The following is a 115343-nucleotide window of genomic DNA, read 5'->3' as shown; positions in this document are numbered from 1 at the left end:
GTACGAGCAGATCAGCAAGGCCGCGAAGGCGGTGGCCACCAGCCCTGCCACGAAGAAGGCCATCGAGGTGGGCCGGCAGAAACTGTCGGACACCCTCAGCACGCAGCCGCGGCTCGAGCCGATGAAACCGATCGACGAGAAGACCACGATCCTGGTTCCGCAGGATCGGCTCCGGAAGAACTGACCGGCAGCCCGGCGGGCGGTCAGGCGATGCCCGCGCCGCTGGTGTCGCCGATCGCCTGATCGCGCAGGCTGCGTCGGTACTGTTCGAGCGCCATGAGGTCACCGAACAGCGAATAGTATTCGTCGGCGTTGGCCTCCACCGAGATGCGCGACAACTTCGACTTCAGTTCGGCGACCTGCTCCCCCACCCACACCTCCTGGAGGCGCGCGAGCACGCCACGGATGTAGCGGGGTGCGGTCTCGTCGTCGGCGGGCAGCGGATCGACCGCGAGTTCCATCACCAGCGACTGCACGACGAGGTCACCGGCGTTGCGGCCGACGGCGTCGACCCATTCGGCGCCGCCGAGTCCCGCGGACGTGCCACCGGCCGCGGCTACCGCGGCCCGCACCGCGGAGTATGCGGGATGCGTGAACGTCTCCGCCGGAAGCGAATCGAACACGGTGCCGGCGATCGCCGGGTACTGCAGTGCGGCCTTGAGTGCGTCGCGTTGCGGCCACAGCGTCGGATCGTTGGGGCGTGGCCGCGGCACTCCCGGCGGCGGGGCGTCGGGTGACGGTTCCCCGGTCGGACGACGTTTGACGGGGGCACCGGTTCCGCCGCGCGCGAACTTGCGGGCCTCTTCCTTGACCCTGCGGCGCACGGCCGGGATGTCGTCCCAGCCGACCCAGCCGGACAACTGGACGGCGTAGCCGTCGCGCAGCGTCGACTCCTTGATCCGGGCCACCACCGGGACAGCCCGGCGCAATGCTTCCACCCGCCCCTCAGCGGTGTTCAGATCATGTTCCGCGAGAATCGATTTGACGACGAACTCGAACAGCGGGGTGCGCCGGGCGACCAGATCACGCACCGCGGCGTCACCGGACTGCTGACGCAGCTCGCACGGGTCCATGCCGTCGGGGGCGATCGCGACGTACGTCTTGCCGGCGAGTTTCTGGTCGCCCTCGAACGCCTTCATCGCGGCGGCCTGCCCGGCGGCATCGCCGTCGAACGTGTAGATGACCTCGCCGCGGAAGTAGCTGTCGTCCATGAGGAGCCGGCGCAGCATCGCGAGGTGTTCGTCACCGAACGCGGTGCCGCACGACGCGACCGCCGTCTTCACCCCGGCCAGGTGCATGGCCATGACGTCGGTGTAGCCCTCGACGACGACCGCCTGGTGCCCCTTGGCGATGTCCCGCTTGGCCAGGTCGAGGCCGAACAGCACCTGCGACTTCTTGTACAGGATCGTCTCGGGCGTGTTGACGTACTTGCCGGGCATGGTGTCGTCGTCGAACAGTTTGCGGGCGCCGAAACCGATGACGTCGCCCGAAAGGTTGCGGATCGGCCACAGCAGCCGGCGGTGGAAGCGGTCGATCGGGCCGCGTCGGCCCTCCTTCGACAGGCCGGCCGCCTCGAGTTCCTTGGCGTCGAACCCCTTCGCCATCAAATGCTTGGTGAGGGTGTCCCAGCCGGCGGGCGCGTACCCGCAGCCGAACTGCGCGGCGGCGGCCGCGTCGAAGTTCCGTTCGGTCAGATAGTCGCGGGCGGCCTGCGCCTCCGGTTCCGTCAACCGGGCGGCATAGAACTCCTGCGCGGCCGCGTTCGCAGCGACCAACCGGGCCCGGGTGCCGCGATCCTTCTGCACGGACGGGCCGCCGCCCTCGTACGAGATCTGGTAGCCGGCCCGGTCCGCGAGTTGCTCGACGGCCTCGACGAAGCTGACGTGCTCGATCTTCTGCAGGAACGAGTAGACGTCGCCGCCCTCGCCGCAGCCGAAGCAGTGGTAGTGCCCGTGGTTGGGGCGGACGTGGAACGACGGCGACTTCTCGTCGTGGAACGGGCACAGCCCCTTCATGGAGTCGCCGCCCGCACGTTTGAGCGAGACGTACTCGCCGACGACGTCCTCGATGCGCGTGCGGTCGCGGACGGCCGCGATGTCTCTGTCAGGAATTCGGCCGGCCACGGAGCCAGTTTATTCTCATCGTCGAGTCGTCGGCGACCGGCCGCGTGTCCGGACCGACGGGACGATCCACGCGAGGGGGAGACGACGATGAGTGGGATTGTGAGACGACCGGCCGTACGCACCGCGTTGCTGCCGCTGGCGGTGATCGCGGCCGCAGTCGCCGCCACCGGGTGTTCCGCCCTGGACCGCACCGAGTCCGGTGTCGCCGTCGGCGTGTCCGGAGCCGAAACGACGACCGCGACGGCCTCCATCTCGGAGTCCGCGGCAGCAGCGACCCCGACGACACGTGAACCCGACCCCCTGTCCAAGCCGCCCCTTCCGGGCGAGTCGTGCGGCACGACCGCCTATCCGCAGACCGGCAGTGTCGTCGACATCTTCGTCGAGAAGGGCACCACCATCACCTGTGCGGGCGCGTACGCCGTGTTCGGCCGGTACCTCCACGACCCTGCCCTCGAGCACGGTGGCAACACCTGGTTCGCGTCGTTCGACGGGTGGGGCTGTTCCAGTCCGACGGCCGCGAGAGCCCAGGCGACCGGGAATTCCGGGGTGTGCGAAACCGCCGACGGGCAACTCCGGATCGTCGCCCGCCCCGCGGCCGGGCCCGTCCCCGGTGTGCCCGCCACCGTCGCCGGTGATCTCGGACTGTCGACACCCATGACCGTGCCCGCGTGCGACGGGACCGGGATCGTCGTCCTCGCCAACGCCACCGACCCGGCGTCGTACCGCACCGAGATCCAGCGGTATCTGACGACGTATCCCGGGGCGAGCTACCTCCGCACGGACCGGTCGTGCCCGTCGCTGCGGCAGGCGAGCGACTCGGGCGATCCGATCTACACCGTCTACCGCGAGGCGGGCCGAACGACGTCGGAGGTGTGTGCAGCGGTACGAGCGGCCGGTGGCGACGCCTACGGCAAACGACTCGACGGCACATCCGATCCCTCGACCTGGATCACGTGCTGACCTACCCCCAGCTGGCCTGGGCGCCGAGGGACTGCTTGTCGATCCGTTCGAGCCGGCTTTCCGTGCACGACGCGATCTGGTCGACGACCACCCGGATGCGGGCGGCGTCGTCGGCGGCGGCGGTCCAGTCGGGCAGGAACAGGGGGTCGAGCCCGGCGGGCGCGGTCCGCAGCAGCCAGTGCGCGACCCGGTGGACGCGGTCGCGTTGCCGGTCCTGGCGGGCGCGGTGACCGGCGTCGGACATCACGTAGTGCAGAGCGACGGTCTTGAGGAGGGCCACCTCGGCGGCCACGATCGGCGGCACCTCGAGGTCGGCCCGGTAGCGGGTGAGCGGTCCGGGTCCGGCGAGTTCGCGGGTGCCGGCGACGGCGGCGGACGCGAACCGGCCGACGAGTTCGCTGGTGAGGTTCTTCAACGCGACGGCGCTGGTGAGGGTGCCGTCGTAGTCGTGGGCGGTCGCCACCACCGGGAGCCGGGACAGCCGGGTGGCGGCGTCGACGAGTTCGTCGACGACGAGTCCGGGGAACCGGCGGGCGCCGAGTTCGGCGAGGGCCCGCACCTCGGTGGGGTCGCCGAGGGCACGTAGGTCGATGCGGCCGGCGATCACCCCGTCCTCGACGTCGTGGACCGAGTAGGCGACGTCGTCGGCCCAGTCCATGACCTGTGCTTCCATGCATTTGCGGCCGTCGGGGGCGCCGTCGCGCACCCAGGCGAGGACGTCGGCGTCGTCGTCGTAGGCGCCGAACTTGGCGCCCGGCGCGGGCCGTGTCCACGGATATTTGATCGCGGCGTCGAGCGATGCCCGGGTCAGATTCAGTCCGACGCTGCGGCCGTCGGCGTCGAGGATCTTCGGTTCCAGGCTGGTGAGGATCCGCAGGTTCTGGGCGTTGCCCTCGAAGCCGCCGCACGGTGCGGCGACCTCGTCGAGGGCCTTCTCCCCGTTGTGCCCGTACGGGGGGTGCCCGATGTCGTGGGCAAGTCCGGCGAGGTCGACGAGATCCGGGTCCAGTCCGAGCCCCTCGGCGATACCGCGGCCGATCTGGGCGACCTCGATCGAATGGGTCAACCGGGTGCGGGGCGTGTCCCCGTCCCGCGGCCCGACGACCTGCGTCTTGTCGGCGAGTCGGCGCAGCGCCGCCGAATGCTGGACGCGGGCGCGGTCCCGGGCGAACGCGGTCCGGTGCTGCACCGACTCCGCGGACGGCACCAGACCCGCGGTCTTCGGCGCCTCCGACACCCGACGCTCCAGGTCGTGCCCGGTGTACATCGGTTCGGTGGGGCTCACTGTCCGGCCGTGTACTCGAAGTCGGCCGAGAAATGGGTCAGCTGGTACCACAACAAAGCACCTGTCTCCCTGGTGATTCCGTGGATCTGTGACTCCCGTGTCATCACGGCCGGACCCTGACGGGTGGGTGCGGTCCACGCGTCGAGTCCGGCGTCGTGGGCCATCGTGCGGGTGCGCAGCGAATGCCACGGATCGCTGACGAGGACCGCGGAATGCATGCCCCGCACACCCATTTCCCGGCTGACCGCCTCGACGCTGAGCAGGGTGTCCGAGCCCTCCTCGACGGCGAGGATCGCGGCGGCCGGGACACCCTCGTCGATCAGGAAGTTCTTCCCGGACGCGGCCTCGGTGTATTCGTCGCCCACCTGTTTGCCGCCGACGGTGACGATCGTCGGCGCCACCCCCCGCTCGTACAGTTTGCGTGCCTGGTCGAGTCGGGCCTCGAACACCGACGACGGGGTGCCGTCGTACTGGGCGGCACCGAGCACGACGATCGCGTCGGCGGGCCGGGTGTCGTCGATGCGCGCCACCTGCCACACCCGGGTCGCGGTGCCGGCGACGAGAATCACCCCGATCACCACGACGCCCGCGATCAGCCTGCCGATCCAGCGGCCGACACCGGCGACGAACGACCGTCGCGGCGCGGGCCGGGACGGCAGTTCGGTGTGCTGGTAGTTGGGCGCGGTACTCACGCCCCGATTCTGCCAGTCGCCCGGACGGGCCATGGGTGACGACGCGCCCCACCGGATAGATTCGTGCCATGTCACGCGCTCCTCGTTCCGTCCCCCGGGCACTTGCCGCGTCGCTCGTCGGCACGCTGTTGTCGCTGCTCGTGCTTACGTTCTCCCCCGGGGTCGCGGCGGCCGAGGCGCCGCTGCGGCTGCCCGGGCACATCACCGACACCTCCGGGGTGCTCGACGACAGTCAGCGCGCCGACGTGCAGGACGCCCTCGACACGCTGTACGCCGACCACAAGGTGTCGCTGTGGGTGGTGTACGTGCCGGACTTCGACGGGTTGACCCCGCAGGTGTGGGCCGACCGCACGGTGTCGCTCAGCGGGCTCGGGAACCGGGACGCGCTGCTCGCCGTGGCGACGGCCGACAGCGCCTACCGGTTCGACGTCCCGCAGGCGCTGTCGCAGGTCAGCGATGCGGAAGTGACGTCGATCCAACAGGATTCGGTGGAGCCGATGCTCCGCGACGACGACTGGTCGGGTGCCGCGATCGCGGCGGCGGGCGGCCTCGACGACGCCCTGACGCCGGGCAGTACCGGCACGGTGGTGCTGTGGATCGGGCTCGGCGTGCTCGTCGTGGTGGGCGGTGTGGTGGTCGTCTCCACGCGCCGCAAGCGGACACGGCAGCAGGAACAGGATGTGGCGGCCGCCCACCGGGTCGATCCGACCGATCCCGCCGCGCTTGCGACGCTTCCGATTCCGGCGCTCGATGCGCTCGCGAAGGAGGTGCTCGTCGAGACCGACAACGCGATCCGCACGTCCGCCGAGGAGCTGGACCTGGCGGTCGGCGAGTTCGGTGCAGACGCCACCGCCGCGTTCACCGCCGCGTTCGAGCAGGCCCGAGCCGCGTTGGCGTCGGCGTTCACGATCCGGCAGCGACTCGACGACGACATCCCCGAAACCCCTCAGCAGCAGCGGGATCTGCTGGTCGAACTCGTCACGACGTGCGCGCGGGCCGACAGGGAACTCGACGACCGGGTGACGCAGTTCGATGCGATGCGCGACCTGCTGATCGACGCGCCGGCCCGCCTCGACGCACTGACGCAGGCCGTCGTCGCGCTGACGGTGCGGGCGCCGCAGTCCGACGCCACCCTGGCCGCGCTGCGCACCGAGTTCCCGGCACCGGTGCTGGCGACCGTCGAACACAATCCGGCGATGGCGCGGGACCGGATCGTGTTCGCGGAGCAGAACATCGAGGCGGCCCGGGACGCGGTGGCACTGCCGGCCGGCAAGCAGGGGCCCGCGGTGGCGGCGATCCGGGCCGCCGAGGGTGCGCTCGATCAGGCCCGCACCCTCCTCGACGCCCTGGACCGCGCGGACACCGACATCCGGCACGCGATCGCGACGTTGCCGGAGGCGATGGCGGACGTCCAGCGCGGCATCGACGATGCCGCCGCGCTCGCCGCCCGGGGCGGGCAGAAGCTCGCCGACGCGCGGGCCGCCGCCGAGGCCGCACTGCGGGACGCCCACGCCGCCAAGGATTCCGATCCGCTGGGCAGCTTCACGAAGGTCGTCGACGCGGACGCCGCCCTCGACGCCGTCCTCGACGAGGCGCAGGAGGCACAGCAGCAGGCCGACCGGGCGCGGGCCCGTCTCGACCAGGATCTGACGGCCGCCACCTCCCAGGTGTCCGCGGCCGCGGACTTCATCGGCACGCGGCGCGGGGCCGTCGGCGCCGAGGCCCGCACCCGGCTGTCGGAGGCGCAGCGGCATCTCGAGGCGGCACGGCAACTCGCGCAGTCGGATCCGTCGCAGGCCCTGCAGCACGCGCAGGCCGCCACCCAGTTGGGCGCCAAGGCGCTGTGGGCGGCACAGGCCGACGTGAACCGGTATCAGGACCAGCAGCGTCCACCCGGCGGCGGGATCAGCGGGGGCTCCCGCGGAGAGAACGCGGCCGGCGCGATCCTCGGCGGCATCCTCATCGACAGCATGCTGCGCGGCGGCCGGGGCGGGTACGGCGGCGGCCGGGGTGGTCCGCGTCCCGGATCGTTCGGCGGCTCCGGCAGTTCGGGGCGCGTCGGACGCGGCGGTGGGGGCCGGTTCTAGTCGCCTGTGCACGGCCAGGAGCCCTCTTGTCGGAGTCCGTTGCTACGTTGACCGGCGAACGCGACCCGAACTTCCGAAGTCAGGCATACCGCCCGCCGAACCGACCCGAGAGCAGGAGTTCCGTGCTGATCAGCGAGCTGCAGAACGAGTTCCACGGCCTTCCCGTCGTGGAATTCCCCACCGACACCGACACCGCCCCGGTCGTGCCCCCGCCGGGGCCGGTCGCGTGGCGCATCGCCGTCCCCACGTACGACGCGGAGGTCGAGTGGCCGGAGGCGTTCGAGACGTTCCGCGCCACCGTCGATCCGGCGAGTGTGCAGGCCATCGTCGTCGGCGGCTGGTCCGAACCGTACGAGAACAGTTCGGCCGACGTGATGGCAGCGCTCGTCGCGGCCGCCGACGAACTCCCCGCGTTGCGGTCACTGTTCCTCGGAGACATGACCTTCGAGGACTGCGAGATCTCGTGGATCGTGCAGTCCGACGTCACCGCCCTGCTCACCGCGTTCCCGCGGCTCGAGCATCTGACGGTCCGCGGCGGCAACCAACTGGCGCTGACCCCGGTCCGGCACGAGCACCTGCGCACCCTGGTGATCGAATCGGGTGGCCTGTCCGGTGACGTGGTCCGGGCGGTCGCCGCGTCGGATCTTCCGGCCCTCACCGAGCTGGAGTTGTGGCTGGGCGACGAGAACTACGGCGCCGACTCGTCCGTCGAGGACCTCGCCCCGATCCTCGCCGGCGGGAAACTCCCCCACCTGACGCGACTCGCGCTCGCCAACAGCGAGTACCAGGACGACATCGCGGCCGCCGTGGCGTCGGCGACGATCGTGCCGCGGTTGCGGGTCCTGGACCTGTCCAAGGGCATCCTGGGCGACGCGGGCGCCGAGGCCCTGCTGGCCGGGCAGCCGCTCACCCACCTCGAGTCGCTGGACCTGCACCACAACTACCTCACCGGCGGGATGCGGGAGCGGCTGCGGGCGGCGCTCGAACCGTCCGGCGTGCAGCTGGACCTCGACGGTGGCGACGCCGACGAGGACGAGTACGACGGCACCGTCTACCGGTCCGTCGCAGTCGGCGAATGACCCCACCCCGCCTGGCCGTGGTGGGCAATCCCGACAACCGGCGCGTCGCGTTGTTCGTGGACGCGGCGCGGCGGCGGGGCCTGCCCACCCCGCGGGTGGTGGCCTGGCGTGATGTCCTCGCCGCAGGCGGCGCCCGGTTCGAGTCCGACGAGTGGGTGCGTCTCGACTCCCCCGGCGAGGACCCCGACGTGGACGCGGTGCTGCGCGGGCCCGGCGCCCCGACCCGCATCGCGTCCGGACCGCGGTGGTACACAACGTTTCTCGACGCGGTCGGGACGTTGCGCGGCGGACGCTACCTGACCGACGCAGAGGACCTGGCGGTGCTGTTCGACAAGCGGCGCTGCCACGGCGTCCTCGCGCAGGCCGGTGTGCCGGTACCGGTGTCGCCCACGTCGGGTCCCGGTGCCCCGGTGCCGCGGAACTGGCGGCAGGTGCGGGAGCTGGCGGACGCGGCCGGTCTGCGCCGGTTCTTCGTCAAACCCGCGCACGGGTCGTCGGCGGCCGGGGTGGTCGCGGTGGAGACGGCGTCCGACGGCCTGGTGCAGGCCCGCAGCAGTGTGGAACTCGCCGCGGACGGCGTCCACAATTCGCTGCGCGTCCGCCGGCACACCGGGGACGCCGCGGTCGGCGCCCTGATCGACGCGCTGGCCGGTGAGGGGCTGCATGTCGAGGCGTGGCTGCCGAAGCCGTCGACCCACGGCGGTGTCGCCGACCTGCGCGTCGTGGTGGTCGCCGGGCGGGCCACCCACGCGGTGCTGCGCACCAGCGGCCACCCCATGACCAACCTGCACCTGGGCGGCCGGCGCGGCGATCTCGGTGTCGCACAGAACGGTTTCGACGCGGCCGGATTCGGCTGGGACCGGGCGCTCGCCGTGGCCGAGTCTGCGGCCGCCTGCTTCCCGCGCACCCTGTGTGTCGGGGTGGATCTGCTGCCCGCCGCGCACTGGCGCGGCGCCGCGGTCGGCGAGGTGAACGCCTTCGGTGATCTGCTCCCCGGCCTGGGCGGACTGGCGGGCCGCGCCGACGGCCTCGACACGTATGCGGCGCAACTGGCCGCACTCGACGGATGGATCGACAATGCCACAGCGTGAAATGCCACAGTGTGAGACGACACAGCCTGACATGAACCCTGACATGGGCACCGTCGTCGGTTCCGACGACATTCTGCTGCTCACCCTCGACACCCTGCGCTACGACGTGGCCTGCGAACTCGCGGCCGCCGGCCGCATCCCGAACCTGGCGCGGCACCTGCCGGGCGGTCGGTGGGAGCAGCGGCACTCCCCCGGCAGCTTCACCTACGCGTCGCACCAGGCGATGTTCGCCGGGTTCCTGCCCACCCCCGTCGGGCAGGGTCCGCATCCGCGGTTGTTCGCGGCCGAGTTCGGCGGCAGCGAGTCCACTGCGGCCGGGACGTTCGTGTTCGCGGAGTCGAATCTCGTTGCGGGCCTTGCCGCCGTCGGCTATCACACGGCGTGCATCGGCGGGGTCGGCTTCTTCAACCGCCGGGGTGCGCTGGGCTCGGTGCTGCCCGCTCTGTTCGACGAAGCGCACTGGTCCCCCGAGTTCGGGGTGACGTCGCCGACGTCGTTCGAGGCGCAGGTGGATCTCGCGGCGCAGGTGGTGGACCGGCTGCCGGCCGAGCGTCGGCTGTTCCTGTTCGTCAACGTCTCCGCGCTGCACCAGCCGAACTGGTTCCACGCCGAGGGCGCCACCGTCGAGGACGGCGACACGCGGGCGACGCACGCGGCCGCGTTGGAGTACGTGGACCGGCACATCGGACGACTGTTCGACGCGGTGTCGCGTCGGCGCCGCTGCTTCGCGATCGTGTGCTCCGACCACGGCACCGCGTACGGCGAGGACGGCTACACCGGGCACCGGCTGGGCCACCCCGTGGTGTGGACGGTGCCGTACGCCCACTTCTTCCTCGAGGGACCGACATGACCGCCACCGACCTACCCCTGCTCGCGCCGACGCCCGAGGTGCCCGCGGATTACGTTGCGCCGTACCGGAACTACGTGTACGCGTATCCGCACAAGACGGCGTACCGGCCGCTGGATCCGCGCCCCGCCCTGACCGACCTGTGGGCGGACGAGCCGCAGGACACGCTGTCGCTGTACCTGCACATTCCGTTCTGCGAGGTGCGCTGCGGGTTCTGCAATCTGTTCACCCGGGTCGGGGCGCCGGACGAGCTGACCACCCGCTACCTCAACGCGCTCGAGCGGCAGGCCGCGGCGGTGCGCGAGTCGTTGCCCCCGTCGGCCCGGTTCGCGACGGCCGCGTTCGGGGGCGGGACGCCCACCTATCTGACGGCGGCGGAACTGACCCGGCTGTGCGACATCGCCGAGGGCATGGGCACCGATCTGCGGGCGGTGCCGCTGTCGGTGGAGGCGTCCCCGTCGACCGCCACCGCCGACCGGCTCGCGGTCCTCGCCGACCGCGGTACCACCCGTCTGAGTCTCGGCGTGCAGAGCTTCGACGACACCGAGGCCCGCGCCGCGGTCCGGCCGCAGCGCCGGACGGACGTCGAGGCCGCTCTGCAACGCGTCCGGGACGTCGCGATCCCGGTGCTCAACATCGACCTGATCTACGGGATCGACGGCCAGACGCCGCAGTCGTGGGCGGCGTCGCTGGACGCCGCGCTGACGTGGCGACCCGAAGAGCTGTACCTGTACCCGCTGTACGTGCGGCCGCTGACCGGGCTGGCCCGCCGCGGCGGCGGCCCGGATCCGCAGTGGGACGCCCACCGTCTGGACCTGTACCGCCGCGGCCGCGACCACCTGCTCGCGGCCGGGTACGTGCAGGAGTCGATGCGCATGTTCCGGCGCGCCGATGCCCCCGACACCGGCCCGAACGACTACGCCTGCCAGACCGACGGCATGATCGGACTCGGCTGCGGCGCACGGTCGTACACGCGTCGGCTGCACTACTCGTTCGACTACGCGGTGGGCGCGCACGAGGTGCGGGCCATCATCGACGACTACGTGGCCACCCCGGTCGACGGGTTCCGTCGCGCCGTGGTGGGTCACACCATGACCGACGACGAGTCGCGGCGCCGGCATCTGCTGCAGTCGGTGCTGCAGGCGTCCGGGATGCCGGTGGCGGACTACCGCTCCCGGTTCGGGGCCGACCCGCACGAGCATTTCGGCACCGAACTGGACCGGTGGGCCGGCCGGGGCTGGCTCGACGTCGACGGTGACCGGCTGCGGCTGACCGACCGGGGCCTGGCGTACTCCGACGCGCTGGGACCGGAGTTGTTCTCCCCGCGGGTGCGCGCCGCGATGGCCGAGTACGAGGGCCGCTGACGATGCTGACCGTCCTGTACCGGGGGCCGTTGGCGTCGTGCGACTACGACTGCCCGTACTGCCCGTTCGCGAAACGCCGCGACACCCCCGAGCAGTTGCGCGCGGATCGGGCTGCGCTGGAACGGTTCTGCGCATGGGTGGCGGAGCGGGACCACGACGTGTCGATCCTGTTCACGCCGTGGGGTGAGGGGCTGGTGCGGTCCTGGTACCGGCGGGCCCTGGTGGAGTTGTCGCGGCTGCCGCACGTGCGCCGGGTGGCGATCCAGACCAATCTGAGTTGCCGCACCGGCTGGCTGACCGACGCCGACCTCGGCACCGTCGCCCTGTGGTGCACCTACCATCCCGGGCAGACGCCGCACGACCGGTTCCTCACCAAGACCAGCGAATTGACCGCGCTCGGGGTGCGGTTCAGTGTCGGGGTCGTCGGGCTACCGGAGCATCTCGCGGCCGCCCGCCGGCTGCGTACGGAGCTGCCGGAGTCGGTGTATCTGTGGGTCAACGCCGCCGAGGGGCACACGTATACCGATGCCGAGGCGTCCGAGTGGGCCGGGATCGATCCGCTCTTCTCCTACAGCCGGCACCCGCACCGGACCGGGGGCCGGGCGTGCCGGACGGGTGAGACGGTGGTGTCCGTCGACGGTGACGGCACCGTCCGGCGCTGCCATTTCGTCCCCGCCGTGCTGGGGAACCTGTACGACGGCTCGTATCGCAGCGCGTTGCGGCCGCGTCCGTGCCCGCTCGAGGTGTGCGACTGCCACATCGGGTACGTGCACACCGAACAACTTCCGCTGTACGACGTGTTCGCCGGCGGGGTGCTCGAACGGATCCCGGCCGCGTGGCCGAATGTCACACACGTTCAGTTCGACTGAACGCGTGTGACATTCGGCCGGGGAGATCAGGCGCCGATCAGGCGCTGCGCGAGGTAGCCCTCGACCTGGTCGAGGGCGACGCGCTCCTGCGCCATGGTGTCGCGCTCGCGGATGGTCACGGCGTGGTCTTCGAGAGTGTCGAAGTCGACAGTGATGCAGAACGGGGTGCCGATCTCGTCCTGGCGGCGGTAGCGACGGCCGATGGCGCCGGCGTCGTCGAATTCGACGTTCCAGTGCTGACGCAGCGTCGTCGCGAGGTCCTTCGCCTTGGGCGACAGGTCCGCGTTGCGGCTCAGCGGCAGCACCGCGGCCTTGACGGGGGCGAGGCGACGGTCGAGCCGCAGCACGGTGCGCTTGTCGACACCGCCCTTGGCGTTGGGGGCCTCGTCCTCGACGTACGCGTCGACGAGGAACGCCATGAGCGAGCGGGTCAGGCCGGCCGCCGGTTCGATGACGAACGGCGTGTAGCGCTCACCGGACGTCTGGTCGAAGTAGCTGAGGTCGGTGCCGGACGCCTTGGCGTGCGTGGCCAGGTCGTAGTCGGTGCGGTTGGCGACGCCCTCGAGTTCGCCCCACTCGCTGCCCTGGAAGCCGAAGCGGTACTCGATGTCGACGGTGCGCTTGGAGTAGTGCGACAGCTTCTCCTGCGCGTGCTCGTACAGGCGCAGGTTGTCCTTGGCGATACCGAGGCCGGTGTACCAGTCCATCCGGTAGTCGATCCAGTACTGGTGCCACTCCTCGTCCTCACCCGGCTTGACGAAGAATTCCATCTCCATCTGCTCGAACTCGCGGGTGCGGAAGATGAAGTTGCCGGGGGTGATCTCGTTGCGGAAGCTCTTGCCGATCTGGCCGATGCCGAACGGCGGCTTCTTGCGCGACGTGGTCAGCACGTTCGCGAAGTTCACGAAGATGCCCTGCGCGGTCTCCGGGCGCAGGTAGTGCAGTCCGGTCTCGCTGTCGACGGGGCCGAGGAACGTCTTGAGCAGGCCGGAGAACGCCTTGGGCTCGGTCCACTGGCCCTTGGTGCCGCAGTCGGCGCACACGATGTCGTCCATCGGGACGGCGTCGGGATTGTCGAGGCCCTTCTTCTCCGCGTACGCCTCCTGCAGGTGGTCCTGGCGGTGACGCTTGTGGCAGCTGAGGCATTCGACGAGGGGGTCGGTGAACACGTCGACGTGGCCGGACGCCTCCCACACCTGGCGGGGCAGGATCACCGACGAGTCGAGGCCGACGACGTCCTCGCGGGCGGTGACCATGTTGCGCCACCACTGCTTCTTGATGTTCTCCTTCAGTTCCACGCCGAGCGGACCGTAGTCCCAGGCCGACTTGGTACCGCCGTAGATCTCACCGCATGGGTAGACGAGGCCCCGACGCTTGGCGAGATTTGCGACGGTATCGATCTTGGACTTGGGTGCCACTGGGCTGCTCTCCATCTGGGTAATAGATGCGTGGTTGACGTGCGGATTTCGCGCGTCCAGCCTATCCGTACACGCAACCACGTCCACTCACGCGGTTGACATGCATATACATGCATATCAAAATGGGATCGGTTTGCAATAACGATCGTGCGAGGAGCTGCCCGTGAGCGTCACCGAGTCGTGCACGGAGGGGCCGGACACCCCGCTCCCCCCGAAGGAGACGTTGACTGCCGCGGGCGAGATCCTGCGGGCCCTCGCCGCCCCCGTCCGGATCGCGATCGTGCTGCAACTGCGTGAGTCGCAGCGGTGCGTGCACGAGCTGGTCGGCGCCCTCGACGTCACCCAGCCGCTGATCAGTCAGCATCTGCGGATCCTCAAGGCGGCCGGTGTCGTGCACGGTGAACGGCACGGCCGCGAGGTCATGTACCGGCTCGTCGACGACCATCTCGCGCACATCGTCGTCGACGCCGTCGCCCACGCCCAGGAAGGACGCCCGACCCCGTGACCGATCCCCGAGGCCGCGCCGTCGTCGGCGTCCGCTCCACCAAGCAGCGCAGCGCGATCTCCGCCCTGCTCGACGAAACCGCCGAGTTCCGGTCGGCGCAGGAACTGCACGACGAGCTCCGTCGCCGCGGCGAGGGTATCGGCCTGACCACCGTGTACCGGACCCTGCAGGCCCTGTCCGAGGCCGGGACCGTCGACGTGCTGCGCACCGACACAGGCGAATCCGTGTACCGCCGCTGCTCGTCCGGGCACCACCACCACCTGGTGTGCCGGCGCTGCGGATTCACCGTCGAGGTCGACGGCCCCGAGGTCGAGGCCTGGTCGCACACCATCGCCGAAGCCAACGGCTTCACCGACGTCAGCCACACCGTCGAAATCTTCGGCACCTGCCGGGACTGCGCCACCACCGGATAGCGCATCCGCCTGCCGGAGAGACAGTTCGAGTCCGCGGCAATTTCGTACAAACCCTGGAGTTTTGTACAAAACTCGTCTCGACGTGAATGTGTCTCCGGGGACCTGCGGCCTGTCTTCGCCCGAACTCAGCCCAGCAACCCCTGACGCGCCTCCTGCGCACCGGAGAGCACCAGCAGCAGCATCGTCGTCAGCGGCGCGTCCGTGAGGCCGGTGGCGGGGAACGTGTAGCGCAGCAGCACATCCGCGAGTGTGCCTCGCGTGACGATGTCGATCGACCCGAACTGCAGGTGCGCGTTCCGCTGCGCGACCCGCTTGTGCAGCGCCGGTTTCAGGGTCCGGTCCCATGCCAGGACCGCGGTGATCGACAGGACGTCGAGGCCGTCGGCGAGGGTGACGGCCCGCAGCGAACACAGGGCACCGCCGTACTCGAACCGCAGCGAATCGTCGTCGACCTCGACGGTGACGAACCCGGACAGCGCCACCCGCACCCGCTCCTGCAACTCCTCCGCGGGACTGCTCACTGGTACTTCACCCCACCGAACCTGCGGTCCCGGGACGCGTACTCGACGCACGCCGCCCACAGGTCGCGGCGATCGAAGTCGGGGAACAGCTTCTCCTGGAACACCATTTCCGCGTACGCCGCCTGCCAGATGAGGAAGTTCGACGTCCGCATCTCCCCGGACGGCCGCAGGAACAGGTCGACGTCGGGCATGTCCGGTTCGTCGAGGTACTTCGCGAACGTGGACTCGGTGATCTTCTCCGGATCGATCTGCCCGGCCGCGACCCGGCGCGCGATTTCCCGTGCCGCGTCGGCGATTTCGGCGCGGCCACCGTAGTTGACGCACATCGTCAACGTCATGACGGTGTTGTCCCTGGTGAGTTCCTCGGCGACCTCGAGTTCCTTGATGACGCTGCGCCACAGCCGCGGCCGCCGTCCCGCCCACCGCACCCGCACACCCATCTCGTGCATCTCGTCGCGGCGACGCCGGATGACATCCCGGTTGAAGCCCATGAGGAACTTGACCTCGTCGGGGCTGCGCTTCCAGTTCTCGGTGGAGAACGCGTACGCCGACAGCCACTTCACACCGATCTCGATGCACCCCTCGAGTGTGTCCATGAGGACCGCTTCACCGCGTTCGTGGCCCGCAGTCCGGGGCAGTCCCTGCTCCTGCGCCCAGCGCCCGTTGCCGTCCATGACGAGGGCGACATGGTGGGGGATCAGTTCGGGCTGCAGGATGGGCGGCTTCGCTCCCGACGGGTGCGGGGCGGGCGGGCGGATCACCCGATCAGGCTGGGCTAGAGGCTCGCGTCGTCGAATCACGTCCTCCATCCTGCCCGACCGCGTCGTCGTCGCCGACCGCCGCATGCGGCCGGTGCCGTTCGATCAGCGGCAGGGTCCGCAGTTGGCGTTCGAGATGCCACTGCAGGTGCGCGGCGATCAGGCCGCTGGCCTGACTGCGCATCGCCGGGGTCGCGGCCTCGGTGTCCTGCCAGCGGCCGTGGTCGAGGGCGCTCATGAAATCCAGCACCCCGGGCGACGGGGTGGCCGCGCCGGGCGGACGGCAGTGCACACACACCGCGCCACCGGCGGCGACGTGGAATGCGCGGTGCGGGCCGGGGGCCGCACATCGGGCACAGTCCGTCAGGGCCGGCGCCCAACCCGCGTACCCCATCGCCCGCAGCAGGAAGGCGTCGAGGATCAGTTCGGGTGGCCGATTCTGTTCGGCGACGGCCCGCAGCGCCCCGACGGTGAGCCGGTGCAGCCGCGGGACAGGGGCCTTCTCCTCCCCCGCGAGGCGTTCGGCGGTCTCGAGGATCGCGCACGCGGTGGTGTAGCGGCCGTAGTCGTCGACGATGTCCGCACCGAACGCGTCGACGGTGTGGACCTGGGTGACGACGTCGAGACTGCGTCCGGGATGCAGCTGCACGTCGACGTGCGCGAACGGCTCGAGCCGCGCCCCGAACTTCGACTTGGTACGCCGCACTCCCTTCGCGACCGCCCGCACCAGCCCGTACTGCCGGGTCAGCAGCGTCACGATGCGGTCCGCCTCCCCCAGCTTGTGCTGGCGCAGCACCACCGCATGATCCCGGTACAACCTCACGAGGCGATTCTCCCACTGCCCGCCGACACCGGCGGCGCCCCTAGAACCCGAGCCGGCCCAGCTGCTTCGGGTCGCGCTGCCAGTCCTTGGCGACCTTGACGTGCAGTTCCAGGAAGATTTTGACGCCGAGCAGTTTCTCGATCTGCTTGCGGGCTGCGGTGCCGACCTCGCGCAGGCGGGCGCCGCCCTTGCCGATGACGATGCCCTTCTGGCTGGGGCGTTCCACGTACAGCAGGGCGTGCACGTCGAGCATCTCGCCCTGCTTCTCGGTGCGGCCCTCCCGTTCGCGGATCTCCTCGATGACGACGGCCAGCGAGTGCGGCAGCTCGTCGCCGAGGCCCTCGAGGGCGGCCTCGCGGATCAGTTCCGCCATGAGGGTTTCCTCGGGCTCGTCCGTCAGTTCGCCGTCCGGGTAGAACGCCGGTCCCGGCTCGACCAGGCCGGCGAGGACCTTGACGAGCACCTCGACCTGTTCCCCGGATACCGCGGACACCGGGATCACCTCGGCCTCTGGACCCAGGATCTTCGAGACCGCCAGGAGTTGCCCCATGAGCGCGTCCTTGCCCACCTTGTCGATCTTGGTGACGAGGCCGACCAGCTTGGTCTTGGGCGCCATCTGCCGCACCTGCTCGAGGATCCACCGGTCGCCGGGGCCGATCTTCTCGTCCGCGGGAATGCACAGGCAGATGACGTCGACCTCGGAGTAGGTGTCGCGCACCAGGTCGTTGAGGCGCTGGCCGAGCAGGGTCCGCGGCCGGTGCAGGCCGGGCGTGTCCACCAGGATCAGCTGCGCGAAGTCGCGGTGCACGATGCCGCGGATGGTGTGCCGGGTGGTCTGCGGCCGCGACGACGTGATCGCGATCTTCTCCCCCACCAGCGCGTTCGTCAGCGTCGACTTGCCCGTGTTGGGTCGGCCCACGAAACACACGAAGCCGGAACGGAATTCGTTGTCGGTCATACTTGCTCCTCGTTCACGTCTTCGTCGACTGCGTCTGCAGCCGCTTGCTCGTTCGGCACCCGTTCGACGTACACGGTGCTGATCCGCACCCGGCCGCGCACATCGGCGCCACCCTCCCCGCGCAGCCGCAGGCCCGCGGTGACGACCTCGGAGCCGGGCAGCGGGACACGGCCCAGTTCGTAGCCGAGCAGTCCACCGACCGTCTCCACCTCGTCGTCGTCGATGTCGACGTCGAACAACTCCCCGAGATCCTCGACGGGCAGCCGCGCCGACACCCGGTACGAGCCGTCGCCCAGGTCCTCGACGGGCGGGGTCTCGTCGGTGTCGTATTCGTCGGCGATCTCCCCGACGATCTCCTCGATGACGTCCTCGATGGTGACCAGGCCGGCGATACCGCCGTACTCGTCGACGAGGATCGCCATGTGGTTGCGCTGCTGCTGCATCTCGGCGAGCAGGCTGTCCAGCGGCTTCGAGTCGGGCACGAACACCGCCGGGCGCATCACCTGGCCGACCGTGACGCTGCGGCCACCGTCGGACGAGTAGTAGGTCTGCTGGACGAGGTCCTTGAGGTAGACGACACCGAGGACGTCGTCGACGTTCTCCCCGACCACCGGGATGCGGGAATGCCCGCTGCGCACCGCGAGCGACGTGGCCTGCCCGGCCGTCTTGTCGGCCTCGATCCACACCATCTCCGGACGCGGCACCATCACCTCGCGGGCGTTGGTGTCGCCGAGTTCGAACACCGACTGGATCATGCGGCGTTCCTCGTCGGCGACGACACCCCGCTCCTGCGCCAGATCGACCAGTTCACGTAGTTCGATCTCGGACGCGAACGGGCCGGCCCGGAAACCGCGGCCCGGGGTGAGCGCGTTGCCGACGACGATCAGCAGCCGGCTCAGCGGACCGAACAGTGCGCCGAGCGCGATCAGCGGCAGCGAGGCGGCCAACGCCAGCGGGTAGGCGTGCTGGCGGCCCAGGGTGCGCGGGCCGACCCCGATCGCGACGTAGTCGACGAGCACCATCACCACGATCGTGACGACGACACCCCACACCGGTCCGATCCACTCGATCAGTGACCCCGCGAGCAGCACGGCCGCCGCGATCTCGCACAGGATCCGCAGCAGGACCATGAGATTGACGTAGCGGGGCCGGTCCGAGACGATCCGCAGCAGCCGGTCGGCGCCGGGACGCTCGTCCTTCGCCAACTCCTCGACCCGGGCCGGGGAGAGCGCGTTCAGGGCCGAGTCGAGGGCCGCGAACAGGCCACCGAGCGGCACCAGGACGACCGCGAGCACGACCAGCACGATCGCGTCGTTCACCGCTCACCCACCGGTCGGGCGGACGTCACCGGCCACACGTCACTGGTCGGGGCCATCGACGAATCCGGTCTTGCCGAGCAGCCGCTGGTCACGGGCCGCGAGATCGGCCTCGTGCTGTGCGCGCCGCAGATCCTCGTACCAGTCGGCGAGCAGCTGGTTCTGCAGACCGAACATCTCCTTCTCCTCCTCCGGCTCGGCATGGTCGTAGCCGAGGAGGTGCAGGCAGCCGTGCACGGTGAGCAGCGCCAGCTCGTGGTCGAGGGAGTGTCCGGCCGTCTGCGCCTGGTCGGCGGCGAACGACGGACACAGCACGATGTCGCCGAGCATCGACGGACCCGGTGCCGGCGCGTCGGGGCGTCCGCCCGGCTCGAGCTCGTCCATCGGGAACGACATGACGTCGGTCGGCCCGGGCAGGTCCATCCAGCGCATGTGCAGATCCGCCATCGTCGCCGAATCCACCAGCACCATCGACAGCTCCGCCGCCGGATGCACGTCCATGCTGGCGATCACGAACTTCGCGACGCTGATCAGGTCCTCGTCGCAGACTTCCATCCCCGATTCGTTGGAGATCTCGATGCTCATCTACGTCGCTCTTTCGTTGCTCGCGGGCATACCCCGGCCGCGATCACGGCCGGGGACAGGGGAAAACAGAGGTCGGACACAACCCTACCGCCGCTGCGGACGCGGCGAACCGGCCCGTCGCTGCGCCCGGTTGCCGAACACCGGCCCGTCGCCGCGGTCCGCCTCGAACCGCTCGTAGGCGTCGACGATGTCGGAGACCAGCCGGTGCCGCACGACGTCGCTGCTGTCGAGCTTCGCGAAGTGGATGCCGTCGATGTCGTCGAGGATCTCGGTGACGGTAGCGAGACCGGACCGCTGACCGCCCGGCAGGTCCACCTGGGTGACGTCACCCGTGACCACGATCTTCGACCCGAACCCGAGCCGGGTCAGGAACATCTTCATCTGCTCGGCCGTGGTGTTCTGTGCCTCGTCGAGAATGATGAAGGCATCATTCAGGCTTCTTCCACGCATGTACGCCAGGGGTGCGACCTCGATGACCCCGGCCTGCATGAGCTTCGGGATGGCCTCGGGATCCATCATGTCGTGGAGGGCGTCGTGCAGCGGCCGCAGATAGGGGTCGATCTTCTCGTGCAGGGTGCCCGGCAGGAAGCCGAGACGTTCACCGGCTTCGACGGCCGGTCGGGTGAGGATGATCCGGGTGACCTGTTTGGTCTGCAACGCCTGCACGGCTTTCGCCATCGCCAGGTACGTCTTGCCGGTGCCGGCCGGGCCGACCCCGAACACGATGGTGTTCTCGTCGATCGCGTCGACGTAGTGCTTCTGGTTGAGCGTCTTGGGGCGGATCGTCTTGCCGCGCCGCGACAGGATGTCCAGGCTCAGCACGTCGGCCGGGGACTCGGACAGGCCCTGCGTGAGCATCCCGACGGTGCGGCGGACGGCGTCCGGGGTGATCGACTGCTTGCGTCGCACCAGCGACGTGAGCTGCTCGAACGCCCGCTCCGCGAGGGCCACGTCGGCCGGGGTGCCGGTGAGGGTGACCGCGTTGCCGCGCACGTGGATGTCGGCGTCGAGGACGCGTTCGAGGGCGGTCAGGTTCTCGTCGGAGGCCCCGAGCAGTCCCGGCACCGCCTCGGGCGGGAGTTCCAGGCTCGTGCGGACCGTGCGGTCGACCGGCTGTGACGGGTTCTCGACTTGTTCACTCACGTGAGGGTTCAGGCCTACTTCCAGGTCCGACGGGTTCTCTGACGGTCCACGACTCGGGTGCCGCGTATACCCGAAGTCTAACGCTCCGCCAGCCAGGCCGACGCCTCCGCGACGACCGTCCCGGCCCGCTCCGGCGACAGCCCGAGCAGGACCAGACCGGCGGTCGCGAACCCCTCGCCGCGATCGGCGATCTCCCCGAGGTTGGCGCGCTCGAGCATCGTCAATGCCATGCTCTCGTGCATCGCGACCAGCAGGTGCGCGGGCAGGTATGTCGAGAAGACGCCGGTGCGCTGCCCGTGTTCGACGGCCGCGATCGTGCTCACCCGCAGTGGTGCGATGAGATCGCGGATGCGGTCGTCGCCGAGTTCGCGGCGGGCGAACGACAGCAGTACCCGGAACCGGTCGCCGATCGGCCAGGTCCGCAGTGCCAGCACCGCCACCTCGAGGTCGGGTGACTCCGGTGCCGGGGATCCCGCGACGAACGATTCGGCGATCGCCGACGACGCCTCCGTCACCAGGCCCTCGATGAGCGCCTCCCGGTTCGGGAAGTGCGAGTACACGGTGCGCCGCACCACCCCGGCGGCCTTCGCGACGTCGCCCATGCTGGCGTCCGGGTCGCCCGCGAACGCGGAGATCGCCGCCTCGACGATGCGGGCGCGGTTGGCGCGGGCCTGGGCGCGGAGGGGCGGGGGCGTCTCGGTGGTCCTGTCGGTGCGGGCGGTCACCCGTCCATTGTTCCCGGTCTCGATCGTGTGACGTGCGACACGCGCATCTTGCACACTGATGTGCAGGAAACTAATTTGCACAGCAGTGTGCAAACAGCCGCGGGGTGGTCGATCCGGCGGCCCGTCGAGAGGCGAGCGACATGACAGTGACTTTGACGACGTTGACGCAACTACCGGGGATCGCCCGCGTCCCCGTCGACCGGATGGACCGGCCGTACCCGCGCCGGTGGGCGGCGCTGGGTGTGCTGTGTCTGAGCCTGCTCATCGTCGTCATGGCGAACACCGCGCTCATCGTCGCCGCGCCGGACATGACCCGGGATCTGATGCTGACCAGCGCGGATCTGCAGTGGGTCATCGACGGCTACACCGTCCCGTATGCGGCGCTGATGCTGCTGTTCGGCGTCATCGGCGACAAATACAGCCGGCGCGGCGCCCTGCTGACCGGCCTGCTCGTGTTCGGTGCGGGCGCCGTGTTCGGCAGTCTCGCCGACAGCACGACGACCGTCGTCGCGGCCCGCATCGTCATGGGTGTCGGTGCCGCGATCATCATGCCCGCGACGCTGTCGCTGCTGGTCGCGACGTTCCCGGCCACCGAACGGTCCCGGGCGGTCGCGGCGTGGGCGGCCACGTCCGGGCTCGCGATCGCGCTCGGGCCCCTGCTGGCCGGGTGGCTCCTCGACAGCCGGTCGTGGCATTCGACGTTCCTCATCAACGTGCCGATCGCCGCGGTCGCGGCGGTCGGGGCGCTCGCCCTGGTGCCGCCGTCGAAGGCGCACGGGCTCGGCCGGATCGACTGGCTCGGCGGGCTGCTGTCGGTCGTCACGATCGGCGCGGGCGTGTTCGCGATCATCGACGGCTTCCACTTCGGTTGGGGTGCACGGTCGCTCGTCGCCGCCGTGGTGTCGGCGGTCGGGCTGGTGGCGTTCGTCCGGTGGGAGTTGCGGCATCCGCAGCCGCTGCTGAACGTGCGCCGACTCGCCGACCGGGCCGTCGGCGGGGCGTCCCTCGCGGTGCTGCTGGTGTTCCTCGCCGCGTTCGGGGCGATGTTCTTCCTCGCCCAGCACCTGCAGTTCGTGCTCGGGTTCGGGGCGCTCGACACCGGGGTCCGGTTGCTGCCACTCGCGGCCGCGGTCACCGTCGGCGCCGGGGTCAGTGCGCGCCTGGCGTCCCGGGTGGGACTGCGGGTGATCGTGGCGTCAGGCATGCTCGTCGCCGCGGCCGGTGTCCTGATGCTGGTCCGGGTGGACGCCGCGTCCGGCTATCTCGACGTGCTGCCCACCCTCGTGCTGCTGGGTCTCGGGGTGGGCCTGTCGGTGTCCCCCGCCACCGACGCGATCATGGGCAGCTTCCCGGAGAACGATCTGGGGGCGGCGGGTGGCCTCAACGACACCGCGATCGAACTCGGCGGCTCGCTCGGCATCGCGATCCTCGGCTCCGTCCTGGCCGCCACCTACAAGGACGGGATCGCCGGGTTCCTCGCGACGCTGCCGGTGCCGACCCTGGCCGGGCCGCAAGCGGATCTGCTGGCGCAGGGCCTGCAGGCGTCCGGCGAATCCGTCGGCGGTGCCGCGATCGTCGCGCAGGAACTGGCGAACAACCCCCTCGGCAAGAGCTGGGCGCAGCCGCTGATGGAGGCCGCGACGTCCGCGTTCGCCGACGCCATCGTCCGGGCCGGACTCGTCGGCGGACTCGCCCTCGCGGCCGGCGCGGTGGTGGTCGCCGCGATCCTGCCGCGACGTGCCACGACCGGTCAGGACTGATCGAGCAGGATCTCCCGGGACAGCTTCCAGCACACCGTGTTCGGGTCGAGGAACGCGAAGTGGTCCTCTCCCTCGATCAGGTGCAGGCGGACCGGGTCGCCGGCTGCGACGGCCGCAGCATGGTAGCGGGACGCCACCTTCGCCGGCACCTGGACGTCGTCGGTGCCGTGCAGGACCACGACCGGCACGCCCACCGGGAGTCGGTGCTGCGGCGACGCCGACCGGTACAGGTCGGGGTCGGCGTCGAACGGCTGCCCGAACAGGTCCTCGATGTAGTCGATGCGCCGACCGCGTTCTCCCGCCGACGCCAGATCCAGAGCCCCGGCCTGCGACACGAACAGCTCCGGCCGGACCGTCGTATCGTGTTGCCCGGCAAGCCAGATCGCGAGCTGGCCGCCCGCCGAATGCCCGACGACCCGGACCCGGTCCAGGTCGAGCGGCACCGGCGACGCGGCCGCGACCGGGCCGGCGAGGGCGTCGAGGGCCGCGACGATGTCCGACGACATCTCCGGCCACCGCCCGCCCGCGCCGAGGCGCCGGTATTCGATGTTCCACACCGCAACCCCGCTGCGCGACAGATCCACCGACAGCGACGTGCCCAGATTGAGCTGGTACTTGCCGCTCCAGTAGCCGCCGTGGATCACCATCACCACCGGAACCGGTTCGGCGACAGGGATCTCCGGGGCGTAGAAGTGCCCGAACTGCTGCGGCTCCGGGCCGTACTCGATCCGTGTCCTGGCCATGTGTCTCCCCTCGATGCTGTGCGCCTTTTTGGTAGTAGCAGCTACCAAAAAGGCGCACAGCTCATTGCAGCGGTGCCGCGGACCAGCGGTCGGTGAGTACACCGATGGCGCCGAGGGCGACGGCGGCCGCGGTGGAGGTGCGCAGCACGGTCGGGCCGAGCAGGGCCGCGGTGGCGCCCGCCCCGGTGAGGGCGGTGACCTCGTCGTCGGAGAGCCCGCCCTCGGGTCCGACGACGAGCATCACCTCGGGGGCGTCGCGCAGCGGCAGTGACGCCAGCGGCACCGGCGCGGACTCGTGCAAGACGGCCACGACACCGCCGCGGGCGACGACGTCCCGGACCCGACCGAGGACCTGCGCGGTGTGGTGCAGGTCGGCGACGTCGGGCACGAACGAGCGCCGCGACTGCTTGGCCGCGGCGATCGCCGCGTTGCGCCACCGGGTGACGCCCTTGACGGTCTTGGCGCCCTCCCAGCGGGCGACGCAGCGGGACGACTGCCACGGCACGATCGCGTCGATGCCCGCCTCGGTGGCGAGTTCGACGGCCAGCTCGGAGCGTTCCGCCTTCGGCAGCGCCTGCACCAGGGTCACCGTCGGGGCCGGCGGCTGCTGGTCGCGTCGGGCGATCACCTCGAGGTCGAGGCGGTCCTTGCCGGCGGCGACGACGACCGCGTCGGCGATACCGCCGCAGCCGTCGGCGAGCAGCAACCGTTCACCGGCCTTGATGCGGCGCACCGTCGCGGCGTGCCGGCCCTCCGGCCCGTCGAGCACGGCGGGCTGCCCGACACCGGGCAGCGGATCGAGGTAGAAGACCGTCGCGGCCATCAGCTACGCCCGGCGCCCGTCAGCGGCCGCTGAACGCGTCACGCAGCCGGGAGAACAGGCCCCCGGTGTTCTGCGATCCGGTCGAGACGACCTCGGCCTGATCCCGGTCCCGGTGGTTCTTGAACTCCTGCAGCACCTTGGTCTGCTTGCCGTCGAGCCGGGTGGGGATGACGACCTCGAGGTGGGCGTGGATGTCGCCGCGCACACCCGACCGCAGCTTCGGCATGCCGTGCCCGCGCAGCACCGACACCGAACCGGGCTGGGTGCCCGCGTCGACGGTGATCTCGGTGGGTCCGTCGAGGATCGTGTCGAGGGTGACGGTGGTGCCGAGGGCGGCGTCGACCATCGGAACCCGGATGGTGCAGTGCAGGTCGTCGCCGTCGCGGACGAAGACCTCGTGCGGCTGCTCGACGACCTCGACGTACAGGTCGCCGGCGTGACCGCCGCCGGGGCCGACCTCACCCTGCGCGGCCAGCCGGATCCGCATACCGCCGGACACCCCGGCGGGAACCTTGACGGTGATGTCGCGGCGGGCACGGACCCGGCCGTCGCCACCGCACTTGTGGCACGGGTCGGGGATGGTCTCGCCGGCACCGCGGCACGTCGGGCACGGGCGGGACGTCATGACCTGCCCGAGGAACGAGCGCTGTATCGACTGCACCTCGCCCGCACCGCCGCACGTCTCGCAGCGGATCGGCTTCGAGTCGCCGTGCGTGCCGGAACCGGTGCAGCCGTCGCACAGGATGGCGGTGTCGACGGTGATCGTCTTGGTGACGCCGGTGGCGCATTCGGCGAGCGTCAGCTTGGTGCGCAACAGAGAGTCCGCGCCGGGTTGGACGCGGCCCCGTGGGCCTCGTGCGGCGCCGCCGCCACCCCCGCCGAAGAACGCCTCGAACACGTCGCCGAGACCGCCACCGAAGCCGGCGCCGCCGAACCCTCCGCCCGCGCCGCCGCCACCCTGCTGCAGCGGGTCGCCGCCGAGGTCGACGATGCGACGCTTCTCCGGGTCGGACAGCACCTCGTATGCGGTGGAGACCTCCTTGAACCGGGCCTGCGCGGATTCGTCCGGGTTGACGTCGGGGTGCAGTTCCCGGGCCAGCTTCCGGTATGCCCGCTTGATCTCCTGGTCGGTCGCCTTCGGCGCCACGCCGAGGATGCCGTAGTAATCCCGTGCCACTTCGGTTTTCTCGTCCTTCTCTACTTCGTTCGCACCACACGGTGAACAATCCGGCGGCGGCGCAGGTCAGCGCTCGGCGAGAACCTCGCCGATGTACCGGGCAACGGCAGCCACCGAGGCAATTGTTCCCGGGTAGTCCATCCGGGTGGGACCGAGGACCCCTACTCCCCCGAAGATGGTACCGGCGGCGCCGTAGCCGGTGGAGATCACCGACGTGCCCCGCATCTCCGCGACCTGGGTTTCCTCACCGATCCGGACGGTGACCCGGCCCGCGTCCTGTGCCGCAGCCAACAGTTTGAGGACCACCACCTGCTCCTCGAGGGCCTCGAGAACCGATCGCAGCGACCCCGGTACCCCGGCCTGCGGTGCGAAGTCCGCGGCGTTGCGTGTCAGGTTGGCGGTGCCGCCGAGCACCAACCGGTCCTCGGGATGTTCGACGAGGGTCTCGACCAGCACCGTCGCCGACCGGACGACGGCGTCCCGGATGCTTTCGGGGGCGTCCTCGGCCAGTTCGGACACCGCGATCGACGCCGCCGCGAGTCGTTTGCCCTCGAGGGCGCCGCCGAGCAGGTTCCGCAGCTGGGACAGGCCGTCGTCGCCCAGGACGTCGCCGAGTTCGACGATCCGCTGATCGACGCGGCCGGAGTCGGTGATGAGGACCAGAAGCAGCCGTGCCGGGGTGAGGGCGACCACCTCGAGGTGCCGCACCGACGACGCCGACAGTGTCGGGTACTGCACGACCGCGACCTGCCGGGTGAGCTGCGCCAGCAGTCGGACGCCGCGGCGCAGCACGTCGTCGAGGTCGACACCGGATTCGAGGAACTGCAGGATGGCCCGCCGCTCGGCGGCCGACAGCGGTTTGACGTCGGCGATCCGGTCGACGAACTGGCGGTAGCCCTTGTCGGTGGGGACCCGGCCGGAACTGGTGTGCGGCTGCGCGATGTAGCCCTCGGCCTCGAGCACCGCCATGTCGTTGCGGATCGTCGCACTCGACACCCCGAGATTGTGCCGTTCGACGAGCGCCTTCGACCCGATCGGCTCCTGGGTGGCGACGTAATCGGCGACGATGGCCCGCAGAACCTCGAACCGTCGTTCCTCGGTACTCGACATCGCTGTGCACCTCCGTTTCGCCACGAGAGCCGGATTCACCCCGACCCGAGTCTAATGGCCGTGGCCGTAGGGTTGGGGGGCGGCGTCCGGCCGCACACGAGCACCACGGGCGGAGCGTAGATGATCTTCAAGGGTGTCCGGGACGGCAAACCGTATCCCGATCACGGATTGACCCTGCGGGACTGGTCGCAGATCCCGCCCCGCCAGGTGCGCCTCGACGAGATCGTCACGACGACGAAGGTCCTCGAACTCGACCGGCTGCTGTCCGAGGACTCCACCTTCTACGGGGACCTGTTCCCGCACGCGGTGTTGTGGCAGGGCACCGTCTACCTCGAGGACGGCGTCCACCACGCGGTCCGCTCGGCGCTGCGCAACCGGGTCGTCCTGCACGCCCGCGTCTACGACTTCGACGCCGCCGGGGACTGACGCCTCACCCGAGCAGGTCGCGGACGACGGCGTCGGCCAGCAACCGGCCCCGGTCGGTGAGCACCAGATGCCCCGACTCGACGACCGCGAGACCGTCCGCGACGACCTGCTCGGCCGCCTCCCGTTCACTCTCCCGCAGGTCGGCCAGCGGAATCCCGGTGCGCAGTCGCACCGTCAGCATGACGCGTTCGACGTGGACGTCGTCGGCGGTGAGGGTTTCACTGCCGGCGACCGGCAGCGTCCCTGCCGACAGCAGGTCGGCGTACCGGGCCGGGTGCTTGACGTTCCACCAGCGGATGCCGCCGACATGGCTGTGCGCGCCCGGCCCGGCACCCCACCAGTCGCCGCCGTCCCAGTAGCCGAGGTTGTGCCGGCAGCTCGCGTCGTCACCGGCCGCCCAGTTCGACACCTCGTACCAGTGCAGGCCGGCGGCGGACAGGCGCGTGTCGATCCGTTCGTAGCGGGCGGCGAGGACGTCGTCGTCGGGGGCCGGCAGTTCCCCGCGGCGCACCTTGCGGGCCATCGCGGTCCCGTCCTCGACGATCAGCGAGTACGCGGAGACGTGGTCGACGCCGGCACCCAGGACCGCGTCGAGGGACGCGTCCAGGTCGGCGTCGGTCTCGCCGGGGGTGCCGTAGATGAGGTCGAGGTTGACGTGCCCGAAACCGGCGTCGCGGGCCTCGCGGGCGGCGGCGACGGCCCGGCCCGGGGTGTGCGTGCGGTCGAGAACTTTCAGGACGTGCTCGGCGGCGGACTGCATGCCGAGGGAGATCCGGGTGTAGCCGGCGTCCCGCAGGGCTGCGAAGAACTGCGGTGACGTCGACTCGGGATTCGATTCGGTGGTCACCTCCGCACCGTCGGCGAGCCCGAAGCTGTCCCGGACGGCGCCGAGGACCTCGGCCAGCCCGTCGCCGCCGAGCAGTGACGGGGTGCCCCCGCCGACGAACACGGTGTCCGCGGCCGGGCCGCCGGTCGCCTCCGCGGCCAGCGCGAGTTCCCGCTTCAAGCCGTCGAGCCACGACTGCGGCGACGCCGACGTCCCCAACTCGCCCGCCGTGTAGGTGTTGAAGTCGCAGTAGCCGCAGCGGGTGGCGCAGAACGGGACGTGGACGTACACCCCGAAGGGCCGTGTGCCCACCCCGGACAGTGCGGTGTCGGGCAGCACGAACGGCGCCGGATCGGTCGAGGAAGCCGGGGCGGGGGTCGAGACGGGGGAACCACTCACCCCACCAGTGTTCCAGCCGACCGCGCCGACCCTCGGATCACGCCCGGAACGGGGCGAAACCCGCACCTCGGCCACCGACCCGAAGTGTGGTTTGCATCACATTTCGATCGGTAGCCGGATCGGCCCCTACTTCGCGTCGCCCTTGTCGTCGCGCGGGTCGCTCGGCGGCAGTGCACCACCCTCGTCGGCCCAGCGGTCGAGTTGCTTCGACGCCGGATCCGGCAGCCGGCCCTTCCGTCGTTTCAGCAGATGACTGACAGTTTCTGTGATCTTTCCCATGCCCGAACCGTATCCGCCCGTGACGGCTCTCGCAGGTCGGCGCGCCGGTCGAATCGGCCACCTCCATCCGTCCCGTGCGGTACCCGTACCGGGTCACGCGGAGGTGACCGCCCGCGGACCGGCCCGGCACATTTCCCGCGAATTCACGGGAAATATCGGCGGACCCGTCGGCACCGGCGAAATCCCGTGGCACAATTGCCGCCATGACGGATACCGGGGTGCGATTGGTGGCCAGGCGCCACGTCGACCTCAAGCGTGTCTGCAGCTGTTGTTGTCTGCCTTGCGGCGTATAGCAGCCGGCGTCCTCCTGCCCTGAGCGCAGTCGACGCGCGTCTGCATTCTTCTCCCCCGTTTCGGCCCGTATTTCCGGCCGGTCGAGGACGATTCCCGCGAGGATGCAGCCCTCCTCTCCTGTCTTCGACCGGTGCCCCGTGAGATTCACGACTTCCAGGAGCACCCATGACGTCGACCACCGACGCCGTTCCCACCACATCCACGCCCGCCCCGACTCGCGCGGCCCGCCCGAAGAAACGCGCCTCCGAAGGCCAGTGGGCGCTCGGCTACCGCGAACCCCTCAACGCCAACGAGCAGGTCAAGAAGGACGACAACCCGCTCAACGTCCGGGCCCGGATCATCGACCAGTACTCGAAGGGCGGCTTCGACAGCATCGACAAGTCCGATCTCCGCGGCCGATTCCGGTGGATGGGCCTGTACACGCAGCGGGAGCAGGGCTACGACGGCACCTTCACCGGCGACGACAACGCCGATCTGCTCGAGGCGCCGTACTTCATGATGCGGGTGCGCACCGACGGCGGCCGGCTGAACCGCGACCAGATCCGCACTCTCGCAGGGATTTCCAACGACTTCGCCCGCGGCACCGCCGACATCTCCGATCGCCAGAACCTCCAGTACCACTGGATCGAGATCGAGAACGTCCCGGAGATCTGGCGTCGGCTCGCGGCGGTCGGTCTCGAGACCACCGAGGCGTGCGGCGACTGCCCCCGCGGCATGCTCGGCTCCCCGCTCGCCGGCCTGTCCCCCGACGAGGTGCTCGACGCCAGCCCGGCACTCGCGGAGATCAAGCGCCGGTACATCGGCAACCCCGAGTACTCCAACCTGCCGCGCAAGTTCAAGACCGCGATCTCCGGCCAGCAGGACGTGGTGCACGAGATCAACGACGTCGCGTTCGTCGGCGTCGAGCATCCCGAGCACGGCCCCGGCCTGGATCTGTGGGTCGGCGGCGGCCTGTCGACGAACCCGATGATGGCGCAGCGCCTCGGCGCGTGGATTCCGCTCGACGAGGTCCCGGACGTGTGGGAGGCGGTCGTCGCGATCTTCCGCGACTACGGCTACCGGCGGCTGCGGTCGAAGGCGCGGCTGAAGTTCCTCGTCAAGGACTGGGGGACGGAAAAATTCCGAGAGGTTCTCGAGACCGAGTACCTGCACCGGAAGCTGATCGACGGCCCGGCCCCGGTGCCGCCGAAGCATCCGATCGACCACGTCGGTGTGACGCGACTGACCAACGGGCTCAACGCCGTCGGCTACTCCGCGGTGTCCGGACGCCTGACCGGCGACACCCTGTTCGCGCTCGCCGACGCCATGGAACGGGCCGGCACCGACGATCTACGGTTCACCCCGTACCAGAAGCTGGTGGTCGTCGACGTCGCCGACGAGAAGATCGCCGGACTGGACGCCGACCTCGAGGCGGTCGGACTCAACTCGCGGCCGTCGCGCTGGCGTCGCAACCTCATCGCCTGCACCGGGCTCGAGTACTGCAAGCTGTCGTTCACCGAAACCCGCAGCCGTTCACAGGCACTCGTGCCGATCCTGGAGGAGCGGCTCGCGGACCTCAACGAACAGCTGGACGTGCCGATCACCATCAACTTCAACGGCTGCCCCAACTCGTGCGCCCGCGTGCAGGTCGCGGACATCGGGTTCAAGGGCCAGTTGATCGCCGACGAGAACGGCACCCCACTCGAGGGGTTCCAGGTGCATCTCGGCGGCAGCCTCGGCTTCGACAGCGCGTTCGGTCGAAAGTTGCGGCAGCACAAGATTTTCGCGCACGAGGCCACCGACTACATCGACCGGTTGGTGCGCAACTTCATCAAGAACAAGAACGACGGCGAACGCTTCGCGGAGTGGGTCGTGCGTGCTGACGAAGAGGATTTGCGATGAGCTCCGGCGAAGAGCAGACAACACCGATGAGTGTGGATCTGAGCACCGCGGCTACCGACGAGCTCCGGAGGATCGCCGCGCAGGGGGCGGCGGATCTCGCGGGGGCGTCGGCGCAGGAACTGCTGCAGTGGACGGAGGACACCTTCGGGGCCGGGGCGGGCGCGGCGACGGGGAATGAGCGCAGCGGCTACATCGTGGCGTCGAATATGCAGGACGGTGTCCTCGTTCATCTTGCGGCGCAGGCTCGTCCGGGTGTGGACATCCTGTTTCTGGACACCGGCTACCACTTCCCGGAGACCATCGGCACCCGGGACGCCGTCGAGCAGGTGTACGGCGTGAACGTCGTGAACGCAATGGCCGAGAACAGCGTCGCCGAGCAGGACGCCCTGCTCGGCAAGGATCTGTTCTCGCGGGATGCCGCCGAGTGCTGCCGGTTGCGGAAGGTGGTGCCGCTGAAGGCGACACTGCGCAGCTACCGGGCGTGGGTCACCGGTATCCGCCGGGTCGAGGCCCCCACCCGGGCGAATGCCCCGCTGATCTCGTTCGACGAGGCGTTCGGGCTCGTGAAGATCAATCCCATCGCCGCGTGGTCGGACGACGACGTGCAGGCGTACATCGACGAGCATTCGATCCTGGTGAATCCGCTCGTCGACGAGGGGTATCCGTCCATCGGGTGCGCTCCGTGCACCGTCAAACCTCTCCCCGGCGCCGATCCGCGTAGCGGTCGGTGGGCCGGTTCGGCCAAGACAGAATGCGGGTTGCACGCGTCATGACCACATCAGTGAACGATTCACGAACACTCCTCGACGGCACCAGGTTCGACACGCTCGACGCCCTCGAGTCCGAGGCGATCCACATCTTCCGGGAGGTGGCCGGCGAGTTCGAGCGTCCGGTGATCCTGTTCTCGGGCGGCAAGGACTCGACGGTGCTGCTGCACCTGGCGATCAAGGCCTTCTGGCCGGCGCCGGTACCGTTCGCGCTGCTGCACGTGGACACCGGGCACAACCTGCCCGAGGTGCTCGCGTTCCGGGACCACGTCGTCTCGAAGTACAACCTGCGCCTGCACGTGGCGAGTGTGGAGGACTATCTCGCCGACGGCCGGCTCACCGAGCGTCCCGACGGCATCCGCAACCCATTGCAGACGGTGCCGCTGCTCGACGCGATCGCCGAGAACCGGTTCGACGCAGTGTTCGGCGGGGCCCGCCGCGACGAGGAACGGGCCCGCGCCAAGGAGCGGATCTTCTCGCTGCGCGACGCGTTCGGCCGCTGGGATCCGAAGAAGCAGCGCCCCGAGCTGTGGAATCTGTACAACGGCAAGCACTCGCCCGGCGAGCAGGTGCGGGTGTTCCCGCTGAGCAATTTCACCGAGCTCGACATCTGGCGCTACATCGCCCGCGACGACGTGGAACTGGCGAGCATCTACTACGCGCACCAGCGTCCGGTGTACCAGCGGGACGGCATGTGGATGACGCCGGGCGTGTGGGGCGGGCCGGCGGAAGGCGAAGAGCTGCAGACACTCTCGGTGCGCTACCGCACCGTCGGCGACGGCTCCACCACCGGCGCGGTCCTGTCCGACGCCGCCGACAACGACGCCATCCTCGCCGAGGTCGCGGCGTCCCGACTGACCGAGCGCGGCGCCACCCGTGGCGACGACCGCGTGTCCGAGGCGGCCATGGAAGACCGCAAGCGAGAGGGCTACTTCTGATGAGCGATTTGTTGCGTCTCGCCACCGCGGGCAGCGTCGACGACGGCAAGTCCACCCTGGTGGGCCGGCTGCTGTACGACACGAAATCCGTTCTGGCCGACCAGATCGACGCCGTCACCCGCGCGTCGGTCGACCGGGGCCTGTCCACCCCGGACCTGTCGCTGCTCGTCGACGGTCTGCGCGCCGAACGCGAGCAGGGCATCACCATCGACGTCGCGTACCGCTACTTCGCCACCCCGAACCGCAGCTTCGTGCTCGCCGACACACCGGGGCACGTGCAGTACACCCGCAACACCGTCTCGGGGGCGTCCACCGCGCAACTGGTGATCCTGCTGGTCGACGCCCGCAAGGGCGTCATCTCGCAAACCCGCAAGCACGCCGCCGTGCTGGCGCTGCTCGGGGTGCCGCGACTGGTGCTGGCGGTCAACAAGATCGACCTCGTCGACGATCCGGCGACGGTGTTCGCGGACATCACCGCCGAGTTCCGTTCGCTGACCTCCTCCCTCGGCTGGGACGACACGGACGTCCACGCGATCCCCGTCTCGGCGCTGCACGGCGACAACGTCGCGGTGGCGTCGGACAAGACGCCGTACTACGACGGTCCGACGCTCATCGAGCATCTCGAGTCGGTGCCGGTGGACAGCGACAGTTCCGGGGCGCATTCGATCGGTCTGCGCTTCCCGGTGCAGTACGTGATCCGTCCGCGCACGGCCGAGTTCCCCGACTACCGCGGCTATGCCGGTCAGGTCGCGGCGGGCTCTGTCTCCCCCGGCGACGAGGTCGTGGTGCTGCCGTCCGGTACCCGCACGACGGTCACCCGGATCGACACGTACGACGGGGAACTCGACGTCGCACACGCGGGCCGCAGTGTGACGCTGGTGCTCGCCGACGACGTCGACGTCTCCCGCGGTGACACCATCGCGGCGCCGTCGGATGCGCCGGAGCCGATCGGCGAGTTCGACGCCACCGTGTGCTGGCTGGCCGAGAAGCCGTTGCGTCCGGGCGCGCGGCTGCTGCTCAAGCACGGCACCCGCACCACGCAGGCGATCGTGGGGGCGCTCGTCGAACGGCTCGACGATCAGGAGCTCACGTCCGAGGCGTCCCCGGACACGCTCGCGCTCAACGAGATCGGCAAGATCGCGGTGCGGGTCGCCGAGCCGATCGTCGCCGACGACTACACCGTGAACCGGCACACCGGCAGCTTCCTGCTGATCGACCCGGCCGGCGGGAACACGCTCGCGGCCGGTCTCGTCGGGGACGCGATCGCGGCCGTCGAACTCGGGGACCGGGTCTAGTACCGTGGCTCCGCTCATCGCCGTCGCGCACGGCAGCCGTGACCCCCGATCGGCTCGGGTGGTCGTGGCTGCCGTGGCGGCGATCCGCGCGCAGCGGCCGGATCTCGACGTCCGGCTCGCGTTCCTCGATCTGACGGCACCGTCGGTGGACCGGGTCGTCGACGCGGTGGCCGCCGAGGGGCATTCCGCGGCGGTCGTCGTCCCGCTGCTGCTGGGCAGTGCCTTCCACGCCCGCGTCGACCTGCCGGGCATCCTTGCCGGCGCCCGGGCCCGACACCCGCGACTGGCCCTCGTCCAGGCGGACGTGCTCGGTGGCGATCCGCGACTGGTCGGCGCGGTCCGTGACCGGGTCGTCGCGGCCGGCGCCGCGGTGGACGATCCGGAGACCGGTGTCGTCCTCGCGGCGGTCGGCTCGTCGCATGCCGCGGCGAACCGCCGGGTGAACCGGCTCACGGCCGTCCTGAGCGCCGGTACCCGGTGGTCGACGTCGGCGTGCTTCGCGACGGCCGCGCAGCCGTCCGTCGGGCAGGCGATCTCGTCACTCCACGCGCAGGGGGCGCGACGTGTCGTGATCGCCCCGTGGTTCCTGGCGCCGGGCCTGCTCACCGACCGGCTGGGCGACGCAGCCCTCGTCGCCGACCCGGACGTGGTGTTCGCGGATCCGATCGGGGCGCACCCGAACCTGGCGGCGGTCGTGTTCGACCGGTACGCCGCGGCGGTCCGCGCCACCACCGGAACGCGACTCTCCGCCTGACCGTCCCGCCCGACTACGGCGAAAGTGTCGCGAAAATCCTTACTGCACCGTTAGTCTCGTCGGCGTGCCCACCACACTCCGCCGTTCGGCTCTCGCCGTCGCGACGTTCCTGACGCTGTCTGCCGTCGGTGCTGCCCCGGCCGCCGCCGATGTCGCACCCACCCCGAATCCGGGTTCGGTGCCCGGCGACGCGGCCGAGTCGGCGGCGGTGGTGGCGACGGCGCAGCAGATCCTCGCGCATTCCGGTCCGGGGCTGGCGATCGCGGTCACGAAACCCGATCCCGCGTATCCGGGGGCGTCGCTGACGACGTCGTACTACTTCGGTGACGCGGACAAGGCCCTGGGCCGGCGGGTCGGTCCGCAGACGCAGTTCGAGATCGCGTCCGAGACGAAGACGTTCACCGCGGCGCTGCTCGCGAAACGGATCGCGCAGGGGCAGGCGCACCTCGACGATCCGGCGCAGCCGTACGCGTCCGGCGTCACGCTCCCGTCCCGGGACGGTGCCGTGATCACGCTCGGGGACCTCGTGACGCACCGCTCGGGTCTGACGGACGACCCACCGAACCTCGACGCGCCGTGTGGCGGTGTGCCCGGCTGCAATCCGAAGCCGCGCTACGACCGCGGCTACCTGTGGCAGGGCCTCGAGAAGCCGGACGCCCTGTTCGCGGCGCCCGGCACGCAATGGCTTTACTCGGACTTCGGGTTCGGCACCCTGGGCACCCTCCTGGCCGACACGTTCGCACCGGGACACCCGGAACCGGCGTTCGGGCAGGTCGTCGCGGACGAACTGACCGGTCCACTCGGCATGACGTCGACGACACTCGAGACGCGCACACCGGATCTCGCGCAGCCCTATGCACACGGGAAGCCCGCGAACCTGTGGGACAACACCGCGGCCCTCGCCGGTGGCGGCGGGTTGATCAGTACCGCGTCGGACATGGCGATCTGGGCGGCCGCCACCCTCGGCTACGGCGACAACCCCCTGGTTCCGGTGTTGCAGTCGATGCTCACCGAGATCCCCGGCCCGACGGACCCGAAGAACCCCGGCACGGCGATGGGGATGGCGTGGCAGCTGTTTCCCGCCTCCGGGTCGACACCGGCGTACGCGTTCAAGAACGGTGGCGCGGCCGGGTCGACGAGCGCGACGGTCCTCGTCCCCGAGAACGGCTGGGCGATCACCGTCCTGAACAACGGCGCGAACATGGACTTCGTCAGCTCGGCGACCACCACGCTGATGCAGACGCTCGTCGCCGGTGAACCCGGCCCCGGCGCGACCGGGTCGGTGGTGTTCGGGTCAACCGGGTCCTGACCCCGGAACCTCCCGGCGTCCAGCAGCGACCCCGAAGAAGTCGCGGCCGTCAGGTGGCCGTCCGCCCGGGTCGGCCCCCGCGGACACGGCTGGTGCGGTGACCAGGTGGGGAATGTTCTTGCGGCAGTGAATGTATGCTTCCTCGACGCACACCTGGACCCACCACTGCGGCACCCGCGGACGGACCCGGTCGGCCACGATCCCGGGACGGCGGCTGTGCCAGTCGTCGGGGTCGACGACGGTGGCCGTGCCGTTGATGTGCAGGCCGATCACATCGTCGGTGAAGTCGACGAGGAACAACCCGATGTGCGGGTTCTCCCGGAGGTTGCCGAGGCTGGCCATCACCCCGTTGCCCCGGTAGTCGGGGAAGCCGAGCAGCGTCGGGGACAGCACCCGGACGAAGCCGCGGGGCCCGGCCCGCAACGACACGTCGCAGGTGCCGTCCCTGGCCGATGTTCCGATGAACATCAGGTCCCGCCGCTCGACGAAGGCGATCATCGCCGCATTGAGTTCACCGGTCCACTGGCGGTCGTGGAACCGTCGGGCCCGAACCTCCGTCCGGTCGCAGTCGTCCATCGGTCGGCCTCGAATCGCACCCGTCGTACCGTATTTCCCCCGACATCCAGCATTGCGGCCGACCACGGCCGCCGTCCAGCCACCCCGGGGGTGGTCGGTCACCACCCCCGGGGAGCCCGCCGGCCTATCCGGCGATGTCGGTGGGCCGCACGTACACCGTCTCGCCCTCACGCAGGCCGAGGGATTCGGCGTCGCCGCGGGTGATCTGCGCGGACAGCTGCTGGGCACCGGTCTTCGGCTGCAACTCGACCCGCACCTCGAAGCCGAGATGCACGACGCGGGAGACGGTCGCGGCGAACGACTGCGGCAGCTGACTGCGGTCCAGGCGCAGATCGTGCGGGCGCACCAGTTGCCCGTTGAGCCGGGCGACGGGGCCGAGGAACGACATCACGAAATCGTTGGCCGGGGTGTCGTACAGCTCCTGCGGGGTGCCGGCCTGCTCGATCCGCCCCTTGTTGAGGACCGCGATCCGGTCGGCGATGTCGAGGGCCTCCTCCTGGTCGTGGGTGACCAGGACGGTGGTGACGTGGACCTCGTCGTGCAGGCGGCGCAGCCACGCGCGCAGGTCGTCACGTACCTTCGCGTCGAGGGCGCCGAACGGCTCGTCGAGCAGCAGCACCTGCGGGTCGACGGCGAGAGCCCGGGCCAGGGCCATGCGCTGGCGCTGACCGCCGGACAGCTGCGCCGGGTAGCGGTGCTGGAAGCCGTCGAGTCCGACGATCTCCAGCAGGTCGTCGACCTTCTTCGCGATCTCCGCCTTGGGGCGTTTGCGGATCGTCAGGCCGAACGCGACGTTGTCGCGGACCGTCATGTGCTTGAACGCGGCATAGTGCTGGAACACGAAGCCGATGTCCCGCTTCTGCGGGGGCACACCGGTGACGTCCTTGCCGGCGATGGTGATGGTGCCCGAGTCGGGATGCTCGAGGCCGGCGATCGACCGCAGCAGCGTCGACTTGCCCGAGCCGGACGGCCCGAGCAGCGCCGTGAGCGACCCGGACGGGATGTCGAGGGTGACGTCGTCGAGAGCGGCGAAGTCGCCGTAGTTCTTGCGGGCTCCGGTCACGGTGATCATGTCGTGCTCCTCTTGCGGTCGAGCAGAGTCATCAGCAGCAGGGCGATGAGGGCGATCCCCATCAGCAGGGTGGCCGCCGCGTAGGCGCCGAAGGTGTTGTGGTCGTCGATGTAGCGCGAATGCACCAGCAGGGTCAGGGTCTGCGACTGTCCGGGGATGCCGGACGAGACCATGATGACCGCGCCGAACTCGCCGAGCGCGCGGGCGATGGTGAGCACGACACCGTAGGTGAGGCCCCAGCGGATGGCGGGCAACGTGATCCGGGTGAACGTCTGCCACTTCGACGCACCCAGCGTCGCGGCGGCCTGTTCCTGTTCCTCCCCGATCTCGTACAGGACGGGTTCGACCTCGCGGACCACGAACGGGAGCGTGACGAAGATCGTGGCGATCACCATGCCGGGCAACCCGAAGATCACCCGGAAGCCGGTGGATTCGAGGCCGCCGAACCAGCCGCCGGCACCCCACAGCAGGATCAGTGAGACACCGACGACGATGGGCGACACCGCGAACGGCAGGTCGACCACCGACTGCAGCAGCCCGCGTCCGGGGAACCGGCCGCGCACGAGGGCCAGCGCGGTGACGATCCCGAACACCACGTTGAGCGGGACGACGATCGCCACGATGATCATCGACAGGTTCAGCGCGGAGATCGCGGCCGGCGTGCTGATCGCGTGGTAGAAGGTGACGGCGCCGTGTTCGAACGCCCGGTAGAGGATCACCGCGATCGGGCTGAGCAGCAGCACCGCCAGGTAGCCGAGGACGATCGTGCGCAGGGAAATCCGCGCGAACGGGGAGATCTTCACTGCGACTGCTCCTCTCGGCGCTGGTTGCGGGCCGCGAACATGCGCAGCACCAGCAGGGTCACGAACGCGATCGCGAGCAGTGTCACCGACACCGCGGCCGCGCTGGTCTGCCGGTCGATCTCGATCTGCTGCTGGATGTACTGCGACGCCACCTGTGTCTGCCGGGGAATGTTGCCGCCGATCAGCACCACCGACCCGTACTCGCCGATGGCGCGGGCGAACGCGAGGCCGGCGCCGCCGATGATCGCCGGGGCCAGGGTGGGCAGCACGACGCGGCGGAAGATCGTCCAGTTGTTCGCGCCGAGCGACGCCGCGGCCTCCTCGACATCCCGGTCGACCTCGATGAGCACGGGCTGCACCGAGCGGACCACGAACGGCAGCGTCACGAACGCCAGCGCCATCACCAGGCCGGGCTGGGTGGCGTTGAGGTGCACACCGATCGGGCTCTGCGGCCCGTACAGCGACAGCAGCACGATACTCGCCACGATCGTCGGCAGCGCGAACGGCAGGTCGATGAGCGCGCCTATGATCCGCTTGCCGGGGAACTCGTCACGCACCAGCACCCACGCGATCATCGTGCCCATCACCACGTTGATCACCGCGACGATCGCCGACACCAGGATCGTCACCCGCAGCGCGGCGAGCGCGCCCGGCGCGGTGACGGCACTCCAGAATCCGGACCAGCCGTCGTCGAGGGACGCCACCAGCAGCGCCGCGAGCGGCAGCAGCACGATGATGCTCAGCCACACGGCGGCGATACCGATACCGAGCGGCCCGACGGCGCCGGTGACCGCGAGCCGGCGACGCAGGCGTGCGGCCGGACTCGGCGGTGGGGGCGTCGGCGGCGCGGGCGGGGCCGCCGGCGCCGTGTCTGTCGTCTGTTCACTCACTGTCGTCGTCATTTCGTGGCGTTCTCGTAGATGGCGGCGATCGTGCCCGAGTTCTGGTCGAACAGATCCTGGTCGACGGTGTCCCAGCCGCCGAGATCGGCGACGGTCCACAGCTTCTGCGGTGCCGGGAAGTCGGCCGTGTACTCGGCCGTCACGGCCGGGTCGACGGGCCGGAACCCGGCCTCGGCGAATCCACGCTGCGCCGGCTCCGAGTACAGGAAGTCCCGGAACGTGACGGCGGTGGCCCGGTTGCGTCCGGTCGAGACGACCGCGACGGGACTCTCCACCTTGAACGTCGCGGCCGGGGTGACGTGCTCGACCGGGTCGCCCTTGCGTTCGGTGAACAGGGCCTCGTTCTCGTAGCTGAGCAGCACGTCCCCGGTGCCCTGCAGGAACATCTCGGTGGCCTCCCGCCCCGACTTCGGCTGCACCGTCACGTGTTCGGTCACCAGCTCGCGGAGGTAGTCGAGTCCGGCCTGCGGGTTCTCCCCACCGTCGCTCTCGACGGCGTACGGCGCCAACAGATTCCACTTCGCGGACCCGGAACTGAACGGGTTCGGGGTCACCACCTCGACACCGGGACGCAGCAGGTCGTCCCAGTCCCGGATGTTCTTCGGGTTGCCCTCCCGCACGACGAGCGTGATGACCGAACCGAACGGGACACCGTGGTAGGCGTCCCGGTTCCAGCTCTCGTCGACCAGACCTGCGTCCACCAGACGGGTGATCTCCGGTTCGACGGAGAAACTCACCAGATCGGCCTGCGCACCGTCCCCGACCTTGCGGGACTGGTCCCCGGACGGCCCGTACGACGGGTTGAACCGCACCCCGGCACCGTCCGCGGTCTCGGCGAACGCCGCGGTGACCTTGTCGTAGCCGGGCTTCGGTACACCGAACGCGAACAGGTTGATCGTGCCGCCGCTGCCGTCGGCGCCGATGTCGCCGCCGCCCATGACATCGCTCGACCCGCCGCTACAGGCGGTCAGCGCGGCCGCTCCGATCGCGACCAGAGCGGTCGACAACGTGCGGGAACGGTGTTTCATCGGTGGGCAACCTTCCTACCGGGCCGGTGCGGGCCGTGGATCACAGGAGTGCGTACTCGTGAGAGTGCGCACACGGGGATTCGGGCACGGGGAACTCGGAGCGGACCTCCGAGTGAGCGACGTCCGGGGGCGAGCGCAGGGCACATCCGCGTCCCGATCCGGGACAGCGGGGCGACGGTCACACGGACCGGGCTCGGCAGGAGGCGAACGCCGTTACTGCTGTCGACAACAGTGGATGTCGGCGACCGTTAAACCACCGACCGCGATCAACGCCAGTTCGTGGCGGACCTGGGGTGCGGTGACGTGGGACACGTGGGCGACTCTAGCAGAGCCACGCCACGGACATCGATCCGGACGGGACCGGCTCAGCGGGTGAAGAACCAGGCGACGACGACCAGAACGATCAACGCGATCAATGCAATGGTCACGCGGGAGCGCGGCATCTAGGAACCCTCCACCTTCGTCTTGTCCGTCGGGCCGGCGACGTCGATGCGCTCGCCGCGCCCCACCAGCGTGAACACCGCCGACAGGGCACGGTCGAGCAACCATGCGATACCGAAGCAGGCCGGAATCATCACCGCGAGCACCAGGATCACCTGGGGGACGAACGGCAGGCCGGCGACCCACAGTTCGGTACCGTCCCACCAGCTCGCGATTCGATCCACCCGAGCAGCCTACTTCGTCGCATTCTCGTAGACGACGGCGATGCTGCCGCTGCCCGGCCGGAACAGGTCGGTGTCGACGGTGTCCCAGCCGCCCAGGTCGGCGATCGACCACAGTTTCCGCGGCGCCGGGAAATCGGCCGCGTACTCGGCCGCGACACCCGGATCGACGGGCCGGAACCCGGCACCGGCCCACAACCGCTGCGCCTCGGTCGTGTACAGGTAGTCCCGGAATGCGGTGGCCTGCGCGTGGTTCGGGCTGTTCGTCAGCACCGCGACCGGGTTCTCGATCGCGAACGTGACGGGCGGGGTGACATGTTCGACGGGGTCGCCCTTGCGTTCGGTGAACAGGGCCTCGTTCTCGTAGCTGAGCAGCACGTCCCCGGTGCCCTGCAGGAACGTCTCGGTGGCCTCCCGTCCCGACTTGGGCTGCACCCGAACATGGTCGGTCACCAGTGCCGTGACGTAGTCGATACCGGCCTGCGGGTTCTTCCCACCGTCACTCGCGGCCGCATACGGCGCCAACAGGTTCCACTTCGCGGACCCGGAACTGAACGGGTTCGGGGTCACCACCTCGACACCGGGACGCAGCAGATCGTCCCAGTCCCGGATGTTCTTCGGATTGCCGTCGCGCACCACCAGCGTCACCACCGAACCGAACGGGACACCGCCGTAGGCGTCCCGGTTCCAGCCCTCGTCGACCAGACCGGCGTCCACCAGACGGGTGACGTCGGGTTCGACCGAGAAACCGACGATGTCGGCACGAGCCCCGTCGCGCACCTTGCGGGACTGGTCGCCCGACGGCCCGTACGACGCGTTGAACTGCACCCCGGCACCGTCCGCGGTCTCGGCGAACGCGGCGGTGACCTTGTCGAATCCGGGCTTCGGGACCGCGTACGCGAACAGGTTGATCGCGCCGCCGCTGCCGTCGGACGTCGGATCACCACCACCGGCGACGTCACTCGATCCGCCGCTGCACGCGGTCAGGGTGGTCAGGGCGGTGGCGGCGAACGCGACCAGCGCGGTCGGGAACAGGGGGGAACGACGTCTCATGGGTGTGCCTTCCTGGCAACTGAACGAGTACCCGGCCCGGGGGCCGGGACGACGGAGCGTGGGATCGCGTTCAGCGACAGAGAATGTCGGCAACCGCCAGGTCACCGACAGCAATCAACGCCAGTTCGTGGCGGACGCGGTGAGCGGTGACGGCGGTGGACACGCGGCAGACAGTAACAGAGACCGGACACGTTGCCGAGGGTTGAAATCGGACGTCCGCGGCGAACCGTGGACGCGAACTCCGCGGCGGGTCGATGATGAAGATATGACGTCACTGCCCGAGCACCGCAGCGTCTTTCCGCCGATCGACGACTACGCGTTCCTGTCCGACTGCGAAGTGAACTGTCTGATCGCCCGCAACGGGTCCGTCGAGTGGATGTGTGTGCCCCGACCGGACTCCCCCAGCATCTTCGGTGCGCTCCTCGACCGCAGCGCCGGACACTTCCGGATCGGCCCGTACGGCCAGAACGTCCCCGCCGCCCGCCGGTACCTGCCCGGCGGGCTCATCCTCGAGACGACGTGGCAGACGCAGACCGGGTGGCTGATCGTGCGGGACGCCCTGGTGATGGGCCGCTGGCACACCAACGAGCAGCGCTCGTCGACACGCCGGCGCACCCCGTCGGACTGGGATGCCGAGCACATCCTGCTCCGCACCGTGAAATGCGTGAACGGCACCGTCGAGCTCGAGATGAGCTGCGAACCCGCCTTCGACTACCACCGTGCGCCCGCACAGTGGGAGTACACCGGCGCCGTGTACGAGGAGGCGACCGCCACATGCCGGTCCGGTCCCGGCGACGAGCATCCGACGCTGCGGCTCACGTCGAACCTGCGGATCGGGATCGAGGGACGCGAGGCCCGGTCCCGCACCCGGATGGTGGAGGGCGACAACGCGTTCGTCGCCCTGTCCTGGTCGGACGTGCCGGCGCCGCGCACCTTCGAGGAGGCCGCCGACCGGATGTGGCAGACCACCGAGTGCTGGCGGCAGTGGGTCACGATCGGCCGGTTCCCGGACCATCCGTGGCGCGGGCACCTGCAGCGCAGCGCGCTGACCCTCAAGGGCCTGACGTACGCACCGACCGGCGCACTGATCGCCGCCCCCACCACGTCGCTGCCGGAAACGCCGGGCGGCGAACGCAACTGGGACTACCGGTACGCGTGGGTCCGGGACTCGACGTTCGCACTGTGGGGTCTCTACACCCTCGGTCTCGACCGGGAAGCGAACGACTTCTTCTCGTTCATCTTCGACTCGAGCCGCAGCGAGGAGGGCCATCCGGCGCCGCTGCAGGTGATGTACGGCGTCGGCGGCGAACACACCCTCGTCGAGGAGGAACTCGACCACCTGCACGGCTACGACGGTGCCCGCCCCGTCCGCATCGGCAACGGCGCCTACAACCAGAACCAGCACGACATCTGGGGCACCATGCTCGACTCGGTGTACCTGCACGTCCGCTCCCGCGACCACGTCCCCGAAACCCTGTGGCCGCTGCTCAAACGCCAGGTCGAGGAAGTCGTCAAACACTGGAAGCAACCCGACCGCGGCATCTGGGAGGTCCGCGGCGAACCGCAGCACTTCACGTCGTCGAAGATCATGTGCTGGGTGGCGCTCGACCGCGGCGCCAAACTCGCTGCACTGCACGGGGAGAAGAGCTACGCACGGCAGTGGTCGGAACTTGCCGACGAGGTGCGGGCCGACGTCCTCGAGCACGGCGTCGACGACCGCGGTGTCCTCACCCAACGGTACGGGCACCCGTCGCTGGACGCGTCGCTGCTGCTGGCGCCGCTGCTGCGGTTCCTGCCCGCCGACGACCCCCGCATCCGGGCGACCGTCCTGGCGATCGCCGACGAACTCACCGAGGAAGGACTCGTCCTGCGCTACCGGGTCGATTCCACCGACGACGGCCTGTCCGGCGAGGAGGGGTCGTTCACGATCTGCTCGTTCTGGCTCGTCTCGGCGCTGGTCGAGATCGGGGAACTGCCCCGCGCCAAGGCCCTGTGCGAACGACTGCTCGCGTTCGCCAGCCCCCTCGAGTTGTACGCCGAGGAAATCGACCCCAAGACCGGCCGGCACCTCGGCAACTTCCCGCAGGCGTTCACCCACCTGGCGCTCATCAACGCCGTCGTCCACGTCATCCGCGCCGAGGAGGACGGGCACACCGGAACCTTCCAACCCGCGCACGGACCGATCTGACCAGAATTGTCGGTGACGTGTGTCACCATCGGATCATGCTGGATCATCTGGGAATTCAATGTGACGACACCGCGGTGAGCGCCGCGTTCTACGACAAGGTGCTGGCCACGCTCGGGGCCGTCCGGATGGCGGAGCACGGCCCGGTCATCGGGTACGGGATCCCGCCGAACCCCGACTTCTGGCTCAGCCCGCGGGTGCCCGCCGACGCCGGCTTCCGGGAGAACCACATCGCGTTCGCCGCGCCGTCGCGCACCGTGGTCGACGCATTCTTCGCCGCCGCCGTCGAGGCCGGCGCCGAGGTCCTGCACGAGCCGCGCGAGTGGCCGGAGTACCACCCCGGCTACTACGGCGCATTCGTGCGGGATCCCGACGGCAACAACGTCGAGGCGGTCTGTCACCGCCCCGAATAGGGGCGACGCTCAGAACGTGCGGCGCAGCAACCGTTCCGCGTCGGCACCGATGTCACGGACGACGTCACCGGCGGGGCGTTCCGCGGTGACGAGTCCGGCTGCCTCCCCCGCGTACACGACGCCGACGCTGGTGTCGGCGGGGTCGTAGGCGGCGGCGAGAGTGGCGTTGTCGGCGCCCTGGCCGTGCCACCGCTGCGTGTAGGCATTGACCAGTGCCCGCCCACCCCACCGGGCGGGCCACGGCTGATCGCGGGCCTGATCGAAGATCGACGTGTAGACGGTGTCGGCGGAGTCGGCCTCGACGAGTCGCTGCCGGGCGAAATCCGGTCCGGTGGTCTCCGGGCTCGCGAGCAGCGCGGTCCCGATCCAGCCGCCCGCCGCGCCGGCGGCGATCACCGCCGCCAGTCCGCGCCCGGTGGCGATACCGCCCGCCGCGATCACCGGCAGGTCGGTGGCCTCGAGGATCTGCTGCAGCAGCGGCAACGTGCCGATCCGGCCGGTGTGGCCGCCGGCCTCGGTGCCCTGCGCGACCACGAAGTCCACACCCGCGGCCTCCACGACCCGCAGATCCTCGATCGTGTTGATCTGCGAACCCACCAGTGCGCCACAGGCTTTCGCGCGCGGCACGAACGGTGCTGGATCCCCGAACGACAGCGAGATGAGATCCGGCTTCTCCCCGATCGCGGCGTCGAGGAGGGTGTCGTCGTCGTACAGCGACCACGTCATCAGCCCGACACCGAGCCTCCCGCCCCCGAGGTCCCGGGCGACCGCCGATTCGGTGGCGATCCACTCGGGGGTGGCGTAGCGGGCCGCCCCGAGCAGGCCGAGACCACCGGCCCGGGTCACTTCCCCCGCGAGACGGCCGCCGGCGCGCCCGCCCATCGGGGCACCGATGATCGGCACCTCCAGTCCCAGTTCACGGGTCAGCCAGGTGTCGATCATCGGTGTTCCTCCTACTTGCTACTTGCCCTTGGGCTTGTCCGCCACCGACTCGTTCGACAGCGCCGCCACGAAGGCCTCCTGCGGCACCTCGACACGGCCGATGGTCTTCATCCGCTTCTTGCCTTCCTTCTGCTTCTCGAGCAGCTTGCGCTTACGGGAGATGTCACCGCCGTAGCACTTGGCAAGCACATCCTTGCGGATCGCGCGGATGTTCTCGCGCGCAATGATCTTCGCACCGATCGCGGCCTGGATCGGCACCTCGAACTGCTGGCGCGGGATCAGCTCGCGCAGCTTGGTGGTCATCTTGTTGCCGTACGCGAAGGCGGCGTCCTTGTGCACGATCGCACTGAACGCGTCGACGGCCTCGCCCTGCAGCAGGATGTCCACCTTCACCAGCGCGGCCTGCTGCTCGTCCGTCGGCTCGTAGTCGAGGCTGGCGTAGCCCTTGGTGCGCGACTTGAGGGCGTCGAAGAAGTCGAACATGATCTCGCCCATCGGCAGCGTGTACCGCAGCTCGACGCGGGTCTCCGACAGGTAGTCCATGCCGCCGAGTTCACCGCGGCGGGACTGGCACAGCTCCATGATCGCGCCGGTGTACTCGCTCGGAGCGATGACGGTGCACTTGGCCATCGGCTCGTACACCTCACGCACCCGGCCCTCGGGCCAGTACGACGGGTTCGTCACCTCGTGCTCGCTGCCGTCCTCCATCGTCACCCGGTACACGACGTTCGGCGCCGTCGAGATCAGGTCGAGGCCGAACTCGCGCTCGAGCCGGTCCCGGGTGATCTCCATGTGCAGCAGGCCGAGGAAGCCGCAGCGGAAACCGAATCCGAGCGCCACCGACGTCTCCGGCTCGTAGGCCAGCGCGGCGTCGTTGAGGCGCAGCTTGTCGAGGGCGTCACGCAGCACCGGATAGTCGGAGCCGTCCATGGGGTACAGGCCCGAGTACACCATCGGCTTGGGGTCCCGGTAGCCGACCAGCGGCTCGGTGGCACCGTTGCGGAAGGTGGTGACGGTGTCTCCGACCCGCGACTGGCGGACGTCCTTGACACCGGTGATGAGGTAGCCGACCTCACCGACACCCAGACCGGTGGTGGCCTTGGGTTCGGGCGAGATGATGCCGACCTCGAGCAGTTCGTGGGTGGTGCCCGTCGACATCATCGTGATCTTCTCGCGGGGCTTGATCTTGCCGTCCACCACACGCACGTAGGTGACGACGCCCCGGTAGGAGTCGTACACCGAGTCGAAGATCATCGCGCGCGCCGGACCGTCCGCGTCACCGACGGGGGCGGGGATCTGCTTGACGACCTCGTCGAGCAGTTCCTTGACGCCGACACCGGTCTTGCCGGACACCCGCAGCACGTCCTCGGGTTCGCAGCCGACGATGTGCGCGATCTCGGCGGCGTACCGGTCCGGGTCGGCGGCCGGCAGGTCGATCTTGTTGAGCACCGGGATGATGGTGAGGTCCTTCTCCATCGCCAGGTACAGGTTGGCGAGCGTCTGCGCCTCGATGCCCTGCGCGGCGTCGACGAGCAGGACCGCCCCCTCGCACGCCTCGAGCGCGCGGGACACCTCGTACGTGAAGTCGACGTGGCCGGGCGTGTCGATCAGGTGCAGCACGATCTCCTCGGCGGCGCCGTCCTCGTGCTCGACCGTCCACGGCAGGCGCACGTTCTGCGCCTTGATGGTGATGCCGCGCTCGCGTTCGATGTCCATCCGGTCGAGGTACTGGGCACGCATGGCCCGCTCCTCGACGACACCGGTGAGCTGCAGCATCCGGTCGGCGAGCGTCGACTTGCCGTGGTCGATGTGCGCGATGATGCAGAAGTTCCGGATCTTCGTCGGATCCGTGAACGTCTTCTCCGCAAAGTTGCTGCTCAAGCCCTATTCCCTCGTCTCACTCGCGCATCGTTCATCGACCCGGGCCGGCGTCACCCGTGTCCCGTTGCAACCCCCATCATCCCTTGTGGGCGGGCCCGCGTACACATCCAGGGTCACCGCGGGTCACCGGAGCGCGCCCGAGGTCACCGTTAAGCTCGGGCCTCATGGCGGGCACGTGGAGCACCATCGGCAGAAGGCTCGGCGACTACGCGACCCGGGAAGGCCCGAAACTGCTGCGGCAACTGCGCCGCAGCGCCCCGGTCACGCGGGTCGCCGACACCGTGTCGGGAATGCTGTCGGCCCCGGCACGTCCACCGGCGGCGCCCGGCCGTCCGGCGTCACGTACCACGGTGCCCACCGCGCACCGGGCGCGTCGCATCGAGTACTCCCCCCACCTCGACGGGCAGGCCGATCCCGGCGAGATCGTGTGGACGTGGGTCGCCTACGAGGAGGACCCGGGTCAGGGCAAGGACCGTCCCGTCCTCGTCGTCGGACGCGACGGCGACACACTGCTCGGGCTGATGCTGTCGTCCAACGAGCGACGCGACGACAACCCGGACTGGCTGCCCCTCGGCGCCGGCCCCTGGGATGCCGGGAACCGGCCGAGCTGGGTGCGCCTGGACCGGGTCCTCGACGTCCCCGAGGCCGGTATCCGCCGCGAGGGCGCGATCCTCGACCGCGACCGCTTCGACACCGTCGCCGCCCGGCTGCGCACCGACTACAGCTGGCGCTGAGTCGTCGTGCCGTGAAGTCGTCGCCCAGGGAACAAGGCCCGTTTTCGTGGATGCCGCGCGGGTTCGAGTCCGAATCGGGATGTCCGCCGGAATGCGGTAGAGTCCGCGGAAGCCCTGGACGGCCACCGGTTTGAGATCACCTCGTGGGTACTGGTAGTGTCGTCGGTCGGTGCATGTGCACCCAGAGCTTTTCGACAGAAACCAGCAAAAAAGACGACAGGATTTTACGCGTGGCCAACATCAAGTCCCAGGTGAAGCGGATCCGCACCAACGAGCGCAACCGACTCCGCAACCAGTCGGTGAAGTCCTCGCTGCGCACGGCGATCCGTTCCTTCCGCGAGGCCGCGGCAACCGGTGACAAGGACAAGGCCAACGAGCTCCTCGTCGCCACCAGCCGCCAGCTCGACAAGGCAGCCGGCAAGGGCGTCATCCACGCCAACCAGGCTGCCAACAAGAAGTCGGCGCTCGCGAAGGTCGCCAACTCTCTCTGACAAGTTTCTGACGGTTCCACCGTCGCAAGCTCTGTGGTGAAAGGCCCCCGATCATTCGATCGGGGGCCTTTCGCTGTATCCGTGGTCCGGGGCGCTGCGTCTGCTGGTCCGGGGTGCGCTGCGCCCGCGGCCAGCCGCCGCGGTCAGCGGCCGCCGTGCAGGTCCGCGACCCGGCGCACCGCCGCCTCGACGGCGTAGTCGGCGTCCGCGGCCTGACCCTTGACGTCTCCGTTGAGCTGCGCCACCACCTGCAGGGCCTCGCCGATCGACGCCGGATCCCAGCCGCGGGCCTGCGCCTGCGCCTTCTTGATCTTCCACGGCGGCATGCCCAGCGCGGACGCCATCGCGAACGGGTCGCCGCGGCCCGCGGACCCGACCCGCGCGATGGTGTGGACGGCGTCGGCGAGCGCGTCGGCGAGCAGCACGTGCGCGACACCGCGGTGCATCGCCCACCGCAACGCCTCCATCGCGCCGCGCCGGTCACCGGTCACCGCCTTGTCGGCGACGTCGAACCCGGACACCTCCGCCTTGCCCGAGTAGTACCGCTGGACGGCGCCGGCGTCGATCCGGCCGCCGGTGTCGGCGATCAACTGGGAGCAGGCTGCGGCGAGTTCCCGCAGATCCGAGCCGACGGCGTCGACGACCAGTTCCAGGACCTCGGGTGAGACGCGGACACCGGCGGACCGGAACTCGCCGCGCACGAAGTCGACCCGCTCCCCCGGCTTGAGCTTGGCGCAGGCGTGGACGGTGGCCCCGGCCTTCTGCAGCGCCCCGGCGAGCGCCTTCGCCCGCCCGGCACCCGAATGGAGCACGATCAGCACGGCCCCCTCGGGGACGTCGCCGGACGCCTCCTGGATGAGGGTGACGGCGTCCTTACCGGCCTCGGCGGCCGCCTCGAGGACGATCACCCGATCCTCCGCGAACAGCGACGGGCTCAGCAGTTCCGCCAGTTCGGGGGCACTCGCGTCACCGGCCCGCAGTCGGGAGACCGGGATGTCCGCCCCGGACGACCCGGCCGCGCCCCGGACGGCACCGATCACCGATGCGACCGCGCGTTCGACCAACAGTTCCTCGTCGCCCAGGACGAGATGCAGCGGCGCGGGGCGGGCGGAGGTAGTCACCGGACGATGGTGCCATGGGAACGCCCCACGACGGCAAGTGCCCCGGCCCCGGTCCGGGCCACCGCGACGTCACCCTGCAGGTCGGTGCGGGCGACGACCGCACCGAGGGCCGTCGCCCGGTCCAGGATGCCGCGGTTGGGGTGCCCGAACGGGTTGCCGGCACCGACACTGACCACGACCAGCCGGGGTCGGACGGCGGCCACGAATTCGGGTGCGGTGGTGCGGGACCCGTGATGCGGCAGCTTGAGGACGTCCGCGCGCAGCGACGTCCCGGACCGCATCAGTGCGCGCTGTCCGGCCTCCTCGACGTCCCCGGTGAGCAGGATCGTCCCGGCCCGGGTGTGGGCGCGGATCACCAGCGAGGTGTCGTTGGCGGCGTCGTCGGCCGCCTCCGCGGTGCGCGGCGGCGGCAGCAGTGGTCCGAGGATCTCCAGGCGCAGGTCGCCGATCGTCACGTCCCGTCCGGGAGTGAGACGCACGACCGGGACACCGGCCCGGGCGGCGGCCGCCGACACGAACCGTCTGCCGGCGGCGGGCAGATCCGACGGGCCGATCGCGACCGCGCCGACGGATCGACCGCCGAGGACCCCGTCGATGCCGCCGTAGTGGTCGGCGTGCAGGTGGGTGACGATCAGCAGCGCGATCTTCTCGATGCCGAGTCCGCGCAGGCACCGGTCGACGGGGCCGGGATCCGGTCCGGCGTCGACGACGACGGCGCGCCCGTCGCCGGTCGTCAGGACCAGTCCGTCGCCCTGACCGACGTCGCACGCCACGAACGCCCAGCCGTCGGCCGGCCAGCCCGGCGTCTGGATGCGGGTGGGCACCCACACGAGTGCGACCCCGACCACGAGCGCGGCCAGGATCCGGCGGGACCACCGGTACCGGACGGTGACGGCGGCGGCAGCGAGTCCGGCCGCGACGACGACCGCCCCGACGAGGCCACCGGCGACCGTGATCGTGGCGCCGGGGATCGCGGCGGCCCGGTCGGCGACCTCGAGCAGCCACCACAGCGGCGGACCCGCCGCCCGCACGAGCAGCGTCGCGGCCGGCAGCCACAGCATCGCCAGCACGGCGGTCACCGCACCGACGATCGTGATGGGTGCGACGACGGGGGCGACGAGCAGGTTCGCGGCGATCGACACGATGCTCACGGTCCCGGACATCGCGGCGACGATCGGCGCGGTGACGACGAACGCGGCGATCGCGACCGCGCACATCTCGGCGAGCCACCGCGGCCACCCCCATCCGCGCATCCGTTCCACCAGGAGCGGGGAGACGACGATCAGGCCGGCGGTCGCGGCGACCGACAGTGCGAACCCGAAATCGACGGCGAGGGACGGCGACACGGCGAGCAGCACGATCACCGACGCCGCCAGCGCCGGGATCGCCTGTTTCCGGCGTCCGACGACGAGCGCGAGCAGCGCGATACTGCCCATCGCGGCGGCCCGCAGCACGCTCGGGGACGGCCGCGCGACGATCACGAACGCCACCAGTGCGGCACCGGCGAGCACCGCCCCGGTGCGGGGGCCGATACCGGCGCCGCGCACCAGCAGCAGCACCGCGCCGAGCACGATCGACACGTTGGCACCCGACACCGCCGTCAGGTGGGTGAGCCCGGCCGCGGTGAACTGGTCCTTCACCTCCTGCGGCAGCGCGGACACGTCCCCGACGACGAGCCCGGGCAGGAGTCCGGCCTGCTCCGGTGGCAGCGCCGCCGTGGCCGCGGCGGCGAGTCGGCCGCGGACCGTGCCCGCCCACCGCTGGTGGCGTGGCGGCGGTTCGACGGCCGACGGCGGTCCCGTCGCCCGCAGCACCGCGACCGTGAGATCGGCGCGCTGCGGTGCGGCGAGCTTTCCTCTCAGGGTGATCCGCTGTCCGGGCAGCAACGTCTCCCACTGCGGCCCCTGCGCGAAGACGAGCACCGACCCGCCGACCCGGACGGTCCGGTCCCGGTCCCGCATCTCCCGCAGCGACGTCCGCACCAGCAGCTGGCGGGGGCCACCGAAACCCGAGGCGCGCAACGGTTTCGGATCGTCGTCGACGACGACGGTCACGGTCGCCGACGCGCCGCGGTCGGCCAGCGCGGCCAGCGGGTGCCCGGTCACGGCGTGGACCCGGACGGCCGTCGCGACCGCGAACCCGGCACCGAGCAGGGCCGCCGCGATCAGCGTCGCGGCGATCCCACGTCGCAGCGGCGCCGTCTCCCGCCGTGCCACCGTCACCACCAGGGTTCCGGCCGCGACCACGAGTCCGGCGGCCACCCCCACCGCCGGTCGCCACCCCGCCAGCAGCCCGACCAGTGTCACCGCCCAGCAGGCCGCCGCGGACGGGACCAGCCTCAGATCGACCGGCCCGTCCGGGTCGGTCACACCGTCACCAGGTCCCGCAGTTTCGCGAGCCGGCCGGGTCCGATGCCGTCGACCTCACCCAACTGTTCGACGTCCGTGAACCGGCCGTTCGTCGCCCGCCACGCCACGATCGCCGACGCCGTCACCGGACCGACACCGGGCAGCGCGTCGAGTGCGGCCGCGTCGGCGGTGTTCAGGTTCACCTTCCCGCCGGGCCGGTCCCCGGACTTCGACGGCGCACCGACTCCTGCCCCGGCTCCTGTCCCGGCCGCCCCCGATCCGATGCGCGCGCTGCCGACCGTGGTGGGTCCACCGGCCGGTGGGGTCGCCCCGACCAGGATCTGGTCGCCGTCGTCGACCCGTTCGGCCATGTTCAGGCCCAGTACGTCCGCGCCGGGCCGGGCCCCACCGGCGGCGGCGAGGGCGTCGGCGACCCGCGATCCGGGTGGCAGCCGCACCAGACCCGACCGTTCGACGAGTCCGACGACGCTGACGATCAGTTCCTCGACGGGGACGGGTGCCGGTGTGGGAGTCAGCGCCGGAGCGGCGAGCGGGTCGGGCGCGGCCGGATCCCCCACCGCACTGTCTCCCACTGCGCCGTCCCCCCCTGCGCTGTCACCGGCGGCGACGACCGGCAGCGGCGGGATCGCCTGCACATCCGGCCGGTCCCGCCACACCGTCACCGCCGCAACGATCGCCGCGACCAACCCGACCACCACGAGTGCGGCCACGCCGCGGCGCCCCGGATTCAACCGCAGCCCGCTCCACCGACTCGGCACCGACATCGTGTCGTCCTGCCAGTCCGGGTGATCGTCGTCGGCCAGCCACCCCGGCTCCGCCGCGGTCGACGCGGCCGCGAGCCTCCCCCGTGTCCTCACTCGATCCTCATCGGTCCCCATACGGCCGACACTAGGGGCCGGTGGGCGCCGACGGCCCGGCCGAACGGGGCAGGAAAGAAAACCTGTGGATCAGTGCGGGGCTGTGGATGAATCCGCGGTCGACTCCCCGTCGGGGCAGGTCACGACCCCGATCGTTCCGGGCCCCAGATGCACACCGAGTACACTGCCGATCTCCGTGACGACCAATTCGGTGAGCTCGGGAATCCGCGCCTCGAGTTGCGCGGCGACCGCGTCCGCCCGGTCTCGGGCGTGCAGGTGGTGTACCGCGACCGCGGTCGGCTCGTCACCCACCTGCTCGACGACGGCGTCGACGAGTTTCGCGAGCGCTTTCGTCGAGGTACGGGTCTTCTCCCGCAGCACGAGTTTGCCGTCCACCAGGTGCAACACCGGTTTCATGGCCAGCGCGGTCCCGAGCAGGGCCGCGGCGGTGCCGATGCGGCCGCCACGGCGCAGATGGTCGAGTCGGTCGACGACGATGAGAGTGCGCCCGTGCTCGGCGACGTCGACGGCCCTGCGGTACACGGCGTCGAGGTCGCCGCCGGCGCGGGCGGTGCGGGCCGCGGCGAGCGCCGGATAGCCGAGCCCCATCCCGGTGGATGCGGAATCGACGACCCGCACCCGGTCCCCGAGACCGGCGGCGGCCTGCCGACCGGCGTCCCACGTCCCCGACAACTGCCGGGACAGGTGGATCGCGACGACCCCGTCACCGTCGCTGTCGGCCAGCGCGGCCGCGTACGCGTCGGCAAGTTCTCCCGGCGACGCCCCCGACGTGGTCACCCCGGTCAGATCACCGGGAATGTCGTCGACGCCCTCGCGGTAGTCGTGGCCGCCGGACAGGACGTGCAGCGGCACGACCCGGATCCCGAACCGGCCGGCCAGGTCGGGCGTCAGGCAGGAGGACGAGTCGGTGACGACGACGACAGGCACGCCGTCAGCCCTGCCCGCCCTCGACGGGAGCCGACAACCGGCGAGCGTTCTTCACGGCGTCGAGCATCGCGGCCGCAACCTGCTCGTGGGCATCCCAGCCCCAGTGGATCCCGTCCGGATTGGCCCGGTCGGAGAAGACGTTGTCGCGGACCGCGTCGGCCAGGTCGACCATCGGAACGTTCTTCTCCGACGACCACGCCGTCAGGGCACGGACGGCCGGTTCGCGGCCCGTGTGCACCTGCCCGTACGCGTCGCAGCGGTGCACCGACGGGAACGTACCGATCACCGGCAGATCCGGCCGGATCGCGGCGAGCGCGTCCCGACAGCTCTCCAGGTACTCGACGGACAGTCGCGGCGGCAACGCCACCGGACGGCCCAGCCTCGACAACCGCGGCTGCAGCCACTGGTAGCCGGAGCGGACCACGCGGCGCAGCGCCGGCGGCCGGAGGTAACGCAACTGTTCACGCAGCGCGGTCGGCAGCGGCGACGGCAGCGAATCCATGCCGCCGACCGCGAACACGACGGCACCGGCGTGCGGCACCGCCGCCCACACCCGCGGATCCTGGGTGATCGCCCACCACGCGTCCCGGCTGGTCCAGCCGATCCGCGCGACGAGTTCGACACGCCAGCCCAACTCGCTCGCCACCAGGTTCGGCCAGATCCGCGGATCGTCGGCGGGGAGCCCGCCCTTCGGACCGTAGTAGGACAGCGAGTCCGCGATCACCAGCAGGACGGGCTGCTCGCCGTCCCGTTCCACACGTCCAGTCGCCATGCCCGATCCGTTCCCTCCCCGTGGGCGCTGAGTTCCACCCAGGCCGTGTTTCCGAGTCCTCCGAACACCGGCCACCGATCCACCGGCAGGTCGAGCAGTCGCGCGGTGAGGGCGGCGATGAGGCCGCCGTGCGCAACGAGAATCAGGGGGCGCTGCGCGCCCTGTGCGCCTTTTTGGTAGCTCCCACTACCAGAAAGGCGCACAGGTGCGAAGTGCTCCTGCACCACCGGCAGGCTGCGGGCGGCGACGTCGATACGGGACTCGCCGCCCGGCGGGGCCCACGCCGCGTCGGTGCGCCACTGGTCGCGGGCGCCGGGGGCGATCTCGTCGACCTGGGTGTGGGTGAGACCCTGCCAGTCCCCGAGATGCGTTTCCCGCAGTCGGGGGTCGGTGTCGACCGTCATCCCGATGTGGCCGCCGAGGGCGAGTGCGGTGTCGTGGGCCCGGCGCAGGTCCGACGACACGATCGCGTACGGATCCTTCTCGGCCAGTGCCAGTGCCGCGGACTTCGCCTGTGCCCGCCCCCGATCGGACAGGTCCGTGTCGAGCTGGCCCTGCATCCGGTCGGTGGCGTTGTATTCGGTCTGCCCGTGCCGCAGCAGGATCAGCCGCCGCACCGTCCGGCCGCCCGCGGCGGCCGTCACGGCTGCGACTCCTCCGTCTCACCCGTGTCGTCGGAATCGGAGTCGAGGGGCAGGTCGCGCGGCGCGATGCCCTCGACGGGCACCTCCGGGCAGTCCTTCCACAGCCGGTCGAGGGCGTAGAAGTTGCGCTCGTCGGTGTGCTGGACGTGGATGACGATGTCGATGTAGTCGAGCAGCGCCCACCGGCCCTCACGGGTGCCCTCGCGACGGACCGGCTTGTGCCCGGCGTCGCGCAGCTTGTCCTCGATGTTCTCCACGATGGAGTTGACCTGGCGTTCGTTGTCCGCGGACGCGATGACGAAGCAGTCGGTGATGACGAGCTGCTCCGAGACATCGAGCACCACCACATCGGAGGCCAACTTCTCGTCGGCCGCCAGTGCGGCGATCCGTGCCATGCCGATGGCCTCGTTCGATGCGCTCACTCAGTGTTCTCCCGGTTCTGCTGGTGTTGACGATAGTGCGGTCGGCGCAGTGTCGCCGCGAGTGCGACGGTGCGCCGGGACGGGCTCGGACATGGTGGCCGCGCCGTCGGATCGGGCCGCGCCGTGCGGCCGGTACAGGTTACGTTTACTGATGTACTGGACGACGCCGTCGGGGACGAGGTACCAGACGGGCCGGTTCTCGGCGGCCCGCTGCCGGCAGTCGGTCGACGAGATCGCCAGCGCGGGGATCTCCATCAGGGTGACGGCGTCGGCGGGCAACTGTTCGAGATGAGCAGCGAGGTGCTCGGTGTGCAGTTCGTATCCCGGACGGGACACACCGACGAAGCGGGCGAGCCCGAACAGTTCCTCCCACGCCTGCCACGACAGGATACTCTCCAGCGCATCGGCCCCCGTGATGAAGTACAGGTCGGCGTCGGGGTGCTGGACCCGCAGGTCCCGCAGCGTGTCGACGGTGTAGGTGACCTTGCGGCGGTCGACGTCGACGCGGCTGACCGAGAACCGCGGGTTCGATGCCGTCGCGATGACCGTCATGAGGTAGCGGTCCTCAGCGGGGCTGACGGCCCGATCGTCCTTCTGCCACGGCTGCCCGGTGGGGACGAAGATCACCTCGTCGAGGCCGAACCGATCGGCGACCTCGCTCGCGGCCACGAGGTGACCGTGGTGGATCGGATCGAAGGTGCCACCCATCACGCCCAGGCGGCGCCGGGGGGTGATCGGTGTCGGCTGCTGCACGAGGATCCAGCTTACGGGCTGCGCCGCGCCACCGGCGCACCGCGGCGTCCCACCGGGTGACCGGTCAGGCCGGGCGGGTGTGCCCGTCGCCCCACACGGTCCACTTGGTGGACGTCAGCTCGCCGAGGCCCATCGGGCCGCGGGCGTGCAGCTTCTGGGTGGAGATGCCGATCTCGGCGCCGAACCCGAACTGCTCGCCGTCGGTGAACGCGGTCGACGCGTTGACCATGACCGCGGCCGCGTCGACGCGGGCGGTGAACTCGCGGGCCGCAGACAGGTCGGCGGTGACGATCGCCTCGGTGTGGCCGGTGCCGTACCGGTCGATGTGGGCGACGGCCTCGTCGATGCCGTCGACGACCTTGAGGGCGATGTCGAGGGTCAGATATTCCTGCGACCAGTCGTCCTCGGTGGCCGGGACCAGGCCGGGCAGGTCACCGTGCACGGTGATGCTGTGCATCTGCAGCACCTGCAGCAGCTGCGGCAGCGCGGTCTCGGCGATCGCCGAATCGATCAGCAGCGTCTCGACCGTGTTGCACACGCTCGGGCGCCGGGTCTTGGCGTTGATCACGATCTTCTCGGCCATCGCGAGATCGGCGGCCGCGTGGATGTAGATGTGGCAGTTGCCGACACCGGTCTCGATCGTCGGCACCGTCGCGTCCCGCACGACCGCGTTGATCAGTCCGGCGCCGCCGCGCGGGATGACGACGTCGACGAGGCCACGGGCCTGGATGAGGTGGGTGACCGACGAGCGGTCCGCGCTCGGCAGCAGTTGGACGGCGTCCTCGGGCAGCCCCTGCGCGGCGAGCGCGGCCCGCAGCACCGCGACCAGGGCGGCATTGGAGTGGGCGGCGGACGACGAGCCGCGCAGCAGCGCCGCGTTGCCGGACTTGAGGGCCAGACCGAACGCGTCGACCGTCACGTTGGGGCGGGCCTCGTACACCATGCCGACGACCCCGAGCGGGACCCGGACCTGACGGATCTCGAGGCCGTTCGGCAGCGTCGACCCGCGGATGATCTCCCCGACCGGGTCGGCCAGGCCCGCGACCTGACGCAGCCCCGCCGCGATGCCCTCGACCCGGGCCGCGGTGAGCCGCAACCGGTCGAGCAGCGACTCCTCGGTGCCCGACGCCTTCGCCGCCTCGATGTCCTCGGCGTTCGCGGCCAGCACGACATCGGTCGCGGCGAGGACCGCGTCGGCGGCCGCGTGCAGCGCGGCGTCCTTCTGCGCGGTGGTGAGCAGGGCCAGCGTGCGGGAGGCGACCCGTGCACGACGGGCGGCGTCGTGCACCTGATCGCGGGTGTCCCCGGCCTCGCCGGCGGCCGGTGTGGTGTGCGTCGCGGCAGTCATGTGTACAGATTAGCGACCGTCGGGGGCGCATAATCGTTCTGCCCATTCGCCGTCCCAGTAAGGAAATATCAGTGTCACAACACGAGACGGTCGACCACGCGCCCTCGGAGGGATACAGTCGCGGGCTCAACGCCCGCACCGTGCAGATGATCGCCCTCGGCGGCGCGATCGGAACGGGCCTGTTCTACGGCGCCGGCGGCGCGATCGAGGAGGCCGGGCCGTCCCTGATCCTGGCGTACCTGGCCGCCGGTCTGGCGATCTTCGTCATCATGCGCGCCCTCGGCGAACTGCTGACCTACCGTCCCGTGTCGGGCAGTTTCGCCGAGTACGCCGAGGAGTTCCTCGGCCGCTTCTTCGGTTTCGCGACCGGCTGGGCGTACTGGGCGGTGTGGGCCGCCACGTGCATGGCCGAGATCACCGTCGCCGGCAAGTACGTCGAATACTGGTGGCCGAGCGTGCCCGGATGGCTCACCGCGCTCGTCGTGCTGCTCGTCCTGTTCGGCGCCAACCTGATCTCGGTGAAGATGTTCGGTGAGGCCGAATTCTGGTTCTCCACCATCAAGATCACCGCAATTCTGGGCATGATCCTCATCGGTATCGGTGTCCTCACCCTCGGCTTCGGTCACGCCACCGATCCGACGGTGACGAACCTGTGGGCCGACGGCGGCATCTTCCCCAACGGGTTCGGCAGTTCCCTGATGACCCTGCAGGTCGTCATGTTCGCGTACGTCGGTGTCGAACTCGTCGGTGTCACCGCGGGTGAGGCGAAGAACCCCAAGGAAACCCTCCGCAAGGCGATCAACACGCTGCCGTTCCGCATCGGCCTGTTCTACGTCGGCGCGCTCGTGGTGATCCTGTCCGTCGCGAGCTGGCGCGACTTCGAGGCCGGACGCAGCCCGTTCGTCGAGGTCCTCGAGCAGATCGGTATCCCCGCCGCCGCCGGCATCATGAACTTCGTGCTGCTCACCGCCGCGCTGTCGTCGTGCAACTCCGGCATCTACTCCACCGGCCGCATGCTGCGGAGCCTGTCGCTGCGCCGGGAGGCTCCGGAGGCGCTGGGCCGGCTCAGCAGCCGCCAGGTGCCGTACGCCGGCATCACGATGTCGGCGGGTGTGATGCTCATCGGTGTCGTCGTCAACATCCTGTCCCCCAACCGGGCGTTCGTCTACATCACGTCGGTGTCCACGATCGGCATCATCTTCGTGTGGGGTGTGATCCTGGTCTGTCATCTGCGCTACCGCCGGTTCGTGAACCGGGGCGCACTGCCCGCATCGGACTACCGGCTGCCCGGCGCCCCGTACACCAACTGGATCGCGCTCGTCTTCCTCGCGTTCGTCGTGGTCCTGCTGTGCTTCACCGACACCGGCCGCATCGCGATCGGCGTGGGCGCCGCCTTCGGCGTCCTCGTCGGCGTCGGCTACTTCACCGTCCTCGGACGCGCGTCGTCGCGGCACTGAATTTCCCTCCCTTTCTGTGGCCGAATGTCACATACGTTCAGTTCGACTGAACGCATGTGACATTCGGCCACAGCCGTTAGCGTGCGCCGTATGAGGCGTAACCGGGTGGTCGTGGTCGGCAGCACCAACATGGATCTCGTCGTGTCGGTTCCGCGGCCTCCCGTACCCGGCGAGACGATCCTGGGGACGGCGTTCACCACGACCCCCGGCGGCAAGGGCGCCAACCAGGCGATCGCGGCCGCGAAAGCCGGAGCGGAGGTCGCCTTCGTCGGCGCGGTCGGCGACGACACGTTCGCCCTGGAGTTGCGGGAGGCACTCGTCGACGCCGAGGTCGACACCGCACTGTTGCGGGAGCTGCCCGGTGCCAGCGGGGTCGCCGCGATCACGGTGGACAGCTCCGGCCAGAACTCGATCGTCGTGGTGCCCGGCGCCAACTCCTGCGTCGTGGACCTCACCGACGACGAGTTGGCGGCAATCGCCGACGCCGACGTGCTGCTGTGCCAACTCGAGATCCCCCTCGACACGGTCACGGCGGCCGCGCGGCACGCCGCCGCGCACGGCACGGTGGTGATGCTCAATCCGTCGCCGGTCCGGCCGCTGCCGGACGCCCTGCTCGCCGCCGTCGACGTGCTGGTCGTCAATCAGACCGAGGCCCGGCAACTCGGGCGCGACGTCCTGGCCGCGGCCGCGCACGTGGTCACGACCCTCGGCGCGGACGGTGTCCGGTACCGAGGAGCCGACGGCAGACCGCTGAACGTCCTCTCCCCGACGGTCGACACGGTCGACACCACCGGTGCGGGCGATGCGTTCGTCGGGGTGCTGGCCTGCGAGTGGGGTGCCGAGCCGCTTCCCGCCCTGGTGTTCGCGTGCGCCGCCGGGGCGCTGGCCACCACCCGCCGCGGCGCGTCCGTGTCGTCGCCGACGCGGGCGGAGATCCAGGCCCTCGTCACCGCGTGACACTGACGCGTGGCCCTGATCTGTCGGACGTCTCCGGCACGATGGGGGGTATGACGACCGCACCCGCCGCTCACCCGACCGCCGCCGACCTGCGCGACGAGGCCGAACGGCTGCTGCGGGAACTGGCCGGGCCCGACGCCCGGCTCCGCGAGGACCAGTGGACGGCGATCGAGGCGCTCGTCGTGGGGCGGCGGCGCGCGCTGGTGGTGCAGCGCACCGGGTGGGGCAAGTCGGCGGTCTACTTCATCGCCGCGAAACTGCTGCGCGCGCACGGTCACGGGCCCACGGTGATCGTCTCCCCGCTGCTGGCGCTCATGCGCAACCAGGTGGCGTCCGCCGAGCGTGCCGGGGTGCGGGCGGCCACCATCAATTCGGGCAACGTCACCGAATGGGACGAGATCCATCGGCGGGTCGCGGACCGCGAACTCGACGTACTGCTGGTCAGCCCGGAACGGCTCAACAACCCGGACTTCCGGGATCAGGTGCTGCCGTCGCTGGCCGCCGACGCCGGGCTGGTCGTGGTCGACGAGGCGCACTGTGTCTCCGACTGGGGCCACGATTTCCGTCCCGACTACCGGCGCATCCGCACCCTCGTCGAGGATCTGGGCGACGGTATCCCGGTCCTCGCGACCACCGCGACCGCGAACGATCGCGTCGTCAGCGACGTCGCCACCCAGCTCGGGGTCGGCGGTGCGGAGACGCTCGTGCTGCGCGGCACCCTGGAACGGGATTCGCTGAGCATGTCGGTGGTGCGGATCCCGGACGCGACACAGCGGGCGGCGTGGCTCGCCGACCATCTCGAGGACCTGCCCGGGTCGGGCATCGTCTACACGCTCACCGTGTCCGCGGCCCGCGACCTGGCGAGCCTGCTCGCCGACCGCGGGCACCGAGTGGCCGCCTACACCGGGCAGACCGACGCCGCCGAACGTGAAGTCCTCGAACAGGATCTGTTGAACAATCGGGTCAAGGCCCTGATCGCGACGTCGGCCCTCGGGATGGGTTTCGACAAGCCCGATCTGGGGTTCGTCGTGCACCTGGGCGCCCCGTCGTCGCCGATCTCCTACTACCAGCAGGTCGGCCGCGCCGGCCGCTCCACCGACAGCGCCGAGGTGGTGCTGCTGCCCGGGCACGAGGACCGGCAGATCTGGAGCTATTTCGCCTCGGTGTCGTTCCCGCGCGAGGACGTCGTCCGCCAGGTCATCGGTGTCCTCGACACCGAGCGGCCCCAGTCGACGATGGCACTCGAACCGCTCGTCGAGTTGAACCGCACCCGACTCGATCTCGTGTTGAAGGTCCTCGACGTCGACGGTGCGGTCCGCCGCGTCAAGGGCGGATGGGTGTCGACCGGGCAACCCTGGACGTACGACGCCGACCGGTACGGCCGACTCGACGCCGCCCGCCGCGCCGAGCAGCAGGCGATGCTCGACTACGAGACCACCGGCGAGTGTCGGATGACGTTCCTGCGCCGTCAGCTCGACGATCCCGGGCTCACCGCGGACAGCCGCTGCGGCCGGTGCGACAACTGCGTCGGCCCGAAGTACACCGCCGACGTCGCCGCCGGCACCGTCGCCGACACCCGGCGGCGGCTCGAACGTCCCGGCATCGACCTGCCGCCGCGCAAGCAGTGGCCGACCGGCATGGCGAAACTGGGAATCGGCTTGTCCGGCAAGATCACCGACGGGCCGGAACCGGGCCGCGTCCTGGGCCGGCTGTCGGATCTGGGGTGGGGGCAGCGGCTGCGGGCACTGCTCGACGGCCCCGACGCGCCGGTACCGGACGTGATCGTCGACGCGTGTGTCCAGGTGTTGGCTGCGTGGGAGTGGGCGGACCGTCCGGGTGCCGTGATGTGCCTCGAATCGCCGAGTCGTCCGGTGCTGCTGGGGTCGCTGACCGCGCGGCTCGCGCAGGTCGGCCGGCTCACCGACCTCGGGGTTCTCCGCGAGCGTCCCGGCCATCCGCCGGTGTCGGCCGCCAATTCCGCCTACCGGGTCGCCGGCCTGTCGGACGCGTGGGAGGCTCCGGATCTCACCGGGCAGACCCGTCCGGTGCTGCTGCTCGACACGGTCACGGACTCCGGGTGGACGCTCACGATGGCGTCCCGGGTTCTCCGCGCCGCAGGTGCCCCCGCAGTCCTTCCCTTCGCTCTCGCCACCCCCAAGTGATACAGTATGTGATCAGGCTCACATTCACTGTCCCACCTGCACGGCAACAGGGTCTGCTCTGCCCGATTTTCGCGGTTCCATGACATTGCAGCGAGCGGTTGTTACGTTCGATTGGCAAGGACGTCAACAACACTGACGCCGACAACCATGACGCCAATCGAACTGAGAGTTACCTCGACCACCGCGCCGGACGCGGTGAAGTTCCGTCAGCCCCAGATCTCCGACGGAGTCCGGCTCTGGGAGATCGCCAAGGATTCACAGGTCCTCGACCTCAATTCGAGTTACTCGTACCTGCTCTGGTGCAGGGACTTTCGTGACACCTCGATCGTCGCGATCGTCGACGACCGGGTCGTCGGATTCGTCACCGGCTACGTGCGCCCCGAGGTGCCGGCCACGCTCATGGTGTGGCAGGTAGCGGTCGACGAGAACTGCCGAGGCCTCGGCCTGGCCGGGCGGATGCTGTCCAGCCTTCTCGACCACGTTGCACTGCAAGGTGTCTGGAAGCTCGAGACGACGATCAGCCCGGACAATGCCGCCTCCGTCGCACTTTTCACATCCGTCGCACAGCGGCGTGGATGCACGATCACGAAGCAAGAACTGTTCTCCCCGAACGATTTTCCCGATGGGCACGAGGCCGAGGATCTGTACACGATCTCGCCACAGAACGCCTCCTGAGGAAGGAGCACCCCATGACCACCGCCTCGACCAGCATTTTCGAGCATCTCGAGTCCGAGGTACGCAGCTACTGCCGGAACTGGCCGACCGTTTTCGAGTCGGCATCGGGCGCCTGGATCCGCGACGAATCCGGACGTGAGTTCCTCGATTTCTTCGCCGGAGCCGGTGCGCTGAACTACGGACACAACAATCCGGTACTGAAAGACGCGCTCCTCGAGTACGTTTCCGGTGACGGCATCACGCACGGATTGGACATGTCCACCGTCGCGAAGCGGAAATTCCTGCAGAGCTTCCAGCGCAACATTCTCGAACCGCGGGGACTCGACTACAAGGTGCAGTTCCCCGGCCCGACCGGTACGAACGCCGTCGAGTCCGCACTGAAACTGGCCCGCAAGGCGACCGGACGCGAGTCGATCGTCAACTTCACCAATGCTTTCCACGGCATGACACTCGGCGCCCTGTCGGTGACCGGTAACTCGATGAAACGGGCCGGTGCGGGCATCCCACTGGTGCACGCCACCCCGATGCCGTTCGACAACTACTTCGGCGGCGCCACCGACGACTTCCAGTGGTTCGAACAGGTGCTCGACGACTCCGGCAGCGGCCTCAACCGGCCCGCCGCGGTCATCGTCGAGACCGTGCAGGGTGAGGGCGGCGTCAACGTCGCCCGCCCGGAGTGGCTGCGCGCGCTGTCCGATCTGTGCACGCGCCGCGACATCCTGCTCATCGTCGACGACGTGCAGATGGGATGCGGTCGCACCGGGCCGTTCTTCTCGTTCGAGATCGCCGGCATCACCCCCGACATCGTGACGCTGTCGAAGTCGATCGGCGGGTACGGGATGCCGATGGCGCTGACCCTGTTCAAGCGGGAACTCGACCTGTGGGCGCCGGGTGAGCACAACGGCACGTTCCGCGGCAACAATCCGGCGTTCGTGACGGCGACCGCGGCGCTGGACCACTACTGGTCCGACGACGCCCTGCAACGCTCGACGATCGCGAAGGGTGAGCGAATCGACCAGATCTTCGCCAATCTCGCGGACACGTTCGACGGGGTGAGCACCCGCGGCCGCGGCATGGTCCGGGGGTTGGTGTTCGACGATCCGGGCAAGTCCGTCAAGGTGTGCGGTCTCGTATTCGACGAGGGTCTGCTCGCCGAGACGTCCGGCCCGTCGGACGAAGTGGTGAAACTGCTTCCACCGCTGACGATCACGGATGCCGAACTGGACCACGGACTGAGCATCCTCGCGGAGGCCACCGCCAAGGTCTGCGCCTGAGACGCGCCCGCTCCCCCCATTCTTTGTCGACCACAGGAGTTTTCATGATCGTGCGCACGACCGACGACATCACCGGCACCGATCGGGACGTCGTCAGCGAGGACGGCAACTGGCGGAGCAAGCGGATCGTGCTCGCCGGCGACGGCGTCGGATTCTCGTTCCACGAGACCACGATTCGCGCCGGATCGGTCAACGAGTTCCACTACGCCAACCACATCGAGGCCGTGTGGCTGGTCGAGGGCGACGGGATCCTCACCGACCTCGACAACGGCGAGGTGCACCAGTTGCGGCCGGGCACGATGTACCTGTTGGACGGGCACGAGCGGCACCGGGTGGAGCCGGTGACGCAGATGCGGATGCTGTGTGTGTTCAATCCACCGGTCACCGGCCGCGAGGTCCACGACGAGAACGGCGTGTACCCGCTGATCACCCTCGACGAGGCCGAGCGCGCCGCCTCCTAGGCTGCCGGCTCCGGAACCCGCGGCGTGGATTCGCCCGCGGGTTCCTGCCGTCGACGCCACAGGATCGTGAACACCACCGCACCGGCCACCAGCGCGGCGAGGGCGACGACCGACCACCGGAACCGCGGCCCGTAGTCGCCGACCAGGACCATGCGCAGGGCGTTGCGGGCCCACGTCAGCGGCATCAGGTCGTGGATCCAGCGCACCGGTGCCGGCATCTGCTCGATCGGGTACACCGCACCGAACGCCAGGATCTGGATCAGGAGCGCGCCCAGCGCCAGGAACGTGCCGTTCACCGCGCCGAACACGACCGTGAAGAGTCTGCCCGACGCGACCGCGGCCGCCCCGACGAGGATCATCACCGCGGTCATCGCGACCGCGCTCGGCGGTGCGGCGTCCGCGACGACGAGGGAGACCGCCGCCGCGACGAGGGCCGCCACCAGCGTGACGAGGGCCGGCACCCGGTACCGGCGCAGACCGTCCCGGACGATGCTGTCGTGGACCCGCGGCGACCGACCCCGGCGGGGGCGCACGACGAACCATGTGAGGATGCCGCACAGGAACAGCAGTACCGACATCACCGCGGGCACGGCACCCGGACCGAAGCCGGCGGCCCGGTTGACGTACACCTGGTCGACCGCGACCGGCGCCGACAGCAGCCCCGCGGTGGCGGTGCGCTGTTCGTCGGTGAACTGCGGCACCTGTGCCGCACCGTCGGTCAGTCCGGTCGCGAGTTCGCCACTGCCGCTGCCGAGTTGCCCCATCCCGGTGAGCAGCTGCCCCAGCCCGTCCCGCAACTGCACGCCGCCGGTGTCGAGTTGTCCGAGCCCGGTGGACAGTTCGTTCGCACCGGTGCGGAGCTGGTGTGTCCCGTCCGACAGCTGCCCCAGTCCGGCGTCCAGTTCACCCGCGCCGGCGGCCGCGGCCTCGAGCCCACCGCGGTAGTCGCTGGTCGGGTCGGTGAGCTGACGGGTGAGTTCGCGTGCCCCGTCCCGTAGTTCGACGAGCTGGGCGGCGATGTCGCCCTGCTCGCCGAGGATCGCGAGCACCGGTCCGGTGACCATGTCGACGACCTCGCTGATCTGCCGGGCGCCGTCGCCGAGCTGATCGGTGCCGTCGACGAGCCGACCCAGTCCGGCACGCAGCTCCCCCGATCCGGCGGCGGCCTCGTCGGCGCCGGTCGCGAGTTCGACTGCCCCGGCGGCAAGTTCGCGGCCGCCGCGGTTCGCGTCGCCGAGTCCCGTCGACAACTCGATGCTGCCGGCGTGCAGTTCGGTGGTGCCGGCGAGCGCGTCCTGCGTACCGGCGGAAAGCTGTCCGGCACCGGCGGCCGCCTCCCCGAATCCGGCCCCCAGATCACCGAGCCCGACGAGCACCTGGTCGACGGACTGCTCCCCGATCGCCTCGGACACTGCCGACCGCACCTGCGCGACGACGCTCTCCCCGACCGGCGTCGCCACCAGGCTGTTGAAGTCGTTGTAGACGACGTCGAGCCGGGCCCGGCGGCCGTCCCCGGAGGCGGCGCTCGCGATGTCGGTGCTGAACGTCTCCGGGATCACCACCGAGAAGTAGTAGCGGCCGTCGTGCACGCCGTCCCACGCCTGATCGGCGGTGACCACCTGCCAGGACACGTCACCGCTGTCGACGAGGGCGGCGACCACCTCGTCGCCGGCCACCATGCGGGTGCCGTCGATCTCCGCTCCGGCGTCGGCGTTGACGATCGCGACGGGCAGCCGGTGCACGGTGTCCCCGGGATTCCACAGGGCCATCATGTAGAACGCGGCGAACACCAGGGGTGCGATGACGAGGGCCGCCAGGAGGGTGCGGACGACGTGGGCGCGACGTGGATCGGGTGGGGACACCATGAGGGGGCTCTCTCGTCGGGGGCCGGAGGAACGAGGCTCTGGACGCACGTCCAGCTCGCTCACGATAGAGAGCCGACCCGCCGCCGGTGACCGTTTTCGGGGATATCGCGGTACGCCTACCCTGGAAGCCGTGATCGACGAGATGCTCGGCCTGCTCGGTGGACGCCGCATGTGTGTCCTGACCGGGGCGGGTGTCTCCACCGATTCGGGGATCCCCGACTACCGCGGCCCCGACTCACCACCCAGGAACCCGATGACCTACCAGCAGTTCGTCGGCGACGCCGCGTTCCGCCGGCACTACTGGGCCCGCAACCACCTGGGCTGGCGGTTCATGGACGCCGCCCGCCCCAACGCCGGACACCGGGCGCTCGCCCGACTCGAACGGGCCGGCGCCGTCGACGGCGTCATCACCCAGAACGTCGACCTGCTGCACACCAAGGCCGGCAGCCGACGCGTCATCGACCTGCACGGAAGCTACGCGCAGGTCCGCTGCCTGGACTGCGACCACCGGATCTCCCGGATGACCCTCGCCGACCGTCTCGACGCCGCCAACCCCGGTTTCGCCGACACCGTCGCCGCATCGACCGGCGTGGAGATCGCCCCCGACGCCGACGCCGTCATCGAGTCCACCGACCATTTCCGGGTCGTCGACTGCGACCGCTGCGGCGGCATGCTCAAACCCGACATCGTCTACTTCGGCGAGTCCGTCCCGAAACCGCGTGTCGCGGAGGCATTCACGATGGTCGACGCCGCCGAGGCACTGCTCGTGGTCGGCTCGTCGCTGACGGTGATGTCCGGACTACGGTTCGTCCGCCGCGCCGCCCGCGACGGCAAGCCGATCGTCATCGTCAACCGGGGAGCCACCCGCGGCGACGAATTCGCCTCGCTCAAGCTCGAACTGGGCTGTTCCGAGGTACTGGGCACCTTCGGTGCTTGTGCGCCTTTCTGGTAGCTCCCACTACCAAAAAGGCGCACAGCGCGAAGCGCCTACAGCGCCACCAGGTCGTCCGCGTGCACGACGGGACGGTGCATGTCCTCAGGTAGTTCGACGGTCGAATGACCGAGCATGTCCTCGATCTCCGACGAGTCGTAGGCCACCACGCCGCGCGCCACCGGGACCTCGTCGGGTCCGACGAGCGCGACGACGTCGCCGCCGTGGAACCGTCCGGTCACCGCGGTGACCCCGGCCGGCAGCAGCGACCGTCGCCGCTCCACGACGGCCCGCACCGCACCCGCGTCGAGGTGGATCGCGCCCTGGGCGTCGGCGGCGTGCCGCACCCAGAACTTGCGGGCCGACATCCGGTGCGGGCGGGCCGCGAACACCGTGCCGGAGTCGGCCGTCGTCAGCGCGGTCGCCGCATCGGATGCGGCGGTGAGCAACACCGGCACCCCCGAGTCGGCGGCGAGCCGGGCCGCGGACAGCTTCGACGCCATCCCACCGGTGCCGAGTGCCCCACCGGATCCGGCGACGACACCGTCGAGGTCCTCGGGACTGTTGACCTCGGGAATGAGGTTGGCCGCACCCTTGCGCGGGTCACCGTCGTACAGTCCGTCGACGTCCGACAGCAGCACCAGCGCATCGGCACCCACCAGGTGCGCGACGAGTGCGGCGAGCCGGTCGTTGTCACCGAACCGCAGTTCGGTGGTGGCGACGGTGTCGTTCTCGTTGACGATCGCGACGGCGTGCAGTGCCCGCAGCCGGTCGAGGGTGCGTTGCGCGTTGCGGTGCTGGGTGCGGCGGGCGATGTCGTCGGCGGTGAGCAGCACCTGCCCGACGGTGCGACCGTAGCGGGCGAACGACGTCCCCCACGCGTGCGCCAACGCCAACTGGCCGACGCTCGCGGCCGCCTGCTTGGTCGCGAGATCCTGTGGGCGACGGGTCAATCCGAGCGGTGCGAGGCCTGCCCCCACCGCGCCGGACGAGACGACGACGACGTCCGAACCGGCCCGCATCCGCGCCTCGAGCGCATCCGCGAGCAGGTTCAACCGTCCGACGTCGAGTCCCCCGACGAGACTCGTGAGAGCCGATGATCCGATCTTGACGACGATGCTGCGCGCCGACGCGACGGCGGCTCTGGTGTCGCTCACTTGTTCTCGGGGTCCTCGCTGTCGAGTCCGCGCCGGATCCGCCGGGCATGCTTGCGCTCGGAGGCGCCGATCCGGTCGTCCTGGTCGAGACGAGCGTCGGTGCCACGGCCGGTGCGGACGATGTCGACGCCGGCCGCGGTCTGCGGCTCCCACTCGAATCCGACGTCACCGATCGTGACGAACGCACCGGGCTCGGCGCCCTGCTTGACGAGTTCGTTCTCCACGCCGAGTCGGGCGAGCCGGTCCGCGAGATAGCCGACGGCCTCGTCGTTGTCGAACGCGGTCTGCCGCACCCACCGCTCGGGCTGCACACCGCGCACGATGAAACCACCGGGCGTGTCCGGGTCGGCGATGACGTCGAATCCGGTCTCCTTGACCGCGATCGGACGGATCACCTGACGCTTCGGCTCCGCCGGCGGATGGGCCTCACGGTAGGCGGCGACCATCTCGGCGAGCGCGAAGGTCAACGGCCGCAAACCGTCCCGGCTCACCGCGGAGATCGTGAACACGGGCCAGCCACGCTCCTGGAAGTCGGCGGTGACCATCTCGGCCAGTTCCGCGGCCTCGGGCACGTCGGCCTTGTTGAGGATCACGATCCGGGGCCGGTCCGCGAGGTCACCGAGGCTCGCATCCCCCTTGAGGGCCGGCTGGTACGCCGCCAGTTCCGCCTCGAGGGCGTCGACGTCGGAGATCGGGTCGCGTCCCGGTTCGAGGGTGGCGCAGTCCACGACGTGTGCGAGCACCGCGCACCGCTCGAGGTGCCGCAGGAAGTCCAGTCCGAGACCGCGGCCCTGGCTGGCGCCGGGGATGAGTCCCGGCACGTCGGCGACCGTGAACGTCGTGTCGCCGCTCGACACCACACCGAGGTTGGGCTGCAGTGTGGTGAACGGGTAGTCGCCGATCTTCGGCTTCGCCGCCGACAGCACCGACACCAGCGACGACTTGCCCGCGGACGGGAAACCGACCAGGCCCACGTCGGCCACCGACTTGAGTTCGAGGACGACGTCGAGTTCCTCGCCCTCCTCACCGAGCAGCGCGAACCCGGGGGCCTTGCGTGCCTTCGACGCCAGCGACGCGTTCCCGAGGCCGCCGCGGCCGCCACGCGCCGCGACGAACTGGGTGCCGATCCCGACGAGATCGACGAGGACGTTGCCCCGCTTGTCCAGGACGACGGTGCCGTCGGGCACCCGGAGGATCAGATCGGTGCCGTTGGCACCCTCCCGGTTACCGCCCATCCCCTGCGTACCGCTGGTGGCCTTGGCCCGCGGATGGAAGTGGAAGTCGAGGAGCGTGTGGACGTTCCGGTCGACCTCGAGCACGACGTCCCCGCCCCGGCCGCCGTTGCCTCCGTCCGGACCACCGAGCGGCTTGAACTTCTCGCGGTGGACGGAGGCACAACCGTTGCCGCCCTTACCGGCACCGATGTGCAGCACCACGCGGTCGATGAATCGGGACATGAGTTCCGGACCCTTCCTTAAGGAGGATGAAACAACAATAGGGGCGGGCAAGGGTTGTGAGACCCTGGCCCGCCCCTACTGGGAGATCGGAACGGAATCGTGCCCGTCAGCGAAAGCCGATGCGAGCGCGAACCGTAGTCGGCAGCAGACTAGGCCTGTGCCGCGGCCGGAACGATGTTCACGGTCTTGCGTCCACGCTTGGTGCCGAACTCGACGGCGCCCGCAGCGAGAGCGAACAGGGTGTCGTCACCGCCACGACCGACGTTGACGCCGGGGTGGAAGTGGGTGCCACGCTGACGCACCAGGATCTCGCCGGCGCTGACGGCCTGGCCGCCGAAACGCTTGACGCCGAGCCGCTGTGCGTTCGAATCGCGACCGTTACGGGAGCTTGATGCACCCTTCTTATGTGCCATGACTTACCCTCCAGGTTCAGGAATCCACGAGTTCGCGGTACACGGGGGCCGGAACCCCTGTGTGGTTAGTTGATGCCGGTGACCTTGACGACCGTCAGCTTCTGACGGTGGCCCTGACGCTTGTGGTAGCCGGTCTTGTTCTTGAACTTGTGGATCCGGATCTTCGGGCCCTTGGTGTGCTCGACAACCTCGGCGGTCACGGAGATCTTCGCCAGCTTGTCGGCGTCGGTGGTGAGCTCGGAACCATCGACCACGAGGACCGGGGCAAGCGAGACAGCGGCGCCGGGCTCACCCTCGATCTTCTCGACCTTGACGAGGTCACCAACAGCGACCTTGTACTGCTTTCCGCCGGTCTTGACGATCGCGTACGTTGCCATCGGACGGCTACCCCTTGCTACTTCGAACGTGCTCGCGCCGCTGCCGTGAAGGCTTTCGATGCTGCGCGACTGGTCTGGTGTGGCGACTACCCCTTGCGCGCCCGTGATAAGCCCTAGATCGGGCGCAGCAGAGCGGTATCGCCGGGTAGCGACCGGTCAAGATTACGGGACGCGGACCGCCAGGGTCAAACCGGGGTGAAGCCCGGTCCCGCAGCGGTGGTGTGTCGTCCCCTGCCGGGCACGGGACGACACACCACCGCGATGTTCTCAGGAGTCGGCGTCCACCGGCGGACCGGCAGGACGTGCGGCCGCACGACGGCGTCGACTCCGGCGCGGTGCCGCCGATTCCCCGTCACCCGCCGCCGTGGCCGGACCGGTCGCCGGTGCCGGTTCCGGGGCCTCCACAGCCGCCGGTGCCGGTACCGTGGCCGGTTCCTGTTCCGGGGCTGCCGGTGCCGGTTCCGGCGTCGGGATCACGAACACGGTGCCCGTGTCGGTGCTCTCCCCGGCCGGCGCCGCCGCGGCACGCGACACCCGACGGCTGCGCCGCCGCGCCCGAGGGGCCGGCTGCGCGTCGGATTCGACCTCCGCGGGTGCCGGCTCGGCGACCACCGGTTCCGGTGCCACCGCGGCCGTCTCCGCGGGTTCGCCCGGCTCCCCGTGCTCGTCCGCGTGATGCGCGGCCATCGCGAGCACCACCGGATGAGAGCGCTTGACGGTGGCGTCGGCCGACGCCTCCTCCTCCGTCGGATGCGAATGCGGCTCGACCGGCGTCTCCGCCGGTGCTGCCGCGGCAGCCCGGTCGCGGCCGCGCTTGCGGCGTCCACCGGACTCCTTCGCCTGGCCGCGCCCGTCGTCGCCCGACTTCACCTCGATCGGCTCGGTCTGGACGACGATGCCGCGGCCGTGGCAGTGCTCGCACGTGGTGGAGAACGCCTCGACCAGCCCGGTGCCGAGCTTCTTGCGTGTCATCTGGACCAGGCCCAGCGACGTCACCTCGGACACCTGGTGGCGGGTGCGGTCCCGGCCGAGGGACTCGGTGAGCCGCCGCAGCACCAGATCCCGGTTCGACTCGAGGACCATGTCGATGAAGTCGACGACGATCATGCCGCCGATGTCCCGCAGACGCATCTGCCGGACGATCTCTTCGGCCGCCTCCAGGTTGTTCCGGGTGACCGTCTCCTCGAGGTTGCCGCCGGCACCGGTGAACTTGCCGGTGTTGACGTCGACGACGGTCATGGCCTCGGTGCGGTCGATCACCAGCGTGCCGCCGGACGGCAGCCACACCTTGCGGTCGAGTGCCTTCGCGAGCTGTTCGTCGATCCGGTACGTCTCGAACACGTCCGGGGTGCCCGGTGCCGGATCGTGGCGTTCGACGCGCGGCAGCAGGTCCGGGGCGACCGCCTTGATGTAGCCCTCGACGGTGCTCCACGCCTTCTCGCCCTCGATGACGAGCTTCGAGAAGTCCTCGTTGAACAGGTCGCGGACCACCTTGACCAGCAGATCCGGTTCCTCGTACAGCGCCTGCGTGGTGCCGGACTTGGCTGCCTGCGCCTTGTCGGCCTGCTCCTGGATCGTCGCCCACTGCGACTGCAGCCGGGTGACGTCCCGCGACAACTCGTCCTCGCTGACGCCCTCGGACGCGGTCCGGATGATCACACCGGCGTCGGCCGGGACGATCTCCCGCAGGATCTCCTTGAGACGCTTGCGCTCGGTGTCCGGCAGCTTGCGGCTGATACCGGTGGACGTGCCGCCGGGCACGTACACCAGGAAACGTCCGGCCAGGCTGATCTGCGTGGTCAGGCGGGCACCCTTGTGCCCGACCGGATCCTTGCTGACCTGCACGACGACCTGGTCACCCGGCTTGAGGGCCTGCTCGATCTTGCGTTCCCGACCGCCGAGACCGGCAGCCTCCCAGTTGACCTCACCGGCGTACAGGACGCCGTTGCGTCCGCGGCCGATGTCGATGAACGCGGCCTCCATGCTGGGCAGCACGTTCTGCACGCGGCCCAGGTAGACGTTGCCGACCATCGACGAGGACGACGATCCGGTCACGAAATGTTCGACGAGGACACCGTCCTCGAGGACCGCGACCTGCGTCGACGCGGCCGGGTTGCTGCCGCCGGTCTTCTCCCGGACCACCATGACGCGATCCACCGATTCGCGGCGGGCCAGGAACTCCGACTCGCTCAGGATCGGCGGACGACGACGACCCGCGTCGCGACCGTCACGGCGACGCTGACGCTTGGCCTCGAGACGGGTGGACCCGCTGATGCCCTGGACCTCGTCCTTGTCCTTGGCTGCGCGGGCCTTGTTCCGCGGTTCACGCTCGTGCACGACGGTCGCGACACCGTCGTCCTCGACGGTGTCGGAGGATTCGGCGCTGCCCTTGCGGCGACGACGGCGACGACGGCGACGGCTCGAACCGTCCCCCTCGTCCTCGGTGTCGGCGGCTTCAGCGGCCTCCGTGGTCTCCACGGCTTCACCGTCGCCGGTCTCGCCGGTCTCGGCAGTGTCGCCGGTCTCCGCGATCGCGCCGGGTTCGACGGTCTCGTCGGTCGCAGTCTCGTCGGTCTCGTCGGTCTCGCCGGCCTGCTCGCCCCGGCCACGGCCCCGGCCACGACGGCCGCGGCGACGACGACGCTGCTGATCGCCGCCGTCGGTGTCGGTGTCGGTGTCGGTGGCCTGCTCGGCGACATCGGCCGACTCGGCCTGTTCGGCGGCGGCCGGCTCCGTCTCGGCGGTGACCGTCTCGGTGGCCGTCTCGGTCTGCTGCTCCTCGCTCACGGCGGGGGCAGCCGCACCGCGGCGGCTACGACGACGGCGCGGCGCGGCCTCGGCGGCCGGCGTCTCCTCCGTGGTCTCCGGCTGCAGGAACAACGGCACCTGCACGGACGGGGTGGCCGGCTGGGCCTGCGGCTCGTGGCTGGTGAGGTCCGCGTCGGTGAACAGGCCACCGGACTCGGCCGGAGCCTCCGGGGTGGCCGCCACCTCGGTTGCGGGTGCGGTCTCGGTTTCCGGAGCGGCCGGGGCCTTCGCCTTGGGGGCGGCCTTCTTGCGGACGCGCTTGCGCGGCGCCGGCTTCTCGGCTGCCTCCGCGGCCGGTTCCGGAGCCGGTTCCGGGGTTGCTTCCACGGCCTGCGGTTCCGGTTGCTCCGATACCTTCGGTGCCTCCGGCGCAGGCTCGGCGGGCGCGGACATGCTCGCGTGGATGCGCTCGGCGATCTCTCGCTGCAGGCTGGACTGCGCACTGCGCAGCTCGGTGCCCAGCGAAGCGGCCTCGGCGAGGACCTGCTTGCTGGTCACGCCGAGCATCTTCGCCAGCGCGTGGACACGAATCTTCTCGGGCAGTACCGGGGTGGTCCCGGTGTCGGCCGACGCTTCCGCGGTCGGGTTCTGCACGTTCTCGGGCGGCGCTTGATCGGCCACGTATTCTCCTCGAGCCCCCGGGCGCGTCCACCCGTCTGTCGATCGGATGTGACGCGGCCGCGCGGGGGCGATGGTTGTGTACTCGCACCGGGGGTACGAGATTGTATGGTCTCGCTCCACGTGTCCCGCAGTGTCCGTTACTCACTGCGAAATCGCGCGGTGCCTGGCTGGATGGCGGCGATCCACGGCGCGAGCGCCTGATCGTTCACGGCGCGAGCGCCTGATCATCCAGCGTGCCGCCCTGAGCAGGGGTTACCCGATCCGGCGGACCGCGATGACGGGCTTCGCATCGTGGTGTCATCCGATCGGATCCGCGTGGAGCACAATTGCGGTCCGACCTCCTCGAGTATCCCACACGTATGTCATGTGTCCGCCCAGCGGCGCACCGATGGATGGACGAACGAAAAGACGCTCCCGGGCAGTGCTGCCCGGGAGCGTCTTTCAGGGAACGCGGTTCAGCCCTGTGCGAGCTGCGGAAACCAGAGTGCGATCTCACGCTCGGCGGACTCGGTCGAGTCGGATCCGTGCACGAGATTCTGGCTGCCGTCCAACGCCAGGTCGGCGCGGATCGTGCCGGGCACCGCCTTCTCGACGGGGTCCGTGCCACCGGCGAGCTGGCGGAACGCGGCGATCGCACGCGGACCTTCCAGCACCGCGGCGACCAGCGGGCCGGACGTGATGAAGTCGAGCAGTCCCGGGTAGAACGGCTTGCCTTCGTGTTCCGCGTAGTGCGTCGCGGCGACATCCGTCGACGCGGTCCGCAACTCCATCGCCGCGATGGACAGGCCCTTGCGTTCGATGCGGGAGAGGATCTCTCCGACGTAGCCGCGGGCCACGCCGTCGGGCTTGATCAGTACCAGGGTGCGCTCAGTCACGGACAGCAGCCTAGACGGTCAGTCTCGTTGTCCGGGCAGCAGACCCCGTTCGATCCGCTGGGTGATGTCCTTGCGCAGGTACAGGATGTACAGCCACACGGCACCGAACAGCAGACCGATCACCCCGAGCGCGGTGTCGATGAAGAAACCGAGGATCGTCAGCACCTGCAGGGCCAGGTTGAACGTCATCGCCCACGGACGCCCCTGCATACCGGCGCCGAGGATCATCAGCAGCGCCAGCACACAGATGTAGGTGCCGGAGAACCAGGTCAGGCCGGTCGAGTTGATGACCGCGACCACCGGCAGCGCCAGCAGCACGACGATCGCCTCGAGGACGAGGGTGCCCGCCATGACGCCGCGGAAACCCTTCCACGGGTCGGTGGCCGGCGGCCGGAACCCGGTCTCCGGGTTCCGGGGGGTGTCGGGATTCTCGGGGGTCTCGCTCACGCGGGGTCCTTTCCGAACAGGGAGCGGGCCAGACCCGCGGTCACGACCGAACCGGTGACGACGACACCCGCGCCGGACACGGCCTCGCCGGGTTCGGCGACTTCCTCGGCGAGTCCGATCGCCGTCTCGAGGGCGTCGGCCAGGGTGGGGGCCACGACGACGCGTTCGTCCCCGAACCGGGCGACGGCGCGGTCGGCGAGTTCGTCGACTCCCATCGCGCGCGACGACCCGTTGTGGGTGACGACGAGTTCGTCGAAGACCGGTTCGAGGGCGTCGAGGATGCCGTCGACGTCCTTGTCGCCCATGACGGAGACGACACCGACGAGCTTACGGAAGTCGAACTCCGCGGACAGTGCCGCGGCGAGCGCCTTCGCGCCGTGCGGGTTGTGGGCGGCGTCGAGGAACACCGTCGGCGCGCTGCGGACCCGCTCGAGGCGTCCCGGATTGACCACCGACGCGAAACCGGCGCGGACGGCGTCGACATCGAGTTGCCGGTCCGGGCCGGCCCCGAAGAACGCCTCCACCGCGGCGAGCGCCAGCGACGCGTTGCGCGCCTGGTGCTCGCCGTGCAGCGGCAGGAAGATGTCGTCGTAGACGCCGCCGAGGCCCTGCAGTTCGAGTTGCTGGCCGCCGATGGCGATCTGTCGGCGCAGCACCCGGAACTCGGATCCCGCCCGGGCGACGGCCGCATCGGCCTCGACGGCACGGCGCAACAGCACGTCCATCGCCTCGGGTTCCTGTTCGGCGATGATCGCGACCGTGTCGACACCGGGCATGCCCTCGACCTCGCTGTCGCGGCCCCTGTGGATGATCCCGGCCTTCTCCCCCGCGATCGACGCGAGGTCGGGGCCCAGGTAGTCGACGTGGTCGAGCCCGATCGGGGTGATCACCGCGACCTGCGCACCGATCACGTTGGTGGCGTCCCACGTGCCACCCATCCCGGTCTCGATGACCGCGACGTCGACGGGGGCCTCCGCGAACGCGGCGTACGCCATCGCGGTGGTCACCTCGAACTTGCTCATCGCGGGACCGCCGGCGGCCTGCGACTGCGCGTCGACCATCCGGATGTACGGCTCGATCTCGCGGTACGTGTCGATGTAGGTGCGGATGCCGATGGGTGTGCCGTCGACGGAGATCCGCTCGGTCGCCAACTGCAGGTGCGGGCTCGTGGTGCGGCCCGTCCGCCGGTGCAGCGCGGTGAGCAGCGCGTCGATCATCCGCGTCACCGACGTCTTGCCGTTGGTGCCGGCGACGTGGATGGCCGGATAGTTGCGCTGCGGGGACCCGAGCAGGTCCATCAGCGCGGCGATCCGGGTCAGCGACGGCTCGATCTTCGTCTCGGGCCAGCGCTGATCCAGCTCCGCCTCGACGAGGGCGAGTTCGGCCAGGTCGACCGCGGTCGGGTCCCCCGGGCGTTCGGTGCTCACGCTCCGGCCAACTCCTTCAGACGTGCACTCATCCGGGCGATCTCCTCCTGCGCGACCTGCTGCCGGGTGCGGATCTTGTCGACGACCGCATCGGGGGCCTTCGCGAGGAACGCCTCGTTCCCGAGCTTCGCGGTGGTGCCGGCGAGTTCCTTCTCGGCGACCGCGAGATCTTTCTCGAGACGCTTCTTCTCGGCGCCGAGATCGACGGTGCCGGACGTGTCGAGTTCGACGGTGACGGTGGCCTTGCTCAGCCGCACCTCGACGGACGCGGTCGCGGCGAACCCGTCGGCGGGATCGGTGAGCTTGGCGAGCGCGGACACCGCAGCGAGCTGGCCCTCGATGTCGGCGTCGGCGCCGCCGGTGAGACGCGCGGCCACCTTCTGCGACGGCTTGAGGCCCTGGTCGCTACGGAAGCGGCGCACCTCGGTGATGAGCTTCTGCATGTCCTCGATGCGACGGGCCGCATCGGCGTCCGTGTCGACACCGGACGCGGCCGGCCAGTCCGCGACCACGAGGGACTCGCCGCCGGTGAGGACCTTCCACAGCGTCTCGGTGACGAACGGGATCACCGGGTGCAGCATCCGCAGCAGCGTGTCGAGGACGTTGCCGAGGACGGCCTTCGTGCTGTCGACGTGGGCGCTTCCGTCCACCAGTTGCACCTTGGCGAGCTCGAGGTACCAGTCGCAGACCTCGTCCCACGCGAAGTGGTAGAGCGCCTCGCACGCCTTGGAGAACTCGAACCTGTCGAGGGCCTCGTCGACCTCGCCGCGGACCTGCTCGAGCCGGTCGAGGATCCAGCGGTCGGCGTCGGTGAGCTGCTCGCGCGCCGGCAGGTCGGCGACGACGGCACCGTTCATGAGCGCGAACTTGGTAGCGTTGAACAGCTTGTTCGCGAAGTTGCGGGACGACTGCGCGTGGTCCTCGCCGACCGCGAGGTCGCTGCCCGGGTTGGCGCCGCGGGCCAGGGTGAAGCGCAGCGCGTCCGCACCGAACCGGTCGACCCAGTCGAGCGGGTCGATGCCGTTGCCGCGGGACTTCGACATCTTCTTGCCGTACTGGTCGCGGACCAGGCCGTGCAGGAACAGGTCGGTGAACGGCACCTTGCCGAGGCCCTGATCGCCCGCGACGTAGGTGCCGAACATCATCATCCGCGCCACCCAGAAGAACAGGATGTCGTAGCCGGTGACCAGGACGCTCGTCGGATAGAACTTCTCGAGTTCGGGGGTCTTGTCGGGCCAGCCCATCGTGGAGAACGGCCACAGCGCCGACGAGAACCAGGTGTCGAGGACGTCGGGGTCCTGCTCCCAGCCCGCGGGTGCGGTCTCGTCGGGGCCGAAGCAGGCCACCTCGCCGTCGGGGCCGTACCAGATCGGGATGCGGTGGCCCCACCACAGCTGCCGGGAGATGCACCAGTCGTGCATGTTGTCGACCCACGAGAACCAGCGCGGCTCCTGGCTGGCCGGGTGGATGACGGTGTCGCCGTCCCGGACCGCGTCACCGGCGGTCTCGGCGAGCGCGTCGACCTTGACCCACCACTGCATCGACAGCCGCGGCTCGATGGTCTCGCCGGAACGCTCCGAATGCCCGACGCTGTGGATGTACGGACGCTTCTCGGCGACGACGCGACCCTGCTCGGCGAGCGCCTCACGCACCTTGACGCGGGCCTCGAACCGGTCCATGCCGTCGAACTGCGTTCCGGTGTCGGCGATCCGGCCGGTCTTGTCCATGATCGTGGGCATCGGCAGGTTGTGCCGCACACCCATCTCGAAGTCGTTGGGGTCGTGCGCCGGGGTGATCTTCACGGCGCCGGTGCCGAACGCGGGGTCGACGTACTCGTCGGCGATGATCGGGATCTGCCGGCCGGTGAACGGATGCTCGAGCGTCGTACCGACGAGATGCCGGTACCGCTCGTCGTCGGGGTGGACGGCGACGGCGGTGTCACCGAGCATCGTCTCGACACGCGTGGTCGCGACGATCACGTGCGGCTCGGCGTCGTCGAGGGAGCCGTAGCGCAGCGACACGAGCTCGCCCTCGACCTCCTCGAACTTGACCTCGATGTCGGAGATCGCGGTCTGCAGCACCGGCGACCAGTTGACCAGGCGCTCGGCCCGGTAGATCAGGCCCTCGTCGTACAGGCGCTTGAAGATGGTCTGGACGGCGCGCGAGAGGCCCTCGTCCATCGTGAACCGGTCCCGGGACCAGTCGACGCCGTCACCGATGCGGCGCATCTGGCCCGCGATGGTGCCGCCGGACTCGCGCTTCCAGCTCCACACGCGCTCGATGAACGCGTCCCGGCCGAGGTCTTCCTTCTTCTTGCCGTCCGCCGCGAGCTGCTTCTCGACGATGGTCTGCGTCGCGATACCGGCATGGTCCATGCCCGGCAGCCACAGCACCTCGAAACCCTGCATCCGCTTGCGGCGGGTCAGCGCGTCCATCAGCGTGTGGTCGAGGGCGTGCCCCATGTGCAGGGAGCCGGTCACGTTCGGCGGCGGCAGCACGATCGAGAAACCGGGCTTGTCGGTCGACGGGTCCGCGGTGAAGTAACCGGCATCCACCCAGCCCTGATACAAGTCGGCCTCTACCGTGCTGGGATCCCAGCTCTTCGGGAGGGCGTCTGCGGGGTTCTGGGGAGTCTCTGGCGCACTGGTCACCCCCCAATCGTAATCAGTGGTCGCGAATCCCCCGGACCCGGCTCACGGCGGCCCCGATCCCCCGCGTTTCGCGCACTTGCCGCGCAGTTTCGGGCCCCTTCTCCGCGTTTTCCGCACTTATCGCGATCAGCGGCCGCGGCCGGACGACATCAAGTGCGCGAAACGCGGGGGTGGGACGTCTCAGCCGAGGACGTCGGGCACCGGCACCGTTTCCCCGAGGACGTGCTCGGCGAGGAACGATTCGACCACCTGATACCAGACCTTGGTGTGCTGGGGGGCGAGGATCCAGTGGTTCTCGGTCGGGAAGTAGAGGAAGCGGTGGTCGGTGGCACCGTCGGTGTCGGCGGGCAGCCCGGATTCGGACAGCAGTTCGTACCAGAGGCGCAGGCCTTCACCGACGGGGACGCGGTAGTCCTTGTCGCCGTGGATCACCAGCACGGGGGTGACGATGTCGGCGACGAACAGGTGCGGTGAGTTCTCGAACGCCATCTCGGGGGTCATCTCGCGCTGCCAGTACCAGGCGGCGTCGGTGGTGGGCGCGAACTGGTCGAGCGCCCACAGGCCGGCGTGGGTGACGATGGCGTCGAAGCGGTCGGTGTGGCCGGCGATCCAGTTGGCCATGTAGCCGCCGAACGAGCCGCCCATCGCGGCGGTGCGGGCGGCGTCGACCTCCGGCAGTGCGACAGCGGCGTCGGTGATCGCCATGAGGTCGGTGTACGGCGCCTTCCCCCACTGCCCCCAGCCGCGCTGCACGAAGTCCTGCCCGTAACCGGTGGACAGGGCGGGGTCGGGCAGCAGCACCGCGTACCCCTGGGCGACGAGCAGCCACGGATTCCAGCGCCACGACCACGTGTTCCACGAGTTCAGCGGTCCGCCGTGGATCCACAGCAGCAGCGGCGCCGGGGTGTCGGCGGACGCCGTCCCGGGCAGCGCCAGCCAGCCGCGCAGCGGGGTGCCGTCGAGTCCCTGCCCGACGATCTCGGTGAGCGGTCCGGGCAGCGGCGGGTTCTCGTCCGGGCCGCGCAGCGCGGTGGCCGTGCCGGCGTCGTCGCCGGTCAGCGCGATCCGCACCGGGTGCGGCGGGGCCGTGTACGACGCCCGCAGCGCGTACACCGCGGAGCCGTCCGGGGCGGGCCGCAGATCGGTGTAGGCGGCGGCGTCGACGGTGAGCGGAACGGGCAGTCCGTCGCGGAGCACGAAGATCGGGCCGCGTCCGTGGTCGTCGGCGGTGAGCAACAGTCCACCGTCCGGGAGCCAGGCGACCGAGGTGGGCCACCGGTCCCAGTCGGTCGCGAGATCCTCGACGGTGCCGGTATCGAAGATGTAGCGGTGCAGCGTGATTCGCGGCGCGGTCTCGGCGTCGCCGTACGCCTCCCTCAGGTAGGCGACACTGCTTCCGTCGGGTGCGATCGCCGGACGGCCGAGGTCCGCGGCGTCGTCGTCGACGAGGACGGTCCGCTCCCCCGTCGTCGTGTCGATGCGCACCAGGATCGTGCGGCGGTGACCGAGCGCGCCCGGCACCGTCCACGTGCTCACCACGAGGCCGCCGTCGGCGGACAGGTCGTAGTCGGCGTCCCGCAGCGCCACTCCCGGTGCGGGCGTCAGGTCGTCGAAGTCGACGTCCGTCCCGGCGTCGCCGTCGGTGCGGCCGGCCAGCAGGTGCGGAACCTCCGGTCCGAGGTCGTGGTCCCAGTACCGGACCGGGTACCCGGTGTGCAGGACCGCGGTGACCTTCTTGTCCTTGCGGTCGCCGCGGATCCGGTCGTCGTCGGCGACGGTGGCGCCGAGCATGCCGCTGCTCACGACCGCCCGGGCGGCGGAACGGGCGGCCCGGACACCGGTGACGCCGCCGCCGCGCGTGCCGACGCGCCGCGCCTCACCACCGCCACTGGGCAGCCGCCACAGGGCGGCCGGGGCGTCGTCGGCGTCGTCGGGGCCGGGACGCGACGCGAGGAACAGCAGATCCCCGTCGTGGGTGAACACGGGCCCGGACTCGCCCGCAGCACCCCACGTGAGCCGCCGCGACGACTGCTCGCCCGTCGGGTCGATCTCCCACAGCGCGGACACGTATTTGGTGGCCGACTCGTCGAGTACCGACCGGGCGACGACGAGTCGCGTGCCGTCCGGGGACAGTTCGAGCCCGGACGTGCGCGGCAACGCGAGGTAGTCGTCCAGGTCCCGGAAGGGGGTGGACGGGACGATCGACGAGGACGGGTCGGGGGTCATGTCCGGGTCACCGCTGCTCGGTACCACGCGGGCGACGCCACATCTGCCACAACGTGGGGCCGCCGTCCGGGAGGACGATCTCGCCGCTCACCTCGAAACCGAAGCGTTCGTAGTACGGAATGTTCGCCTCCTTGCTCGATTCGAGATAGGCGGGCAGTCCGGCGGCGTCGCAGCGGGACAGTCGCGAGTTCAGGAGCGTCTTGCCGTGGCCGCCGCCGCGACCGGCCGTCGACGTGCCGATCGTCGCGAGATACCAGTGCGGTTCGGCGGGGTGCGCCGCGTCCAGCGTGTTCCCGACCTCGGCACCGACCTGCAGTTGCCGGCCGAGGGCGAGCGCGACCGTCGGCAGGCTCAGCAGCGACGTCCACGGGGACTGCTTCCACCGTCCCGGCGGATCCCACAGTGCGCCGCCGACGATCGTGCCGTCGTCGGCGTGCGCGAGTTCGGCGCCCCCGCCCGCGAGATGGTGGTAGCGGATCTCGGCGCCGAACAGCCGGGCCATCCCCGACGGCCGGCGCTGCGGGTCCGGCAGGATCCAACACATGACGGGGTCGTCGTCGAACGCGTCCGCGAGCGCCACCGAGACGGCACGGATGTCGGATCGGGTCACGGGACGCACAGACATGCCGGAAGCCTACCGGCGGGTCCGGGAATCCGTCGCCCGTGCATCCGGACCCGATCGGGGCCACTATGGGTCCATGACGCGTCAGGGACCCCGGGACGACATCGACGAGAACGACCTGGTCGTCGGGCATGCGAAGGACTACGCGGCCGGGGTGCCGGCGGTGCTGGTGTCGATGCAGCGGGCGGTCGAGCAGATGGGGGTCGCGCGGACCGCCCGCACCCTGACCCGACTCAACCAGCGGCACGGCTTCGACTGTCCCGGCTGTGCGTGGCCGGAGACACCGGGCCACCGTAAACCGGCCGAGTTCTGCGAGAACGGCGCGAAGGCCGTCGCCGAGGAGGCGACGCTGCGGACGGTGACACCGGAGTTCTTCGCAGCGCACCCGATCGCGGAGTTGGCCGAGCGCACCGACTACTGGCTGGGGCAGCAGGGCCGGATCACGCATCCGATGGTGCTGCGGCCCGGGGGCGACCGGTACGAGCCGATCGGCTGGGACGACGCGTACCGGCTGATCGCCGGGCAGTTGCGTGGCCTCGACAGCCCTGACGAGGCGGTGTTCTACACGTCCGGCCGCACCAGCAACGAGGCCGCGTTCGTGTACCAGACGATGATCCGCAGTTTCGGCACCAACAATCTGCCGGACTGTTCCAACATGTGCCACGAGTCGTCGGGCAGTGCCCTGACCGAGTCGATCGGGATCGGCAAAGGATCTGTGACGGTCCCCGACCTCGAGCAGGCCGACCTCATTCTCGTCGCCGGCCAGAATCCGGGCACCAACCATCCGCGGATGCTGTCGACGCTGGAGAAGGCGAAGGCGAACGGGGCGAAGATCATCGCGATCAACCCGCTGCCCGAGGCCGGGCTGCTGCGGTTCAAGGATCCGCAGAAGGTGAACGGCGTGGTCGGCCGCGGCGTCCCGATCGCCGACGAGTTCCTGCAGATCCGTCTCGGCGGCGACATGGCCCTGTTCCAGGGGCTGGGACGGCTGCTGCTCGAGGCCGAGGACCGCGCACCCGGCTCGGTGGTCGACCGGGCGTTCGTCGACGCGCACTGCGCCGGGTTCGACGCGTGGGCCGCGCACGTGCGGGCCGTCGACCTCGCCACCGTCGCCGAGGCGACCGGCCTGACCCGGCGTCAGCTCGAGGAGACGGCCGCCGCGCTGGTCGCATCCGAACGCACCGTCGTGTGCTGGGCGATGGGCCTGACGCAGCACCGGCATGCCGTCGCCACCATCGCGGAGGCGGTGAACGTGCTGCTGGCGCGCGGCATGATCGGCAAGGCCGGCGCCGGGGTGTGCCCGGTGCGCGGGCATTCCAACGTGCAGGGCGACCGCACGATGGGCATCTGGGAGCAGATGCCCGAGGAGTTCCTCGCCGCCCTCGACACCGAGTTCGGTATCACCAGCCCCCGCAGCCACGGCTTCGACACGGTCGACGCGATCCGGGCGATGCGCGACGGCCGCGCCCGGGTGTTCGTGGCGATGGGCGGCAACTTCGCTTCCGCCACCCCCGACACCGCCGCCACCGAGGAGGCGCTGCGCCGCTGCGACCTGACGGTGCAGGTGTCGACGAAACTCAACCGCAGCCACGTCGTGCACGGGCGCACCGCGCTGATCCTGCCGACCCTCGGCCGCACCGACCTCGACATCCAGGACACCGGGAAGCAGGCGGTGTCGGTGGAGGATTCGATGTCGATGGTGCACCTGTCGCGGGGGCGTCTGCATCCGGTGAGCGAGCAGTTGCGCAGCGAGGTCGCCATCGTGTGCCAGTTGGCGCGGGAGTTGCTCGGCGCCGATCACCCGGTGCCGTGGCGGCGGTTCGAATCCGACTACGACCTGATCCGGGATTCGATCTCGCGGGTGGTGCCCGGCTGCGCGGACTACAACGCCCGGGTCCGCCGGCCCGACGGCTTCCAGTTGCCGCATCCGCCGCGCGATTCCCGCGAGTTCCCCACCCGCACCGGCAAGGCCAACTTCGCGGTCAGCCCACTCGAATGGGTACCCACCCCGGCCGGGCGGCTGATCCTGCAGACCCTGCGCAGCCACGACCAGTACAACACCACCATCTACGGTCTCGACGACCGCTACCGTGGCGTGAAGAACGGCCGGAGGGTGGTGTTCGTCAGCGCCGCCGACATCACCGACCTCGGTCTGCGCGACGGGCAGACCGTCGACGTCGTCTCCGAGTGGACCACCGCCGACGGCCGGGTCGAGGAGCGCCGCGTCCACGGGTTCCGCATCGTCGAATACAGCACGCCGCGCGGCAACGCCGCCGCCTACTATCCGGAGACCAATCCGCTGGTGCCGCTCGATCATGTTGCCGCCACGTCGAACACGCCGGTGTCGAAGGCGATCGTCGTCCGGCTCGAGCCGGTCGGGACGCAGTAGATGGGACGGGTCACCGCCCGCCGGCCCGTCCTGCGCATCACCGCCGACGGTGTCCGCCGCCGCCCGGACGCGCTGGCCGTCGAGGAGCCACTCGAGATCCGGCTCGGTGGCCGTGCCCTGACGGTCACGATGCGCACCCCCGGCCACGACGTCGAACTCGTACACGGGTTCCTGCTCACCGAGGGCATCGTCGAGGCGGCGTCGGATGTCGCGGTGGTGCGGTACTGCGACGGGGTCGACGCCGACGGCGCCAACACCTACAACGTGCTCGACGTGGCGCTCGCGGCGGGCGTCCCCGATCCCGGCGAGCGGGGCCGGCGGGCGTTCCTCACGACGTCGGCGTGCGGGGTGTGCGGCAAGGCGTCGCTCGACGAGGTCGCGGTCCGCAGCCGATTCGACCTGTCCGACAGCACCTTCGAGATTCCGGCCGCGACCCTGTCGGCGCTGCCGGAGGTCCTGCGCCGCCACCAGCGGGTGTTCGACGCCACCGGCGGCCTGCACGCGGCCGGACTGTTCACCGCCGACGGCACCCTGCTCGCGGCGCGGGAGGACGTCGGCCGGCACAACGCCGTCGACAAGGTGCTCGGGTGGGCGCTCACCGAGAACCGGATCCCCCTGCTCGACGCGGTCCTCGTGGTGAGCGGGCGCGCGTCGTTCGAACTGGCCCAGAAGGCCGCGGTCGCGGGGGTTCCGGTTCTCGGGGCGGTGTCGGCGCCGTCGTCACTGGCCGTCGATCTGGCCCGCGACCGCGGGATGACGCTCGCCGGGTTCCTGCGCGGGGAGACGATGAACGTCTATTCCGGCGAGCAACGCATCCTCCTCTAGCAGGTGCCGGCCGGCTTATCACCCTTGGCGAGGGCCGACATGAACTGCGACGCATCGTCGTACGACGCGGGGATCGCCTGTCGATGGTCGGCGCCCTCGTACGTCTTGTACGCGACCTCGCCGCCGTTGCTGCACAGGCTCTCCACGAGCGAACTGCTCATCGCCTCGGTGACCAGCAGATCGCTGGTCCCCTGCAGCACCAGCGTCGGGACGGTCGGGGTGAGCCGGCCGGGGGCCTGCGCCTGCAGGTACTCGGTGAGCTTGCCGAGGTCGACGCCCGGCGCGAACGCCTTGTCCGGCGGCACCTGCCCGATGACGTCGCGGATCTGCCCGACGCAGCTGGTGCGGGCCGCGGTGAGCAGCACCTGCGCCTCGGGGGTGACGTAGTCGTCGGCGACGATCGACGGGTCCGCGGCCTCGGCGCCGAGCAGGATCAGCGGCAGGAACGCCAGTGCGGGCGCCACCTCCGGGGTGCCGGCGGACAGGTACTGCGGGGTCGTGCTGATGTCGTTGCCCGGTGCGATCGCGATCGCGCCGCGCAGGTCGAGTTCCGGTGCCCGGTCCGGGCCCTGCGCCGCGGTGAACACGGCGGCGTGCCCGCCCTGGCTGTGGCCCATCGCGTACCACTGGGTGCCGACCGAGTCGTCGAGGGCGCGGCTCGCGCGGACGATGTCGACGACCGCGTTGGCCTCGGTGCCGCCGTCCATGTACGGGTGCCCGCCGGGGGTGCCCATGCCGACGTAGTCGGTCCGCACCACGACGTAGCCGTCGGCGATGTACTTGTCGAGTGTCCGGTCGACGCCGGCCAGGTAGTCGTGCGCGAAGCCGTCGATCGTGTCGGCGGACGGCGCGCAGATGTCGGAGACACCGGTGGTGCCGTGTGCCCAGCTGATCACCGGGAAGCCGCCCTCGGGGGCGTCACCGGACGGGATCGACACCGTGCCCGAGACGACGACCGGGTCACCCTGTGCGTTCTGCGACGCGTACGTGATCAGTTCGTTGCGGCCGGCGCTGGGCAGCACCGGGGTGCCGCGCAACTCCTGGACCGAGAGCAGCTGCCCCGGCTCCAGCGCGGCGGTCTCGGCCTTGTCCGACGGGCCGCTGCTGCAGCCCGAGGCCACCAGCGCGACGGTCGTGGCCGCGACGGCGGTGAGGACACCGGTACGGCCGGCACCGAAACGCCGGTGGTTCGTCGACGACGGTCGAAACACAGAACACCTCCAAAAAAATAAGAATTGTGTCTCAGGTCGACGAACATAGCGCATTGGCTACGCTGACCGTCATGCACTCGTCCACTGGTCGCGACACGCTCCTCAATGTCGCCGAACGACTCATCGCCGAACGCGGCCTGCACGGCGTGTCCGCCCGCGAGATCGTGAGAACCGCTGGGCAGCGAAACAATTCGGCCATCACCTACCACTTCGGCACATGGGACGGCCTGCTCGAGGCGGTCTGGCTGACCCACATGGGCACCGTCAACGCACACCGCGCCGACATGGTCGCCGCCCTGGATCACGACGAGTCACCGGCCTGCGACTCAACCACGGACCCGCTCGCGGCGCTCGTTCATGCCTACATCCACCCGTTCGTCGCGGAGATCACCGCGTACGAGCCGTCGTACTGGGCGCGGTTCAACGAGCAGTGGCTCACCGGTATCCACCTGGATTTCGTGAGCCGCCCGACGGCACTGGTCCCGGACGATCCGACCTTTCCGCGGGTCGGCGGGATGAACGTCCTGCAGGATCTGTTCGCGCGGATCGGCGTCCACCTCGGCCACATCGACGAGGACCTGCGGGCGCGGCGGGTGGCGCTCATGGCCCGGTTCGTCGTCTCCGGGCTCGCCTCGTGGGAACGGGAGTCGGTGACCGGCGGTGCCCCCGACCTCGACGCATTCGAGTACGAACTGAACTCGCTCGCGGTCGCGCTGCTGCGGGCGCCGTGACGCCCGCGCCGGTGCTGCCGTGACCGGACCGGGGCCTGTGCCCAACACCGTGATCGGCAAGGTCGTGATCGTGCTCGACGCGTTCACCGCCGAGGACCACTGGGTGAGTTTCACCGATCTGGTCCACCGCACCGGGCTGCACAAGACGACGCTGCACCGACTGCTCGCCGAACTCGTCGGGGCCCGGCTCATCGACCGGTCCGGGGCGGGCTACCGGCTGGGCCGGCACCTGTTCGAGCTCGGGATGCGCGCCTCGGTGGAACGCGGCCTCATCGAGGTGGCCACCCCGTTCCTCGAGGACCTGAGGGAACGCACCCACGAGACCGTGCACCTGGGGGTGCTCGAGGGCGACGAGGTGGTGTACGTCGCGAAGATCGGCGGGCACCGGCAGGCCGCGTCCCCGTCCCGGATCGGGGGCCGGATGCCGCTGTACTGCACCGCGATCGGCAAGGCGATGCTCGCACACGCCCCCGCCGATCTGAAGGCCCGCACCCTCGCCGGCCCGCTGCCGCGCCGCGGCCCGCGCACCATCACCACCCCCGGCCTGCTGGCCCGCCAGTTGGAGACGATCCTCGAGACCGGGGTGGCGTTCGAGTACGAGGAGTCCGCCGTCGGCATCGTGTGCGTGTCCGCGGCGATCCTCGACGCCGACGACCGTCCCGTCGCCGGGGTCAGCGTGACCGGGCCCGCGTCCCGGTTCCGACCCGAGGCGCACACCCATCAGGTGCGGGCCGCTGCCGCCGGGATCGCGGCCACTCTCGCTCGCCGGGACAACCTCCGCCCGGAGTGACCGCCGACAGGTAGGTTCCGCTGAGCGGAACCGATTGCTCGCGCGCGGCGGGCGTCGTCACGCACAGTCGTTGCACGCACTTCCCACGACAAGGACATCCATGCCTGACACCGAACCTACGATCTCCGACGAGGCGATCACCCAGGCCGCGAAGCGACTGGCGACCGCAGCGCAGACCGGCGTCGCCTGCGCCCCGATCAACGATCTCATCGGCCCCTCCGACATCGGCGTCGCCTACCGCGTCCAGCAGCAGCTGATCGACTGGCAGATCGCCGACGGGGCCGTCGTCGTCGGCCGCAAGATCGGTGCGACGTCGCTGGCCGTGCAGACCCAGCTCGGCGTCGACCAGCCCGACTTCGGTGTCCTGTTCGACCACATGGACGTCACCGACCTGCCCGAGGTGCCCACCGAGCGGATGCTCCAGCCCAAGGCCGAGGCCGAGGTGGCGTTCCGGCTCGGTGCCGACCTCGCCGAGGGCGATCTCGATCTCGACCAGATCCGTGCGGCCGTCACCGGTGCCGTCGCGGCCCTCGAGTTGGTCGACAGCCGCATCGAGAACTGGAAGATCCTCATCACCGACACCGTCGCCGACAATGCGTCGTCCGGCCTGTACGTGCTCGGTGACACGTGGGTGACGCTCGACGAGTTCGAGCCCAAGGACGTCGTGATGAAGATGTACGCCGACGACGAGCTCGTCTCCGAGGGCAACGGCGAGGCCTGCCTGGGCGATCCGCTGATCGCACTGCAGTGGCTCGCCCGCACCGCCCGCGAGTACGGCCAGCCGCTGCGCGCCGGCCAGGTCGTGCTCTCCGGCGCCCTGGGCCCCATGGTTCCCGCCGCGCCCGGCGTGACCATCCGCGCAGAGCTGTCCACTCTCGGCTCCGTGACCGCAGTTTTCTCCCGGAAGGAATCGTGACAATCGTGACGAACAACACTGATTCGAAGAAGATTCGGGTCGCCATCATCGGGCCGGGCAACATCGGCACCGACCTGATGATCAAGGTCCTGAACAAGTCCGACGTGCTCGAGATGGGTGCCATGGTCGGCATCGATCCCACCTCGGACGGCCTGGCCCGCGCCGAGCGTCTCGGCGTGCCCACCACCGCCGAGGGCGTCGACGGCCTCATCGCCCTCGACGGCTTCGACGAGATCGACATCGTCCTGGATGCGACGTCCGCGAAGGCGCACATCTCCAACTGCGCGAAGCTCGCGCCGTTCGGCAAGAAGATCATCGACCTCACCCCGGCCGCCATCGGCCCGTTCGTGGTGCCGCCGGTGAACCTCGAGGAGCACCTCGACGAGGATCTCGACAACCTCAACATGGTCACCTGCGGTGGCCAGGCCACCATCCCGATGGTCGCCGCCATCTCCGCCGTCACCCCGGTCCCCTACGCCGAGATCGTCGCGTCGATCTCCTCGAAGTCGGCCGGCCCCGGCACCCGCGCCAACATCGACGAGTTCACCGAGACCACGTCGAACGCCATCCAGCAGGTCGGTGGCGCCGGCCGCGGCAAGGCCATCATCATCCTGAACCCGGCCGAGCCGCCCATGCTCATGCGTGACACGGTCCTCGCGCTCGTCGGCGACGCCGACCAGGAGGCCATCCGCGCCTCCGTCAAGGAGATGGCCGCCCGCGTCGCCGAGTACGTGCCCGGCTACCGCCTCAAGCAGGAGGTCCAGTTCACGCCGGTCGCCGCCGACGAGCCGGTCCACACCCTGCTGCCCGAGGGCGCGGGCCCGGTCACCACGAAGGTCACCGTGTTCCTCGAGGTCGAGGGCGCAGCCGACTACCTGCCCGCGTACGCCGGCAACCTCGACATCATGACCTCGGCCGCCCAGCGCACCGCCGAGTCCATCGCGCGCCGCCTGATCGCCGCGCGCACCAACACCCCTGCGGAGGTCTGAGCGTGTCCACCAAGATCTACATCCAGGACGTCACCCTGCGCGACGGCATGCACGCCGTCCGGCACCGGATGTCCCCGGAGAACGTGGCCCGGATCGTGGCCGCGCTCGACGAGGCCGGCGTCGACGCCATCGAGGTCTCCCACGGTGACGGCATCGCCGGTGGCTCGCTCAACTACGGTCCGGGCAGCAACACCGACTGGGAGTGGATCGAGGCCGCTGCCGGTGCGGTGAAGAACGCCAAGCTCACGACGCTGCTGCTGCCGGGTATCGGCACCATCGAGGAGCTCGAGCATGCCCACGACCTGGGTGTGCAGTCGGTCCGTATCGCCACGCACTGCACCGAGGCCGACGTCTCCGCGCAGCACATCGCGAAGGCCCGCGAGCTCGGCATGGACGTCTCCGGCTTCCTGATGATGAGCCACATGGCCGCGCCGGAACTGCTGGCCCAGCAGGCCAAGCTGATGGAGTCGTACGGCGCGCACTGCGTGTACGTCACCGACTCGGGCGGACGCCTGACCATGGACGACGTCCGCGCCCGCGTCCGGGCCTACCGGGACGTGCTCGACGCCGACACCCAGATCGGCATCCACGCACACGAGAACCTGTCGCTGTCGGTGGCCAACAGTGTCGTCGCCGTCGAGAACGGCGTGTACCGCGTCGACGCGTCCCTCGCGGGTCAGGGTGCCGGCGCCGGCAACTGCCCGATCGAGGCGTTCATCGGTGTCGCCGACCTGTACGGCTGGGAGCACGGCTGCGACGTGTTCAAGCTGATGGACGCGGCCGACGACATCGTCCGCCCGCTGCAGGACCGCCCGGTCCGTGTCGACCGTGAGACCCTCACCCTCGGCTACGCCGGCGTGTACTCGAGCTTCCTGCGTCACGCGGAGAAGGCGGCCGCGGACTACGGTCTCGACGCCCGCACCATCCTGCTCGAGGTCGGCAAGCGCTCCCTCGTCGGCGGCCAGGAGGACATGATCGTCGATATCGCGCTCGATCTGCTGAGCAAGAAAGACACGGCACACGTCTCCGCATAAGGTCCCCGAACGACGACTCTGCCCCCGATCTCCGCGAGGAGGTCGGGGGCAGGGTCGTTGTGGTGGCTGTGTGTTCGCCGACCGCGCCGCCTACGCCGTCTTGTCGCGGCGCTCGCGGTCCTGCTTGCGCGGCACGATCGTCGGCAGCACGTTGTCGACGACGGTCTCGCCGGTCACGACGACCTTCTCGACGTCGTCCCGGCTGGGGATGTCGTACATCACCGGCAGCAGGACTTCCTCCATGATGGCGCGCAGGCCGCGGGCACCGGTGCCGCGGTGGATCGCCTGATCGGCGATCGCCTCCAGCGCGTCGACGGTGAACTCGAGTTCGACGCCGTCCATGTCGAACAGGCGGGTGTACTGCTTGACGAGCGCGTTCTTCGGCTCGGAGAGAATCTTGACGAGGGATTCCTTGTCGAGGTTCGTCACCGACGCCACGACCGGCAGCCGGCCGATGAACTCCGGGATCAGACCGAACTTGATCAGATCCTCGGGCATGACCTCCGCGAAGTGGTCCTGCGTGTCGATCTCGGCCTTGGAACGCACCTCGGCGCCGAATCCGATGCCGCGCTTGCCGACCCGGTCCGAAACGATCCTTTCGAGGCCCGCGAAGGCGCCCGCCACGATGAACAGCACATTCGTGGTGTCGATCTGGATGAACTCCTGGTGCGGATGCTTGCGGCCGCCCTGCGGCGGCACACTCGCCTGCGTGCCCTCGAGGATCTTCAGCAGCGCCTGCTGCACGCCCTCACCGGACACGTCGCGGGTGATCGACGGATTCTCCGACTTGCGGGCGATCTTGTCGACCTCGTCGATGTAGATGATGCCGGTCTCGGCGCGCTTGACGTCGTAGTCGGCGGCCTGGATCAGCTTGAGGAGAATGTTCTCGACGTCCTCGCCGACATACCCGGCCTCGGTGAGCGCGGTGGCGTCGGCGATCGCGAACGGCACGTTGAGCATCTTCGCGAGCGTCTGCGCCAGGTACGTCTTGCCGCAACCCGTCGGTCCGAGCATCAGAATGTTCGACTTCGCCAGTTCCACGGTCTCACCACGCGCGTCCCGGCTGCGGTCACCGGCCTGGATGCGCTTGTAATGGTTGTAGACCGCCACCGCGAGCGTGCGCTTCGCGGCGTCCTGGCCGATGACGTAGTTCTCGAGGAAGTCGCGGATCTCGGCGGGCTTGGGCAGCTCGTCGAGCTTCACCTCACTCGACTCGGCGAGCTCTTCCTCGATGATCTCGTTGCACAGATCGATGCATTCGTCGCAGATGTAGACCCCGGGTCCCGCAATGAGCTTCTTGACCTGCTTCTGGCTCTTGCCACAGAACGAGCACTTGAGCAGATCGCCGCCGTCACCGATGCGTGCCATCTCGTTAGGTCCCTACTTCCTTGTCTCTGTGCGAGCCCCACCGCCGGTCCGCACGATCCACCGTACGGCGGATCCGCGTCCCCCACCGGGTTCGAGGGCTCCTGGTGTGACCGTACCCGCAGATCCGGAATCGGGTCGACCGATCGCGCAGGATTCCGGCCCGCCCACCGCACGGCACAACTGCCGCCCGATGAGCGAGCCGGGACGTCACATCACTTCTGGGCGGACAGCTTTCGGTACTCGAGCACGTTGTCGATGATGCCGTACTCCTTGGCCTCCGCGGCCGTGAGAATCTTGTCGCGATCGGTGTCCTTGCGGATCACCTCGGGATCCTTGCCGGTGTGCCGGCCCAGGGTGGTCTCCATCAGGCGGCGCATGCGCTCGATCTCCGCGGCCTGGATCTCGAGGTCCGAGACCTGGCCCTGGATGCCGCCGGTCGCGGGCTGGTGGATGAGCACGCGGGCGTTCGGCAGCGCCAGACGCTTGCCGGGGGTACCGGCCGCGAGGAGCACCGCCGCCGCCGACGCCGCCTGCCCGAGGCACACGGTGGTGATGTCGGCGCGCACGTACTGCATCGTGTCGTAGATCGCCATGAGCGAGGTGAACGAACCGCCCGGCGAGTTGATGTACATCGTGATGTCGCGGTCCGGATCCAGCGACTCGAGCACCAGCAGCTGCGCCATGACGTCGTTCGCGGACGCGTCGTCGACCTGCGTGCCGAGGAAGATGATGCGCTCCTCGAACAGCTTGTTGTACGGGTTGGACTCCTTGACGCCGTAACTGGAGTGCTCGATGAACGACGGCAGGATGTAGCGGGACTGTGCACCGGCCGGGGCCTGGCCGCCGAATGCGCGGGGATCGAACATGTTGGTCATCAGTTCTCCAAGGATGGTCTGGTCTCGAAGGGGGCGGGAGGGCGGGCGGCTAGTTGCCTGCGCCGCCGGCCTGCCGTGCGCGGGCGACGACGTGATCGACGAAGCCGTACTCGAGCGCTTCCTTCGCCGTGAACCAGCGGTCACGATCCGAATCGGCCGTGATCTGCTCGACCGTCTGACCGGTGTGCTCGGCGATCAGTTCGGCCATCTCACGCTTGGTGTGCGCGAACTGCTCCGCCATGATCGCGATGTCGGAGGCGGTGCCACCGATACCGGCGGACGGCTGATGCATCATGATCCGCGCGTGCGGCAGCGCGTACCGCTTGCCCTTGGTGCCGGCCGAGAGCAGGAACTGCCCCATCGACGCGGCCAGGCCCATACCGAACGTCGCGACGTCGCACTCGGCGAACTGCATCGTGTCGTAGATGGCCATGCCCGCCGTGACCGAACCGCCCGGCGAGTTGATGTACAGGTTGATGTCCCGCGTCGGATCCTCCGCCGACAGCAGCAGGATCTGGGCGCACAGCTTGTTCGCGATGTCGTCGTCCACCTGCGTACCGAGGAAGATGATGCGCTCACGAAGGAGGCGTTCGTACACCGAGTCGCTGAGATTCAGACCGGAGGTGGCCGAGGTCATGGCGGGATTCTGGTAAGTCACGGTACCTGCCTTCTCGAAAGATCGTTGTTCCTGACACAGACACTAACGAAGTAGGGCGGCACCGGAGTCCCGGTGCCGCCCTACTTCGCTGAAAGCGGAAAAGTCTTTCCCTCGGACGGCGTCGCCGCCGCCGGTGGAATTACTCCTTCTCGGCCGCCTCGGCAGCATCGTCCTCGACAGCGTCGGCTGCATCCGCGGCCGCCGTGCCGAACATCTCGGCGGTGTCGACCGCAGCACCGGTGGTGTCGGTGACGGCAGCAGCCTCGACGACACCCGCCAGCGCCTTGCCACGGCGGACGTCCGCGAAGACGGCGCCGAGCTGGTTGGCCTGCTGGATCTGCTGGATGAACTGCTCCGGGGCCATGCCGTAACGCTGCGCCTGGAACAGGATGCGCTCGGTGAGCTCGTCCTGGCCGACGGTGGTGCCGGCGGCGTCGGCGATCGCGTCGAGCAGCAGCTGCGTCTTCACCGAACGCTCGGCAGCCTCCTTGGCGTCCGCGTCGAACTGCTCACGCGTGGTGCCCTGCGCCTCGAGCATCTCGGCGAACTTCGCCTCGTCGTGGTCGAGACCGTGGACGGCGTCGTGCAGTGCGGCGTCGACCTCGGCCTGGACGACGGCCTCGGGCAGCGGGACCTCGACGGTCTCGAGCAGGGTCTCCAGGACCTTGTCGCGGATCTGACCGGCCTGCTCGACCTTGCGGATGCGTCCGACGCGCTCACGCAGGTCGGCCTCCAGCTCGGCGAGGGTGTCGAACTCGCTCGCCATCTGGGCGAACTCGTCGTCGGCCTCGGGCAGCTCGCGCTCCTTGACGGTCTTCACGGTGACGGTGATGACGGCTTCCTTGCCGGCATGCTCGCCCGCGACCAGCTTGGACGTGAAGTCCTTCGAGCCGTCGGCCTCCAGGCCGACGACGGCCTCGTCGAGGCCCTCGATCAGCTGACCGGAGCCGACCTCGTGGGACAGGCCCTCGGTGGCGGCCTCCGGGACGGCCTCGCCGTCGACGGTGGCGGACAGGTCGATCGACACGAAGTCGCCGTCCTGCACGGCCCGCTCGACACCCTTGAGGGTGCCGAAACGCTGACGCAGCGACAACAGCTGCTCGGTGACGGCCTCGTCGGTGATCTCGATCGGATCGACCTCGACGGCGAGGGTGGCGAAGTCCGGGAGGGTGATCTCGGGACGGACGTCGACCTCGGCGGTGAAGGCGAACTCCTGGCCGTCCTCGAGCTTGGTGAGCTCGATCTCCGGCTGACCGATGACCTTCAGCTCGTTGGCCGAGACGGCCTCCGAGTAGCGGGCCGGCAGGGCGTCGTTGACGACCTGCTCGAGCACGGTGCCGCGGCCGACGCGCGCCTCGACGAGCTTGGCCGGAGCCTTGCCCGGGCGGAAGCCGGGGAGACGGACCTGCTGCGCGAGCGTCTTGTAGACCTTGTCGAAATCAGACTTGAGCTCCTCGAAGGGCACCTCAACGTTGATACGGACTCGCGTCGGGCTGAGCTGCTCGACGGTGCTCTTCACGGATCTGGCTCCTTCGTTGTGGTGGTGCTCGTTGTTCGATGTCCGGTACCGCTGTGTCCGATACCGCTGTGCGGCGGGGACCGTTTCCGGCCCCGCCGCACATCTGGTCGGGGTGACAGGATTTGAACCTGCGACCCTCCGCTCCCAAAGCGGATGCGCTACCAAGCTGCGCCACACCCCGTTCGAACCGGGACTTCGCAATCCTCGCGACGACCCGGACAGAATCGTACGGCCCCCCGATTAGGAATTCCAAAGCGAGGTGGGTACAGTCTGTTTTCGCACACGGCATCACTGGCGATCCCATAATGTCGTCTGCATGGGGATGTAGCTCAATGGTAGAGCCTCAGTCTTCCAAACTGATTACGCGGGTTCGATTCCCGTCATCCCCTCCACGAGGGAAACCCCGGTTCATCTGCGGAGACGCAGCAGGGCCGGGGTTTTTTTCATGCCGTCACCACGCCCACGTCGCACGTGACGCACGACGCATACCGCACGTGACGACCGGACGCGCCCGCCGCGTAATTCGGGCGTTTTCCCGTCCGGCGCCGCTCCCCCGCCCTAAGTTGGAACCTGTTACAGATTTCTGCCGGTTCCCCGCGCACGACGACGACACGGCAGAGTCCCCGACGAAGGAGCGCCCGGATGCACACCCCTCTCTGCGACGACCTCGGGATCGAGTTCCCGATCTTCGCGTTCACCCATTGCCGCGACGTGGTCGTGGCGGTTTCCAAGGCCGGCGGATTCGGCGTTCTCGGCGCCGTGGGCTTCACCCCGGAGGAGCTCGAGATCGAGCTGAAGTGGATCGACGAGCACATCGGCGACCGCCCGTACGGCGTCGACATCGTCATCCCCGGCAAGTACGAGGGCATGGACTCGAACCTGTCGGCGGACGAGCTCACCACGATGCTGCAGAAGATGGTGCCGCAGGCCACGCTGGACTTCGGTCGCAAGATCCTCACCGACCACGGTGTGCCGCTGCCCGCTCCCGGCGAGGACAACGCGCTGCAGTTGCTCGGCTGGACCGAGGCGACGGCCACCCCGCAGGTGGAGGTCGCGCTGCAGCATCCGAAGGTCACGCTCATCGCGAACGCGCTCGGCACCCCGCCGGTCGACATGATCGAGCACATCCACGCCGCGGGCCGCAAGGTCGCGGCGCTGTGCGGCTCCCCCTACCAGGCCCGCAAGCACGCGGACGCCGGCGTCGACATCATCATCGCGCAGGGCGGCGAGGGCGGCGGCCACTGCGGTGAGGTCGGCTCGATCGTGCTGTGGCCGCAGGTCGTCAAGGAGGTCGCACCGGTTCCGGTGCTCGCGGCCGGCGGTATCGGCAGCGGCCAGCAGATCGCCGCGGCGCTCGCCCTCGGCGCGCAGGGCGCGTGGTCCGGTTCGCAGTGGCTGATGGTCGAGGAGGCCGAGAACACCGCCGTCCAGCAGGCCGCGTACGCGAACGCGTCCAGCCGGGACACCGTCCGCAGCCGCTCGTTCACCGGCAAGCCGTGCCGGATGCTGCGCAACGACTGGACCGAGGCGTGGGAGCAGGAGGGCAACCCGGAACCCCTCGGTATGCCGCTGCAGTACATGGTGTCCGGGATGGCCGTGGCCGCCACCCACAAGTACCCGGACGAGACGGTGGACGTCGCGTTCAACCCGGTCGGGCAGGTCGTCGGCCAGCTGACGAAGGTGGAGAAGACGTCGGCCGTCGTCGAACGCTGGGTGCAGGAGTACCTCGAGGCGACCGGGACGCTCGAGCAGTTGAACGCGGCCGCCGGGGCGTGACACCCGCCGCCTGACGCGACATCCGGTTCCCGGGCCGGGGTTCGACGCCGTCGATACTGCGTCGAACCCCGGTACCCTGGATGTTGTCCGTTTTGCCGCCGCTGGAAGGCCTCCCGTGGAATTCCTCCTCATCGTCGCCGTGCTCGGCGCCGTCGTCTTTCTCGTCATGAAGAGCCAGAACAAGAACCGGGGCCACTCGGCGAACCGACTCGACGACGCCAAGGCCGACGCCCGCCAGGCGATCGAGCGGCTCGGCGGGCAGATCTACAACCTCGTCGGCACCGACGACGCCTCCCGACAGGCCCTCGCCGACGCGTCCGAGCGGTACACCGCAGCCGGCTCGCAGATCGAGCAGGCGGGCACCCCGGTGCAGGCGCGCCTGGCCAAGCAGACCGCCCTCGAAGGCCTCTACTACATCCGGGCCGCGCGCACCGCGATGGGCATGGACCCGGGCCCCGAGATCCCGAGCATCGACGGCCAGCAGTCGGCCGGTGCGGTCACCGAGGACCGTCGGATCGACTTCGAGGGCCGGCAGGTCTCCGCGTCGCCGAACCCGTCGACGGCCACCCCCAACTACTACCCCGGCGGCCGCGTCGCCGGACGTCCCGTCCCGGCCGGCTGGTACTCGGAGCCGTGGTGGAAGCCCGCACTGGTGGCGGGCGCGTGGGGCGTCGGGTCGATGATGCTGTTCTCGGCCATGTTCTCCGGCATGTCGGGTGTTCCCAGCGCCGACGAGTTCGAAGCCGGCGGGGACCCCAGCGACATGGGTGACCAGTACGACCCGAGCGACATGGGCGACATGGGCGACATGGGCGACGACACCGAGTTCGGTGCCATGGACGATCCCGGGTACGACGGCGGGTTCGACGGTTTCGACGGCGGCGGAATGGACTTCGGGGGCGGCGACTTCTAGCCGGCCTGACAGCCGGGGCACCAGAACAGGTTCCGGCCTTTCATGACCGTGTGCGCGATCGGCGTGCCGCAGATGCGGCACGCCGATCCCGTTCTGCGGTAGACGTAGGTGCGGGGCCGGTCCTTCGCGTACGACGGCGCTCCGTGGTCGTCCTCGGGGCGGACGACGTGCATGACGCCGGCATCGACGCCGACGGCCATGAGGGCGACGAGGTCGGTCCACATCGCGTCCCACTCGGCGCGGCTCACCGCTGTGCCGGGCCGGTCGGGGTGGATGCCGTGTCGGAAGAGGACTTCGGCGCGGTACACGTTGCCGACTCCGGCGAGCACCGACTGGTCGAGGAGCAGCGCCCCGATCGCGGTGCGGGAGCGGGAGATCCGCTGCCACGCCCGGTCCGGGTCGGCGTCGGCGCGCAGCGGGTCGGGTCCGAGCCTCGATTCGAGGGCGGCGATCTGGGTGGCGTCGTAGATCTCGCAGGCGGTCGGTCCGCGCAGGTCGGCACCGGACGCGGCGCCGATCATCCGCATCCGTACCTGTCCGACCGGGTCACCGAGCGGGGTGGGCGCGAAGTCGAACCGCCCGTACAGGCCGAGGTGGACGTGGACGGTGCGGCCGCCGTCGAAGTGCAGCAACAGGTGTTTGCCGTTGGCCTCGGATCGTTCGAGGATCCGGCCGTCGACGGCGGCGGCTCCGGCGTCGAACCGGCCCTGCGGGCTCGACACGCGCACGGGAGCACCGACGAAACGCCGTCGATGCTCCCGTGCGAGCCGATGGAGGGTGTGCCCCTCGGGCATGTCGCTAGTTCTCGCCGCCCGGAACGGCCGGGGCGACACCGGTCTTCTCGTACTCGGCGAGGATGTCGATGCGGCGCTGGTGGCGCTCCTCGTCCGACCACGGGGTGGCCAGGAAGGCGTCGACGATCGCGAGGGTCTCCTCGAGGGAGTGCATGCGGCCGCCGATGCCGATCAGCTGTGCATTGTTGTGCTGACGTGCCAGCTGCGCGGTCTCGACGCTCCACGCCAGTGCGCAGCGGGCGCCGGGCACCTTGTTCGCGGCGATCTGCTCGCCGTTGCCGGAGCCGCCGAGGACGAGGCCGAGGCTGCCCGGGTCGGCGACGACGCGGCGGGCCGCCTCGATGCAGAACGCCGGGTAGTCGTCGAGGGCGTCGTACTCGTGTGCACCGCAGTCGACGGCCTCGTGGCCGTTGGCGGTGAGATGTTCGATGATCTGGTTCTTGCGTTCGAAGCCGGCGTGGTCGGCACCCAGGTATACGCGCATGGCGTCAATTCTGACAGGCGCCACCACACCGGCGTCGCGGGACCTCGAGGAAGCTTCAGTCGAACGCAGGATCCTCGGTGCGGCTGCGCTTGAGTTCGTAGAAGTGCGGGTACGACGCGAGCGCCACCGCGCCGTCCCACACCCGTCCGGCGTCCTCGCCGCGCGGGATGCGCGACAGGACCGGCCCGAAGAAGGCGGTGCCGTTGACGTGGATGGTGGGGGTGCCGACGTCGTCGCCGACCTTGTCCATGCCGGCGTGGTGGCTGGCCCGCAGGGCGGCGTCGAACTCGTCGGTGTCGGCGGCCTCGGCCAGGTCCGCGGGCAGACCGGTCTCGGCGAGCGACGCGGCGATCACGTCGGGCAGATCCTTGTTGTTCTCGTTGTGGATGCGGGTACCCATCGCCGTGTACAGCGGCAGCAGGATCTCGTCGCCGCGCTGCTGCGCCGCCGCGATCAGGACCCGCACCGGACCCCACGCGCGGGTGAGCATCTCGCGGTACTCGTCGGACAGGTCGCGGCCCTCGTTGAGGACGGCGAGGCTCATGACGTGGAAGTGGGCGTCGAGGTCACGGACGGTCGCGGCCTCGAGGATCCAGCGGGAGGTGATCCAGCACCACGGGCACAGCGGGTCGAACCAGAAGTCGACGGTGTCCTTCGTGGTGGCTGCGGTCGTGTCGGTCACGTGCGTCTCCCTCGTCCTGCATCTCGTGTGCGACGGGTCACGTCCCGCCCGCCCATAGGGAACCATGTCGGTGCGCGATTGCTTCCCGCGCCCGCCGGGGCGCGGTTAGTGTCGACAGGAGAACCGCGAGAGGACAGATCCGGTAACCACACGGGAACGGAGCATTCACGTGACTTCCCACGACCCTGCGCAGCGCACGTTCGTCGTCGTCGGCGGCGGACTTGCCGGAGCGAAACTGACAGAGTCCTTGAGGGACAAGGATTTCGACGGATCCATCGTGCTGTTGTGTGCGGAGGAGCATCTGCCGTACGAGCGACCGCCCCTGTCGAAGGAGCACGTCGCCGGAAAGAAGAACCTTCCGGACTTCACCGTCCACTCCGGCGACTGGTACCGCGACCACCACGTCGACGTACGACTCGGCACCACCGTCACCGCGATCGACCGGCAGGCGAAACACGTGGTGCTGCCGGACGGTTCGACACTCGGCTACGACAAGCTGGCGCTCGCGACCGGATCCCGGTCCCGCCGGCCACCGATTCCGGGTGCGGACGCGTCCGGGGTGCACTATCTGCGCACCGTCGACGAATCGGATGCGCTCATCGCATCGTTGACGCCCGGCGCCCGGTTGGTGATCGTCGGCGCCGGTTGGATCGGCCTCGAGATCGCGGCGGGCGCCCGCGGACGCGGCGTGGACGTGGCGGTCGTCGAGGCCGCCGAACTGCCGCTGCTGGCGTCGCTCGGACGCGAGATGGGGGCGGTGTTCGCGGACCTGCACCGTGAGCACGGCGTCGACCTGCGGTTCGGGGCGCGGGTCGAGGAGATCACCACGGCCGGCGGGCGCGCGGACGGGGTGCGTCTCGGGGACGGCACGGCGCTACCCGCCGACGCGGTGCTGGTGGCGGTCGGGGCGCAGCCGAACATCGAGATCGCCGAGGCGGCAGGTCTTTCCGTCGGCGACGGCGGGGTGCTGGTGAACGGGAACCTCACCACGAGCGACCCGGACATCGTCGCGGTCGGGGACATCGCGGCGCAGCAGCATCCGCTGCTGGGGGCGCGGGTCCGCGTCGAGCACTGGGCGAACGCCCTGAATCAGCCGGAGGTCGCGGCGGCGACGCTGGTGGGGCATCCGGCGGAGTACACGCGGCTGCCGTACTTCTTCACCGACCAGTACGACCTGGGCATGGAGTATGTGGGTTGGGCGCCGGAGTACGCGTCGGTGGTCACCCGCGGCGACGCCGCGGCCCGCGAGTTCCTGGCGTTCTGGCTCGATTCCGGTAATCGAGTGCTGGCCGGGATGAACGTCAACATCTGGGACGCCGGCGACGACATCAAGGCGCTGGTCTCCTCGGATGCTGCGGTCGATCCGGCCCGCCTCGCCGACCCGGGTGTCCCCCTCCCCGATCTCCTGACCTGACGTCCGCGCCCACCCCCACCCACTCCCGCACCGACACCTGCCCTCCCGCGCCCCCGCGCCCCCGCGCCCTTCCGCGTTTTGCGCACTTGACGCGCGGATTCCGGGCTCCGGAGGCGCGGCAAGTGCGCAAATCGCGAGGGGTCCGGCGGGCGTGATGGGATGGGGGTAGACGTGATTCGTCACCGTCACCCATGCCCACCCGTGATGAGGAGATCTACGTGGCCCCACCGAATCTGACCCGTGACCAGGCTGCCGAGCGGTCGGCTCTGGTGTCCGTCGACAACTATTCCGTCGACCTCGATCTCACCGACGGCGTCGGCCGGCCGGGTGAGCGGACGTTCCGGTCCCGCACCACGGTCACGTTCTCGGCGACGGCCGGGGCATCGACGTTCGTCGACCTGATCGCCGACCGGATCCACGCGGTGACGCTCAACGGCGCCGCGGTCGACGTGTCCGGCTACGACGAGTCCACCGGCATCACGATCGACGGTCTGGCCGCGTCGAACGAGTTGGTCGTCGACGCGGACTGCCTGTACACGAACACCGGTGAGGGTCTGCACCGTTTCGTCGATCCCACCGACGGCGCGGTGTACCTGTATTCGCAGTTCGAGACCGCCGACGCGAAGCGGATGTTCGCGTGTTTCGACCAGCCGGATCTCAAGGCCACGTTCGATGTCCGGGTCACCGCGCCGGACGAGTGGGCGGTGATCTCCAACGGTGCGGGCACGGTCGACGGCGGTGTGCACACTTTCGCGACGACCCCGCGGATGAGCACGTACCTGGTGGCGTTGATCGCCGGCCCGTACGCGCGGTGGACCGACGCCTACACCGACGAGCACGGCACGATCCCGCTGGGCATCTACTGCCGGGCGTCGCTCGCCGAGCACATGGACGCCGAGCGGTTGTTCACCGAGACGAAGCAGGGGTTCGGCTTCTATCATCGCAACTTCGGGATCCCGTACGCGTTCGGCAAGTACGACCAGCTGTTCGTGCCGGAGTTCAACGCGGGCGCGATGGAGAACGCAGGCGCGGTCACGTTCCTCGAGGACTACGTGTTCCGGTCCAAGGTGACCCGCTACTCGTACGAGCGGCGCGCCGAGACGGTGCTGCACGAGATGGCGCACATGTGGTTCGGCGATCTCGTCACGATGCGCTGGTGGGACGACCTGTGGCTCAACGAGTCGTTCGCGACGTTCGCGTCGGTGCTGTGCCAGACCGAGGCCACCGAGTACACCAATGCGTGGACGACGTTCGCGAACGTGGAGAAGTCGTGGGCGTACCGGCAGGACCAGTTGCCGTCGACGCATCCGATCGCCGCGGACATCCCGGACCTGGCGGCGGTGGAGGTGAACTTCGACGGCATCACGTACGCGAAGGGCGCGTCGGTCCTCAAGCAGTTGGTGGCGTACGTGGGCCAGGAGCCGTTCATGGCGGGCCTGCGCGACTACTTCGCCGAACACGCCTACGGCAACGCGACATTCGACGATCTGCTGCGGGCGCTGGAGAAGGCGTCCGGCCGGGACCTGTCGGACTGGGGTCGGCAGTGGCTCAAGACGACGGGCCTGAACATCCTGCGGCCCGATTTCGAGGTGGACGCCGGCGGACGGTTCACCTCGTTCACGGTGTGCCAGGACGGTGCCGCCCCGGGCGCCGGGGAGACCCGCGTGCACCGGCTCGCGGTCGGCGTCTACGACGACGATCCGGTCACCGGCAAGCTGGTTCGCACGCACCGCGTCGAACTGGATGTCGAGGGTGCCCGCACCGACGTGCCCGCGCTCGTGGGGGTGCCGCGCGGCACGCTGATCCTCGTCAACGACGACGATCTGACGTACTGCTCGGTGCGTCTCGACGCCGAGTCGCTGGCCACCGCGATCGACCGGATCGGTGACATCGCCGAACCGCTCCCCCGCACCCTGGTGTGGTCGGCGGCGTGGGAGATGACCCGGCAGGCCGAACTGAAGGCCCGGGACTTCGTGGCGCTGGTGCAGCGCGGGATCGGCGCCGAGACCGAGGTCGGGGTGGTGCAGCGGCTCCTGATGCAGGCACACACCGCGCTCGCCGCGTACGCGGAGCCCGGCTGGGCGGACGCGTCGGGGTGGCCGGAGTTCGCGGATCGGCTGCTGCAGCTGGCCCGCGAGGCCGCGCCCGGCTCGGACCATCAGCTGGCGTTCGTCAACTCGCTGACCGGGGCGCAGCTGTCGCCGTGGCACACCGAGGTGCTGCGGGAGTTGCTCGACGCCGCCGACCCGGCGACCCTCGGACTGCCCGGTCTGGCCGTCGACACCGACCTGCGGTGGCGGCTCGTGCACGCGCTGGCCGCGGCCGGGGAGATCGACGCGGACGGCCCGGACACCCCGTTCATCGATGCCGAGGCGCAGCGTGATCCGACCGCGGCCGGCGCCCGTCAGGCGGCGTCCACTGCGGCGGCGCGCCCGCAGGCCGCGGTGAAGGAGCAGGCGTGGGCGACGGTCGTGGGCGACGACAGCGTCCCGAACATCACGGCCCGCTCCATCATCGGCGGTTTCGCCGGCCCGGGGCAGGACGCCCTGCTCGAGCCGTACGTCGCCCGCTACTTCGCGGACATTCCCGGGGTGTGGGAGCGCCGGTCGAGCGAGGTGGCGCAGACCGTCGTCGTCGGCCTGTACCCGTCGTGGTCGATCAGCGACACCTCTGTCGCTGCCGCCGACGACTTCCTGTCCGGTGATCGTCCGCCGGCGCTGCGGCGTCTCGTCGTCGAGGGCCGCGCCGGGATCGTGCGATCGCTGAAGGCCCGCGCGTTCGACGCCGGCTGACCGGCACCTCCCGCGAAACGCCGGTGACCCGGTGCCGTACGGCACCGGGTCACCGGGACGAACATCGAGCGGGACGGCCTACTTCGGCGCGATCGCGTTGCTCATGACACGCAGGGCGGACACGAGTCCGTCGATCAGGTTGCCTTCGCCGAACGAGGCGACGGCGGCCGTGACGCCGAGCTGCGCGACCCGGTCGGTCACCCGGTGCTGCACGCCGCGGCCGCTGCGGACCTCGATGGCGCGCTGGTTCGGGGACACCGCGATCAGGACCGAACGCTCGGCCTCCGGTGTCGAGGGGAGCACCGCGTCCGCACCGGCGGCCGGGTTGTCGCCGAGGTCGCCGACGAACACGTTGAACCGCACCTTCGTCAGGCGGGTCGCGTCGGTGAGGGCGTCGTCGAGAGCCACCAACTCGTCCGTGCTGAACGGCGGCAGGTCGATCGGTTCACCGACCTTGTGCGATCCGGAGATGCGACCCGATGCGGTCACGACCGTGCCGGACGGCAGATCCGCCGCCGACACCGAGGACTGGAGAACGTCACCACTTGCCACTTGCCGAACCTCCGATCAGATCTGCACCGGCCGCAGCGTGCGCCGCGTGGTGACCGTGCGTCGTCACCTCGTCGGTCGCGCTCCACAGGATCGGGCCGTACGTCCACCGCTCGCCGAGGCGGTACTCCGCCGGCAACGGGTTCGGCGACCGCCTGACCGGCAGGGACAGGAGGCCGAGGACCGCGATCACGAGGACGGGAATGCCTACGTATATCAGCACTGTCTCGAGAATGCTCACGACACGAACCGTAGCCCAGTCCTGCCGAAATGGAAGCGTCGGGGCCGTATCACGTCTCGGCTCGCCGAGGGGTATCACGCTGCACCCTCCCCCAGATACGGCAGCCACGTCGGATGGACCTCGGTGACGGTGGCGAGCAGCCGCCAGTGCGGGCCGGTCGGCGGGACCAGGGCGGTGTGGAGCGTCCACCCCAACTCGACAAGCAGTTTGTCTGCTTTGTGGTGGTTGCAGGGGGCGCAGCAGGCGACGCAGTTCTCCCACCCGTGGGCGCCGCCGCGGCTGCGGGGCACGACGTGGTCGATGGTCTCGGCCTTGCCGCCGCAGTAGCCGCAGCGGAAGTGGTCGCGGAGCATGAGCGCGGTCCGGGTCATCGGCACGCGGGCCCGGTACGGCACCCGCACGTAGTTGCGGAGCCGGATGACGGACGGGATCTGCACGGCCCATCCCTCGGAGTGGACGACGGGGCCGAGCGGATCCTCGTGGACGGTGTCGGCCTTGTCGCAAGCCATGAGGACGACGGCCCGGCGGGCGGGCAGCGCGGTGAGCGGTTCGAACGTGGCGTTGAGCAGCAGCACCCGGCGCTTGCCCCACCCCACGGACGAGGGCGGCGCGGCCGGGTCTGGTTCGGGAATGACCTGCAGCACGCGCCGGCTGCCGTTTCTCTGCGTCGTCGTTCTCTGGGTCATCGGCACCTCCGCGAAGACTGTTCCCAGTGCATCACGGATAATCGGGTCACGCACTCGCAATTCGGCGAAAACATGCCCGACACCGGGTGAACGGGCGGCAACGGACACCGCCGTCCGGACGAGCAGGACGAAGGAGTTGGCGTGACCGATCCGAACGACACCGGGACGACGTTCTACGAGGCGGTCGGCGGCGCCGAGACGTTCCGCAGACTGGTCGCCCGTTTCTACGAGGAAGTCGCGAAGGACGAGATCGTCCGGCCGCTGTATCCGGAGGCGGATCTCGGGCCGGCGGAGCGCCGGATGCGGATGTTCCTCGAGCAGTACTGGGGTGGGCCACGCACGTATTCGGACGAGCGGGGGCATCCGCGGCTGCGGATGCGGCACGTGCCGTTCACGATCGGCCCGCTCGAGCGGGACGCGTGGCTGCGCTGCATGCACACGGCGATCGCATCGATCGACGAGCAGACGCTCGACGCGGCGCACCGGAAGGCGCTGACCGAGTACATGGACATGGCGGCGGCGTCGCTCGTGAATTCACCGGTCTGACCCGGCCCCGAGCGGGCTCCGATGCGGCACTATGAGGGTTGTGACCGCTCGAGGAGCTCGCACATGGTGGATGGACGCAGTCTTCTACCAGGTCTATCCACGGTCGTTCTGCGACGCGGACGGTGACGGGGTCGGCGACCTCGAGGGTGTGATCGACCGGCTCGGCTATCTCGAACTGCTCGGGGTGGACGCGCTGTGGCTCGGCCCGGTGATGCGTTCACCGATGGCCGATCACGGCTACGACGTGTCCGATCCGCGGGACGTCGACCCGTTGTTCGGGGATCTCGCGACGATGGACGAGCTGGTCGCGGAGGCGCATGCGCGGGGTATCCGGGTCACGATGGACCTGGTGCCGAACCATACGAGCGAGCGGCATCCGTGGTTCGACGCGGCCCTCGCCGGTGGTCCCGGAAGCCCCGCCCGGGACCGGTATTTCTTCCGGGACGGCCGCGGCCCGGACGGCTCCGAGCCGCCGAACAACTGGCCGAGCGTGTTCGGTGGGCCGGCGTGGACGCGGGTCGTCGAACCGGACGGGACGCTCGGGCAGTGGTATCTGCATCTCTTCACGCCCGAGCAACCCGACCTGGACTGGAACCATCCGGACGTCGGCGCGGATCTCGAACGGACACTGCGGTTCTGGCTGCAGCGGGGTGTCGACGGGTTCCGGATCGACGTCGCGCACGGCCTGGCGAAACCGGACGGACTGCCTGACCACGACTGGTCGGCGCATGCGCTTCTCCGCACCACCGACGACGATCCCCGGTTCGACGATCCGCACGTCCACGAGATCCATCGCGGGATCCGCCGGGTGCTCGACGAGTTCCCGGACGCGGTGGCGGTCGGCGAGATCTGGGTGCGCGACAACGACCGGTTCGGCCGCTACCTCCGGCCCGACGAGCTGCATCTGGGGTTCGATTTCCGGCTCGCGGAAACCGTGTTCGACGCGGACGAGGTGCGTTCGGCGATCGAGAACTCGCTGGGTGCGGTCGCCGGGGTGGGCGGCACCCCGACGTGGACGCTGTCGAACCACGACGTCGAACGTGAGGTCACCCGCTACGGCGGCGGGCCGCGCGGTCTGGCCCGTGCCCGGGCGATGGCACTGGTCGAGTTGGCGCTGCCGGGGACGGTGTTCGTCTACAACGGCGCCGAGTTGGGCCTGCCGAACGTGGACCTGCCGGACGCGGTGTTGCAGGATCCGATCTGGCGGCGGTCGGGGCGCACCGAACGCGGCCGGGACGGCTGCCGGGTGCCGCTGCCGTGGGAGGGGACGACGCCGCCGTTCGGGTTCTCCACCACCGCCGACACGTGGCTGCCGATGCCGCCGGAGTGGGCGGCGCTGACGGTCGAGACGCAACTCGAGGACGTCGACTCGACGCTGTCGCTGTATCGCGCCGCCCTGGAGTTGCGTCGGACCCGCCCGGAATGTTCGGGTGACGACATCGCCTGGTACGGGAGTCCACCCGGCTGCTGCGCGTTCCGGCGCGGCGGCGGACTGATCTGCGTCCTCAACGCGACGGCCGGCCCGATCGTGCTCCCGCCGGGCCGGATCCTGCTGTCGAGCCTGCCGTTGGTCGACGGTCTGCTGCCGGCGGATTCGGCGGCCTGGCTGGCGTGACGCCCGGTCTGTTTCCTCTCCCCGTGCACACTGCCTCCGGCGCAGGTACATTCCGTGCATGTCCGAGAGCGACGCGCTGTTCGGGGCCCTTCTCGACTCCGCGAAGCGCCTCTCCTTCGATGCACGCAACCCCCTGATCCCGCAGGCCGAACCCGGCGACGAGCACCGGCACGGCATGACGCCCCAGTGGTCCCCGCTGTACGGCACCGCCCTGTGGGACGGCATGTCGGAGGCGGACCGGGTCCGGCTCACCCGCGCCGAGGTCGCCAACGTCCTCGGTGTCGGCATCTGGCTGGAGGTGGGCCTGCAGGTGGCGGTGCTGCGGTCGATCCACCCGGCGGATCCGGCCCGACCGGACGTGAAGTTCCTGTTCAACGAGTGCGCCGACGAGAACCTGCACTCACTGATGTTCGTCGATGCCGTCGAGGCCGTCGGCGCGCAGTTCCCCCGCCGCGATCGCATGCTCGACGTGTTCGGCTGGATGTTCCGTCACCTCTTCTCCGGTGCGGCCGCATACGGGATCATCCTGGCCGGCGAGGAGATCTTCGACGTCATGCAGCGGGACTGGATGAACGACGAGGACGTCGCCGCCCCGGTCCGCCGGGCCGCGTACATCCATGTCGTCGAGGAGTCCCGGCACATGGCGTTCGCGCGGCGCAAGATCCGGGATCGGCTCCGCGGCATGTCCCGGCTGCGGCGCGGCGCGAGCACTCTGCTCATCGCTCTGGGCATGCACGTCATCGCGAAGAGCCTGATCAACCGGCGGACGTACGAGAACCTCGGCCTCGACTGGGACGTCGTGAAGGCTCACATCGACGGCAACGAGCACCATCGGATGATGTTCCGGAAGGCGGCGGAACCGTTCGTCGAGTTCCTGAGCAAGGAGGGCCTGCTCACGCCCGGCGCCCGCTGGATCTACCGGAAGTCCAATCTTCTCTGAGGAGTCCGTCGTGACCCACGTGATCCTGGGCCAGTGCTGCAAGGACGCCTCGTGTGTGCGGGTGTGCCCGCAGAACTGCATCCATCCCGCGCCCGGCGAGGACGGTTTCGCGGAGGCCGACACGCTGCACATCGACCCGAACTCGTGCATCGACTGCACCGCGTGCGTCGAGGCCTGCCCGGCGTCGGCCATCAAGGCCGAGCATGCGCTGACCCCGTCGGAGTTGCTGCACGTCGCCCGGAACCGGGACTACTTCACCGGGTCCGTGTCGCCGCGGGTCCGTCCCCGCACCGTCGTCGAGTTGCCGCTGCCCGTCCCGGCCGTCCGGCTGTCGGTCGCGGTGGTGGGGGCGGGCGCGGCAGCGATGTACACGGTGCGGGAGTTGCTGCGGCGGTCGACGTCGATCCGGGTCACCGTCTACGAGCAGGACGACGCCGTCGGGGGGCTGCTGCGCCGCGGCGTGTCCCGCGACCACGCCGGGGTGCGGGACATGATCCGGCTGTTCGACGTGCCGTTCCGGGACGACCGTGTCACGGTCGTCCCCCGTACCCGGGTCGGGGCGGACGTGTCGGTCGACGAACTCCGACTCCGGCACGACGCGGTGATCCTGGCGTGCGGGGCGTCCGTGCCCCGGCCGGTCGGGTCCGCCGGCGGTGCCGGGATCCATCAGGCCCTCGACCTCCTGGTCGCCGAGAACAGCGGATCCCGTCCACCCGCACCGGCCGGGCCGGCGGGTGTCGTGATCGGCGCGGGCAATGTCGCGTTCGACGTCGTCCGCTGGATCGCACGAGTACGGAACCGGTCCGCGGGCACCGCGATCCGGGAGTTGACGGTGCTGTCCCGGTCGGGTCCGGACCGGGCCGCGTTCACCCCGTCGGCGCTGCACGAACTGCTCGGGCTCGACGGTGTCGACGTCCTGGTCGACGCCGCGGGTGTCGTGCCGATTCCCGGCACGGACGGGCCGCTGGTGCAGTCGCTGGCGCATCTCCCGCTCACCGGGGTCCGTGACGATCGGCGGGGCGACGGTGCGCTGCGTGTCGTGTTGTCGTTCGGGCAGGAGGTGGCCGATCTGGCGGCGACCGACTCCGGTGGTGTCACGGTCACCACGGCGGCCGGGCGGGTGTTCCGGGTGGACTCGGCGATCTGCGCGACCGGTTTCACGACCGACCGGATCGACGGTGTCCCCCTCGATCCCCGCGGCCTCGTCCCCAACGATCGGGGGCGGGTGCTCTCCCCCGACACCGGTACACCGGTCGACGGCATGTACGTCGTCGGCTGGGCGAAACGCGGCGCGTCCGGTGGTGTCGGCGACAACCGACTGTGTGCCGCCGACACCGTCGCCCGCCTCACCGAGGATCTGCACGCGCGGGTGTGACGGTCAGGCGTCCCGGTCGGGGTCTGCCGCGTCGACGAGGTCGGCGGCCGCCTTCAGTCCGAGGCCGGGGTGGCGTTCGCGGAGCGCCTTGATCGCCGGGATCCGACCCTGCGTCGCCGCGATCGCGTCCCGGACGTCCGCGGCCGGCACCGAGGCCGGGTCGACGGCCGGAGGTGTCGACGGGGTGGGTCGGCGTCGAATCACGTTGACGCACTGCCAGGCCAAGAAGGCCATGACGAACACCCACAGACCGACTTTGAACCAGTTCCAGACGGAACCGTCCGCCGCGACATCGGAGATGAAGAGGGTCCCGAACCACAGGAACGCCACGACTCCGACGAACGGCGCCCACTTCTCGCGACTCGATGCCAGTCGCCGCCATGTCGTCCGCACCACCACTCCTCTCTCCTTGCCTCGGCCGCGCCGGCCGGGCACCAACACCGTATGTGGTTCAACCGGATTGCGGCACTCGTTCTCGCGGGCGTGTGTGCGGTGGTGGTCGGCCGTCAGATGGTCGGCGCCGACGGCTGGATCGTCGCCGCTCTCGCACTGTGCGCGGCGGCGGCGGTCGCGGCTCTCGTCCTGTTGCTCCGGTCCACGGATCGGGAACCCGCCGTGTTCGTCTCGGTGTCGTATGCAACGTTCGGTGTGATCGCCGTCGTTGCCGAACTGCTCGATAAGGACTGGATCCGGGCCGGCCTCGCGGTCGCCGCACTCCCCCTGGTCTCGCTGTATCTCGTGACCGACGACCGCACCCGCGCCTGGATCAACCGGATCGGCGGCTACTGCCGGACGACGGTGTGACGAAGAGGGAACACCGGCCGCCACCACCAGATCATTGACAAATTGCGTGATCTGTCTCACTGTTGAGGCATGACGTCGACGATGTCCGACAACGTGGCCTACGTTCCCCGTTCCGGGGAGTCGTGGCGGGATCCGTGGCCGATGTATGCGGCGCTGCGCGAACACGATCCGGTGCACCATGTGGTGCCGGAATCAGCTCCGCAGGACGACTTCTGGGTGCTGACGCGGCATGCGGATGTGTACGGGGCGGCTCGTGACGCGGCGACGTTCTCGTCGGCCGAGGGGCTGACGATGTCCTACGGGGAACTCGACAAGATCGGGTTGCGCGACAATCCGCCGCTGGTGATGCTCGATCCGCCGGCCCACACCCAGTTCCGGCGTCTCGTGGCCCGCGGGTTCACGCCGCGGCAGGTGGAGGCGATCGAGCCGGAGGTACGCCGCTTCGTGGTCGACCGCATCGAGGGGTTGCGGTCGACCGGCGGCGGCGACATCGCCACCGAACTGTTCAAGCCGCTGCCGTCGATGGTGGTCGCCCACTATCTGGGGGTGCCGGCGGAGGACCGTGGGCAGTTCGACGGCTGGACCGACGCGATCGTCGCCGCCAACGCGACCGGTGATCCGCTCGCCGCGCAGCATGCGGTCGTCGAGTTGATGACGTACTTCGGTGGCCTGATCGAACGCCGCCGCACCGAGGCCGCATCAGGGTCCGCGGGCGACGACACCATCTCGCATCTCGTCGCGGCCGGTGTCGGCGCCGACGGCGACGTCTCCGGGCTGCTGTCGATCCTCGGGTTCGCGTTCACGATGGTCACCGGCGGCAACGACACCACCACCGGAATGCTCGGTGGCACAGTGCAACTGCTCACCCAGCGGCGCGATCAGCGGCAGCTGCTGCTCGACGATCCGACGCTGATCCCGGGCGCGATCGAAGAGTTGCTGCGCCTCACCTCGCCGGTGCAGGGGCTGGCCCGCACCACCACCCGCGACGTCGACATCGACGGCGTCACCATCCCCGCCGGACGCAAGACGCTGCTGGTGTACGGGTCCGCGAACCGGGATCCGCTGGTGTTCGGGGACGACGCCGAGGAACTCGACGTGCTCCGCGATCCGCGGCTGATCATGACGTTCAGCAGCGGCAACCACCACTGCCTGGGGGCTGCGGCCGCACGCATGCAGGCGCGGGTCGCGCTCGAGGAACTGCTTGCCCGCTGCCCGGACTTCGACGTCGACATCGACGGCGTCGAGTACGCCTCCGGCAACTATGTCCGACGCCCCACGCACGTCCCGTTCCGGGCCGGATGACCGTGTCCACCAGCACTTCCCACTCGTGGCTGCACGACGAACGTGGCGCGGCGGCGGCCGGGAAGATCCTCGACGCCGCCGCACAACTGTTCGTCGATCGCGGTGTCGCCGGTACCGGGATGGCCGAGATCGCGTCGGCCGCAGGATGTTCCCGCGCAACCCTGTACCGCTACTTCGCCAGCCGCAAGGCCCTGCACCTGGCGTTCGTGCACCGGGAGGCCCGCCGGCTCGGCGACCGTGTCGCCCGGTCGGTCACGGCCACCGACCCGCGTGAACGGATCACCGAGGCCGTGCTCACCGCACTCCGGGAGGTCCGCGCCGACCCGACCCTGTCGGTGTGGTTCGGGATCGGCGACGCCGCCCTCGCATCCGAGTTGGCGAGCACGTCCGAGATGATCGAGGTGCTCGGCGCGGTGTTCCTCGCCGGCCCCGACGGCAGTGTCGACGCCGAGACCACCGGTCGCGCCCGCTGGCTGGTGCGGGTGATCGTCTCCCTGCTCACCGTGCCCGGCATCGACGAGGCCGACGAGCGCGCCATGATCGAACAGTTCCTGGTCCCCGTCGTCGGTCCCGCCCACCCGTAACGGAACCCGGCACGTCCACGGATACACCGGTACCGTGACGATCACCGTTGCCACGGAACCGAATCGAAGGGGCGCCCCCGATGACCACTCGGCCGATACGCACAGCGACCACTGCCGTGCTCGCCGTTGCCGGAGCAGCAGCCACCGTCCTCGCCGGTAGTGGCGTCGCCCACGCCGACCCGGCACCACCGACATCGACGACCATGACGTGTTCGAGCCTGAATCCTCTACTCTGGGCGCCGTCGTTCACATGGGCGGTGACCGCGGCATCCGGCGAGTCGCTGCCCCCGGGCGGTGACGCCCTGCAACCGTCGGTCCTGCTCAGCGGCGGCAACGAACTGCCCGTCCCGCCCGGCGGACTGATCCCGAGCATCGGGCCGAACTGGTACGGCACCCGGGTCCTCGTCGACTGGCACAACCGCACCACCGGCGAGTCCGGGCGCAGCGTCAGCGACGAGGCCGCCTGGAACCAGGCACCCGGCATCCCGATCAACCGCACCTGGGCCGGGACCGGCACCGTGGACGTGACCGTCACCGTGCAGACCGGCGCCGGCTGGTGGTGGATCAACCCGCAGAACGCCGTCTGCCACGGCACGCTCACGGTCGTCCCGGGCCACTGACTCCTACGTCGTGAACAGCGGCAGCCCGCCGCCGCGGCGGGTGTGGATCGAGCCGTAGCGGGCGTCGAGGCGCAGCCAGGTCGCGGACGCCCGCACCCGCACGACCTCGTCCTCGTGGCCCGCGGTCTCCGGCACGAATCCCATTGCGGTGAGCGCGAACACGGTCCGCATCGAGACAGCGACCGCCGCATCACCCTCCGCGCCGGTGACGTCGAGCACCGTCTGGTCGAGCAGTGATGTCGGCGGCCCCTGCGGTCCGGCGTGCTGCTGCGCGAGATCGGCGCCGCGTCGGGCCAGGTCGAACAGCACCCGGGCGGGCACGTCGTCGACGTGGACGAACCCGGTGTCCGGGGGCAGCGCCCCCCGCCACGCCGAGTCCATCGCGAACCCCGGATCGATGTCGGCCCCACCGGCCGCCAGGCCGCGGGCCAGCACGTCCCCGGCCGCGGTGAGATCGTCCGGCCGTATCTGCCCGGCGACGACGCGGGTGGCGAGGGCGTCGAATCCGGTGGGCGCCCACACCGACACGTGCCCGTCGCCGCGGCGGCGCATCCGGATCACGGCGGCCTCGTCGAGTCGGACCACGCGGGCGACGAACGCCGCCAGGTTGGCGCGTTCGACCGGATCCGGGACCGTCAGGACCCGGTCAGCCACGCTTCCACAACTCCAGGTAGCCGCGTTCCGTGTCGGTGAGCCGCCGCAGCCGCTGCGTCCCGATGTCGAAGGCCGCGATCTGCGT

General features: G+C 70.0%; 113 protein-coding genes and 2 tRNA genes (2 of these 115 cut by a window edge). 50 read left to right on the top strand and 65 right to left on the bottom strand.

Features of this window, described 5'->3' with window-relative positions; all coding sequences use genetic code 11:
* On the top strand, positions 1 to 184 hold the 3' portion of the coding sequence (locus E0497_RS05145) for a hypothetical protein (RefSeq protein WP_137723709.1). The gene continues 65 nt to the left of window position 1, outside the view; 184 of the gene's 249 nt are visible here — the last part of the coding sequence; the start codon falls outside the window, past its left edge; it ends in the stop codon at positions 182 to 184.
* A gap of 19 nt (positions 185 to 203) precedes the next feature.
* Here E0497_RS05145 and dnaG read toward each other — a convergent pair whose 3' ends face one another.
* The gene (gene dnaG / locus E0497_RS05140; RefSeq protein ID WP_137723708.1) at positions 204 to 2123 is read right to left on the bottom strand and encodes a DNA primase; all 1920 of its coding nucleotides are present in this window, start codon (positions 2121 to 2123) and stop codon (positions 204 to 206) included.
* A gap of 87 nt (positions 2124 to 2210) precedes the next feature.
* Here dnaG and E0497_RS05135 point away from each other — a divergent pair, with 87 nt between their 5' ends.
* Positions 2211 to 3083, top strand: a complete 873-nt coding sequence (locus E0497_RS05135) for a hypothetical protein (RefSeq protein ID WP_137723707.1) — start codon at positions 2211 to 2213, stop codon at positions 3081 to 3083.
* Between the two features lies 1 nt (position 3084).
* On the opposite strand, the gene E0497_RS05130 is transcribed toward E0497_RS05135, so the two are convergent.
* A complete protein-coding gene (locus E0497_RS05130) occupies positions 3085 to 4350 on the bottom strand; it encodes a deoxyguanosinetriphosphate triphosphohydrolase (RefSeq protein WP_137723849.1) in 1266 nt (421 codons plus the stop codon).
* A gap of 14 nt (positions 4351 to 4364) precedes the next feature.
* The gene (locus tag E0497_RS05125) at positions 4365 to 5060 is read right to left on the bottom strand and encodes a YdcF family protein (RefSeq protein WP_170312872.1); all 696 of its coding nucleotides are present in this window, start codon (positions 5058 to 5060) and stop codon (positions 4365 to 4367) included.
* Positions 5061 to 5128: 68 nt separating this feature from the next.
* Between E0497_RS05125 and E0497_RS05120 the strand changes: the two genes are divergently transcribed.
* The 6 genes from E0497_RS05120 (at position 5129) to E0497_RS05095 (ending at position 12397) form a co-directional block, all read left to right on the top strand.
* The gene (locus tag E0497_RS05120) at positions 5129 to 7147 is read left to right on the top strand and encodes a TPM domain-containing protein (RefSeq protein ID WP_137723705.1); all 2019 of its coding nucleotides are present in this window, start codon (positions 5129 to 5131) and stop codon (positions 7145 to 7147) included.
* Between the two features lie 122 nt (positions 7148 to 7269).
* Positions 7270 to 8226 carry an STM4015 family protein gene (locus tag E0497_RS05115; protein ID WP_241665711.1) on the top strand — a complete coding sequence of 319 codons (957 nt, stop codon included), beginning with the start codon at positions 7270 to 7272 and terminating at the stop codon, positions 8224 to 8226.
* The gene (locus E0497_RS05110; RefSeq protein ID WP_137723704.1) at positions 8223 to 9317 is read left to right on the top strand and encodes an STM4014 family protein; all 1095 of its coding nucleotides are present in this window, start codon (positions 8223 to 8225) and stop codon (positions 9315 to 9317) included. Before E0497_RS05115 ends, E0497_RS05110 begins: the two co-directional genes overlap by 4 nt.
* Before the next feature lie 31 nt (positions 9318 to 9348).
* On the top strand, positions 9349 to 10167 hold the full coding sequence (locus E0497_RS05105) for an STM4013/SEN3800 family hydrolase (protein WP_241665710.1): 819 nt from the start codon (positions 9349 to 9351) through the stop codon (positions 10165 to 10167).
* Positions 10164 to 11528, top strand: coding sequence for an STM4012 family radical SAM protein (locus E0497_RS05100; protein ID WP_137723703.1), 1365 nt, complete (start codon positions 10164 to 10166; stop codon positions 11526 to 11528). Before E0497_RS05105 ends, E0497_RS05100 begins: the two co-directional genes overlap by 4 nt.
* Positions 11529 to 11530: 2 nt before the next feature.
* Positions 11531 to 12397 (top strand): STM4011 family radical SAM protein, encoded by an 867-nt coding sequence (locus E0497_RS05095; RefSeq protein WP_137723702.1) that lies wholly within the window; start codon positions 11531 to 11533, stop codon positions 12395 to 12397.
* 26 nt (positions 12398 to 12423) lie between these two features.
* On the opposite strand, the gene E0497_RS05090 is transcribed toward E0497_RS05095, so the two are convergent.
* On the bottom strand, positions 12424 to 13815 hold the full coding sequence (locus E0497_RS05090) for a glycine--tRNA ligase (protein WP_137723701.1): 1392 nt from the start codon (positions 13813 to 13815) through the stop codon (positions 12424 to 12426).
* A gap of 157 nt (positions 13816 to 13972) precedes the next feature.
* On the opposite strand from E0497_RS05090, the gene E0497_RS05085 reads away from it, so the two are divergent.
* Both E0497_RS05085 and E0497_RS05080 read left to right on the top strand, forming a co-directional pair.
* Positions 13973 to 14320 carry an ArsR/SmtB family transcription factor gene (locus E0497_RS05085; RefSeq protein WP_137723700.1) on the top strand — a complete coding sequence of 116 codons (348 nt, stop codon included), beginning with the start codon at positions 13973 to 13975 and terminating at the stop codon, positions 14318 to 14320.
* Positions 14317 to 14733, top strand: coding sequence for a Fur family transcriptional regulator (locus E0497_RS05080; protein WP_137723699.1), 417 nt, complete (start codon positions 14317 to 14319; stop codon positions 14731 to 14733). Before E0497_RS05085 ends, E0497_RS05080 begins: the two co-directional genes overlap by 4 nt.
* Before the next feature lie 125 nt (positions 14734 to 14858).
* On the opposite strand, the gene E0497_RS05075 is transcribed toward E0497_RS05080, so the two are convergent.
* The 8 genes from E0497_RS05075 to E0497_RS05040 all read right to left on the bottom strand — a co-directional run bounded on the left by E0497_RS05075 (position 14859) and on the right by E0497_RS05040 (position 21562).
* On the bottom strand, positions 14859 to 15254 hold the full coding sequence (locus E0497_RS05075) for a hypothetical protein (RefSeq protein WP_137723698.1): 396 nt from the start codon (positions 15252 to 15254) through the stop codon (positions 14859 to 14861).
* Positions 15251 to 16063 (bottom strand): isoprenyl transferase, encoded by an 813-nt coding sequence (locus tag E0497_RS05070; RefSeq protein WP_137723697.1) that lies wholly within the window; start codon positions 16061 to 16063, stop codon positions 15251 to 15253. The genes E0497_RS05075 and E0497_RS05070 overlap by 4 nt, the downstream gene beginning before the upstream one ends.
* Entirely contained in the window at positions 16020 to 16835 is an 816-nt protein-coding gene (recO, locus tag E0497_RS05065) for a DNA repair protein RecO (protein WP_137723696.1), read from the bottom strand. Before recO ends, E0497_RS05070 begins: the two co-directional genes overlap by 44 nt.
* 40 nt (positions 16836 to 16875) lie before the next feature.
* Positions 16876 to 17793, bottom strand: coding sequence for a GTPase Era (gene era, locus E0497_RS05060; RefSeq protein WP_137723695.1), 918 nt, complete (start codon positions 17791 to 17793; stop codon positions 16876 to 16878).
* Positions 17790 to 19112, bottom strand: a complete 1323-nt coding sequence (locus tag E0497_RS05055) for a hemolysin family protein (protein ID WP_137723694.1) — start codon at positions 19110 to 19112, stop codon at positions 17790 to 17792. Before E0497_RS05055 ends, era begins: the two co-directional genes overlap by 4 nt.
* Before the next feature lie 39 nt (positions 19113 to 19151).
* A complete protein-coding gene (ybeY, locus tag E0497_RS05050; RefSeq protein ID WP_137723693.1) occupies positions 19152 to 19694 on the bottom strand; it encodes an rRNA maturation RNase YbeY in 543 nt (180 codons plus the stop codon).
* A gap of 84 nt (positions 19695 to 19778) precedes the next feature.
* Entirely contained in the window at positions 19779 to 20837 is a 1059-nt protein-coding gene (locus E0497_RS05045; protein ID WP_137723692.1) for a PhoH family protein, read from the bottom strand.
* Between the two features lie 77 nt (positions 20838 to 20914).
* Positions 20915 to 21562 carry a TetR/AcrR family transcriptional regulator gene (locus tag E0497_RS05040; protein WP_137723691.1) on the bottom strand — a complete coding sequence of 216 codons (648 nt, stop codon included), beginning with the start codon at positions 21560 to 21562 and terminating at the stop codon, positions 20915 to 20917.
* A gap of 140 nt (positions 21563 to 21702) precedes the next feature.
* On the opposite strand from E0497_RS05040, the gene E0497_RS05035 reads away from it, so the two are divergent.
* On the top strand, positions 21703 to 23322 hold the full coding sequence (locus E0497_RS05035) for an MFS transporter (RefSeq protein ID WP_137723690.1): 1620 nt from the start codon (positions 21703 to 21705) through the stop codon (positions 23320 to 23322).
* Here E0497_RS05035 and E0497_RS05030 read toward each other — a convergent pair.
* The 4 genes from E0497_RS05030 to hrcA form a co-directional block, all read right to left on the bottom strand.
* Complete coding sequence (locus E0497_RS05030) at positions 23313 to 24065, bottom strand: alpha/beta hydrolase family protein (protein ID WP_137723689.1); 753 nt, start codon at positions 24063 to 24065, stop codon at positions 23313 to 23315. The two genes, E0497_RS05035 and E0497_RS05030, sit on opposite strands and share 10 nt — an antisense overlap.
* 61 nt (positions 24066 to 24126) lie before the next feature.
* Positions 24127 to 24888, bottom strand: a complete 762-nt coding sequence (locus E0497_RS05025) for a 16S rRNA (uracil(1498)-N(3))-methyltransferase (protein ID WP_137723688.1) — start codon at positions 24886 to 24888, stop codon at positions 24127 to 24129.
* 19 nt (positions 24889 to 24907) lie between these two features.
* Positions 24908 to 26065 carry a molecular chaperone DnaJ gene (gene dnaJ / locus E0497_RS05020; protein WP_137723687.1) on the bottom strand — a complete coding sequence of 386 codons (1158 nt, stop codon included), beginning with the start codon at positions 26063 to 26065 and terminating at the stop codon, positions 24908 to 24910.
* Between the two features lie 66 nt (positions 26066 to 26131).
* Positions 26132 to 27175: a heat-inducible transcriptional repressor HrcA gene (gene hrcA, locus E0497_RS05015; protein ID WP_137723686.1), complete on the bottom strand. Its 1044-nt coding sequence runs from the start codon at positions 27173 to 27175 to the stop codon at positions 26132 to 26134.
* Positions 27176 to 27295: 120 nt separating this feature from the next.
* On the opposite strand from hrcA, the gene E0497_RS05010 reads away from it, so the two are divergent.
* Positions 27296 to 27601 (top strand): type II toxin-antitoxin system VapB family antitoxin, encoded by a 306-nt coding sequence (locus E0497_RS05010; RefSeq protein WP_137723685.1) that lies wholly within the window; start codon positions 27296 to 27298, stop codon positions 27599 to 27601.
* 4 nt (positions 27602 to 27605) lie between these two features.
* On the opposite strand, the gene hemW is transcribed toward E0497_RS05010, so the two are convergent.
* Both hemW and E0497_RS20395 read right to left on the bottom strand, forming a co-directional pair.
* The gene (gene hemW, locus E0497_RS05005; protein WP_137723684.1) at positions 27606 to 28826 is read right to left on the bottom strand and encodes a radical SAM family heme chaperone HemW; all 1221 of its coding nucleotides are present in this window, start codon (positions 28824 to 28826) and stop codon (positions 27606 to 27608) included.
* A gap of 126 nt (positions 28827 to 28952) precedes the next feature.
* Positions 28953 to 29105 carry a hypothetical protein gene (locus E0497_RS20395; protein ID WP_161987387.1) on the bottom strand — a complete coding sequence of 51 codons (153 nt, stop codon included), beginning with the start codon at positions 29103 to 29105 and terminating at the stop codon, positions 28953 to 28955.
* 203 nt (positions 29106 to 29308) lie between these two features.
* On the opposite strand from E0497_RS20395, the gene E0497_RS21080 reads away from it, so the two are divergent.
* From E0497_RS21080 to E0497_RS04975, 7 genes are all read left to right on the top strand, one after another.
* Entirely contained in the window at positions 29309 to 29398 is a 90-nt protein-coding gene (locus E0497_RS21080) for an Ms4527A family Cys-rich leader peptide (RefSeq protein ID WP_368076962.1), read from the top strand.
* A gap of 166 nt (positions 29399 to 29564) precedes the next feature.
* Positions 29565 to 31280 carry a nitrite/sulfite reductase gene (locus E0497_RS05000; protein WP_137723683.1) on the top strand — a complete coding sequence of 572 codons (1716 nt, stop codon included), beginning with the start codon at positions 29565 to 29567 and terminating at the stop codon, positions 31278 to 31280.
* 26 nt (positions 31281 to 31306) lie between these two features.
* A complete protein-coding gene (locus tag E0497_RS04995; protein ID WP_137723846.1) occupies positions 31307 to 32053 on the top strand; it encodes a phosphoadenylyl-sulfate reductase in 747 nt (248 codons plus the stop codon).
* Positions 32032 to 32985: a sulfate adenylyltransferase subunit CysD gene (cysD, locus tag E0497_RS04990; protein ID WP_170312871.1), complete on the top strand. Its 954-nt coding sequence runs from the start codon at positions 32032 to 32034 to the stop codon at positions 32983 to 32985. Before E0497_RS04995 ends, cysD begins: the two co-directional genes overlap by 22 nt.
* Entirely contained in the window at positions 32985 to 34280 is a 1296-nt protein-coding gene (locus tag E0497_RS04985; protein WP_137723681.1) for a sulfate adenylyltransferase subunit 1, read from the top strand. Before cysD ends, E0497_RS04985 begins: the two co-directional genes overlap by 1 nt.
* A 4-nt stretch (positions 34281 to 34284) precedes the next feature.
* On the top strand, positions 34285 to 35034 hold the full coding sequence (locus E0497_RS04980; protein WP_137723680.1) for a sirohydrochlorin chelatase: 750 nt from the start codon (positions 34285 to 34287) through the stop codon (positions 35032 to 35034).
* Positions 35035 to 35098: 64 nt separating this feature from the next.
* Entirely contained in the window at positions 35099 to 36343 is a 1245-nt protein-coding gene (locus tag E0497_RS04975) for a serine hydrolase domain-containing protein (protein ID WP_137723679.1), read from the top strand.
* Here E0497_RS04975 and E0497_RS04970 read toward each other — a convergent pair.
* The 9 genes from E0497_RS04970 to E0497_RS21035 all read right to left on the bottom strand — a co-directional run bounded on the left by E0497_RS04970 (position 36329) and on the right by E0497_RS21035 (position 42602).
* On the bottom strand, positions 36329 to 36919 hold the full coding sequence (locus E0497_RS04970; RefSeq protein WP_137723678.1) for a pyridoxamine 5'-phosphate oxidase family protein: 591 nt from the start codon (positions 36917 to 36919) through the stop codon (positions 36329 to 36331). The two genes, E0497_RS04975 and E0497_RS04970, sit on opposite strands and share 15 nt — an antisense overlap.
* Positions 36920 to 37043: 124 nt before the next feature.
* Positions 37044 to 37991, bottom strand: coding sequence for a sulfate/molybdate ABC transporter ATP-binding protein (locus tag E0497_RS04965; protein ID WP_137723677.1), 948 nt, complete (start codon positions 37989 to 37991; stop codon positions 37044 to 37046).
* On the bottom strand, positions 37988 to 38794 hold the full coding sequence (gene cysW, locus E0497_RS04960; protein ID WP_137723676.1) for a sulfate ABC transporter permease subunit CysW: 807 nt from the start codon (positions 38792 to 38794) through the stop codon (positions 37988 to 37990). The genes E0497_RS04965 and cysW overlap by 4 nt, the downstream gene beginning before the upstream one ends.
* Positions 38791 to 39696 carry a sulfate ABC transporter permease subunit CysT gene (cysT, locus tag E0497_RS04955; RefSeq protein WP_137723675.1) on the bottom strand — a complete coding sequence of 302 codons (906 nt, stop codon included), beginning with the start codon at positions 39694 to 39696 and terminating at the stop codon, positions 38791 to 38793. Before cysT ends, cysW begins: the two co-directional genes overlap by 4 nt.
* The gene (locus tag E0497_RS04950; protein ID WP_137723674.1) at positions 39693 to 40724 is read right to left on the bottom strand and encodes an extracellular solute-binding protein; all 1032 of its coding nucleotides are present in this window, start codon (positions 40722 to 40724) and stop codon (positions 39693 to 39695) included. Before E0497_RS04950 ends, cysT begins: the two co-directional genes overlap by 4 nt.
* Before the next feature lie 213 nt (positions 40725 to 40937).
* Positions 40938 to 41273, bottom strand: a complete 336-nt coding sequence (locus E0497_RS21075; protein WP_421958305.1) for an Ms4533A family Cys-rich leader peptide — start codon at positions 41271 to 41273, stop codon at positions 40938 to 40940.
* Complete coding sequence (locus E0497_RS04945; protein WP_137723673.1) at positions 41168 to 41389, bottom strand: hypothetical protein; 222 nt, start codon at positions 41387 to 41389, stop codon at positions 41168 to 41170. The genes E0497_RS21075 and E0497_RS04945 overlap by 106 nt, the downstream gene beginning before the upstream one ends.
* Positions 41390 to 41398: 9 nt before the next feature.
* Entirely contained in the window at positions 41399 to 42439 is a 1041-nt protein-coding gene (locus E0497_RS04940; RefSeq protein ID WP_137723672.1) for a sulfate ABC transporter substrate-binding protein, read from the bottom strand.
* 70 nt (positions 42440 to 42509) lie between these two features.
* Positions 42510 to 42602: an Ms4533A family Cys-rich leader peptide gene (locus tag E0497_RS21035; protein WP_338325457.1), complete on the bottom strand. Its 93-nt coding sequence runs from the start codon at positions 42600 to 42602 to the stop codon at positions 42510 to 42512.
* A 102-nt stretch (positions 42603 to 42704) separates the two neighbouring features.
* On the opposite strand from E0497_RS21035, the gene E0497_RS04935 reads away from it, so the two are divergent.
* Both E0497_RS04935 and E0497_RS04930 read left to right on the top strand, forming a co-directional pair.
* The gene (locus E0497_RS04935; protein WP_137723671.1) at positions 42705 to 44627 is read left to right on the top strand and encodes a glycoside hydrolase family 15 protein; all 1923 of its coding nucleotides are present in this window, start codon (positions 42705 to 42707) and stop codon (positions 44625 to 44627) included.
* A gap of 35 nt (positions 44628 to 44662) precedes the next feature.
* Entirely contained in the window at positions 44663 to 45037 is a 375-nt protein-coding gene (locus E0497_RS04930; RefSeq protein ID WP_137723670.1) for a VOC family protein, read from the top strand.
* A 9-nt stretch (positions 45038 to 45046) separates the two neighbouring features.
* Here E0497_RS04930 and E0497_RS04925 read toward each other — a convergent pair whose 3' ends face one another.
* Positions 45047 to 45979, bottom strand: a complete 933-nt coding sequence (locus E0497_RS04925; protein WP_137723669.1) for an NAD(P)H-dependent flavin oxidoreductase — start codon at positions 45977 to 45979, stop codon at positions 45047 to 45049.
* A gap of 18 nt (positions 45980 to 45997) precedes the next feature.
* A complete protein-coding gene (lepA, locus tag E0497_RS04920) occupies positions 45998 to 47860 on the bottom strand; it encodes a translation elongation factor 4 (RefSeq protein WP_137723668.1) in 1863 nt (620 codons plus the stop codon).
* 164 nt (positions 47861 to 48024) lie between these two features.
* On the opposite strand from lepA, the gene E0497_RS04915 reads away from it, so the two are divergent.
* Together E0497_RS04915 and rpsT are read left to right on the top strand one after the other, a co-directional pair.
* Positions 48025 to 48594, top strand: a complete 570-nt coding sequence (locus E0497_RS04915; protein WP_137723667.1) for a type II toxin-antitoxin system PemK/MazF family toxin — start codon at positions 48025 to 48027, stop codon at positions 48592 to 48594.
* Positions 48595 to 48824: 230 nt separating this feature from the next.
* Complete coding sequence (gene rpsT / locus E0497_RS04910; protein ID WP_137723666.1) at positions 48825 to 49085, top strand: 30S ribosomal protein S20; 261 nt, start codon at positions 48825 to 48827, stop codon at positions 49083 to 49085.
* Positions 49086 to 49228: 143 nt separating this feature from the next.
* On the opposite strand, the gene holA is transcribed toward rpsT, so the two are convergent.
* From holA to E0497_RS04865, 9 genes are all read right to left on the bottom strand, one after another.
* Positions 49229 to 50206 carry a DNA polymerase III subunit delta gene (holA, locus tag E0497_RS04905; protein WP_137723665.1) on the bottom strand — a complete coding sequence of 326 codons (978 nt, stop codon included), beginning with the start codon at positions 50204 to 50206 and terminating at the stop codon, positions 49229 to 49231.
* Positions 50203 to 52575 (bottom strand): DNA internalization-related competence protein ComEC/Rec2, encoded by a 2373-nt coding sequence (locus E0497_RS04900; RefSeq protein WP_137723664.1) that lies wholly within the window; start codon positions 52573 to 52575, stop codon positions 50203 to 50205. Before E0497_RS04900 ends, holA begins: the two co-directional genes overlap by 4 nt.
* Positions 52572 to 53453 carry a ComEA family DNA-binding protein gene (locus E0497_RS04895; RefSeq protein WP_137723663.1) on the bottom strand — a complete coding sequence of 294 codons (882 nt, stop codon included), beginning with the start codon at positions 53451 to 53453 and terminating at the stop codon, positions 52572 to 52574. The genes E0497_RS04900 and E0497_RS04895 overlap by 4 nt, the downstream gene beginning before the upstream one ends.
* Before the next feature lie 69 nt (positions 53454 to 53522).
* Positions 53523 to 54380, bottom strand: a complete 858-nt coding sequence (locus E0497_RS04890; RefSeq protein WP_137723662.1) for a DegV family protein — start codon at positions 54378 to 54380, stop codon at positions 53523 to 53525.
* A 4-nt stretch (positions 54381 to 54384) separates the two neighbouring features.
* Entirely contained in the window at positions 54385 to 55152 is a 768-nt protein-coding gene (gene octT / locus E0497_RS04885) for a diglucosylglycerate octanoyltransferase (RefSeq protein ID WP_137723661.1), read from the bottom strand.
* Complete coding sequence (locus E0497_RS04880; protein ID WP_241665734.1) at positions 55101 to 55712, bottom strand: histidine phosphatase family protein; 612 nt, start codon at positions 55710 to 55712, stop codon at positions 55101 to 55103. The genes octT and E0497_RS04880 overlap by 52 nt, the downstream gene beginning before the upstream one ends.
* 80 nt (positions 55713 to 55792) lie before the next feature.
* The gene (gene rsfS, locus E0497_RS04875; protein WP_137723659.1) at positions 55793 to 56218 is read right to left on the bottom strand and encodes a ribosome silencing factor; all 426 of its coding nucleotides are present in this window, start codon (positions 56216 to 56218) and stop codon (positions 55793 to 55795) included.
* Entirely contained in the window at positions 56219 to 56926 is a 708-nt protein-coding gene (nadD, locus tag E0497_RS04870; protein ID WP_241665733.1) for a nicotinate-nucleotide adenylyltransferase, read from the bottom strand.
* Between the two features lie 109 nt (positions 56927 to 57035).
* Positions 57036 to 58319, bottom strand: a complete 1284-nt coding sequence (locus E0497_RS04865; RefSeq protein ID WP_137723658.1) for a glutamate-5-semialdehyde dehydrogenase — start codon at positions 58317 to 58319, stop codon at positions 57036 to 57038.
* A 71-nt stretch (positions 58320 to 58390) separates the two neighbouring features.
* Here E0497_RS04865 and E0497_RS04860 point away from each other — a divergent pair, with 71 nt between their 5' ends.
* The 6 genes from E0497_RS04860 to E0497_RS04835 all read left to right on the top strand — a co-directional run bounded on the left by E0497_RS04860 (position 58391) and on the right by E0497_RS04835 (position 65305).
* Positions 58391 to 59776, top strand: a complete 1386-nt coding sequence (locus E0497_RS04860) for an amino acid permease (RefSeq protein ID WP_137723657.1) — start codon at positions 58391 to 58393, stop codon at positions 59774 to 59776.
* Positions 59777 to 59866: 90 nt separating this feature from the next.
* Positions 59867 to 60733, top strand: coding sequence for a ribokinase (locus E0497_RS04855; RefSeq protein ID WP_137723656.1), 867 nt, complete (start codon positions 59867 to 59869; stop codon positions 60731 to 60733).
* Positions 60734 to 60783: 50 nt separating this feature from the next.
* On the top strand, positions 60784 to 62895 hold the full coding sequence (locus E0497_RS04850; protein ID WP_137723655.1) for a RecQ family ATP-dependent DNA helicase: 2112 nt from the start codon (positions 60784 to 60786) through the stop codon (positions 62893 to 62895).
* A 147-nt stretch (positions 62896 to 63042) separates the two neighbouring features.
* Positions 63043 to 63570, top strand: a complete 528-nt coding sequence (gene ectA, locus E0497_RS04845; RefSeq protein ID WP_137723654.1) for a diaminobutyrate acetyltransferase — start codon at positions 63043 to 63045, stop codon at positions 63568 to 63570.
* Positions 63571 to 63584: 14 nt separating this feature from the next.
* Positions 63585 to 64844, top strand: coding sequence for a diaminobutyrate--2-oxoglutarate transaminase (ectB, locus tag E0497_RS04840; RefSeq protein ID WP_137723653.1), 1260 nt, complete (start codon positions 63585 to 63587; stop codon positions 64842 to 64844).
* Positions 64845 to 64888: 44 nt separating this feature from the next.
* Positions 64889 to 65305, top strand: a complete 417-nt coding sequence (locus tag E0497_RS04835) for an ectoine synthase (protein ID WP_137723652.1) — start codon at positions 64889 to 64891, stop codon at positions 65303 to 65305.
* Here the strand turns inward: E0497_RS04835 and E0497_RS04830 are convergent.
* Positions 65302 to 67170, bottom strand: a complete 1869-nt coding sequence (locus E0497_RS04830) for a YhgE/Pip family protein (RefSeq protein ID WP_137723651.1) — start codon at positions 67168 to 67170, stop codon at positions 65302 to 65304. The two genes, E0497_RS04835 and E0497_RS04830, sit on opposite strands and share 4 nt — an antisense overlap.
* Before the next feature lie 142 nt (positions 67171 to 67312).
* Between E0497_RS04830 and E0497_RS04825 the strand changes: the two genes are divergently transcribed.
* Positions 67313 to 68122 carry an NAD-dependent protein deacetylase gene (locus E0497_RS04825; protein WP_137723844.1) on the top strand — a complete coding sequence of 270 codons (810 nt, stop codon included), beginning with the start codon at positions 67313 to 67315 and terminating at the stop codon, positions 68120 to 68122.
* A 35-nt stretch (positions 68123 to 68157) separates the two neighbouring features.
* Here the strand turns inward: E0497_RS04825 and proB are convergent, their stop codons facing one another.
* From proB to E0497_RS04770, 11 genes are all read right to left on the bottom strand, one after another.
* Positions 68158 to 69258 carry a glutamate 5-kinase gene (proB, locus tag E0497_RS04820; protein ID WP_137723650.1) on the bottom strand — a complete coding sequence of 367 codons (1101 nt, stop codon included), beginning with the start codon at positions 69256 to 69258 and terminating at the stop codon, positions 68158 to 68160.
* A complete protein-coding gene (gene obgE / locus E0497_RS04815) occupies positions 69255 to 70715 on the bottom strand; it encodes a GTPase ObgE (RefSeq protein ID WP_137723649.1) in 1461 nt (486 codons plus the stop codon). The genes proB and obgE overlap by 4 nt, the downstream gene beginning before the upstream one ends.
* Positions 70716 to 70864: 149 nt before the next feature.
* Positions 70865 to 71128, bottom strand: coding sequence for a 50S ribosomal protein L27 (gene rpmA / locus E0497_RS04810; protein WP_137723648.1), 264 nt, complete (start codon positions 71126 to 71128; stop codon positions 70865 to 70867).
* A 65-nt stretch (positions 71129 to 71193) separates the two neighbouring features.
* On the bottom strand, positions 71194 to 71505 hold the full coding sequence (gene rplU / locus E0497_RS04805; RefSeq protein WP_137723647.1) for a 50S ribosomal protein L21: 312 nt from the start codon (positions 71503 to 71505) through the stop codon (positions 71194 to 71196).
* Positions 71506 to 71772: 267 nt separating this feature from the next.
* On the bottom strand, positions 71773 to 74934 hold the full coding sequence (locus E0497_RS04800) for a translation initiation factor IF-2 N-terminal domain-containing protein (protein ID WP_137723646.1): 3162 nt from the start codon (positions 74932 to 74934) through the stop codon (positions 71773 to 71775).
* A gap of 455 nt (positions 74935 to 75389) precedes the next feature.
* Positions 75390 to 75809, bottom strand: a complete 420-nt coding sequence (gene ndk / locus E0497_RS04795; protein WP_137723645.1) for a nucleoside-diphosphate kinase — start codon at positions 75807 to 75809, stop codon at positions 75390 to 75392.
* Positions 75810 to 75827: 18 nt separating this feature from the next.
* Complete coding sequence (locus E0497_RS04790) at positions 75828 to 76256, bottom strand: DUF4233 domain-containing protein (RefSeq protein WP_421958304.1); 429 nt, start codon at positions 76254 to 76256, stop codon at positions 75828 to 75830.
* Positions 76253 to 77683 (bottom strand): bifunctional tetrahydrofolate synthase/dihydrofolate synthase, encoded by a 1431-nt coding sequence (gene folC / locus E0497_RS04785; protein WP_137723644.1) that lies wholly within the window; start codon positions 77681 to 77683, stop codon positions 76253 to 76255. Before folC ends, E0497_RS04790 begins: the two co-directional genes overlap by 4 nt.
* The gene (locus E0497_RS04780) at positions 77680 to 80334 is read right to left on the bottom strand and encodes a valine--tRNA ligase (RefSeq protein WP_137723643.1); all 2655 of its coding nucleotides are present in this window, start codon (positions 80332 to 80334) and stop codon (positions 77680 to 77682) included. The genes folC and E0497_RS04780 overlap by 4 nt, the downstream gene beginning before the upstream one ends.
* 180 nt (positions 80335 to 80514) lie before the next feature.
* Positions 80515 to 82560: a S9 family peptidase gene (locus E0497_RS04775; protein WP_137723642.1), complete on the bottom strand. Its 2046-nt coding sequence runs from the start codon at positions 82558 to 82560 to the stop codon at positions 80515 to 80517.
* Between the two features lie 7 nt (positions 82561 to 82567).
* On the bottom strand, positions 82568 to 83185 hold the full coding sequence (locus tag E0497_RS04770; protein ID WP_137723641.1) for a GNAT family N-acetyltransferase: 618 nt from the start codon (positions 83183 to 83185) through the stop codon (positions 82568 to 82570).
* 73 nt (positions 83186 to 83258) lie between these two features.
* Here E0497_RS04770 and E0497_RS04765 point away from each other — a divergent pair, with 73 nt between their 5' ends.
* Together E0497_RS04765 and fdhD are read left to right on the top strand one after the other, a co-directional pair.
* Positions 83259 to 85571: an FdhF/YdeP family oxidoreductase gene (locus E0497_RS04765; RefSeq protein WP_137723640.1), complete on the top strand. Its 2313-nt coding sequence runs from the start codon at positions 83259 to 83261 to the stop codon at positions 85569 to 85571.
* Positions 85572 to 86396, top strand: coding sequence for a formate dehydrogenase accessory sulfurtransferase FdhD (gene fdhD, locus E0497_RS04760; RefSeq protein ID WP_137723639.1), 825 nt, complete (start codon positions 85572 to 85574; stop codon positions 86394 to 86396). It begins immediately after the preceding gene.
* On the opposite strand, the gene E0497_RS04755 is transcribed toward fdhD, so the two are convergent.
* Positions 86393 to 87520 carry a lipase family protein gene (locus E0497_RS04755; protein WP_241665731.1) on the bottom strand — a complete coding sequence of 376 codons (1128 nt, stop codon included), beginning with the start codon at positions 87518 to 87520 and terminating at the stop codon, positions 86393 to 86395. The genes fdhD and E0497_RS04755 overlap by 4 nt on opposite strands.
* Positions 87521 to 87678: 158 nt before the next feature.
* Between E0497_RS04755 and E0497_RS04750 the strand changes: the two genes are divergently transcribed.
* The 5 genes from E0497_RS04750 (at position 87679) to dmpG (ending at position 92067) form a co-directional block, all read left to right on the top strand.
* Entirely contained in the window at positions 87679 to 88338 is a 660-nt protein-coding gene (locus tag E0497_RS04750) for a TetR family transcriptional regulator (protein ID WP_137723637.1), read from the top strand.
* Positions 88339 to 88375: 37 nt separating this feature from the next.
* Complete coding sequence (locus E0497_RS04745) at positions 88376 to 89128, top strand: IclR family transcriptional regulator (protein WP_137723636.1); 753 nt, start codon at positions 88376 to 88378, stop codon at positions 89126 to 89128.
* Between the two features lie 100 nt (positions 89129 to 89228).
* Positions 89229 to 90044 (top strand): 2-keto-4-pentenoate hydratase, encoded by an 816-nt coding sequence (locus tag E0497_RS04740; protein ID WP_137723635.1) that lies wholly within the window; start codon positions 89229 to 89231, stop codon positions 90042 to 90044.
* A 5-nt stretch (positions 90045 to 90049) separates the two neighbouring features.
* Complete coding sequence (locus E0497_RS04735; RefSeq protein WP_137723634.1) at positions 90050 to 91033, top strand: acetaldehyde dehydrogenase (acetylating); 984 nt, start codon at positions 90050 to 90052, stop codon at positions 91031 to 91033.
* Between the two features lie 2 nt (positions 91034 to 91035).
* The gene (gene dmpG, locus E0497_RS04730; protein ID WP_137723633.1) at positions 91036 to 92067 is read left to right on the top strand and encodes a 4-hydroxy-2-oxovalerate aldolase; all 1032 of its coding nucleotides are present in this window, start codon (positions 91036 to 91038) and stop codon (positions 92065 to 92067) included.
* Positions 92068 to 92157: 90 nt separating this feature from the next.
* Here dmpG and clpX read toward each other — a convergent pair whose 3' ends face one another.
* The 5 genes from clpX to E0497_RS04705 all read right to left on the bottom strand — a co-directional run bounded on the left by clpX (position 92158) and on the right by E0497_RS04705 (position 96668).
* Positions 92158 to 93435: an ATP-dependent Clp protease ATP-binding subunit ClpX gene (gene clpX / locus E0497_RS04725; protein ID WP_137723632.1), complete on the bottom strand. Its 1278-nt coding sequence runs from the start codon at positions 93433 to 93435 to the stop codon at positions 92158 to 92160.
* A gap of 212 nt (positions 93436 to 93647) precedes the next feature.
* A complete protein-coding gene (locus E0497_RS04720) occupies positions 93648 to 94310 on the bottom strand; it encodes an ATP-dependent Clp protease proteolytic subunit (RefSeq protein WP_137723631.1) in 663 nt (220 codons plus the stop codon).
* Positions 94311 to 94359: 49 nt separating this feature from the next.
* A complete protein-coding gene (locus tag E0497_RS04715) occupies positions 94360 to 94968 on the bottom strand; it encodes an ATP-dependent Clp protease proteolytic subunit (protein ID WP_137723630.1) in 609 nt (202 codons plus the stop codon).
* Between the two features lie 139 nt (positions 94969 to 95107).
* Complete coding sequence (tig, locus tag E0497_RS04710; RefSeq protein ID WP_137723629.1) at positions 95108 to 96487, bottom strand: trigger factor; 1380 nt, start codon at positions 96485 to 96487, stop codon at positions 95108 to 95110.
* A gap of 104 nt (positions 96488 to 96591) precedes the next feature.
* A tRNA-Pro gene (locus E0497_RS04705) sits at positions 96592 to 96668 on the bottom strand.
* Positions 96669 to 96805: 137 nt separating this feature from the next.
* Between E0497_RS04705 and E0497_RS04700 the strand changes: the two genes are divergently transcribed.
* The 3 genes from E0497_RS04700 (at position 96806) to E0497_RS04690 (ending at position 99176) form a co-directional block, all read left to right on the top strand.
* Positions 96806 to 96879: transfer RNA gene (locus tag E0497_RS04700), tRNA-Gly, on the top strand.
* A 250-nt stretch (positions 96880 to 97129) separates the two neighbouring features.
* Complete coding sequence (locus E0497_RS04695; protein ID WP_137723628.1) at positions 97130 to 98263, top strand: nitronate monooxygenase; 1134 nt, start codon at positions 97130 to 97132, stop codon at positions 98261 to 98263.
* 115 nt (positions 98264 to 98378) lie between these two features.
* A complete protein-coding gene (locus tag E0497_RS04690; protein ID WP_137723627.1) occupies positions 98379 to 99176 on the top strand; it encodes a DUF1542 domain-containing protein in 798 nt (265 codons plus the stop codon).
* Here E0497_RS04690 and E0497_RS04685 read toward each other — a convergent pair.
* The 3 genes from E0497_RS04685 to E0497_RS04675 are packed head-to-tail and all read right to left on the bottom strand — an operon-like array spanning position 99173 to position 101136.
* Complete coding sequence (locus E0497_RS04685; RefSeq protein ID WP_137723626.1) at positions 99173 to 99970, bottom strand: Fpg/Nei family DNA glycosylase; 798 nt, start codon at positions 99968 to 99970, stop codon at positions 99173 to 99175. The genes E0497_RS04690 and E0497_RS04685 overlap by 4 nt on opposite strands.
* Positions 99971 to 99974: 4 nt before the next feature.
* Positions 99975 to 100454 (bottom strand): ribose-5-phosphate isomerase, encoded by a 480-nt coding sequence (locus E0497_RS04680; protein ID WP_137723625.1) that lies wholly within the window; start codon positions 100452 to 100454, stop codon positions 99975 to 99977.
* Positions 100455 to 100509: 55 nt separating this feature from the next.
* The gene (locus tag E0497_RS04675; protein WP_241665707.1) at positions 100510 to 101136 is read right to left on the bottom strand and encodes a mycothiol-dependent nitroreductase Rv2466c family protein; all 627 of its coding nucleotides are present in this window, start codon (positions 101134 to 101136) and stop codon (positions 100510 to 100512) included.
* Positions 101137 to 101305: 169 nt separating this feature from the next.
* Here E0497_RS04675 and E0497_RS04670 point away from each other — a divergent pair, with 169 nt between their 5' ends.
* Positions 101306 to 102550, top strand: coding sequence for an NAD(P)/FAD-dependent oxidoreductase (locus E0497_RS04670; RefSeq protein ID WP_137723623.1), 1245 nt, complete (start codon positions 101306 to 101308; stop codon positions 102548 to 102550).
* A gap of 218 nt (positions 102551 to 102768) precedes the next feature.
* Positions 102769 to 105342 (top strand): aminopeptidase N, encoded by a 2574-nt coding sequence (gene pepN / locus E0497_RS04665; RefSeq protein ID WP_137723842.1) that lies wholly within the window; start codon positions 102769 to 102771, stop codon positions 105340 to 105342.
* Positions 105343 to 105420: 78 nt separating this feature from the next.
* On the opposite strand, the gene E0497_RS04660 is transcribed toward pepN, so the two are convergent.
* The 3 genes from E0497_RS04660 to E0497_RS04650 form a co-directional block, all read right to left on the bottom strand.
* The gene (locus tag E0497_RS04660; protein ID WP_137723622.1) at positions 105421 to 105894 is read right to left on the bottom strand and encodes a DUF5130 domain-containing protein; all 474 of its coding nucleotides are present in this window, start codon (positions 105892 to 105894) and stop codon (positions 105421 to 105423) included.
* Positions 105881 to 106132, bottom strand: a complete 252-nt coding sequence (gene ctaJ / locus E0497_RS04655; RefSeq protein ID WP_137723621.1) for an aa3-type cytochrome oxidase subunit CtaJ — start codon at positions 106130 to 106132, stop codon at positions 105881 to 105883. The genes E0497_RS04660 and ctaJ overlap by 14 nt, the downstream gene beginning before the upstream one ends.
* A 74-nt stretch (positions 106133 to 106206) precedes the next feature.
* Positions 106207 to 106818, bottom strand: coding sequence for an HNH endonuclease (locus E0497_RS04650; protein ID WP_137723620.1), 612 nt, complete (start codon positions 106816 to 106818; stop codon positions 106207 to 106209).
* 141 nt (positions 106819 to 106959) lie between these two features.
* Between E0497_RS04650 and E0497_RS04645 the strand changes: the two genes are divergently transcribed.
* From E0497_RS04645 to E0497_RS04630, 4 genes are read left to right on the top strand one after another with little or no spacing between them, the layout of a single operon-like run.
* Positions 106960 to 107364: a globin gene (locus E0497_RS04645; RefSeq protein ID WP_137723619.1), complete on the top strand. Its 405-nt coding sequence runs from the start codon at positions 106960 to 106962 to the stop codon at positions 107362 to 107364.
* A gap of 31 nt (positions 107365 to 107395) precedes the next feature.
* Complete coding sequence (locus E0497_RS04640) at positions 107396 to 108979, top strand: glycoside hydrolase family 13 protein (protein WP_137723618.1); 1584 nt, start codon at positions 107396 to 107398, stop codon at positions 108977 to 108979.
* Between the two features lie 58 nt (positions 108980 to 109037).
* Positions 109038 to 109919, top strand: coding sequence for an AurF N-oxygenase family protein (locus E0497_RS04635; protein ID WP_137723617.1), 882 nt, complete (start codon positions 109038 to 109040; stop codon positions 109917 to 109919).
* A gap of 10 nt (positions 109920 to 109929) precedes the next feature.
* A complete protein-coding gene (locus tag E0497_RS04630; RefSeq protein ID WP_137723616.1) occupies positions 109930 to 111294 on the top strand; it encodes a 4Fe-4S binding protein in 1365 nt (454 codons plus the stop codon).
* 3 nt (positions 111295 to 111297) lie between these two features.
* On the opposite strand, the gene E0497_RS04625 is transcribed toward E0497_RS04630, so the two are convergent.
* The gene (locus E0497_RS04625) at positions 111298 to 111690 is read right to left on the bottom strand and encodes a hypothetical protein (RefSeq protein ID WP_137723615.1); all 393 of its coding nucleotides are present in this window, start codon (positions 111688 to 111690) and stop codon (positions 111298 to 111300) included.
* A 48-nt stretch (positions 111691 to 111738) separates the two neighbouring features.
* Between E0497_RS04625 and E0497_RS04620 the strand changes: the two genes are divergently transcribed.
* From E0497_RS04620 to E0497_RS04605, 4 genes are all read left to right on the top strand, one after another.
* On the top strand, positions 111739 to 112098 hold the full coding sequence (locus E0497_RS04620; RefSeq protein WP_137723614.1) for a hypothetical protein: 360 nt from the start codon (positions 111739 to 111741) through the stop codon (positions 112096 to 112098).
* Positions 112099 to 112179: 81 nt separating this feature from the next.
* Positions 112180 to 113400 (top strand): cytochrome P450, encoded by a 1221-nt coding sequence (locus tag E0497_RS04615; RefSeq protein WP_277751667.1) that lies wholly within the window; start codon positions 112180 to 112182, stop codon positions 113398 to 113400.
* 2 nt (positions 113401 to 113402) lie between these two features.
* Positions 113403 to 113984, top strand: coding sequence for a TetR/AcrR family transcriptional regulator (locus E0497_RS04610; protein ID WP_241665706.1), 582 nt, complete (start codon positions 113403 to 113405; stop codon positions 113982 to 113984).
* Positions 113985 to 114064: 80 nt separating this feature from the next.
* Positions 114065 to 114604 carry a hypothetical protein gene (locus E0497_RS04605; protein WP_241665705.1) on the top strand — a complete coding sequence of 180 codons (540 nt, stop codon included), beginning with the start codon at positions 114065 to 114067 and terminating at the stop codon, positions 114602 to 114604.
* A gap of 3 nt (positions 114605 to 114607) precedes the next feature.
* Here E0497_RS04605 and E0497_RS04600 read toward each other — a convergent pair whose 3' ends face one another.
* Positions 114608 to 115258: a DUF8010 domain-containing protein gene (locus E0497_RS04600; protein ID WP_137723611.1), complete on the bottom strand. Its 651-nt coding sequence runs from the start codon at positions 115256 to 115258 to the stop codon at positions 114608 to 114610.
* Positions 115251 to 115343, bottom strand: partial view of an acyl-CoA thioesterase gene (locus E0497_RS04595; RefSeq protein WP_277751666.1) — the 3' end only. 303 nt of this gene lie beyond the right edge of the window; 93 of the gene's 396 nt are visible here — the last part of the coding sequence; the start codon falls outside the window, past its right edge; its stop codon occupies positions 115251 to 115253. Before E0497_RS04595 ends, E0497_RS04600 begins: the two co-directional genes overlap by 8 nt.

It is taken from the genome of Prescottella subtropica (assembly GCF_005434945.1).
Taxonomy (GTDB): Bacteria; Actinomycetota; Actinomycetes; order Mycobacteriales; family Mycobacteriaceae; genus Prescottella; species Prescottella subtropica.
This window is presented reverse-complemented; position numbering and strand designations above follow the sequence as displayed.

Bases quoted from the DNA above. Each gene is read 5' to 3' on its own strand.
- E0497_RS04825 (WP_137723844.1), top strand. From the start codon at position 67,313: ATGCTCGGCCTGCTCGGTGGACGCCGCATGTGTGTCCTGACCGGGGCG.
- octT (WP_137723661.1), bottom strand. From the start codon at position 55,152: ATGGCGACTGGACGTGTGGAACGGGACGGCGAGCAGCCCGTCCTGCTG.
- E0497_RS20395 (WP_161987387.1), bottom strand. From the start codon at position 29,105: ATGGGAAAGATCACAGAAACTGTCAGTCATCTGCTGAAACGACGGAAG.
- E0497_RS05130 (WP_137723849.1), bottom strand. From the start codon at position 4,350: ATGTACACCGGGCACGACCTGGAGCGTCGGGTGTCGGAGGCGCCGAAG.
- E0497_RS05120 (WP_137723705.1), top strand. From the start codon at position 5,129: ATGTCACGCGCTCCTCGTTCCGTCCCCCGGGCACTTGCCGCGTCGCTC.
- E0497_RS05035 (WP_137723690.1), top strand. From the start codon at position 21,703: ATGACAGTGACTTTGACGACGTTGACGCAACTACCGGGGATCGCCCGC.
- E0497_RS04765 (WP_137723640.1), top strand. From the start codon at position 83,259: ATGACGCGTCAGGGACCCCGGGACGACATCGACGAGAACGACCTGGTC.
- rplU (WP_137723647.1), bottom strand. From the start codon at position 71,505: ATGGCAACGTACGCGATCGTCAAGACCGGCGGAAAGCAGTACAAGGTC.
- clpX (WP_137723632.1), bottom strand. From the start codon at position 93,435: ATGGCACGCATCGGTGACGGCGGCGATCTGCTCAAGTGCTCGTTCTGT.
- E0497_RS04850 (WP_137723655.1), top strand. From the start codon at position 60,784: ATGACGACCGCACCCGCCGCTCACCCGACCGCCGCCGACCTGCGCGAC.
- E0497_RS04950 (WP_137723674.1), bottom strand. From the start codon at position 40,724: ATGAAACACCGTTCCCGCACGTTGTCGACCGCTCTGGTCGCGATCGGA.
- E0497_RS04935 (WP_137723671.1), top strand. From the start codon at position 42,705: ATGACGTCACTGCCCGAGCACCGCAGCGTCTTTCCGCCGATCGACGAC.
- E0497_RS04620 (WP_137723614.1), top strand. From the start codon at position 111,739: ATGTGGTTCAACCGGATTGCGGCACTCGTTCTCGCGGGCGTGTGTGCG.
- obgE (WP_137723649.1), bottom strand. From the start codon at position 70,715: ATGTCCCGATTCATCGACCGCGTGGTGCTGCACATCGGTGCCGGTAAG.
- E0497_RS05135 (WP_137723707.1), top strand. From the start codon at position 2,211: ATGAGTGGGATTGTGAGACGACCGGCCGTACGCACCGCGTTGCTGCCG.
- E0497_RS05010 (WP_137723685.1), top strand. From the start codon at position 27,296: ATGATCTTCAAGGGTGTCCGGGACGGCAAACCGTATCCCGATCACGGA.
- E0497_RS05095 (WP_137723702.1), top strand. From the start codon at position 11,531: ATGCTGACCGTCCTGTACCGGGGGCCGTTGGCGTCGTGCGACTACGAC.
- ybeY (WP_137723693.1), bottom strand. From the start codon at position 19,694: ATGAGCATCGAGATCTCCAACGAATCGGGGATGGAAGTCTGCGACGAG.
- E0497_RS04940 (WP_137723672.1), bottom strand. From the start codon at position 42,439: ATGAGACGTCGTTCCCCCCTGTTCCCGACCGCGCTGGTCGCGTTCGCC.
- E0497_RS04865 (WP_137723658.1), bottom strand. From the start codon at position 58,319: ATGACTGCCGCGACGCACACCACACCGGCCGCCGGCGAGGCCGGGGAC.
- E0497_RS04605 (WP_241665705.1), top strand. From the start codon at position 114,065: ATGACCACTCGGCCGATACGCACAGCGACCACTGCCGTGCTCGCCGTT.
- ectB (WP_137723653.1), top strand. From the start codon at position 63,585: ATGACCACCGCCTCGACCAGCATTTTCGAGCATCTCGAGTCCGAGGTA.
- E0497_RS04680 (WP_137723625.1), bottom strand. From the start codon at position 100,454: ATGCGCGTATACCTGGGTGCCGACCACGCCGGCTTCGAACGCAAGAAC.
- era (WP_137723695.1), bottom strand. From the start codon at position 17,793: ATGACCGACAACGAATTCCGTTCCGGCTTCGTGTGTTTCGTGGGCCGA.
- E0497_RS05000 (WP_137723683.1), top strand. From the start codon at position 29,565: ATGACGTCGACCACCGACGCCGTTCCCACCACATCCACGCCCGCCCCG.
- E0497_RS04775 (WP_137723642.1), bottom strand. From the start codon at position 82,560: ATGACCCCCGACCCGTCCTCGTCGATCGTCCCGTCCACCCCCTTCCGG.
- E0497_RS04835 (WP_137723652.1), top strand. From the start codon at position 64,889: ATGATCGTGCGCACGACCGACGACATCACCGGCACCGATCGGGACGTC.
- E0497_RS04695 (WP_137723628.1), top strand. From the start codon at position 97,130: ATGCACACCCCTCTCTGCGACGACCTCGGGATCGAGTTCCCGATCTTC.
- E0497_RS21075 (WP_421958305.1), bottom strand. From the start codon at position 41,273: ATGGTTGCTCGACCGTGCCCTGTCGGCGGTGTTCACGCTGGTGGGGCG.
- E0497_RS05025 (WP_137723688.1), bottom strand. From the start codon at position 24,888: ATGGCCGCGACGGTCTTCTACCTCGATCCGCTGCCCGGTGTCGGGCAG.
- E0497_RS05110 (WP_137723704.1), top strand. From the start codon at position 8,223: ATGACCCCACCCCGCCTGGCCGTGGTGGGCAATCCCGACAACCGGCGC.
- E0497_RS04650 (WP_137723620.1), bottom strand. From the start codon at position 106,818: ATGACCCAGAGAACGACGACGCAGAGAAACGGCAGCCGGCGCGTGCTG.
- E0497_RS05100 (WP_137723703.1), top strand. From the start codon at position 10,164: ATGACCGCCACCGACCTACCCCTGCTCGCGCCGACGCCCGAGGTGCCC.
- E0497_RS04635 (WP_137723617.1), top strand. From the start codon at position 109,038: ATGTCCGAGAGCGACGCGCTGTTCGGGGCCCTTCTCGACTCCGCGAAG.
- E0497_RS04770 (WP_137723641.1), bottom strand. From the start codon at position 83,185: ATGTCTGTGCGTCCCGTGACCCGATCCGACATCCGTGCCGTCTCGGTG.
- E0497_RS04985 (WP_137723681.1), top strand. From the start codon at position 32,985: ATGAGCGATTTGTTGCGTCTCGCCACCGCGGGCAGCGTCGACGACGGC.
- E0497_RS05070 (WP_137723697.1), bottom strand. From the start codon at position 16,063: ATGGAGGACGTGATTCGACGACGCGAGCCTCTAGCCCAGCCTGATCGG.
- E0497_RS04750 (WP_137723637.1), top strand. From the start codon at position 87,679: ATGCACTCGTCCACTGGTCGCGACACGCTCCTCAATGTCGCCGAACGA.
- E0497_RS04615 (WP_277751667.1), top strand. From the start codon at position 112,180: ATGTCCGACAACGTGGCCTACGTTCCCCGTTCCGGGGAGTCGTGGCGG.
- E0497_RS04965 (WP_137723677.1), bottom strand. From the start codon at position 37,991: ATGATCACCGTGACCGGAGCCCGCAAGAACTACGGCGACTTCGCCGCT.
- E0497_RS04720 (WP_137723631.1), bottom strand. From the start codon at position 94,310: ATGACCAACATGTTCGATCCCCGCGCATTCGGCGGCCAGGCCCCGGCC.
- E0497_RS21080 (WP_368076962.1), top strand. From the start codon at position 29,309: ATGACGGATACCGGGGTGCGATTGGTGGCCAGGCGCCACGTCGACCTC.
- E0497_RS04880 (WP_241665734.1), bottom strand. From the start codon at position 55,712: ATGCAGGGCCAGCTCGACACGGACCTGTCCGATCGGGGGCGGGCACAG.
- E0497_RS04685 (WP_137723626.1), bottom strand. From the start codon at position 99,970: ATGCCCGAGGGGCACACCCTCCATCGGCTCGCACGGGAGCATCGACGG.
- ectA (WP_137723654.1), top strand. From the start codon at position 63,043: ATGACGCCAATCGAACTGAGAGTTACCTCGACCACCGCGCCGGACGCG.
- E0497_RS04855 (WP_137723656.1), top strand. From the start codon at position 59,867: ATGAGGCGTAACCGGGTGGTCGTGGTCGGCAGCACCAACATGGATCTC.
- cysT (WP_137723675.1), bottom strand. From the start codon at position 39,696: ATGACGACGACAGTGAGTGAACAGACGACAGACACGGCGCCGGCGGCC.
- E0497_RS04895 (WP_137723663.1), bottom strand. From the start codon at position 53,453: ATGGGGACCGATGAGGATCGAGTGAGGACACGGGGGAGGCTCGCGGCC.
- nadD (WP_241665733.1), bottom strand. From the start codon at position 56,926: ATGGGTGGCACCTTCGATCCGATCCACCACGGTCACCTCGTGGCCGCG.
- E0497_RS04740 (WP_137723635.1), top strand. From the start codon at position 89,229: ATGCCTGACACCGAACCTACGATCTCCGACGAGGCGATCACCCAGGCC.
- E0497_RS04930 (WP_137723670.1), top strand. From the start codon at position 44,663: ATGCTGGATCATCTGGGAATTCAATGTGACGACACCGCGGTGAGCGCC.
- rpmA (WP_137723648.1), bottom strand. From the start codon at position 71,128: ATGGCACATAAGAAGGGTGCATCAAGCTCCCGTAACGGTCGCGATTCG.
- E0497_RS04830 (WP_137723651.1), bottom strand. From the start codon at position 67,170: ATGGTGTCCCCACCCGATCCACGTCGCGCCCACGTCGTCCGCACCCTC.
- E0497_RS04970 (WP_137723678.1), bottom strand. From the start codon at position 36,919: ATGGACGACTGCGACCGGACGGAGGTTCGGGCCCGACGGTTCCACGAC.
- E0497_RS04640 (WP_137723618.1), top strand. From the start codon at position 107,396: ATGAGGGTTGTGACCGCTCGAGGAGCTCGCACATGGTGGATGGACGCA.
- fdhD (WP_137723639.1), top strand. From the start codon at position 85,572: ATGGGACGGGTCACCGCCCGCCGGCCCGTCCTGCGCATCACCGCCGAC.
- E0497_RS04995 (WP_137723846.1), top strand. From the start codon at position 31,307: ATGAGTGTGGATCTGAGCACCGCGGCTACCGACGAGCTCCGGAGGATC.
- cysD (WP_170312871.1), top strand. From the start codon at position 32,032: ATGCGGGTTGCACGCGTCATGACCACATCAGTGAACGATTCACGAACA.
- hrcA (WP_137723686.1), bottom strand. From the start codon at position 27,175: ATGTCGAGTACCGAGGAACGACGGTTCGAGGTTCTGCGGGCCATCGTC.
- E0497_RS05105 (WP_241665710.1), top strand. From the start codon at position 9,349: ATGAACCCTGACATGGGCACCGTCGTCGGTTCCGACGACATTCTGCTG.
- E0497_RS04915 (WP_137723667.1), top strand. From the start codon at position 48,025: ATGGCGGGCACGTGGAGCACCATCGGCAGAAGGCTCGGCGACTACGCG.
- E0497_RS04925 (WP_137723669.1), bottom strand. From the start codon at position 45,979: ATGATCGACACCTGGCTGACCCGTGAACTGGGACTGGAGGTGCCGATC.
- E0497_RS05030 (WP_137723689.1), bottom strand. From the start codon at position 24,065: ATGGCCAGGACACGGATCGAGTACGGCCCGGAGCCGCAGCAGTTCGGG.